117 protein-coding genes and 1 tRNA gene (1 of these 118 running past the window's edge) are annotated in these 115,343 nt (G+C 41.8%); 61 read left to right on the top strand and 57 right to left on the bottom strand.

The features are described from left to right. Positions 1–662, bottom strand: the 5' portion of a protein-coding gene (gene pdhA / locus CDG76_RS05400; protein ID WP_094348061.1) for a pyruvate dehydrogenase (acetyl-transferring) E1 component subunit alpha. It extends 373 nt beyond the left edge of the window; only the first 662 of its 1,035 coding nucleotides appear in the window; it begins with the start codon at positions 660–662; its stop codon lies off the left edge, out of view. Between the two features lie 978 nt (positions 663–1,640). Between pdhA and CDG76_RS05395 the strand changes: the two genes are divergently transcribed. Beyond that, a complete protein-coding gene (locus CDG76_RS05395; protein WP_094348060.1) occupies positions 1,641–3,932 on the top strand; it encodes an IMS domain-containing protein in 2,292 nt (763 codons plus the stop codon). Between the two features lie 10 nt (positions 3,933–3,942). Here CDG76_RS05395 and dhaL read toward each other — a convergent pair whose 3' ends face one another. The 3 genes from dhaL to CDG76_RS05380 form a co-directional block, all read right to left on the bottom strand. Further along, positions 3,943–4,572, bottom strand: a complete 630-nt coding sequence (dhaL, locus tag CDG76_RS05390) for a dihydroxyacetone kinase subunit DhaL (RefSeq protein WP_094348059.1) — start codon at positions 4,570–4,572, stop codon at positions 3,943–3,945. Between the two features lie 45 nt (positions 4,573–4,617). Then, positions 4,618–5,694 (bottom strand): dihydroxyacetone kinase subunit DhaK, encoded by a 1,077-nt coding sequence (dhaK, locus tag CDG76_RS05385; protein ID WP_094348058.1) that lies wholly within the window; start codon positions 5,692–5,694, stop codon positions 4,618–4,620. A gap of 203 nt (positions 5,695–5,897) precedes the next feature. Next, a complete protein-coding gene (locus tag CDG76_RS05380) occupies positions 5,898–6,773 on the bottom strand; it encodes an MBL fold metallo-hydrolase (RefSeq protein WP_094348057.1) in 876 nt (291 codons plus the stop codon). Between the two features lie 184 nt (positions 6,774–6,957). Between CDG76_RS05380 and CDG76_RS05375 the strand changes: the two genes are divergently transcribed. Together CDG76_RS05375 and CDG76_RS05370 are read left to right on the top strand one after the other, a co-directional pair. Beyond that, complete coding sequence (locus tag CDG76_RS05375; RefSeq protein WP_094348056.1) at positions 6,958–8,394, top strand: serine/threonine-protein kinase; 1,437 nt, start codon at positions 6,958–6,960, stop codon at positions 8,392–8,394. Positions 8,395–8,426: 32 nt separating this feature from the next. Continuing rightward, positions 8,427–8,630 (top strand): type II toxin-antitoxin system HicB family antitoxin, encoded by a 204-nt coding sequence (locus CDG76_RS05370; protein ID WP_094348055.1) that lies wholly within the window; start codon positions 8,427–8,429, stop codon positions 8,628–8,630. A 17-nt stretch (positions 8,631–8,647) separates the two neighbouring features. Here CDG76_RS05370 and CDG76_RS05365 read toward each other — a convergent pair whose 3' ends face one another. Further along, a complete protein-coding gene (locus tag CDG76_RS05365) occupies positions 8,648–8,866 on the bottom strand; it encodes a type II toxin-antitoxin system HicA family toxin (protein WP_094348054.1) in 219 nt (72 codons plus the stop codon). After that, a complete protein-coding gene (locus CDG76_RS05360) occupies positions 8,866–9,108 on the bottom strand; it encodes a type II toxin-antitoxin system HicB family antitoxin (RefSeq protein ID WP_094348053.1) in 243 nt (80 codons plus the stop codon). Before CDG76_RS05360 ends, CDG76_RS05365 begins: the two co-directional genes overlap by 1 nt. 23 nt (positions 9,109–9,131) lie before the next feature. On the opposite strand from CDG76_RS05360, the gene CDG76_RS38965 reads away from it, so the two are divergent. After that, positions 9,132–9,263 carry a hypothetical protein gene (locus CDG76_RS38965; protein WP_262984304.1) on the top strand — a complete coding sequence of 44 codons (132 nt, stop codon included), beginning with the start codon at positions 9,132–9,134 and terminating at the stop codon, positions 9,261–9,263. On the opposite strand, the gene CDG76_RS05355 is transcribed toward CDG76_RS38965, so the two are convergent. Both CDG76_RS05355 and CDG76_RS05350 read right to left on the bottom strand, forming a co-directional pair. Further along, positions 9,253–10,206: a heme o synthase gene (locus CDG76_RS05355; RefSeq protein WP_094348052.1), complete on the bottom strand. Its 954-nt coding sequence runs from the start codon at positions 10,204–10,206 to the stop codon at positions 9,253–9,255. The genes CDG76_RS38965 and CDG76_RS05355 overlap by 11 nt on opposite strands. 172 nt (positions 10,207–10,378) lie before the next feature. After that, positions 10,379–11,374, bottom strand: a complete 996-nt coding sequence (locus CDG76_RS05350) for a COX15/CtaA family protein (protein ID WP_094348051.1) — start codon at positions 11,372–11,374, stop codon at positions 10,379–10,381. A gap of 404 nt (positions 11,375–11,778) precedes the next feature. Here CDG76_RS05350 and CDG76_RS05345 point away from each other — a divergent pair, with 404 nt between their 5' ends. From CDG76_RS05345 to CDG76_RS05325, 5 genes are all read left to right on the top strand, one after another. Then, entirely contained in the window at positions 11,779–12,891 is a 1,113-nt protein-coding gene (locus tag CDG76_RS05345; RefSeq protein ID WP_094348050.1) for a cytochrome c oxidase subunit II, read from the top strand. Positions 12,892–12,944: 53 nt separating this feature from the next. Next, a complete protein-coding gene (gene ctaD / locus CDG76_RS05340; RefSeq protein ID WP_094348048.1) occupies positions 12,945–14,681 on the top strand; it encodes a cytochrome c oxidase subunit I in 1,737 nt (578 codons plus the stop codon). Positions 14,682–14,820: 139 nt separating this feature from the next. Next, on the top strand, positions 14,821–15,447 hold the full coding sequence (locus CDG76_RS05335; RefSeq protein ID WP_094348047.1) for a cytochrome c oxidase subunit 3: 627 nt from the start codon (positions 14,821–14,823) through the stop codon (positions 15,445–15,447). Positions 15,448–16,901: 1,454 nt separating this feature from the next. After that, a complete protein-coding gene (locus CDG76_RS05330) occupies positions 16,902–18,155 on the top strand; it encodes a serine/threonine-protein kinase (RefSeq protein ID WP_223265137.1) in 1,254 nt (417 codons plus the stop codon). A 161-nt stretch (positions 18,156–18,316) separates the two neighbouring features. Continuing rightward, on the top strand, positions 18,317–19,390 hold the full coding sequence (locus CDG76_RS05325) for a PstS family phosphate ABC transporter substrate-binding protein (protein ID WP_094348045.1): 1,074 nt from the start codon (positions 18,317–18,319) through the stop codon (positions 19,388–19,390). A gap of 103 nt (positions 19,391–19,493) precedes the next feature. Here CDG76_RS05325 and CDG76_RS05320 read toward each other — a convergent pair whose 3' ends face one another. The 4 genes from CDG76_RS05320 to CDG76_RS05305 all read right to left on the bottom strand — a co-directional run bounded on the left by CDG76_RS05320 (position 19,494) and on the right by CDG76_RS05305 (position 24,105). Continuing rightward, complete coding sequence (locus tag CDG76_RS05320) at positions 19,494–20,156, bottom strand: Uma2 family endonuclease (RefSeq protein WP_094348732.1); 663 nt, start codon at positions 20,154–20,156, stop codon at positions 19,494–19,496. 190 nt (positions 20,157–20,346) lie between these two features. Then, a complete protein-coding gene (locus tag CDG76_RS05315; RefSeq protein ID WP_094348044.1) occupies positions 20,347–22,110 on the bottom strand; it encodes a tetratricopeptide repeat protein in 1,764 nt (587 codons plus the stop codon). After that, positions 22,100–23,392 (bottom strand): ATP-binding protein, encoded by a 1,293-nt coding sequence (locus tag CDG76_RS05310; RefSeq protein WP_094348043.1) that lies wholly within the window; start codon positions 23,390–23,392, stop codon positions 22,100–22,102. Before CDG76_RS05310 ends, CDG76_RS05315 begins: the two co-directional genes overlap by 11 nt. A 500-nt stretch (positions 23,393–23,892) precedes the next feature. Further along, a complete protein-coding gene (locus CDG76_RS05305; protein WP_094348042.1) occupies positions 23,893–24,105 on the bottom strand; it encodes a hypothetical protein in 213 nt (70 codons plus the stop codon). Positions 24,106–24,282: 177 nt separating this feature from the next. On the opposite strand from CDG76_RS05305, the gene CDG76_RS05300 reads away from it, so the two are divergent. The 3 genes from CDG76_RS05300 to CDG76_RS05295 all read left to right on the top strand — a co-directional run bounded on the left by CDG76_RS05300 (position 24,283) and on the right by CDG76_RS05295 (position 25,028). Beyond that, entirely contained in the window at positions 24,283–24,651 is a 369-nt protein-coding gene (locus tag CDG76_RS05300; RefSeq protein ID WP_094348041.1) for a hypothetical protein, read from the top strand. Positions 24,652–24,720: 69 nt separating this feature from the next. Next, positions 24,721–24,825, top strand: a complete 105-nt coding sequence (locus CDG76_RS39560; protein WP_442946368.1) for a DUF6888 family protein — start codon at positions 24,721–24,723, stop codon at positions 24,823–24,825. Further along, positions 24,822–25,028, top strand: a complete 207-nt coding sequence (locus tag CDG76_RS05295; protein ID WP_094348040.1) for a DUF6887 family protein — start codon at positions 24,822–24,824, stop codon at positions 25,026–25,028. Before CDG76_RS39560 ends, CDG76_RS05295 begins: the two co-directional genes overlap by 4 nt. Before the next feature lie 337 nt (positions 25,029–25,365). Here CDG76_RS05295 and CDG76_RS05290 read toward each other — a convergent pair whose 3' ends face one another. Further along, the gene (locus CDG76_RS05290; RefSeq protein ID WP_094348039.1) at positions 25,366–26,694 is read right to left on the bottom strand and encodes a GIY-YIG nuclease family protein; all 1,329 of its coding nucleotides are present in this window, start codon (positions 26,692–26,694) and stop codon (positions 25,366–25,368) included. A gap of 256 nt (positions 26,695–26,950) precedes the next feature. On the opposite strand from CDG76_RS05290, the gene CDG76_RS05285 reads away from it, so the two are divergent. Next, positions 26,951–27,214, top strand: coding sequence for a hypothetical protein (locus CDG76_RS05285; protein ID WP_094348037.1), 264 nt, complete (start codon positions 26,951–26,953; stop codon positions 27,212–27,214). Between the two features lie 104 nt (positions 27,215–27,318). Here the strand turns inward: CDG76_RS05285 and CDG76_RS05280 are convergent, their stop codons facing one another. The 3 genes from CDG76_RS05280 to ndhC are packed head-to-tail and all read right to left on the bottom strand — an operon-like array spanning position 27,319 to position 28,932. Beyond that, a complete protein-coding gene (locus tag CDG76_RS05280; RefSeq protein ID WP_094348036.1) occupies positions 27,319–27,849 on the bottom strand; it encodes an NAD(P)H-quinone oxidoreductase subunit J in 531 nt (176 codons plus the stop codon). Further along, the gene (ndhK, locus tag CDG76_RS05275; RefSeq protein WP_094348034.1) at positions 27,842–28,579 is read right to left on the bottom strand and encodes a photosynthetic/respiratory NAD(P)H-quinone oxidoreductase subunit K; all 738 of its coding nucleotides are present in this window, start codon (positions 28,577–28,579) and stop codon (positions 27,842–27,844) included. Before ndhK ends, CDG76_RS05280 begins: the two co-directional genes overlap by 8 nt. After that, positions 28,570–28,932 carry a photosynthetic/respiratory NAD(P)H-quinone oxidoreductase subunit C gene (ndhC, locus tag CDG76_RS05270; RefSeq protein ID WP_094333328.1) on the bottom strand — a complete coding sequence of 121 codons (363 nt, stop codon included), beginning with the start codon at positions 28,930–28,932 and terminating at the stop codon, positions 28,570–28,572. Before ndhC ends, ndhK begins: the two co-directional genes overlap by 10 nt. Before the next feature lie 405 nt (positions 28,933–29,337). Between ndhC and CDG76_RS05265 the strand changes: the two genes are divergently transcribed. The 6 genes from CDG76_RS05265 to CDG76_RS05240 all read left to right on the top strand — a co-directional run bounded on the left by CDG76_RS05265 (position 29,338) and on the right by CDG76_RS05240 (position 31,736). Further along, positions 29,338–29,673 carry a rubredoxin gene (locus CDG76_RS05265; protein WP_094348032.1) on the top strand — a complete coding sequence of 112 codons (336 nt, stop codon included), beginning with the start codon at positions 29,338–29,340 and terminating at the stop codon, positions 29,671–29,673. A gap of 141 nt (positions 29,674–29,814) precedes the next feature. Further along, positions 29,815–30,834, top strand: coding sequence for a photosynthesis system II assembly factor Ycf48 (locus CDG76_RS05260; RefSeq protein WP_094348031.1), 1,020 nt, complete (start codon positions 29,815–29,817; stop codon positions 30,832–30,834). 186 nt (positions 30,835–31,020) lie between these two features. After that, positions 31,021–31,269: a cytochrome b559 subunit alpha gene (gene psbE, locus CDG76_RS05255; protein WP_094348030.1), complete on the top strand. Its 249-nt coding sequence runs from the start codon at positions 31,021–31,023 to the stop codon at positions 31,267–31,269. A gap of 9 nt (positions 31,270–31,278) precedes the next feature. Further along, positions 31,279–31,416, top strand: coding sequence for a cytochrome b559 subunit beta (gene psbF / locus CDG76_RS05250; protein ID WP_015115279.1), 138 nt, complete (start codon positions 31,279–31,281; stop codon positions 31,414–31,416). Between the two features lie 8 nt (positions 31,417–31,424). Further along, positions 31,425–31,547, top strand: a complete 123-nt coding sequence (locus CDG76_RS05245) for a photosystem II reaction center protein L (RefSeq protein ID WP_094332364.1) — start codon at positions 31,425–31,427, stop codon at positions 31,545–31,547. Positions 31,548–31,616: 69 nt separating this feature from the next. Continuing rightward, entirely contained in the window at positions 31,617–31,736 is a 120-nt protein-coding gene (locus tag CDG76_RS05240) for a photosystem II reaction center protein J (RefSeq protein ID WP_012411803.1), read from the top strand. A gap of 185 nt (positions 31,737–31,921) precedes the next feature. Here the strand turns inward: CDG76_RS05240 and CDG76_RS05235 are convergent, their stop codons facing one another. Then, positions 31,922–32,044, bottom strand: a complete 123-nt coding sequence (locus tag CDG76_RS05235) for a photosystem I reaction center subunit VIII (protein ID WP_442946367.1) — start codon at positions 32,042–32,044, stop codon at positions 31,922–31,924. Between CDG76_RS05235 and CDG76_RS37080 the strand changes: the two genes are divergently transcribed. Further along, a complete protein-coding gene (locus CDG76_RS37080) occupies positions 32,004–32,141 on the top strand; it encodes a hypothetical protein (RefSeq protein ID WP_190240803.1) in 138 nt (45 codons plus the stop codon). The genes CDG76_RS05235 and CDG76_RS37080 overlap by 41 nt on opposite strands. 184 nt (positions 32,142–32,325) lie before the next feature. Here the strand turns inward: CDG76_RS37080 and CDG76_RS38145 are convergent, their stop codons facing one another. Beyond that, on the bottom strand, positions 32,326–35,670 hold the full coding sequence (locus CDG76_RS38145) for a hypothetical protein (protein ID WP_223265136.1): 3,345 nt from the start codon (positions 35,668–35,670) through the stop codon (positions 32,326–32,328). A gap of 589 nt (positions 35,671–36,259) precedes the next feature. Here CDG76_RS38145 and CDG76_RS05220 point away from each other — a divergent pair. Further along, positions 36,260–36,457 (top strand): hypothetical protein, encoded by a 198-nt coding sequence (locus CDG76_RS05220; protein WP_094348028.1) that lies wholly within the window; start codon positions 36,260–36,262, stop codon positions 36,455–36,457. An 81-nt stretch (positions 36,458–36,538) separates the two neighbouring features. After that, a complete protein-coding gene (locus CDG76_RS05215) occupies positions 36,539–37,015 on the top strand; it encodes a Tic20 family protein (protein WP_094348027.1) in 477 nt (158 codons plus the stop codon). Between the two features lie 3 nt (positions 37,016–37,018). On the opposite strand, the gene CDG76_RS05210 is transcribed toward CDG76_RS05215, so the two are convergent. After that, positions 37,019–37,792 carry a fumarylacetoacetate hydrolase family protein gene (locus CDG76_RS05210; RefSeq protein ID WP_094348026.1) on the bottom strand — a complete coding sequence of 258 codons (774 nt, stop codon included), beginning with the start codon at positions 37,790–37,792 and terminating at the stop codon, positions 37,019–37,021. A 382-nt stretch (positions 37,793–38,174) separates the two neighbouring features. Between CDG76_RS05210 and rpsF the strand changes: the two genes are divergently transcribed. Together rpsF and CDG76_RS05200 are read left to right on the top strand one after the other, a co-directional pair. Further along, entirely contained in the window at positions 38,175–38,543 is a 369-nt protein-coding gene (gene rpsF / locus CDG76_RS05205; RefSeq protein ID WP_094348025.1) for a 30S ribosomal protein S6, read from the top strand. 240 nt (positions 38,544–38,783) lie between these two features. Continuing rightward, positions 38,784–39,344 carry an Npun_F5560 family protein gene (locus tag CDG76_RS05200; RefSeq protein ID WP_094348024.1) on the top strand — a complete coding sequence of 187 codons (561 nt, stop codon included), beginning with the start codon at positions 38,784–38,786 and terminating at the stop codon, positions 39,342–39,344. A 483-nt stretch (positions 39,345–39,827) separates the two neighbouring features. On the opposite strand, the gene CDG76_RS05195 is transcribed toward CDG76_RS05200, so the two are convergent. Then, positions 39,828–40,181, bottom strand: coding sequence for an STAS domain-containing protein (locus CDG76_RS05195; RefSeq protein WP_094348023.1), 354 nt, complete (start codon positions 40,179–40,181; stop codon positions 39,828–39,830). 486 nt (positions 40,182–40,667) lie between these two features. Between CDG76_RS05195 and CDG76_RS05190 the strand changes: the two genes are divergently transcribed. Continuing rightward, positions 40,668–41,297, top strand: a complete 630-nt coding sequence (locus CDG76_RS05190) for a DedA family protein (protein ID WP_094348022.1) — start codon at positions 40,668–40,670, stop codon at positions 41,295–41,297. 136 nt (positions 41,298–41,433) lie between these two features. Here CDG76_RS05190 and CDG76_RS05185 read toward each other — a convergent pair whose 3' ends face one another. Both CDG76_RS05185 and CDG76_RS05180 read right to left on the bottom strand, forming a co-directional pair. Further along, positions 41,434–42,636: an argininosuccinate synthase gene (locus CDG76_RS05185; protein WP_094348021.1), complete on the bottom strand. Its 1,203-nt coding sequence runs from the start codon at positions 42,634–42,636 to the stop codon at positions 41,434–41,436. 809 nt (positions 42,637–43,445) lie between these two features. Continuing rightward, positions 43,446–44,207 carry an Npun_F0296 family exosortase-dependent surface protein gene (locus tag CDG76_RS05180; protein WP_094348020.1) on the bottom strand — a complete coding sequence of 254 codons (762 nt, stop codon included), beginning with the start codon at positions 44,205–44,207 and terminating at the stop codon, positions 43,446–43,448. 495 nt (positions 44,208–44,702) lie between these two features. Here CDG76_RS05180 and CDG76_RS05175 point away from each other — a divergent pair, with 495 nt between their 5' ends. The 4 genes from CDG76_RS05175 to CDG76_RS05160 all read left to right on the top strand — a co-directional run bounded on the left by CDG76_RS05175 (position 44,703) and on the right by CDG76_RS05160 (position 49,709). Next, entirely contained in the window at positions 44,703–45,965 is a 1,263-nt protein-coding gene (locus CDG76_RS05175; RefSeq protein WP_094348019.1) for an anhydro-N-acetylmuramic acid kinase, read from the top strand. 127 nt (positions 45,966–46,092) lie between these two features. After that, positions 46,093–46,539, top strand: a complete 447-nt coding sequence (locus CDG76_RS05170) for a hypothetical protein (RefSeq protein ID WP_094348018.1) — start codon at positions 46,093–46,095, stop codon at positions 46,537–46,539. Positions 46,540–46,763: 224 nt separating this feature from the next. Continuing rightward, positions 46,764–47,777 (top strand): glycosyltransferase family 2 protein, encoded by a 1,014-nt coding sequence (locus CDG76_RS05165; RefSeq protein ID WP_094348017.1) that lies wholly within the window; start codon positions 46,764–46,766, stop codon positions 47,775–47,777. Positions 47,778–48,152: 375 nt separating this feature from the next. Beyond that, positions 48,153–49,709: a serine/threonine-protein kinase gene (locus CDG76_RS05160; RefSeq protein WP_094348016.1), complete on the top strand. Its 1,557-nt coding sequence runs from the start codon at positions 48,153–48,155 to the stop codon at positions 49,707–49,709. Between the two features lie 460 nt (positions 49,710–50,169). Here the strand turns inward: CDG76_RS05160 and CDG76_RS05155 are convergent, their stop codons facing one another. The 6 genes from CDG76_RS05155 to CDG76_RS05130 all read right to left on the bottom strand — a co-directional run bounded on the left by CDG76_RS05155 (position 50,170) and on the right by CDG76_RS05130 (position 56,284). Continuing rightward, the gene (locus CDG76_RS05155) at positions 50,170–50,367 is read right to left on the bottom strand and encodes an NblA/ycf18 family protein (RefSeq protein WP_094348015.1); all 198 of its coding nucleotides are present in this window, start codon (positions 50,365–50,367) and stop codon (positions 50,170–50,172) included. A gap of 714 nt (positions 50,368–51,081) precedes the next feature. Next, complete coding sequence (locus tag CDG76_RS05150) at positions 51,082–51,819, bottom strand: Stp1/IreP family PP2C-type Ser/Thr phosphatase (RefSeq protein ID WP_094348014.1); 738 nt, start codon at positions 51,817–51,819, stop codon at positions 51,082–51,084. 16 nt (positions 51,820–51,835) lie between these two features. Further along, complete coding sequence (locus CDG76_RS05145; RefSeq protein WP_094348013.1) at positions 51,836–53,521, bottom strand: ABC1 kinase family protein; 1,686 nt, start codon at positions 53,519–53,521, stop codon at positions 51,836–51,838. A 210-nt stretch (positions 53,522–53,731) separates the two neighbouring features. Continuing rightward, positions 53,732–54,058 (bottom strand): DUF6825 family protein, encoded by a 327-nt coding sequence (locus CDG76_RS05140; RefSeq protein WP_094348012.1) that lies wholly within the window; start codon positions 54,056–54,058, stop codon positions 53,732–53,734. Positions 54,059–54,154: 96 nt separating this feature from the next. Then, positions 54,155–55,768 carry a ribosomal protection-like ABC-F family protein gene (gene abc-f / locus CDG76_RS05135; protein WP_094348011.1) on the bottom strand — a complete coding sequence of 538 codons (1,614 nt, stop codon included), beginning with the start codon at positions 55,766–55,768 and terminating at the stop codon, positions 54,155–54,157. A 174-nt stretch (positions 55,769–55,942) separates the two neighbouring features. Beyond that, positions 55,943–56,284, bottom strand: a complete 342-nt coding sequence (locus CDG76_RS05130) for a hypothetical protein (RefSeq protein WP_094348010.1) — start codon at positions 56,282–56,284, stop codon at positions 55,943–55,945. A gap of 37 nt (positions 56,285–56,321) precedes the next feature. Between CDG76_RS05130 and CDG76_RS37075 the strand changes: the two genes are divergently transcribed. The 4 genes from CDG76_RS37075 to CDG76_RS05115 all read left to right on the top strand — a co-directional run bounded on the left by CDG76_RS37075 (position 56,322) and on the right by CDG76_RS05115 (position 58,256). Continuing rightward, positions 56,322–56,486 carry a hypothetical protein gene (locus CDG76_RS37075; RefSeq protein WP_190240802.1) on the top strand — a complete coding sequence of 55 codons (165 nt, stop codon included), beginning with the start codon at positions 56,322–56,324 and terminating at the stop codon, positions 56,484–56,486. Positions 56,487–56,703: 217 nt separating this feature from the next. Continuing rightward, complete coding sequence (locus CDG76_RS05125) at positions 56,704–57,042, top strand: DUF433 domain-containing protein (RefSeq protein ID WP_190240771.1); 339 nt, start codon at positions 56,704–56,706, stop codon at positions 57,040–57,042. Next, complete coding sequence (locus tag CDG76_RS05120) at positions 57,039–57,401, top strand: DUF5615 family PIN-like protein (protein ID WP_094348007.1); 363 nt, start codon at positions 57,039–57,041, stop codon at positions 57,399–57,401. Before CDG76_RS05125 ends, CDG76_RS05120 begins: the two co-directional genes overlap by 4 nt. 90 nt (positions 57,402–57,491) lie before the next feature. Continuing rightward, a complete protein-coding gene (locus tag CDG76_RS05115; protein ID WP_094348006.1) occupies positions 57,492–58,256 on the top strand; it encodes a Uma2 family endonuclease in 765 nt (254 codons plus the stop codon). Between the two features lie 12 nt (positions 58,257–58,268). Here CDG76_RS05115 and CDG76_RS05110 read toward each other — a convergent pair whose 3' ends face one another. Further along, positions 58,269–60,965 (bottom strand): CBS domain-containing protein, encoded by a 2,697-nt coding sequence (locus CDG76_RS05110; RefSeq protein WP_094348005.1) that lies wholly within the window; start codon positions 60,963–60,965, stop codon positions 58,269–58,271. Positions 60,966–61,115: 150 nt separating this feature from the next. Here CDG76_RS05110 and psbZ point away from each other — a divergent pair, with 150 nt between their 5' ends. The 5 genes from psbZ to CDG76_RS05085 all read left to right on the top strand — a co-directional run bounded on the left by psbZ (position 61,116) and on the right by CDG76_RS05085 (position 64,661). Next, positions 61,116–61,304, top strand: a complete 189-nt coding sequence (gene psbZ / locus CDG76_RS05105; protein WP_094348004.1) for a photosystem II reaction center protein PsbZ — start codon at positions 61,116–61,118, stop codon at positions 61,302–61,304. A 192-nt stretch (positions 61,305–61,496) separates the two neighbouring features. Next, positions 61,497–62,075 (top strand): 6,7-dimethyl-8-ribityllumazine synthase, encoded by a 579-nt coding sequence (ribH, locus tag CDG76_RS05100; RefSeq protein ID WP_094348003.1) that lies wholly within the window; start codon positions 61,497–61,499, stop codon positions 62,073–62,075. Between the two features lie 169 nt (positions 62,076–62,244). Then, positions 62,245–62,316: transfer RNA gene (locus CDG76_RS05095), tRNA-Gly, on the top strand. A gap of 670 nt (positions 62,317–62,986) precedes the next feature. Further along, complete coding sequence (locus tag CDG76_RS05090; protein ID WP_094348002.1) at positions 62,987–63,394, top strand: hypothetical protein; 408 nt, start codon at positions 62,987–62,989, stop codon at positions 63,392–63,394. A gap of 4 nt (positions 63,395–63,398) precedes the next feature. Continuing rightward, positions 63,399–64,661: a glutamate-5-semialdehyde dehydrogenase gene (locus tag CDG76_RS05085; protein ID WP_094348001.1), complete on the top strand. Its 1,263-nt coding sequence runs from the start codon at positions 63,399–63,401 to the stop codon at positions 64,659–64,661. Positions 64,662–64,773: 112 nt separating this feature from the next. On the opposite strand, the gene CDG76_RS05080 is transcribed toward CDG76_RS05085, so the two are convergent. Beyond that, positions 64,774–65,898 (bottom strand): WD40 repeat domain-containing protein, encoded by a 1,125-nt coding sequence (locus CDG76_RS05080; RefSeq protein WP_094347999.1) that lies wholly within the window; start codon positions 65,896–65,898, stop codon positions 64,774–64,776. Between the two features lie 248 nt (positions 65,899–66,146). Between CDG76_RS05080 and CDG76_RS05075 the strand changes: the two genes are divergently transcribed. Next, positions 66,147–67,718, top strand: a complete 1,572-nt coding sequence (locus CDG76_RS05075) for an alkaline phosphatase D family protein (protein WP_094347998.1) — start codon at positions 66,147–66,149, stop codon at positions 67,716–67,718. A gap of 608 nt (positions 67,719–68,326) precedes the next feature. Further along, entirely contained in the window at positions 68,327–69,178 is an 852-nt protein-coding gene (locus CDG76_RS05070; protein ID WP_094347997.1) for a universal stress protein, read from the top strand. 148 nt (positions 69,179–69,326) lie between these two features. Here CDG76_RS05070 and psbM read toward each other — a convergent pair whose 3' ends face one another. The 5 genes from psbM to CDG76_RS05045 all read right to left on the bottom strand — a co-directional run bounded on the left by psbM (position 69,327) and on the right by CDG76_RS05045 (position 72,265). Next, on the bottom strand, positions 69,327–69,443 hold the full coding sequence (gene psbM, locus CDG76_RS05065) for a photosystem II reaction center protein PsbM (protein ID WP_084227279.1): 117 nt from the start codon (positions 69,441–69,443) through the stop codon (positions 69,327–69,329). Positions 69,444–69,643: 200 nt separating this feature from the next. Beyond that, the gene (locus tag CDG76_RS05060; RefSeq protein ID WP_094347996.1) at positions 69,644–69,940 is read right to left on the bottom strand and encodes a 2Fe-2S iron-sulfur cluster-binding protein; all 297 of its coding nucleotides are present in this window, start codon (positions 69,938–69,940) and stop codon (positions 69,644–69,646) included. Between the two features lie 186 nt (positions 69,941–70,126). Beyond that, positions 70,127–70,264: a photosystem II reaction center protein K gene (locus CDG76_RS05055; protein ID WP_006195022.1), complete on the bottom strand. Its 138-nt coding sequence runs from the start codon at positions 70,262–70,264 to the stop codon at positions 70,127–70,129. 78 nt (positions 70,265–70,342) lie between these two features. After that, a complete protein-coding gene (gene tgt, locus CDG76_RS05050; protein ID WP_094347995.1) occupies positions 70,343–71,491 on the bottom strand; it encodes a tRNA guanosine(34) transglycosylase Tgt in 1,149 nt (382 codons plus the stop codon). Positions 71,492–71,812: 321 nt separating this feature from the next. Next, positions 71,813–72,265, bottom strand: coding sequence for a hypothetical protein (locus CDG76_RS05045; protein WP_094347994.1), 453 nt, complete (start codon positions 72,263–72,265; stop codon positions 71,813–71,815). A 376-nt stretch (positions 72,266–72,641) separates the two neighbouring features. Here CDG76_RS05045 and cobS point away from each other — a divergent pair, with 376 nt between their 5' ends. Then, complete coding sequence (gene cobS / locus CDG76_RS05040; protein WP_094348731.1) at positions 72,642–73,415, top strand: adenosylcobinamide-GDP ribazoletransferase; 774 nt, start codon at positions 72,642–72,644, stop codon at positions 73,413–73,415. Positions 73,416–73,509: 94 nt separating this feature from the next. Here the strand turns inward: cobS and CDG76_RS05035 are convergent, their stop codons facing one another. From CDG76_RS05035 to CDG76_RS05025, 3 genes are all read right to left on the bottom strand, one after another. Beyond that, positions 73,510–73,965, bottom strand: coding sequence for a PPC domain-containing protein (locus tag CDG76_RS05035; RefSeq protein ID WP_094347993.1), 456 nt, complete (start codon positions 73,963–73,965; stop codon positions 73,510–73,512). Positions 73,966–74,051: 86 nt separating this feature from the next. Then, entirely contained in the window at positions 74,052–74,729 is a 678-nt protein-coding gene (locus tag CDG76_RS05030; protein WP_094347991.1) for a ComF family protein, read from the bottom strand. Positions 74,730–74,762: 33 nt separating this feature from the next. After that, positions 74,763–75,251, bottom strand: a complete 489-nt coding sequence (locus CDG76_RS05025; protein WP_094348730.1) for a GNAT family N-acetyltransferase — start codon at positions 75,249–75,251, stop codon at positions 74,763–74,765. A gap of 575 nt (positions 75,252–75,826) precedes the next feature. Between CDG76_RS05025 and aroQ the strand changes: the two genes are divergently transcribed. Further along, positions 75,827–76,486 carry a gamma subclass chorismate mutase AroQ gene (aroQ, locus tag CDG76_RS05020; RefSeq protein WP_094347990.1) on the top strand — a complete coding sequence of 220 codons (660 nt, stop codon included), beginning with the start codon at positions 75,827–75,829 and terminating at the stop codon, positions 76,484–76,486. Positions 76,487–76,855: 369 nt separating this feature from the next. Here the strand turns inward: aroQ and CDG76_RS05015 are convergent, their stop codons facing one another. Together CDG76_RS05015 and CDG76_RS05010 are read right to left on the bottom strand one after the other, a co-directional pair. After that, the gene (locus CDG76_RS05015; protein ID WP_094347989.1) at positions 76,856–77,611 is read right to left on the bottom strand and encodes an SDR family NAD(P)-dependent oxidoreductase; all 756 of its coding nucleotides are present in this window, start codon (positions 77,609–77,611) and stop codon (positions 76,856–76,858) included. Positions 77,612–77,960: 349 nt separating this feature from the next. Next, positions 77,961–79,127 carry an AI-2E family transporter gene (locus CDG76_RS05010; RefSeq protein WP_094347988.1) on the bottom strand — a complete coding sequence of 389 codons (1,167 nt, stop codon included), beginning with the start codon at positions 79,125–79,127 and terminating at the stop codon, positions 77,961–77,963. 211 nt (positions 79,128–79,338) lie between these two features. Here CDG76_RS05010 and CDG76_RS05005 point away from each other — a divergent pair, with 211 nt between their 5' ends. Continuing rightward, on the top strand, positions 79,339–79,701 hold the full coding sequence (locus CDG76_RS05005; RefSeq protein ID WP_094348729.1) for a hypothetical protein: 363 nt from the start codon (positions 79,339–79,341) through the stop codon (positions 79,699–79,701). Positions 79,702–79,987: 286 nt separating this feature from the next. After that, complete coding sequence (locus CDG76_RS05000) at positions 79,988–81,412, top strand: LCP family protein (RefSeq protein WP_094347987.1); 1,425 nt, start codon at positions 79,988–79,990, stop codon at positions 81,410–81,412. On the opposite strand, the gene CDG76_RS04995 is transcribed toward CDG76_RS05000, so the two are convergent. Then, positions 81,384–82,478: an anthranilate phosphoribosyltransferase family protein gene (locus tag CDG76_RS04995; protein ID WP_094347986.1), complete on the bottom strand. Its 1,095-nt coding sequence runs from the start codon at positions 82,476–82,478 to the stop codon at positions 81,384–81,386. The two genes, CDG76_RS05000 and CDG76_RS04995, sit on opposite strands and share 29 nt — an antisense overlap. 617 nt (positions 82,479–83,095) lie before the next feature. Here CDG76_RS04995 and CDG76_RS04990 point away from each other — a divergent pair. Both CDG76_RS04990 and CDG76_RS04985 read left to right on the top strand, forming a co-directional pair. Beyond that, complete coding sequence (locus CDG76_RS04990; RefSeq protein ID WP_094347984.1) at positions 83,096–83,323, top strand: hypothetical protein; 228 nt, start codon at positions 83,096–83,098, stop codon at positions 83,321–83,323. A 232-nt stretch (positions 83,324–83,555) separates the two neighbouring features. Then, positions 83,556–85,904, top strand: coding sequence for a GNAT family N-acetyltransferase (locus CDG76_RS04985; RefSeq protein ID WP_094347983.1), 2,349 nt, complete (start codon positions 83,556–83,558; stop codon positions 85,902–85,904). A 180-nt stretch (positions 85,905–86,084) separates the two neighbouring features. Here CDG76_RS04985 and CDG76_RS04980 read toward each other — a convergent pair whose 3' ends face one another. From CDG76_RS04980 to CDG76_RS04965, 4 genes are read right to left on the bottom strand one after another with little or no spacing between them, the layout of a single operon-like run. Continuing rightward, positions 86,085–86,726 (bottom strand): FHA domain-containing protein, encoded by a 642-nt coding sequence (locus CDG76_RS04980; protein WP_094347982.1) that lies wholly within the window; start codon positions 86,724–86,726, stop codon positions 86,085–86,087. After that, complete coding sequence (locus CDG76_RS04975) at positions 86,704–88,842, bottom strand: substrate-binding domain-containing protein (RefSeq protein WP_094347981.1); 2,139 nt, start codon at positions 88,840–88,842, stop codon at positions 86,704–86,706. The genes CDG76_RS04980 and CDG76_RS04975 overlap by 23 nt, the downstream gene beginning before the upstream one ends. A gap of 43 nt (positions 88,843–88,885) precedes the next feature. Then, positions 88,886–89,566 (bottom strand): response regulator transcription factor, encoded by a 681-nt coding sequence (locus CDG76_RS04970; protein ID WP_094347980.1) that lies wholly within the window; start codon positions 89,564–89,566, stop codon positions 88,886–88,888. A gap of 21 nt (positions 89,567–89,587) precedes the next feature. Further along, a complete protein-coding gene (locus tag CDG76_RS04965) occupies positions 89,588–90,709 on the bottom strand; it encodes a sensor histidine kinase (RefSeq protein WP_094347979.1) in 1,122 nt (373 codons plus the stop codon). A 470-nt stretch (positions 90,710–91,179) separates the two neighbouring features. Here CDG76_RS04965 and CDG76_RS04960 point away from each other — a divergent pair, with 470 nt between their 5' ends. The 5 genes from CDG76_RS04960 (at position 91,180) to CDG76_RS04940 (ending at position 95,309) form a co-directional block, all read left to right on the top strand. Beyond that, positions 91,180–92,019, top strand: a complete 840-nt coding sequence (locus CDG76_RS04960) for a Pvc16 family protein (protein ID WP_094347978.1) — start codon at positions 91,180–91,182, stop codon at positions 92,017–92,019. A gap of 30 nt (positions 92,020–92,049) precedes the next feature. Further along, a complete protein-coding gene (locus CDG76_RS04955) occupies positions 92,050–93,711 on the top strand; it encodes a phage tail sheath family protein (RefSeq protein ID WP_094347976.1) in 1,662 nt (553 codons plus the stop codon). Between the two features lie 91 nt (positions 93,712–93,802). Continuing rightward, complete coding sequence (locus CDG76_RS04950; RefSeq protein WP_094347975.1) at positions 93,803–94,258, top strand: phage tail protein; 456 nt, start codon at positions 93,803–93,805, stop codon at positions 94,256–94,258. A gap of 212 nt (positions 94,259–94,470) precedes the next feature. Then, on the top strand, positions 94,471–94,965 hold the full coding sequence (locus tag CDG76_RS04945; protein WP_223265135.1) for a phage tail protein: 495 nt from the start codon (positions 94,471–94,473) through the stop codon (positions 94,963–94,965). Between the two features lie 11 nt (positions 94,966–94,976). Next, complete coding sequence (locus tag CDG76_RS04940; protein ID WP_094347973.1) at positions 94,977–95,309, top strand: hypothetical protein; 333 nt, start codon at positions 94,977–94,979, stop codon at positions 95,307–95,309. On the opposite strand, the gene CDG76_RS04935 is transcribed toward CDG76_RS04940, so the two are convergent. Beyond that, positions 95,240–95,575 (bottom strand): hypothetical protein, encoded by a 336-nt coding sequence (locus tag CDG76_RS04935; protein ID WP_094347972.1) that lies wholly within the window; start codon positions 95,573–95,575, stop codon positions 95,240–95,242. The genes CDG76_RS04940 and CDG76_RS04935 overlap by 70 nt on opposite strands. A gap of 174 nt (positions 95,576–95,749) precedes the next feature. On the opposite strand from CDG76_RS04935, the gene CDG76_RS37070 reads away from it, so the two are divergent. From CDG76_RS37070 to CDG76_RS04910, 5 genes are all read left to right on the top strand, one after another. Next, a complete protein-coding gene (locus tag CDG76_RS37070; RefSeq protein WP_190240770.1) occupies positions 95,750–96,100 on the top strand; it encodes a hypothetical protein in 351 nt (116 codons plus the stop codon). Beyond that, a complete protein-coding gene (locus tag CDG76_RS04925; protein ID WP_094347971.1) occupies positions 96,090–96,473 on the top strand; it encodes a hypothetical protein in 384 nt (127 codons plus the stop codon). Before CDG76_RS37070 ends, CDG76_RS04925 begins: the two co-directional genes overlap by 11 nt. Beyond that, the gene (locus CDG76_RS39340) at positions 96,437–96,619 is read left to right on the top strand and encodes a DUF6760 family protein (protein WP_083782463.1); all 183 of its coding nucleotides are present in this window, start codon (positions 96,437–96,439) and stop codon (positions 96,617–96,619) included. The genes CDG76_RS04925 and CDG76_RS39340 overlap by 37 nt, the downstream gene beginning before the upstream one ends. Further along, positions 96,616–98,616, top strand: a complete 2,001-nt coding sequence (locus CDG76_RS04915) for an FHA domain-containing protein (RefSeq protein ID WP_094347970.1) — start codon at positions 96,616–96,618, stop codon at positions 98,614–98,616. The genes CDG76_RS39340 and CDG76_RS04915 overlap by 4 nt, the downstream gene beginning before the upstream one ends. Before the next feature lie 193 nt (positions 98,617–98,809). Continuing rightward, the gene (locus tag CDG76_RS04910) at positions 98,810–100,990 is read left to right on the top strand and encodes a CHASE2 domain-containing serine/threonine-protein kinase (RefSeq protein WP_094347969.1); all 2,181 of its coding nucleotides are present in this window, start codon (positions 98,810–98,812) and stop codon (positions 100,988–100,990) included. Between the two features lie 136 nt (positions 100,991–101,126). Here CDG76_RS04910 and CDG76_RS04905 read toward each other — a convergent pair whose 3' ends face one another. Next, the gene (locus CDG76_RS04905; RefSeq protein WP_094347968.1) at positions 101,127–101,579 is read right to left on the bottom strand and encodes an Hsp20/alpha crystallin family protein; all 453 of its coding nucleotides are present in this window, start codon (positions 101,577–101,579) and stop codon (positions 101,127–101,129) included. A 459-nt stretch (positions 101,580–102,038) separates the two neighbouring features. Between CDG76_RS04905 and CDG76_RS37065 the strand changes: the two genes are divergently transcribed. The 3 genes from CDG76_RS37065 to CDG76_RS04890 all read left to right on the top strand — a co-directional run bounded on the left by CDG76_RS37065 (position 102,039) and on the right by CDG76_RS04890 (position 103,858). After that, entirely contained in the window at positions 102,039–102,197 is a 159-nt protein-coding gene (locus tag CDG76_RS37065) for a hypothetical protein (RefSeq protein ID WP_190240769.1), read from the top strand. A gap of 152 nt (positions 102,198–102,349) precedes the next feature. After that, complete coding sequence (locus CDG76_RS04895; protein ID WP_094347966.1) at positions 102,350–102,736, top strand: hypothetical protein; 387 nt, start codon at positions 102,350–102,352, stop codon at positions 102,734–102,736. A 393-nt stretch (positions 102,737–103,129) separates the two neighbouring features. Beyond that, a complete protein-coding gene (locus tag CDG76_RS04890; RefSeq protein WP_094348727.1) occupies positions 103,130–103,858 on the top strand; it encodes a hypothetical protein in 729 nt (242 codons plus the stop codon). Between the two features lie 51 nt (positions 103,859–103,909). Here the strand turns inward: CDG76_RS04890 and CDG76_RS04885 are convergent, their stop codons facing one another. The 5 genes from CDG76_RS04885 to surE all read right to left on the bottom strand — a co-directional run bounded on the left by CDG76_RS04885 (position 103,910) and on the right by surE (position 106,933). Then, complete coding sequence (locus tag CDG76_RS04885; RefSeq protein ID WP_094347965.1) at positions 103,910–104,686, bottom strand: MGMT family protein; 777 nt, start codon at positions 104,684–104,686, stop codon at positions 103,910–103,912. A gap of 18 nt (positions 104,687–104,704) precedes the next feature. Next, entirely contained in the window at positions 104,705–105,364 is a 660-nt protein-coding gene (locus tag CDG76_RS04880; RefSeq protein ID WP_190240768.1) for a PAP/fibrillin family protein, read from the bottom strand. 86 nt (positions 105,365–105,450) lie between these two features. Next, positions 105,451–105,678: a hypothetical protein gene (locus tag CDG76_RS39335; protein ID WP_317616116.1), complete on the bottom strand. Its 228-nt coding sequence runs from the start codon at positions 105,676–105,678 to the stop codon at positions 105,451–105,453. Further along, on the bottom strand, positions 105,669–106,073 hold the full coding sequence (locus tag CDG76_RS04875; protein ID WP_317616115.1) for a hypothetical protein: 405 nt from the start codon (positions 106,071–106,073) through the stop codon (positions 105,669–105,671). Before CDG76_RS04875 ends, CDG76_RS39335 begins: the two co-directional genes overlap by 10 nt. A 179-nt stretch (positions 106,074–106,252) precedes the next feature. Beyond that, positions 106,253–106,933 carry a 5'/3'-nucleotidase SurE gene (gene surE, locus CDG76_RS04870; protein WP_094347963.1) on the bottom strand — a complete coding sequence of 227 codons (681 nt, stop codon included), beginning with the start codon at positions 106,931–106,933 and terminating at the stop codon, positions 106,253–106,255. Between the two features lie 496 nt (positions 106,934–107,429). On the opposite strand from surE, the gene psb32 reads away from it, so the two are divergent. Beyond that, entirely contained in the window at positions 107,430–108,167 is a 738-nt protein-coding gene (gene psb32, locus CDG76_RS04865; RefSeq protein WP_094347962.1) for a photosystem II repair protein Psb32, read from the top strand. Between the two features lie 78 nt (positions 108,168–108,245). Here psb32 and CDG76_RS04860 read toward each other — a convergent pair whose 3' ends face one another. From CDG76_RS04860 to CDG76_RS04850, 3 genes are all read right to left on the bottom strand, one after another. Continuing rightward, the gene (locus tag CDG76_RS04860; protein WP_094347961.1) at positions 108,246–108,629 is read right to left on the bottom strand and encodes a DUF4346 domain-containing protein; all 384 of its coding nucleotides are present in this window, start codon (positions 108,627–108,629) and stop codon (positions 108,246–108,248) included. Between the two features lie 89 nt (positions 108,630–108,718). Further along, positions 108,719–109,900: a GNAT family N-acetyltransferase gene (locus CDG76_RS04855; protein WP_094348726.1), complete on the bottom strand. Its 1,182-nt coding sequence runs from the start codon at positions 109,898–109,900 to the stop codon at positions 108,719–108,721. Positions 109,901–110,038: 138 nt separating this feature from the next. Beyond that, positions 110,039–110,779: a RibD family protein gene (locus CDG76_RS04850; protein WP_094347960.1), complete on the bottom strand. Its 741-nt coding sequence runs from the start codon at positions 110,777–110,779 to the stop codon at positions 110,039–110,041. Positions 110,780–111,072: 293 nt separating this feature from the next. Between CDG76_RS04850 and CDG76_RS04845 the strand changes: the two genes are divergently transcribed. Further along, on the top strand, positions 111,073–113,202 hold the full coding sequence (locus CDG76_RS04845) for a sensor histidine kinase (RefSeq protein ID WP_094347959.1): 2,130 nt from the start codon (positions 111,073–111,075) through the stop codon (positions 113,200–113,202). A gap of 22 nt (positions 113,203–113,224) precedes the next feature. Here CDG76_RS04845 and CDG76_RS04840 read toward each other — a convergent pair whose 3' ends face one another. Together CDG76_RS04840 and rnc are read right to left on the bottom strand one after the other, a co-directional pair. Then, positions 113,225–114,376 carry a Gfo/Idh/MocA family protein gene (locus tag CDG76_RS04840; RefSeq protein ID WP_190240767.1) on the bottom strand — a complete coding sequence of 384 codons (1,152 nt, stop codon included), beginning with the start codon at positions 114,374–114,376 and terminating at the stop codon, positions 113,225–113,227. Between the two features lie 221 nt (positions 114,377–114,597). Further along, positions 114,598–115,317 (bottom strand): ribonuclease III, encoded by a 720-nt coding sequence (gene rnc / locus CDG76_RS04835; protein WP_094348724.1) that lies wholly within the window; start codon positions 115,315–115,317, stop codon positions 114,598–114,600. Between the last annotated feature and the right edge of the window lie 26 nt (positions 115,318–115,343).

Genomic DNA, 115,343 nt, shown 5'->3' with positions numbered 1-115,343 from the left:
TTAAATACACTGGCTTTTTTATAAATCTCTGGCTGGGAAGTCGCTCGTTCGTGAGACATCCCAATGGCCCACTTATTATTTTCGACCACAAACAGAATTGGCAGTTTCCATAGGGCTGCCATATTTAGTGTCTCGAAAAACTGACCATTATTAGCTGCACCATCGCCAAAAAAGCAAGCTGTCACTTGGTCAGCGTTTTTATCTCCCAGCACTTCGCGGCGGTATTTGCTTTGAAACGCCGCTCCAGCTGCTACAGGAATTCCCTCAGCCACAAAAGCATAGCCACCCAGCAAGCGATGTTCGGCAGAAAACATATGCATAGAACCACCGCGTCCTTTGCTGCAACCTGTGGCTTTGCCAAATAATTCTGCCATTACCTCTCTTGCTGGTACACCCGCACTCAGAGCATGAACGTGGTCGCGGTAAGTACTACAAACGTAATCTTCACCCGGTCGCATTGACTGGACAACACCACTGCAAACGGCTTCTTGACCGTTGTACAAATGGACAAAACCAAACATTTTGCCCCTGTAGTACATTTCAGCGCACTTGTCTTCAAACAAGCGCCCTAATACCATGTCCTCATACAACCGTAATCCTTCTTCTTTTGTAATATGCGTAGTAGCAGGATTAAATGTGGGTAAAGTACGCTCTTGAACCATTATTTTTGAGTATCCCTGTTGTACAACTTAAAGTTACGGTCTTAAATAAGTTGGTCTGATAACACCTCAGCTTTTAATAGGCTAGCGTTTGTAAGACTCAACAAACTTTATTTATGCACCAAAAAAGGGTCTTAGGGAATAGCTGAATTTTTAATTTTTGATTTTTAACTTTTCAGCTGATGCCCCGTGAGGATTTGACTCTAACGGCAATATTTACCGCTTTGGGTTTTTCTCTCTCACCAAAACAGTGCTGAGTAACGTTAGCGGAAGCGGGGCGTTTAGCCCGTGCTGAGTAAAAAGTAAATATTAGACCGATTAGGCATCAAATCAGTTACGAGTAGTGAGTACTTAGGAAAAGATTCACAAGTACTACGTCTTACTCCTTACTTCTTACTCAGAACTCAGCACGGGCTAAACCTTAGCTATCCGCTAACAAAACTCAGCACTCCTAAATATTCCCCTTCATAGACTAGCAATCAAGATAGACTGCTTTCTGCATATCCATTAACAATTTAAAAAAAAAGGAGGCAAAAATTTATAATACCCAAATAGGTAATTGTAATTAAAGGTAAATTATGATATAGTTTCATTCTCTTGTTATCAGGGTAAATCCCCAATAGTGGTATTTTTGTTACCGATCTAGTGGGAAAGTCCCAAAAAAATCAATCATCAATAGATTCTTCCAGCCACAACAATTATGCCGTGATTAAAAGCGGTAGTTGTGGTTTGTGGTATCGAAGGCTGATAATAGTTGTGTTAAACAAAAATACTAAGAATTAAAACAAACAATTGAGGCTTTCTAGGCGAAAGCAAAAAATTAGTACTAGAATGTGACTCAAAATTTCGGGAAGGTACAAAACAAGTTGTTGCAATATACACTTGTAGAGTAAATTCTATACGGCATTTTTATGGCACGGTTTTACAGGCCTGGAAAGCTCTAGGTGAATTATGTTGATCACGGTGCAGGGGAAGTAGGCTGTGCGAATTCCGCTAGATTACTACCGAATTTTAGGACTACCGTTAGCGGCAAGTGAAGAACAATTGCGACAGGCATACAGCGATCGCATTGTACAATTGCCGCGACGTGAGTATTCTCAGGCAGCAATTTCTTCTCGTAAACAACTCATAGAAGAAGCTTACGTGGTTTTATCAGATCCAAAACAACGCAGTACCTACGATCAGCTTTATCTTGCTCACGCCTATGACCCTGATAATCTTGCTGCTGCGGCAGTAGCACTGGAAAATCGTCCAGAAAGCACCAAAAGGGGTAGTGACACCCAAAGTTTGGGTATCGAAATTACCCAAGACGAGTTGGTTGGCGCTTTATTAATTTTGCAAGAGTTGGGAGAATACGAACTTGTACTAAAACTAGGTCGTCCGTACCTGGTAAATAAAAATGGTGCTACAAGTGCAAGAAAGGGCAATAATTTAGTAGACGAAGAAATACACGAAAGTGCTGAACATCCTGATGTCGTTCTCACTGTCGCCCTTGCTTGTCTAGAATTAGGTCGCGAACAGTGGCAGCAAGGTCACTATGAAAATGCCGCCATATCCCTAGAAACTGGTCAAGAACTGTTGGTACGCGAAGGATTGTTCGCCAGTGTCCAGGCAGAAATTCAGGCGGATCTTTATAAATTGCGACCATATCGAATTTTGGAGTTGTTGGCACTACCTCAAGAAAAGACTGCCGAACGAAGCCAAGGTTTGGAATTATTGCAAAACCTCTTAGAAGATCGTGGCGGAATTGATGGCACGAACAATGATGACTCTGGTTTAAATATAGATGACTTTCTGCGGTTTATTCAGCAGTTACGCAACCACTTAACAGTCGCCGAACAGCACAAGTTATTTGAAGCCCAAAGCAAACGTAATTCTGCTGTTGCCACTTACTTAGCTGTTTATGCTTTGATAGCACGGGGATTTGCTCAACGGCAACCAGCTTTAATTCGTCAAGCAAGGCAAATGCTCATACGTCTGGGTAAGCGTCAAGATGTACATTTAGAACAGTCGCTATGTGCTTTACTCTTAGGACAAACTGAAGAAGCGACTCGGGTTTTAGAACTTAGTCAGGAGTATGAAGCTTTAGCTTTTATTAGAGAAAAATCTCAAGACTCTCCAGATTTATTACCAGGGCTGTGTCTATATGCAGAACAGTGGTTGCAACACGAAGTATTTCCGCATTTTCGAGATTTAGCAAACCAGCAAGCGTTTCTAAAAGATTACTTTGCTAACCCACAGGTACAAGCTTATTTAGAAGCACTGCCAACGGATGCAGAAACAACTAATGAGTGGGCTGTAATTAACCCCCAAAATTTTCCACAGCCACAGACAAATAATTCGCCTTTCCCTAAAAATTTAACTAGGACTCCAAGGCAATTTAATCACAGCAGAACACCTGACCTAGATTTACCAGAAACACCAGAACATTTAAACTTCTCACCTCCTATGTGGAATTCATCTGGAAGTGTAAAATCAGAGGTTCCTGCTGCTGAACGGACGAGCAGAGGCACTAATCAGAATTTGAACGGTTCAGTTAAAAGTGCTACACCTGCTCATAACCAAAAGCGTCGGCGGAGAAAACCTACTCCATCTGCTATCCGGGAGCGTGTACCGGATAATCGTCCCCATTCTCGTCGTCCTCGGCGGCGGCGAACTTTTGCTAACACCATAGAAGGGAAAACACGGCTGGTATGGAGAGTGTTTATTTCTTTAGTGAGTATTTTAGTTTTCTGGGTGTTAGCCACAACAACTTTTGGATGGTTAAAAAATCTGTTTTTTCCTACACGACCTGCACCTGTTTCACAGTTGTTTGTACAAATAAATCAACCACCAATATCTATTCCCCCTCCAAATAGTCCACCACAAGGACTAGATGGCCCTTTAACAGATGCAGCGGCACAGGAAATCATTCGCACTTGGCTATCTACTAAAGCCGAAGCTTTAGGGCCGAATCATGAGATTAATAATTTAGAGCAGATTTTAACTGGTTCAGCTTTGTCTCAATGGCGGGTGATTGCTCAACAGGCTAGGTCTGACAACCGCTACCGCAAGTACGAGCATAGCGTAAAGGTAGAATCTGTAGAAAAAATTGATTTATTCGCAGATCGTGCCGCAGTGGTAGCTACGGTGAAGGAAGCGACGCAGTTATATGAAAATGGTCAGTTTAAAAACTCTTCTAACGATAATTTACGAGTTCGGTACGAATTGATTCGAGAACGAAGTAAATGGCGTATTCAAAGTACATCTGTTGTGAATCAGATAATTAGATAAGTTGTAATGTTTAGGTTTCCAATACCTCTAACAAACTTTTCAACATCAAATAAGTAGAAGTCCCTCCTGGATCTGGATGTCCGATACTCCGTTCCCCCAGGTAGCTAGCCCGTCCCTTTTTCGCTTGCATTGGTATAGTTTCCTGCAACCCTTTTTGAGCTGCTACTACAGCCTGTTGCATAGCTTCCAGCGTTCCCTTACTTTCTTCTACAGCTTGCCCAAAAGCGGCTACAGATGGAGACAGCACATCCACCATCGTTTTATCTCCTAGTTGCGCTTTGCCACGTTGCAGCACCCCGTCTAGGCCTGCTTGGAGTAGTCCTAAAACATCTTGTTCTGTTAATTCTTGCTTACCAACTACTGCTGTACTGGCTCGTAAAAACCAGGTGCCATAAAGAGGGCCACTAGCACCGCCAATAGAAGAAATTAAGGTCATACTTACAGCTTTAAGAATGCTGCTGATGTCCTTGTCTGTAAGAGTTGGTAACTGAGCGCTTACCTTTTTGAAGCCGCGATCCATATTGATCCCGTGGTCAGCATCTCCGATCGCAGCATCTAATTCTGTCAAATATGCTTTATTCTGCTCTATCTCCGTTGCATAAGCCTGCAACCACTGTAATATCTGCGACTGACTCACCATATTAAAATAATTCGTAATTCGTAATTCGTAATTCGTAATTCATGATTATGAAATTCCCCAACGCCAACTCGGCGTTTTTACTGGTGCATCCCATAGGCGGATCATCTCATCATCTAATTTCAGCAGGGTAATGGAACAACCTTGCATTTCTAGAGATGTGATGTAAGGGCCTATCAAGTTTCGCACGATTTGCAATCCTTGCTGTTCGCAGATTTGGGCGAGTTTGCGGTAAACAATATACAGTTCGGAAATCGGGGTTCCACCCATACTATTGACGAAAGCTAATAAGCGATCGCCTTTTGCAAATGGTAGATTTGTTAGTTCTACATCTACCCATTCTTCTTTGATTTCATCCCACTCGCGCAGTGTACGGCTGTATGCTGCATCCTCAAGGAGCGATCGCGTTAAAATTTCGGTAATCTCATCTACTGATTTAATAGCTGTGCGTTCTGTTCCTGGCTCACCGTGGATACCGATACCTAATTCGATTTCGCGATCGCTCAATTCAAATGTCGGTGTTCCATTAGCTGGCACTGTACAAGATGTTAAAGCAATTCCCATGCTCCGCCCATTCAAATTTACCCGGCGACACAAATTTGCTATTTGTGGCAAATCATACCCTGCCTCAGCCGCCGCGCCACAAATTTTTTCCGCCAGTATTGTTGTTCCCACACCTCGCCGTCCTTGGGTATAGAGGCTATCCTTCACTGCTACATCGTCATCAATCAAAATATTTAGTGATCGAATGCCTTCACTACGGGCTAACTCTGTTGCCATCTCAAAGTTCATCACATCGCCACTGTAGTTTTTGACGATATAAAGGATACCAGAGCCTCCATCTACTTGTTTGGCTGCTTCTAGCATTTGGTCTGGAGTTGGTGAAGTGAAAACCTCACCAGGACAAGCTGCGTCAAGCATTCCTTTACCCACAAAACCAGAGTGCATTGGTTCATGTCCACTGCCACCACCTGAAATAATTGCTACTTTACCCGGAATAGGTGCATTGGCTCGATAGACAAAAGTCGGATCGTAGTTCAGTTTAATTAAATCGGAATGAGCCGCCGCCATACCTTCTAGACTTTCGCGCACAAAGTCTTCCGGCTTGTTGATCAGCTTTTTCATAATCCGTGTTTGGTTAAAAAGGTGCTAAAACTCAGGTTATAGCGCTTCTCGTTTCTATGCAATAGAGTCTGACCTCTCTCTAAATCTCTCTCCTTTTAGGAGAGAGACTTTGAATTTACCCCTTTCCCGCGTCGGGAAGGGGATTAGGGGTTTAGATTTTTCCTGGGCTTTTCCATATAACGTGAAAAGTTAGTTATTTAATGTCAATTCAAAGATTCCATCAACTCAATACACTTGTGCATCTGCTGGTGCATGGTTTGCCTATCAGAATGAAACCTTCGTCCATGACCTGGTAGTACCCACTCAAAAGAGTAATTAGCCAAGTTACGCATTGATTTAGTCTGTTCTGACCAAGAATACCAGCAGGCTCCGTGGAATGCAGTCAGTTGGTGCAAGCTTTCTGACCAAGCGAGATGATCGCCAGTGAATAGAAACTTATTTTTGTAGAGTAAAACAGTTTGTCCTTTCGTGTGACCGGGAACTGGGATAATTAATAAATCTGGAGTCAAAGTAAATGGTTCAGAACCAGTTAGCTGTATTTCTACATTGCGAGTATCCGCAGTAATATCATCAGTGTGGAGGATGCGATCGCACTGAAAATGCTCGGCAAACTTTTGATGATCTGCGACATCATCCTTATGAGTTAGGTACATATAACGAATTGGTCCCAGTTCTTCTAAACGCTTGACTAAAGGCGGCGTAAATCGGGGAGAATCCACCAAAATGTTACCTTCTGGAAGTTGAATTAAATAGCTAGCAGCACCGTAAGATTTTTCAGAATGATAGCCGCAGTGGTAAACATTTTCTGCTACTAATATTGGAAACTGTTGTTGAGCAACTTTGATATCTTTTGGTTTTTCAACTGTGCCAATAGAACTAGTAGGACAAGCTAAAAGTGCTTCAAGTGCTGCTAATCTTTCCGCCTCATTCGTTGGTTGATGATAAACAGCCGATTGATCGTCAACATCATAAAATACTTCAGGAGCCATCCAGCGACAGGTATCACAATCAATACAGGTAGTATCTACATAAAAATCGCCGTTGACATTTTGAGAGCGACGCTGATTTAAATGAGCCATATTAATCCTTTTGCTTCCAGCCGCTTACTGGGGAGCGATAAACTCTATATCACTAAGCTAGCAAAAGTAAGTTGAGACTGTAGCCGCCACTAGAAGTAAATTTGCTCAAAAATATTAAGACTCGTGAAACCTAGTAAACAGAAAATGGGAAAACTTAATAGACACCATCTGCTTATTCCCAAATATGCTTTACTGTTCTAATTCCAGTTGTTCAAATCCTTTTAACCCTGATGACAATAAGTTTTGCATTAAGTGTGGACAAACACTAACACCATTACTCAGAAACCGTTTCCAAGTAATACGGCTTTTGGGTGAGGGTGGATTTAGCAGAACTTATGAAGCCAGGGATGCAGATAGGATAGACGAACCTTGCGTAATTAAGCAATTTGTCCCTCAATTTGAAGGAACGGCTGCACTGGAGAAAGCAACAGAGTTATTTAAGCAAGAGGCGAAGCGACTCTATGACTTGGGAGAACATCCACAAATTCCCCGTTTGATTGCTTATTTTGAACAGGATAAGCGGCTTTATTTGGTACAAGAGTTAATTGAGGGGCAGAATTTATTACAAGAATTGCAGCAGCAGGGAGCCTTTAGCGAAGAAAAAATCAAACAGCTTTTAACTGATTTATTACCTATCCTAAAGTTTATCCATGAACGCGGTGTAATTCACCGAGATATTAAGCCAGAAAATATCATGCGTCGTCTGGATGGCAAGCTAATATTAATTGATTTTGGTGTTTCTAAACAAATTACAAAAACTTTTGTAGGTGTTGGCACAACAGTAGGAACGCCTGGATATACACCATTAGAGCAAATGCGTGGTCAAGTTTTCCCTGCAAGTGACCTTTATAGTTTGGGTGTAACTTGTATTCGGCTATTAACTCAATGTTTACCAAAAGCAGATGGTTCTGATGAACTTTATGATGCGCTCAGAGGTTGCTGGTTCTGGAGAAAATTCTTGCCACAAGGTAGAAGTATTACTCCTGATTTTGGGCAAGTTTTAGATAAGTTAATTCAGGATTATGTGAAGGAACGCTATCAATCTGTTGATGAGGTAATAAAAAGTTTTAATCCTATAATTTATCCATCTTCTACATCCAGATATGGAAAATATATAAAAACTAATACATCTACCCAAGCAAATTATCGTATGCTCATGCAGGTAGATTACAACAAACTGGAGAATTTATTAAGACAACAAAGATGGAGAGATGCTGATGAAGAAACTATGGCTATCCTTCTCAAGATATCTGGTCGAGAAATAGAGAAGTGGCTTGACTTAGAATATATTACCAGATTCCACTGTGAGCTAATACGCACTATAAACAACCTCTGGGTCGATAACAGCTATGGAAAATTTGGATTCACTGTGCAGAGGTTAATTTGGGATAGTGTTGGGGGAAAATCTTCTAATAGCTATCAAATCTGGTGTGATTTTGGTAATAGCGTGGGATGGTGTATGAACAGTTCTTGGAAAAACTATAGTGACCTTAACTTTACTTTATCAGCACCTAAAGGACATCTACCAAGTGGAATTTTTATGTTATATCATGGGTTTGGTAATTGGACTTCTAGATTTTCTTGTCTAATTTCGCAACTCGAAAAATGTAATATTAAGTAAAATTTAGTAGTTTACATCCCAGAGGATTAGCTATGAAATGGCGCGTGATTCTTGAATCAGACCTAGAAACAGGCGATTGGGCTGTATGGTGTCCAGAGTTACCTGGCTGTACTTCAGCAGGAGAAACTGAAGAAGAAGCTTTGGAAAATATTAAAGAAGCAATTCAATTGTATTTACAGCCGGAATCAATTGAGTTAACCCCTAGTGCGATCGCACGAGAGATTATTGTCTCATGAGCGATCGCGCATATAATTTATAACGCTTCCCATTCATCTCTGCTTATATTAGCTTGACGTAATATTCTATTTAGTAAGCTTGGGCTGATGTCTCCCTGATGTGGATTGGGAATTGTCAGCTTTAATTCACCTTTCACCATGTATTGATGCTTACCACCTGGGTAAGGGCCATTAAAACCTGCATCTTTCAGATAACGAATCAAATCCCGCCGATTAATCGATCCAAAGGGTGGCATTAGGCGACCTCTTTGGTGAAATTCAGGTCAACACCATCAAGTATAGGTAGAGTATGACCCAAACGCAATCCTAAAATAATCCATCCTTCAAGAGCATCTTGCAAATCTTCCCGACAAGCTTCTAGTGTTGCAGCGTTTGCCCAAACTCCTTGACATTCTGGAATTTCGCTATAAAAAGTTCCATCCTCAAGCAACTCGTAGGTTGCTTTGTGCAATGCTGTACGAATGTAATTTGTCAACATTTAGATTTTTGATCAATTTGCCTATGACTGAAATTTTACTTTTAATCGCAAATCCGCCAAACTCTAATTATTATGTATATTTTTTAATTTCTGAAAATGCGATCGCGCCCCTTTACCAAACGCGATCGCTAAATTTTCCATCCCCTAAGCTATAAAATGCAACTGATTGATCGCTGCATTAATTAGATTATGGGTAATGGGAAGACTATCAACTACCATCCCCAGACACAACAGCATCATGTAGGAGATGGAAAAGAGAAACAACTCTCTAGCGACAGTGCGATCCTCTGGATTTTGCAACAGCCGCCAAGATTTGTGGATAAATAATCCTCCCAGAATTACAGCGATCGCAGCATAAAGAATTCCACTTGCGCCCAAGGGATATACCAATAACACGGTTGTAAATACTGTTACCAGCGTATAGTACCAAATCTGCTTTACAGTTGCCGTAGTACCTTCAATCACAGGTAACATTGGTATCCCAACTTTTGCGTAGTCATCTTTAATCATCAGAGCTAGCGCCCAGAAATGGGGTGGTGTCCACAAAAAGACGATGGCAAAAATCAGCCATGCTGACCAGCTTAATGTGCCTGTGACAGCAGCCCAACCCACTAAAGCCGGAATTGCCCCAGCCGCACCACCAACAACGATATTCTGAGGGGTGTGGCGTTTCAGCCAGTGGGTATAGACCAAAATGTAAAAGACGATGCCAGAGAAAGCTAGCAGCGCAGCTAACAGATTGGCAAATACTGCTAGGAGTGTAAAAGAAATCGTCGCCAGTGCGATCGCAAAAATTAGAGCATCGCGTGGCTGCACCTTACCCGAAGGTATCGGACGATGGCGCGTCCGCTCCATGTCATAATCAATATCCCGGTCATACACACAGTTAATCGTCTGGGCGCTTGCAGCAGCGAAAGTGCCACCAGTGAGAGTTACTAGCAACAGCAATGGGTCTACTTCTCCCTTAGCAGCAATCCACATACTTCCAGCCGTGGTGATCAAAAGCAACGGAATAATCCGAGGCTTGGTTAGCTGGTAATAACTTTGAACTACCTGTAAAAATGTTTCGTGGTGGCGAGAGACATTAGTCTCAATCATTTTGGCTCTGGTTCCTTATTTTTCAAAAACTTATATACAGCCCCCGCTCAGGCTGGCTCTTTCAGGCAAATGAAAACACAGATTTTCTGCACCTGCGTGGGTCGCAATACTCGCCGTTGCGACCATAATTTTGTGCTGAGTTAGGAGAGACGCGATTAATCGCGTACAGGAGTTAGGAGTTAGAAATTCTTCCTTCCGCTACTCCCCCTGTTCCCTCACTCCATACTCCGCAGTCATTGCTCAATACTGTGATGTCGCGGCTAGTAGCCCAGTCACGTAGTGATAAAACTGTGAAAGCCACCAAAGTACCTAGCAAAGTAGCTCCTATAGCTTGGTGAGAGACGGTGAGAGGTTCGACTTGGAGGTGTAATTTGAAGGTGGCAAATCCCAACAAGATTTGTAAGCTCAACAACGCACCAGCCATATTTGCCAGTCGCCGTAAGGCTGGATGTAGTGCTGGTGTCCGCCAACAGATAAATACCATTGCCAAGGTTGCCACTGTTGGTGGCACCAAACCAGCAATATGGCTGTACATCACAGTACAAAGTTGAGAACCGCCGAGGCATTGGTGTAGCGCCCAGCGAGAGCCTACCAAAGCACCTAGCAGACTTTGCAGGTAAACCAGAACAGCGGCAGTTAAACCAACCCAAGGCAACTTACCAACAGTTCCATTTCCCTGATAGGGCATGAGTGCTGTGCCGATAATCAGGAGGGTGGTAAAAAACAACAGCGCCGTTCCCAAATGGGCGGTAACAATATCAAACCGCAATAATTCGGTAACGGTGAGTCCCCCTAAAATACCTTGGAAGACGATTAGAAATAGGGCGAATGTAGATGCCCAAGGCAGCCAAGAGGGTAAGAAGCGACGACGCCACCAGGACAAACCGAAAAGTGCGATCGCGCTTACACCAATTAAAGCCGCATCCAATCTGTGAAACCACTCCAAAAATACTTGGAGATTCATTTGCTTGGCTGGCACGAGTTCGCCATAGCATAAGGGCCAGTCTGGGCAAGCAAGCCCTGCATTCATGACGCGGGTGGCACTGCCTATTGCCATCAAAATTAAGGTGGCTATGCACATTTTCCACACCAAGCGCCGAATCATTTCCTTGGGCTTTTGCTGCTGAAGAGCCGCTTCATTTTGTTGTTGTAGGACAAATTCGCTCATGAACGATACCTTCTGCCCGCTCTTGGTGGCTCTCTTAAAATTTTCAATTTTCTTTTAGTGTCCCATCTCCACCCTAGCGTATAGGCTATGGGTTTATAGATTAGCACTCACTTATACTTTGAATCACTCCAGCAAAGTTTTGTCTGAAGCTTTAGGTATTTTTCAAGATGTCAAAAATTGATTAATCACAATTAATTTAAGCATTCTAAATTTTTTCTTAATTTTTTTCACTAGTTTGCATCTATTTTTGGCGTTGTATGATAGGAAACTCATACTCAAAATTAGTGAAATAGGCAAAAAAATTAATAAAAATTTCAGACCTTTGTCCCCCATGTCTGACAGCCTAGACTACCTTAGTAAGTGAGCAGGTTTAAGATAACGTAGTAAATTCAATTAAGTAAGCCGTGAAGATTCCAAGTTCAATCTGGACATTACTCATTGGCATCGTGCTAACGCTCGCCAGCTTTTGGTACGGTCAAAATCACGGTCTGTTGCCAGCAGCAGCCACGGATGAAGCCGTATTAGTGGATGGTCTGTTCAACGCGATGATGATCGTTTCTACAGGTATATTCCTGCTCGTTGAAGGTATTTTAATTTACTCTGCATTTAAATATCGTCGGCGTGCAGGTGACAATGAAGACGGCCCACCAGTTGAGGGCAATGTACCTTTAGAAATTCTCTGGACGGCGATCCCAGCAATTATCGTTATCGGTATTTCTGTTTACAGCTTTGATGTGTACAACGAAATCGGTGGCTTTGATCCCCATGCTATCCATGAAGCACCGATGAGTCAGGAGTCGATGAAAATGCCAGGGCATGGGAGTGCGTTCGCGCAGCGTGCGGGAACCGCACTCGCTGCAACTTTAAGCGATACACCTCCCAGCACTGAACCCAACCTCAATCAAGAAAAATCTGATGAGGCAATGCAAGACCCCGCTACGGCAGAAGTCCGCAATGCTGACCAAATTCCCCAACTGCGGAATGCCCCAGGTGTAGGTATTGTTGCTCCGACAATTGGGGGCACTCCTGATAAAGCAGGTAAACCAGCAGAATTACAAGTCAACGTCACTGGTCTACAATATGCCTGGATTTTCACCTATCCTGAAACTGGTATAACTACAGGTGAAATGCACGTCCCCATCGGGCGAGAAGTGCAAATCAGTATGACAGCTAACGATGTCATCCACGCTTTCTGGGTTCCAGAATTCCGCCTAAAACAAGATGCGATCCCCGGTAGGCAAAGCGAGATTCGCTTCACCCCCAAAAAAGCAGGAGATTATGTCCTCATCTGTGCCGAACTTTGTGGCCCCTACCACGGTGCAATGAGAGCGCCAGTAGTTGTTGAGCCACAAGAAGCCTTTGACAAATGGATGCAAGAACAGCTAGTTGCCAGCAAAGAAACGCTGAATCAAGCGATCGCTGTTAATCCTACCGATTTATCCCCAAATGAATTTCTTGCTCCTTACACCAAGGACATGGGAATTAAGCCAGAAATCCTTCATCAAGTTCACCATTAGTCAACAATCCACCTAAAAAAGTAATAAATCAGCACTCAGCACTCAGCACTCTTATGACACAAGCTCAGTTGCAAGAAACTGCCAATATCCCTGCCCTTAGTGAGGAACCAGGGGTCAGAAAATGGCAAGACTTCTTTGGCTTTCAAACCGACCATAAGGTGATTGGGATTCAATACCTAGTCACTTCGTTTATTTTCTACTGCATTGGCGGCGTCATGGCTGACTTGGTTCGCACAGAACTGCGAACTCCAGAGATAGATTTTGTTACCCCAGAAGTCTACAACAGTCTGTTTACGCTGCACGCCACGATCATGATTTTCTTGTGGATTGTGCCAACCGGGGCAGGGTTTGCTAACTATCTAATTCCCCTGATGATTGGGGCAAAAGATATGGCATTTCCTCGGCTGAATGCTGTTGCCTTTTGGATGATCCCGCCTGCGGGTATATTGCTGATCGCCAGTTTAGCGGTAGGCGATGCACCGGATGCAGGTTGGACTTCCTACCCTCCCCTGAGTTTGGTAACAGGACAAGTGGGGCAAGGCATTTGGATTATGAGTGTCTTGCTGCTGGGTACATCATCTATTTTGGGGGCGATAAATTTCCTGGTAACATTGATCAAGATGCGTATCCCCAGCATGGACATACACAAAATGCCTTTGTTCTGCTGGGCAATGTTTGCCACTTCGGCGCTAGTTTTGCTATCAACCCCAGTCTTAGCAGCAGGTCTGATTCTGCTTGCCTTTGACTTAATTGCCGGGACAACATTTTTTAACCCAACTGGCGGTGGCGACCCGGTAGTATACCAACACATGTTCTGGTTTTACTCCCACCCAGCGGTTTACATCATGATTTTGCCCTTCTTTGGCGCAATTTCAGAAATTATCCCCATTCATTCTCGCAAGCCGATTTTTGGCTATAAAGCGATCGCTTATTCGTCTCTTGCCATTAGCTTTTTGGGGCTAATTGTTTGGGCGCACCATATGTTTACCAGCGGTATCCCCGGTTGGTTGCGGATGTTTTTTATGATCACCACCATGATCATTGCCGTACCCACAGGAATTAAAATTTTCAGCTGGTTAGCAACCATGTGGGGTGGAAAAATCCGCCTTAACAGCGCCATGCTATTCGCCATCGGCTTTGTTGGCACTTTTGTAATCGGCGGGATTAGTGGCGTGATGTTGGCAGCAGTGCCCTTTGATATTCACGTTCACGATACTTATTTTGTAGTTGCCCACTTACACTACGTCCTATTTGGCGGTAGTGTATTAGGAATTTTTGCTGGTATTTACCACTGGTTCCCGAAAATGACGGGACGAATGATAAACGAATTTTGGGGTAAGGTTCACTTTGCCTTGACTATTGTGGGTCTCAACATGACCTTTTTACCCATGCACAAACTGGGTTTAATGGGCATGAATCGCCGTATCGCCCAATATGACCCCAAATTCACCACACTGAACGAAATCTGCACCTATGGTTCTTACATATTGGCAATTTCGACATTCCCCTTCATCATCAATGCGATTTGGAGTTGGTTATACGGTGAGAAAGCTGGTAATAATCCCTGGAGGGCACTTACCTTAGAGTGGATGACAACCTCACCACCTGCGATCGAAAATTTCGATCAAACTCCAGTACTGGCTACAGGCCCCTACGACTACGGGTTGGAAAATGCTAATGAAGGTGTACCTTTATACGATCCCAATCCCGTCTTATCTGGTGGTCCCAATTCAGTATTAAGAGCAGAACCCGACCCAGCGGTTGCTGCCAATCCCGAAGACCGGAAATAAACAGGGGACTGGTGACTAGGGAATAAATTCAAACAAAATACTATTTTCCAATACCCAGTTCCCAATCGCCAATCGCCAATCCCCAATCCCCAATCCNCAATCCCCAATCCCCAATCCCCAATCCCACTTATCAAAATTCATGCAAAGTCAAACTATTGACCCAGCTAAAACGGAACTGAATCATCACCACGCGGCGGAAGCGTCCGTCGGTCATCATGAAGAACATCCAGACCATCGCCTGTTTGGGCTAATTGTTTTCCTGATTGCTGAAGGGATGATTTTTATGGGACTGTTCGGAGCCTATTTGGCTTTCCGTGCGACCTTACCTGTGTGGCCGCCAGCAGGTACCCCAGAATTAGAACTATTGCTACCTGGAGTTAACACCATCAATCTAATTTCTAGTAGTTTTGTCATGCACAATGCCGACACTGCTATTAAAAAGAACGATACACGGGGTGCGCGAATCTGGTTAGCAATTACCGCTGCAATGGGTGCTATTTTCTTGATAGGTCAAGTATATGAATATACCCATTTAGAATTTGGTTTAACTACCAATTTATTTGCCAGTGCATTCTACGTTTTGACTGGGTTCCACGGATTGCACGTTACTATCGGCGTTTTGGCAATTGTTGCTGTGTTGTGGCGATCGCGCGTTCCGGGTCACTATAGTAACGAAAAGCACTTTGGTATTGAAGCAGCCGAAATCTACTGGCACTTCGTTGACGTGATTTGGATTATTTTGTTCGGATTACTGTATCTACTGTAAGTATTAATTAATTAGTTGTTCAATCCACGCGGACAACTTAATAAGCCCCCACTAGGGGGCTTTTTTAATTAACAGAATAAAAATATCAGTGAAAAAGATTGTAGAGACGTAGGAGTGCTACCCTTATACAATGGTTACAGATAAGGCATATTTATCATTTTGCTAAAAAAGTTAAATGAAAGATATATAAAAACAAGCTAAGACTATTCCCACTATTACTTTTGCTAGATGCAATTGAGTTATTGGAAGTGATAAGGATGCAAGTAAAGTAAAAGGTAGGAAAAGTCGGAAACGTAGGATGTTTTGAAGAAAGTATTGAATAACCAGTTAATATACTGTAAATTGATATTCTAAGGACTGAGTAAACCAATAAATAAAGAAAGTTCGCAAATTTATGCGGATTTAATTTAAGGCAATGCCGTCCTAATATTTCTTCTAGTCATAAAAGTAGAAACTTGAAGTTATTGAAGAGATTGCAAGTATTGTAATTCGCAATTTTGCTTTCTCGTTTAAGTAGTTGATAAGCTAAAACACATTTAATTTGCATATTAAAATTTTCTCAATGTCTTGTGGGGTGGGCATCTTGTCCGCCCTGATTATGCAACTTTAATGCTGATTAGCTTACCAATTAAAAAAATGTTTACGACAGATAACCCAACCAGCGCTGACGCGTACCCTCGCCTTGCTAAGGGTAGGTAGGGATGGATTCTTTTTTAAGAATTGGTATCACACGTGTTAATTGCTGATTAACCAAGGTTTTACCCCACCCTAACCCTCCCCGATATATTGGGGAGGGAACTAAATTTCCTGTTTCCCCCCAAAATATCGGGGGGATTAAGGGGGGTAATTCGACTTGTGTGTACACCGTAGCCTTAATAAGGGGGGAACCGGAAAAACATCTATCAAAATCCCCCTTAAAAAGGGGGATTTAGGGGGATCAAGATATGTGCAACTTCACATTAAATTGGTATTACCTCAAAAAGCCTTACTCGATATTTAACTCAAAAACTTACCCGATATTTTTTAGTTTTTTCGTCAAACTCACAGTGATCTGACAATGCGATCGCAGTTGGTGATGACTAAAATCTGGTAACAAAACTGTGGCGAACACTGTAAGGGTATTTGTGCCTTTAAATTTCACTCTTCAAGGTTTTGTCAGTAATCAGACTTAACAGTTAAAATAAATAACCATCCTGACTCATAAATATTAATTATTCTCTGCCCACAATTTAAATCCTGTGGAATAGTGTTAAATTTACTTAAGTGATAATATTACAAAAGTATTTCATAAATTAATTTTGTATTAAGATACTTATAAGGGTATTAAACAAAGCAATCAAGCAACTAAGCGATGGCTAACTGCCGCAAATACCAGTAAATCTAGCAGCAAGCAGTTATCCATAACCTCACTCAAGCTCTGAATGGTCAGTAAATTAAGAAGTAGTATACGCCACATGAGCCAGAACCCTCTAGTCAGAAAAACACTCCGAAGTCGCTTTGAAACTGTCAAAGTGATGGGAAGCGGAGAATCTGGTAATACTTACTTAGTAGGGGGTGCTACACGTAACAGGCATAGATACTCTCTCAACAGAAAAACACTTCGGAATCGCTTTGAGATTGTCAAACACTTAGGAAGCGGAGGATCTGGTGATACTTACTTGGCTATTGACTTGGATTTACCAGGACAACCTCATTGTGTCGTTAAACATTTCCACCCGAAAGATTCCAACCCTGCTGTTCTACCCATCGCTAAAAAGCTATTCGATCGAGAAGCGGAAGTTTTATACCAGCTAGGCAACGACCACGATCAAATTCCGAGACTGTTTGCCCATTTTAATGAAGATGGAGATTTCTATTTAGTCCAGGAATTTATTGACGGTCATGCGTTGACTCAAGAAATTGTCCCAGGTCAGCGTCTTAACGAGAATACAGTCGTAAATTTATTAAAAGATATCCTAGAAGTACTGGCTTTCGTCCACCAACACGATATTATTCACCGAGATATTAAGCCTCAAAACTTAATGCGGCGGTACTCCGATCAAAAGATTGTGCTAATTGATTTTGGGAGTATTAAGAAAATTGGTGCTTTGGGAGCAGGCTTAACAATTGCTGTTGGCACTCCTGGCTATATGCCAAGCGAACAAGCTAAAGGAAAGCCAAAACTTTGCAGCGATATCTATGCAGTCGGGATGATTGGCATTCAAGCTTTAACAGGTCTAATACCTGAGCAATTACCAGAAGATCCCAGTACTGGAGAAGTTATCTGGCGCGACAAGGCAGAGGTCAGTGATACTCTGGCAAATATTTTAGATACAATGGTTCGCGATCGCTACAACCAGCGTTATCAGTCTGCCACAGAAGCTTTACAAGCACTTAATTCTGATGTAGCGCTGTCACAGTCTTCACAATCTGCTGACATCAACCACAAGGCTGATGATACCTATTTGCTAACTTATAGAAACTTTATTTTACTCCTGGGCATCGGTCTTGGTGCAACCACTAGTTTGATAGTAATAGTTTTAATCTACACATTTATTAATACGGGGACATCGCTTCCAAATCAACCTACTCCACTCAAGAGTTTTCTAGAAAGATTTGTTGAGTTCCCGTTAACTAATACAAGTAGTCTACTAGCTAAATCAGCATCTAACAGAAGAATCTGTCAAAGCAATTGCACCATTGCAAAAACTACCAAAGAGCAAATTTAATCTCACTAAATTAGAAAGATTAATCATCTAGCAGCAATCATCAGACTGGCTATTAACTAGCTATTACAAATTTACTGTAAATTTAAATATTTCAAGATTACTGTAGGATAAATACTTAGATATTCCTGTAAGATAAATACAACTAAAGAAAATTTAAAAATATGGACAATACAAATCAAAGAAAAGCTTTAATTAACAGCGAAATCTCCCTCTTTCTTAGAGGTTTGATTATTGGTAAAGTTCTCACACTTATGGTTATTGGCGGATTACTTTGGTGGTTATTGAAGCCAAATTTATTGTCCCGCAACAGCGTTAATTCCTCTAATCAAAATTTCAATCGCGTCTCTAATAATGAATCAACTTTTCAGACAGTTGCTGATGTTCCCCCTGCCTCATTCAACTACGGAGGTAGTACCGCTTGGGCATCCATTCGGCAATTGGTAGATTCTCAGATCCAGAGCGATCGCCCGGAACTACAATTACGCTATGTAAACCCTGTTAATGGTAGTCCTGGTTCTAGCTCCGGCATTCGGATGTTGCTCGATGGGAAACTAGACTTTGCTCAGTCCTCTCGTCCCCTCACAGATGAAGAACAAGCTACAGCAAAAGAGCGAGGCTTCACCCTTGAGCAACGTCAGGTGGGTATGGATGGGATAGCAGTGGTAGTCAATCCATCACTCAATGTGCCTGGTCTAAGTGTTGAACAATTGCAGCAAATTTATTTAGGGAAAATTACTAACTGGAATCAAGTCGGTGGGCCAAATCTACCCATCACCGCTTTTTCTCAACGACCAGAGGACGCAGATACAGTAATATTCCCTAGCAATAGCGACTTAAAAGGGCAAGCATTTGGCTCTAATGTGCAATATGTTTACTCTGCTACAGAAGCAGTGCGCCAACTCAGTAAAACCCCTGGTGGTGTGTATTACGCTTCTGCCCGTTCAGTAGTCTTTCAATGTAGCGTGAAGGCTTTGCCATTGGGTAGCACTTCTGGTCAGCTTATTACCCCGTATCGGGAGCCGATGGTTTCGCCTGAGCAATGTCCACGTCAGCGCAACCAGCTAAATACTCAAGCGATCAAAAATGGCAGCTATCCAATGATTGCTAATTTGTTTGTGATTATTAAGCAGAATAAAGGTTCAGAACAGCAGATTGGAAATGCTTATGCCAATCTTTTATTAACTGACCAGGGACAAAGAGCAATCGAGCAAGCTGGTTTCGTTGGCATTCGCTAGTAGATTTATTTGAAGGACAATTGAGCAAGCTTTCCAGAGATACCCGACTTGTTTAAGAGGTCGGGTATCTTATCTAGAAGTATAGACTTGTGCGCGATCGCGGCTACGACTGGGAACTACCAGCTTGCAGAATCTGTTGAGCAATCAGGTTTAGTTCGGGAAAAATAGGTGATACGATGCGGTCATCGCCTCTAAATTGAGTAACTCGGTATTCACCGTCAACTAATTGGTAGATAGAGATAGTAGGTTGTTTAGGATTACCGATAAACTTTTTACCACCAATAGCTAAATAATCAACAATCCAATATTCTTTTATCCCTATTTGTTCATATTCACCTAGCTTTTTATAATAATCATCCCGCCAGTTAGTACTAATAACTTCAATCACTAAAGGAATAGAATCGGCAAACTCAACTGTAGAATATTTCTGCCAAAGTGGCTCTAACTTTAAAGCAGGACGGTTGAGTAATAGCAAGTCTGGAGAATAGCAGGACTGACTAATAGCAGATTTAACTAATGCTGTTTTTGGGATGAAATAAGGTAGACCATTGCGAACGTACTCAACGGCAATTTTTTCAACCAAAAACCCGACAATATCTTCATGGTCTCCTACTGGTTGTGCCATTTCAACAATCACGCCATCATGTAATTCATACCTTCCACCTTCAGGACGCCAAGCTGCAAAATCTTCAAAAGTTACTAATTTGGGTATAGCTTGAGTATTTAGCTGGTTGCGCTGACGTGGACATTGCTCAGGCGAAACCATCGGCTCCCGATACGGGGCAATAAGCTGNACCTTATAGCGTTTACTAATCATAAAAGGTACATCATAGTCCCCTCTCGAAGAGCGGGGAGGGGGTTGGGGGTGGGGTTCTTGTACCTCACTCAACCGAGAACCGCTATAAGTCATTGTTATTAGGTTTTTCATCACAGATCATTCAAATCGCTACTTCCTTTTAATTATTCTGCATTGCTGTGGCAAGCTTCTCTAAATTTTGACGAACAGTAACACTACGGTGATGATTTACACCCCAGACTCGTTCACAAATATTTAAAGCTTGTAAATAAAGCAATTCTGCTTCACCGTAACGTCCAGTTGCACGATAAATTTCTGCCAGATTATTGAGACTTTCGGCAACATTAGGATGATTTTCTCCCAATAGGTGCTTATCAAGTTCTAAGGCTTTTATACATAAGGGTTCCGCTTCATTGTAACGTCCCTGTTCCCTGTACATATAACCAAGAGCATAGATAGTATCTGCTAAAAGTGGATGCGCTTTTTGTAATACATGCTGCTTGAGTTCCAATGATTCTAAAAACAAAGATTCCGCTTCCTCATAGCGTCCTTGAGCGCGGTATATTAAACCTAAATTGTGCAAATCTGTGGCAACATCAGGATTTTCTTCTCCCAAAAATCGCTTATCTAATTCTATTGCTTGTTGCGATAATGGTTCAGCTTCACTGTAGCGTCCTTGATGATAATAAAGTAGCGCTAAATTATTTAGTATGAGAGCGAAAGAAAGATGATTTTCACCAACCAGACGTTTTTCAAGTTCTAATGATTGCAAATACAGGGGTTCTGCTTCGTCATAACGTCCTTGTTCATCATATAGTAATGCCAAATTGTTGAGACTGACGGCAACATCGGCATGGTTTTCTCCCCAGAGTCCTTTCCTCAGTTCTAAAGCTTGTTGATATAGAAGTTCTGCTTTATTATATTGCCCAGTTGATTTATAAAGTCCTGCCAAATTATTCAGGCTAGTAGCAAAAGCCGGATGATTTTCTCCTAACAGGCGTTTCCTCAATTCTAAAGCTTGTTTATATAAGGGTTCGGCTTCAGTGTAGTTTCCGATTGCACGATATATTCCTGCTAAATTGTTGAGGCTATTAGCTAAGTCTATCTGCAAACCTAATTCATTTTGTAGCTCACTCGCCTGACGCCAATATTTAATTGCTAATTCCTGTTCTTCTTGATAATTTTGAGATTCACCCCGATCTAATCTGCTGTGGTAAATATCGCCCAATCTTGAGTATAACGTAGCCAAGGTAGGATCTTTCGTTCCCTGTTCTTGTTCTACTTTCTCGATTAACCTTTGTAAATCTTGAATGGGTAAGAAAAAGCGATTAGTTTCATTAGTATCTGTGCTGGCTAATTCTGTGTCTCGAAAAACAAAGCGGATATTTTCTAGTTCTTTACCAGGAATAGCATTTGTCTTTTTAGATTCAAACCGAAATACACCATTGCGCCAACTCCAAAAATCAGGGGCTTTTTTAATCAGGCTGACTAAAATTTGGTTAGTTACCCAAAGCACAATCGCAAAGGGAAATTCGCGCAATCCTTCCCTTGTCCACTGTAAGTAACCAAAAAATTTCTCCTGTTCTGATTGCTCATTTCCCAATCTGAGAAAATAAAGTTGTTCAGCACCCGTCACAGTAATCACCGCCGGCTTCTGCTGACGGAGATATTCTTCTTGTTGTACCAGTTGGTTAAGAGCAGCTTTCAGGCTTGGTTCTTGACGTGGTAAAGTTACTCGATATGCACCGAAGGCGGGTTGTAGTTCAGCTTCATACTGAGTAATAATCTGCTCGCGAAAGCTAGCATCATCGCAAACCGCAATCAGTAAATTTAAGCCCCGCTTTTGAGCTTCAATAGAAACAATTAAATCATCATACGCATCCTGATTTTCTCCTTCATCATCTAATAAATCTTCATTTAACATTAATGGCTCCCTGTCTTCTCAAGCTTTCGATAATAATTGGATGAACATCATACCAAGTTTCATCGGTGCGATATTCTAGAACATACAGCCCATGTAACAAATCTAAAAACTCTGCTTGTTTGGGATCGTTGGGCATAAATTGTTCATAAACGCTCTGCAAAATATCGATATCAGTTTTTCCTAAGCGTATGGAAAAATCATTGCGAATTTTATTGATTGCTTGCAGAAGAATTTTATCATCAATGATAACTTTGGCTGAAGGATTACGCCGGATAGTCCGCAAACATATACGGCAACATTCCTTAGAAATGCGAATTAACTCTCGTAATACACCACCACTGTAAATTACGATTTTTTCAGCAGTTTCAGGCGCAATTAATTCACTAGGAATCCGCTTTTGTAAAACTTCACCAAGAATCTTTGTCGCTTCCCGGCGAGGTTGGGCATTTGGGAAGCGGTTTTTACCTTTATCAAATATTTTTAAGACAGGCATTGCCACAACTTGATCGTTGGTTTCAGTGGCAATAATTGTGCTAATAAATGTTTCTCGAAGGACTGCGATTGGGATGGTGTAGATAATTTGAAAGTTAGGTTGACAGAGAGCTTTAATGTTATCTCGATAAATTTCGTTAACTCTACCTAAGTCAAGTTTATCTAAATCATCAATAATTACTAAAACGTTTTGTTTAGTTGCAGCTTGAATTAGAGCAGCGATTTCGTTAATTCTGGCAACTAAATCTGATAACTTGCGTTCAAATTCTTGCTTAATTTCATCCCGAACGCTTGCATCAGCTTTTAATTTAGAACTAATCAATTTTAAGAGGTCAAAACCTATACTAGCTTCTGCTTGCAAATTTAATTCTTCAGTGCGAGTGCGGGTAGCAAACCACTTATAAAGAGCTTCTTTAGTAGATTGTGGAATATCAACTTTGCGGGCTTCGGCCTCTGTCATTAAATTAACTGCGATCGCAAACAGTATATTAATATGATTAACAGCCGACATTTCAATTTTGTCAGCAATAGAAAAGAGAACTACAAAATATTTATCTTGAATTTGTCGGCTAAACTCAGCTAACAAAGTAGACTTACCACATCCCCGATGTCCTGTAAAGACAATTTTGCCATCTCTATTAGGACTATCTTCGACTAATTGGTTCAGGTCTGCAATTAAATCATCACCATATTCGACTCTAAATCTTTCCATTTCGTTCCGTTCCATCAACGGAAACAGTTCGAGATTGCTGTATGCTTCTTGAAAGGAGTTTAATAAGTCTTCAGACATTGGATAGTGCCGTAAACGTGCTAACTATTCATATAATGGCTCATGATTTTTGAAGCACAAGTTTAGGTCATGTCTAGGATAGAGTATGCCTACATAACTTCTCAAATTCCGTTAATAAATAACTACTAGGTGAGTGGTATGTTATGTCTTAAAAAGAGATACCCTAATTCCCAAATTTCAACCTATCAATAAGTAACAGAGGTCAATAATCAATAAGATTGAATGATAGATTATACATTCGATAATTTAAACTGAATGATAGATTATACAGACAACATCCTGAAAGCTACTTAACACATAAATAAAATAAAATTTTCAGTTATAAAAATAAATTTCTAGTGTGCTTCGTCTCATCCCCCTCTAGCCGATGCGATGGTAGCTGTTGTTACTATTAGTTAGTAGTCTGTCAAGGAATAATTAACGAATACATTCTTTGTAGAGACGGCGATTTATCGCGTCTCTCTAACGTGTCAGTCTTTTAGACGCGATAAATCGCGTCTCTACATGAGATAAAGCTCCGCGACATCAAAACTAGCTTTTGTGACTTTAAAACCAGCTTTTGCGACATCAAAACTAGCTTTTGTGACTTTAAAACCAGCTTTTGCGACATCAAAACTAGCTTTTGTGACATCAAAACCAGCTTTTGTGACATCAAAACCAGCTTTTGTGACATCAAAACCAGCTTTTGCGACATCAAAACCAGCTTTTCTCAACGAATTTCAGCAAATATACCCGCATCTATCTAGTTGGCTAATGCCATCCAATGCTTTTATAATTCTGTAACTTCACTGTGGCTGGTGCATCTGCTTATTGCGTATTGTGATGATATATAAATAACTCAGTGTATAAAATTAGGGTTATTTATAAATAAATCCAAACAGGAAAACTATATGACGCAACGGAAACGAAACTCCATGTCACTAACCAAAGCTGAACGACGGATTGAAGGAATGCAGACAATTAACCCTGAGTTAGACTTTAGTAATGGGTTTTCAATTGCTACTTACAACACTAAAGTAATTGAGTTACGAGAGAAGCTAGCTGCTTATAATCAAGCACAAACAATAGTAGATAAGACACAAAATGCATTAGTAGAAGCAGAACGTGAGTTGAATACTTATTCTGAGCAAATGTTGCTGAATGTTGCATCTTGCTATGGCAAAAATAGTGATGAGTATGAAATGGCTGGTGGAACGCGCAGGTCAGACCGCAAGAAACCACGCTCAGTAGTAAAACAAACAGTGACATCTGTGAAGTAATTGTTTGGACTCGCCGCTTCTTTAGATAAGGGTGCGTTGACCTTTGTGACAACGCACCATTAAAATCCTATTTACATTGTCCGCCTCGATGAACAAACAGGTAATGTGTTTATTTTGGCAGGAGATAACATAGAGATAGAAATCTATCGCAATGGTCTTTGGAGGTTCTTGTGATTGAGCCAGAATTTAGCAGCATGAGCAAAACCGAGTTAAGAGCCTTTGTCATTGCTCATCCCGACAACAAAGCAGCGTTTCGTGCTTTTGTTGACCGCTTTACATCTGAAGCGTCTCCAGAGACTTTTGACATCCCAAAATCGAATGCTGAGATTGAAGAAGTTGAAATTTTGATTAAACAAAAATTAGAACAATTAAGATGAGCTAGATTTTAGGATTTTAATTAGTCCAACGATGTCTACGACGGGCTACGCCTACGCACCAATGACGATAGAGATGCTGAGTGCGATCGCACTTTGCGTATGAATCCGTATAACTCTATTCTGGTAAACATTTATAATTTGCATATCGGTCTATTAGCCCAGAAGTTGACTTCTGGGCGGAATGTGGGGATTATCTAGATTTTAGGGTTTTAATTAGTGCAGCGATCGCACCAATTACGATAGAGATGCTGAGTGCGATCGCAAATGGGCTAGAAGGTTGTTGCAGCAACACAGATGCGCCCTCTGCTGCTTGCTATTTTGTACTAGCTACATTTCTTTAGCTCTTATCGAGTTTAAGCAGCGAAGATACTGAATTACGTTGCAGCCATGCATACAGTTTTATCTTTGCCTGGTCATCTGGCTTTGATTTATATTCACCACTTTGAATTTTTTCTATAAGCTCAACATTAAACCCTGATTTGTCTCTCATCAGGTCTTCAAACATAGCTAGTGGTAGCAGCATACTCTCAACTTCTAAATCATCTTCGCTGAATAGAATAGTCTCTAATCTAAACCTATAACCAAACCATCTGATGCTGGGTAGTCTATCTACTGTCTGTTTTAAAGCACGTATTATGCCATCATGCTCTAGATCAGGATTTTTCCGTCCGTATATTATCCACCAGTAAACATTGTACCTAACAAAATGCTTCCCATTTTCGCTAGTACACACCTCTATTTCCACATCATCCACATACAAAAATTGACGAGTCATTACTCTAACATCACCTTCAGGCATTGGTTCTAATTCCTCCCAAGGTTCAACTTCAGCGACACCTTTATACTTCCCTTCACCAAGATAATTTTTATCAACAAGTTTTAGTGGAATAGGATCATCCTCTAAAACATCTAGACCGGAAATATTCTCCTTACTCTCTGGTGTATTTTCTAGGACTGTTTCTAGCTGTTCCCGACTAAAGGCCATAAACTCCACTCCAGCTAGAGTCCGACGAGTGGAATCAGGCATAAAGTGAACTAAGCCTTGAACAGGAGCTAAATCTATTCTGATACCGTTATATTGAGTCTCCCAATAACCGAATTTACCTAAAAATTTAGGGTCTGTGTGGTACTCCTTCCATTTCAGTCCACTAGCCTTTTTATTAATATTTTTTAATGCAATCCGTATGCTACCTGATAGACCACGCTGACCATAGACGGGATAGACCAAGTATATTGTTGGTGGTTCTTCATCTGAAATTGGATCAAATCCAAATATCATAGTGTTCAATTTAGCAAGTTGCTGAAGGCTTTGCTGTAGTGCTGTCTCAACTGGAGTTATTTTTCTAATTAGTGTTACTACTTTCGTCCAGTTCAGCGGCGGCTTATGTAACTCGATCAACTCATTTTCCAGCTTTGAGAGAGTATTTAGATCATTGCTGCAAGTCATCCAGCTAATACTGACACGGTTTCTCCGATTAAATCTTTTTAGCTGTTGAAATCTATGATGTTCTCTCCATCGCTGAAATAAGTTGACTGTTCTACCGATATAAAGAATCTGTCCTTTACTGTCAGATACAAAGTAGATAGCTGGACAAGTAGGCAGTTTTTCTTTCTCTAATAAATAAATTGATGGTAGTTCAGATAGCTTGATGTTTTCTAATAACATCGGACGACCCTAACATGAAGATGTATAATTTAAAGGTGCGACAGTTTAGCCCTATAAAAGAGATGCAATTTAATCATCTTCTTGTATAAAAGCTACATTTATATATTTCCCTGAAATTCCCCGAAGTTAACAAGGCTCAAATTAGTTCAGAAATTGCGTAGGCGTTCGCGTAGCGTCTCATAAAGAAGCCCGTCGTAGACATCGCACTGTCTCAAATTATCTCAAAGCAATAGTTCAGCAAATTTTGAGGTGGGATATGGCACTTTTAGAGCAGTCGCCTTGGTATCAAGAAATTTTTAGCAAAGGGGAAGCACGCGGAGAACTGCGAGGAAGAAAAGAGGAGTTGTATTCAGGGATTGAATTAGCATTAGAAATTAAGTTTGGCAATCAAGGTTTAGAATTGATGCCGATAATCTCTCAAATTACGGATTTGCAGAAATTAAAAACAATTCAACAGGCAATTAAAACAGTAAATACAGTCAATGAATTACAGCAAATTTTGTCAACCGACTTGACATGAAACACCAAAAACATAACCCCTCTCCGCCACCGGAAAGGGGTTAATCACTGCCGAAACCACTATCTTGTACAGACGCGATTCATCGCGTCTCGATTCAGCAATCTCTAATAAGCGTCTTGCAACTCGTAGAAATCAGGCGAGATGTAATCCTTCCGCAAAGGCCAACCTACCCAATCTTCTGGCATCAAAATCCGCTTGAGATTTGGGTGTCCTTCGTAGATAATGCCGTACATATCGTAAGATTCGCGCTCTTGCCAATCTGCGGTCTTCCAAATCCAGTACACAGAAGGCACTACAGGATTTTCCCGTGGTAAGAACACTTTAACTCGAACTTCTTCAGGGCGATCGCTATTATCACCGACTTTAATCAAGTGATACATACTCACCAATTCTTGTCCTGGGCCCAGGTCAATACCACCTTGACACTGGAGATAATTAAACCCATAAGCATAAAGGGCTGTAGCGGTGGGAAGCAAAAAATCTGCCGCCACCTTAATTATCTCTACACCATTCTTGTCTGGTGCTAAAAACTCATGGTCAAAGCCATTTTCCGTCAACCACTGGGAAACTTTACCCGCTTGTACCAATGATTCTTCTTTCGCTGCTGGTACTGGTTTAGATTCTTCTTCAGCCACGGGTTTGTTCCTCCTTTTGCGCCTTTTCTGTCAGCAGTGCAGGTGGTATTGGCATACCAATCGCTTCCGCCAATTCCTTCGGTGGTGCATAGCGAGTTTCTGACTGCAAATACTTACCAGTTAATATTTCTTCTACTGGCTTCAAGTTATGAGTCGTGCTGTAGTAGCGGTGGGTTTGCTTAATTTTATCCCGCTCTTGCATCGATTCATTGGAGATTTTCTTTCGCAGCTTAATGATTGCGTCGATAATTGCTTCTGGACGGGGAGGACAACCAGGCAAATACACATCTACAGGAATCAGTTTATCGACTCCGCGCACTGCTGTGGGGGAATCAACGCTGAACATCCCGCCAGTAATTGTACAAGCTCCCATTGCAATTACATACTTTGGCTCTGGCATTTGTTCGTAAAGACGCACCAATTGCGGAGCCATCTTCATCGTAATAGTCCCTGCCGTAATAATTAAATCGGCTTGGCGGGGGCTAGAACGTGGAATTAGCCCAAAACGGTCAAAGTCAAATCGGGAACCAATTAAAGCTGCAAACTCAATAAAGCAGCAAGCAGTACCAAACAGCAACGGCCACAAACTAGAAAGCCGCGCCCAGTCGTAGAGGTCATCAACCGTCGTCAAAATGACGTTTTCTGAAAGGTCTTGAGTGACATTGGTACGCTCAATGGGGTTGATGATTCGTTCTTTACCCTGGGTTGTTAAGTTAGAATTCAAGACCATTCCAAAGCTCCTTTACGCCATGCGTAAACTAAAGCGACTACAAGAATTGCAATAAAGACTAGCGCTTCAATAAAAGCTAATAGCCCCAAACGGTGGAAAGCTACCGCCCAAGGATACAAGAATACAGTCTCCACATCAAAGACGACGAAGACTAGAGCAAACATGTAGTAGCGGATGTTGAACTGAATCCAGGCTCCCCCGATGGGTTCCATACCAGATTCATAAGTGGTGCGACGTTCTGGGCTGTAACCACTGGGTCGTAGGAGCTTGGAAGCTGAGAGCGCTAAGGCAGGTACTAGGCTACAGATGATGAAGAAGCCTAGAAGGTACTCGTAACCGCTGAGGACAAACACAATGAGTATCTACCGCTTATGGAGTATTTTAAGTAGTGAGTGGAGATTGGGTACTGACGACTAGAGATTAGGGATTTTAGGAGTGGGGGAGTGGGGGAGCAGGGGAGCAAGGGAGCAGGGGAGCAGAGGAGAGTTCTTGTATAAGTTCTTTCCCCTCTGCCCCTCTGCCCCTTTGCACCTCTGCCTCTTATGCCCCATGTCCAATGCCCCAATGCCCAATGCCCCATGCCCAATCCCTTAACTGCGTAACTTTCTTTTACATTATATCTGTTTGGTTTTTCTGAAATCTGGGAAACAGACGGACTTCAGGTATTTGATTCGCTTTTGCTAGTGATAGAAAAGCCTAACAATTATGTCATAATTTTTAACGTATATTTAAGATTTCTCCTTTGCGAGGCCTTAGCCATGAGCGAACCAGCTGTTGAGACTACGGTGTTAGACCGCTACGAGTGTCGCGCCTGCGGTTATGTTTACGAACCCGAAAAGGGAGACGACAAAGATGATATTGCTTCAGGGACAAGCTTTGCAGAACTGCCCATAAATTGGCGCTGTCCAGTTTGTTCTGCTAAAAAGACCGCTTTTGCCAACATCGGCCCTGCCGGTACTGCATCCGGCTTTAAAGAAAATCTCGGTTATGGTTTGGGTGTTAACAACCTAACGCCAACCCAAAAGAATATCCTAATTTTTGGTGCTTTGGCTCTTGGCTTCTTGTTTTTTATCAGTCTTTACGGCTTACAATGACAGCCTTTAAGCAATTCCAAATAACGCTCTCTACCAGAGGCTTTACACTGCGCTAACAAAATTCAAAATGAAAAAGCCAGGATTTTACAGCATCCTGGCTGCCAACTCCTACAAAAATTTAGAAATAACTAAGAAATACTGATGCATTCAATTGTGAAAGGTTGGCAACGAATATTTGCCTTGTTAATAGTAGTCTTGATGTGCATAGGTTGTAGCCAAGTTCCCTCTGTTAGCTACAACCCTTGGAAAGTAATTTCTGTGCCAACAGACTCGAATTTATTGGATATTGCTTTTACTAATAACCCTGAACATGGCTACTTAGTCGGTAGCAATGCCACCCTATTGGAAACGAATGACGGTGGTAATACCTGGAAACCAATAACACTGCAACTGGATGAGCAAAAGTATCGCTTTGACTCAGTAAGTTTTGCAGGTAAAGAAGGCTGGATTGGCGGAGAGCCTGGACTTTTACTACACACTACCGATGAAGGTGCTTCTTGGTCGCGTATCCCCCTGAGCGAAAAGTTACCAGGTAGCCCGATCGCAGTTAAGGCGCTAGCAGACAATACAGCGGAAATGGCTACTAATGTTGGAGCCATATATAAGACCACAGACGGCGGCAAAAACTGGAAAGCCCAGGTGGAATCAGCAGTGGGTGTGGTGCGTAACTTGGAACGTTCTGCTGATGGTAAATATATTGCTGTTTCCGCTAAGGGTAGCTTCTACTCGACTTGGGAACCAGGCCAAGATGCTTGGGTACCCCATAACCGCAATAGTTCTCGGCGAGTAGAAAACATGGGCTTTGGTGACAATGGGAAATTGTGGTTGCTAGCTAGAGGAGGTCAAGTTCAGTTTAGTGACCCAACTAAACCTGAAGAATGGCAAGAGTCAAAATATCCAGAGTTATCTACCAGTTGGGGTTTGCTGGATTTGGCATATCGTACACCCGATGAAATTTGGGTAGGTGGCGGTAGCGGTAATTTGCTACGCAGTGGCGACGGTGGCAAAACCTGGGAAAAAGACCGTGACATAGAAGAAGTTGCGGCTAATTTGTACAAGATTGTGTTCTTAGAGCCAGAGCGGGGATTTATAATTGGCGATCGCGGCGTTTTGCTCAAATATCTACCAAACCCTGAAACAACTTCCCCAGAGGCGGCTTAATGAGCAGGGAGCAGGGGAGCAAGGGAGAAGTTGCAGTAAGTCTTTCCACTCTGCCTCTTGTGTCCAATACCCCATGCTCCATTCCCAACGTACAATTTCTGAGAAGAACGTTGCAACTTGTAACTCTTTCTTATCTTTGTAGGATAATAAACTCAATAACACTCTATGTATAAGGTAGGGATCTAAATGTCAGGTACCACTGGAGAACGTCCGTTTTCGGACATCATTACTAGCGTTCGTTACTGGGTAATCCACAGCATCACCATCCCGGCATTATTTATTGCTGGTTGGCTATTTGTCAGCACCGGACTGGCTTATGATGCTTTTGGTACACCCCGTCCCAACGAGTATTTCACACCAGCACGCCAAGAAGTGCCCATTGTGAAGAACCGTTTTGAAGCTAAAAAACAAGTTGAAGAATTTATTGGAAAGTAGTTTGAGATCATGACTAGCGGAAACAACATCAATCAACCAGTTACCTATCCAATTTTTACCGTTAGATGGCTGGCAGTACACACCTTAGGTGTACCAACTGTATTCTTTTTAGGCGCGATCGCCGCAATGCAATTTATTCAACGTTAGGAGCAATTATGGCAGAAAGATCGCCCAATCCCAATAATCAGCCGGTTGAACTAAACCGGACTTCGCTATACCTGGGACTACTACTAGTTTTCGTTCTGGGGATTCTGTTTTCCAGTTACTTCTTTAACTAACTGGAAGTACTGTTGTTAATCTTGGTTTATGAACGTGTGTTGATTTGTTTTTAAGGGAGGAGAGAAGCTGTGTCTGGAAGTGGGAGAATTCCCCTGTGGGTCGTCGCTACGATCGCAGGTTTAGGTATAATTACAGTCTTGGGCATTTTCTTTTATGGTGCCTACGCCGGACTCGGTTCTTCGATTTAACATTAGTTAGTTTGAACCGAATACTATAAGTTAGAACTTTCTAGCATTTGTTGAGAAATCAACGTAAAAAAAAACCGCCTGTCTCTATGAGATGGGCGGTATTAATTTTGGTCATTTGTCCTTTGTCTTTTGTCTTTTGTCATTTGTTTTTTGCAAATGACTAATGACTAATGACTACATCAGTATCAGTTGATATCGCTGATATCGTCGCTTTCAATGTATAAAAACAGAAACGCGAAGACCGCACCTGGCAAAACCCAACCAATTATGGGCACCAAGATAGCAGACAAGTACGAAGTACTAGCCAAGACAGTAGGTAAAAAAGAAGTTGCCATAGTTAAAGGTTCCTATGAAATCACACTACAATTCAAAATGAGCTTACTGCAAATTCTGCCAAATTTTTGAAATTCTTTCATATTTTTAACACAGGGGAGATGGGGAGCAGGGGAGCAGAGGAGAGTTCTTGTACAAGTTCTTTCCCCTCTGCCCCTCGGTCACTGAGCGTAGCCGTTGGCGCAGCCTCTCGTAGAGAAAGAAGTGCTGCCCCTCCGCCTCTTGTGCCCAATGCTCAATGCCCCTCATACCTGAGTTACATACCCAGGAGTTCATCTAGCTGCAAGCTTGGCAAGTCTGGAGGAATCACGGTTCGCACTATTGTGACTTTGTGACTCTCCTGTTGAGTTGTTAGATCGAGTGCGATCGCTCCTAAGCGAATTTCCAAACAGCCAAAGGGAATGTTTAATTGCGTCATCACTTCCAAATCTCCCGATACATTAGGTAGTAAATTTGTCAATAAATGGGGGCCATCTAGTAAGTAGCGAGTTTGATAATCTTCAAGCCATAACTTGACAACAACTTGCAGAGGTACTTCCGGCAGTACTACGCGCACCATGACAGACTTGCCAGCAATTAATTCACCTTCTGGCACATACAAATGTGGAGTTGGCAAAGGCTCAGTGGCTGCTGCAATTAGAGGTAAGGAAGAAGATGAATATAACAGTGGTTGCTCCTTTTCTTCAAAGGTGTCACTTATAGCGGTATCGCCTTCCAGTCCTGTATCTGTATCATCTACAACGATTTCTTGCGCCAACCAAGCTGACGCTATATTCATTTTTATCGGAGGAGGAGGGGGCGGTACTTGTGTTAACAGAGCTGATAAGATTGTTGGTTCTTCTATTACTTTTTCTATTTCCGTATTTTCTCCAATTCCTAGTTCCACTTTCTGCGCTGTGTCTATATTTTCCCCAAAGTTCTCCTGTTCAGGAGCCAACCCTTCAACTTCTTCCCATGTCTCATGTTCCTGGCGCGTTTCAGTCAGGAGAAGTTGTGAACTGCTCCAACCTTCGCTCAGATTATTCTCCGTGTTGGCATCTAGGTTTAACGGCAAGTTAACATCAACATTCGCATTTTGTGCACTAGGAGGAAGGGGTATCTGCTGTAGTGAAACATAGTTATTGTAATCTTGAGGTTGAAGATCGTTGATAGATTCAGGCAAAGAGTATCCTTGGCTCTGCATCCACTTCCTGAGCAGGGGAGATGAATAAAGGTTTCCTGTTGTAATTAATTGTGCCTTTTCCGGGGCTACTACTTCAGCAACAGATTCTTCTTGAAATTGTTCATTTTGCGGGGCTTCGCCTTCAGAAACAGATTCTTCCTGAAATTGTGTATTTTGCGGGGCTTCGCCTTCAGAAACAGATTCTTCCTGAAATTGTGTATTTTGCGGGGCTTCGACTTCAGAAACAGATTCTTCCTGAAATTGTGCATCACCTACTACTAATTCAGGTGTATTTTCATCTTCAGCCATAGTTGCGTCCAACTTTGAAAAGTCTTCAGCCGCTTTAACTTCTAATGCATCTGGAAGAACATTGTTTTTTACTTTTTCTTCGGCATCATTTGGTGAAGCTTGTAGCCGTTTCAAGTATGGCAAAGTAGTGTCCATTATTGGCATTCGACGTTGCTTGATGACCAACTGCTCCAAGTTGATGGTGGCTATAGTGGCATCCTTTTCTACAAGCTCCTCCGGTGTCTGTGGTTCTGCAACAACATCTGTGGGAATGTTGGCATCACTTTGAATAGGGGGCAGTTTCGGTAATTGAGGCAACGAAATACTTGAATTCTTGAGCTTAGATGTCCGCAGGTTAGCTTCTCGCAGAACTTGCAGGTTAATTTGCGCTGGTAAAGGTGTGTTTGGAGATGGATGAACTATCTGAGACTGGTCTGTTTTTGGAGTCTTGACCAGATTTAATAGTTTCAAATCGAGCCTAACTGGTGTCTCTGTTTCTGTGAAAGCAGCAGATGAGTCCGATGTTGCTACGAGGTTATTTAAAGATGTACTGGATTTTGCTGCGGCTGTGATTGCCAGTAATTCTGTTACATCTGCTGTAATGGTAAAAGACTGGCTAGCTAACGGCATGACTTCACCAGCATCGGCGAATTTACCATACAAACTGATGTCTGCCAAAATTAGCTTGGATTCACAATCAGCAGGAATATCAATTGAGGTATTGATCGTAAAGGGCAACTCCTTATCTGATAAGGGTTGCCGTACTTTGGTCAAGATTTTCGAGTTCTTGGGCGATCGCAGATCAATTTCTACTTCAAGCGCCCGCAAGCTTTTTAAAGATGATGTTTCATCCCAATCTAGATTTGTCTTTTCTTGGAATTCTATGTACCCGTTGATTATAAGAGCTTGTCCCCAACGAGCAATATAATTATCCTCACTTAAAGTTAGCAGTAATGGTGGCGGTAGTTGTGTTGCCGAAGAATCTGTAACCTTTTCATCTTTGGGCAGCAGTTCAGAGGTGGGTAAAGCTAAATCTATTAAATTTTGTAAAATCTGCTCTGCCGTCTCTCCTTTGAGCCACACAGGACTCACAGGTTGATTGATAACTATATCTTCATCTTCTTCCGTTTCATCTGGCACAACAGTGATAGCAAGGTTGCTATCTGTAGTAATTGCCAGTCCTTCGGAAACTGCGATCGCTCGATCTAGCCCAATTGCAGTTTCTGCTGGGGCATTAGATTCCAAGTTCTCTTCATCTGGCGCAACAGTGAGGTTGCCATCTGTAGTAATTGCCAGTCCTTCAGAAACTGCGATCGCTCGATCTAGCTCAATTGCAGTTTCTGCTGGAGCATTAGATTCCAAGTTCTCTTCATCTGGCGCAACAGTGAGGTTGCTATCTGTAGTAATTGCCAGTCCTTCAGAAACTGCGATCGCGTGATCTAGCTCAATTACATTTTCTGGTGGGGCATTAGATTCCAAGTTCCCTTCATTTGGCGCAACAGCAAGGTTGCCATCTGTAGTAATTGCCAGTCCTTCAGAAACTGCGATCGCTCGATCTAGCTCAATTGCAGTTTCTGCTGGAGCATTAGGTTCCAAGTTCTCTTCATCAGGTGCAACAGTGGTAGCAAGGTTGCCATTTGTAGTAATTGCTAGTTCTTCAGAAACTGCGATCGCTTTCTCAAACGTAAATAACGTAATTGCAGTTTCTGCTGGGGCATTAGATTCCAAGTTTTCAGAAACAGTATCTAGGCGATCGTCGAGTGAACTCGATCCTAAATTTTTCCTCGGTTCTCTCTCTGCTAACGGCGAGAAGACTTGTACTTGCACGCTGTATTGCCAAGATTTACCGAGCAGATCCGACATCAAATCGCCGGAACACCGCAACTCCCAAACTCCCGGTTGGAAGTAGGTAAAAGGAATTACCGCCATTATGCCTTCTGAATTAGTGCGACGCGATCGCTTGAAAATTCGCCGCGTTGGTTGAACTTCCTCGGTTGAAGAGTGAGTTACCCGCACTTCCACGTCTGTATTAAGAAGGTTAGAACGAGCCAAAACTCTATACTGTCCTTCCAAGATTTCCAAATTTGGCGATTCTAGGATATGCCACGAGCGAGCGCCTTGTTTCTGTATCAGAAATTGCCAGTGTTCCATTGTAAGTGATGCCCAGACCGACGAGCCGCTGAGTAATATTGTGTATTAACTTGCTTGCAAGTTTACCTCAGTATTTTAGAAATGCCTCACTTAAATGGCTATCAAGTTAACTCAGTTTTACTGACTTGACTTCCCACACTTTAACTACTCACCTCAAGGGAATTTCAATAAGTCGCCGTCTTGCTTATGTGTAAAGCTTTTGTTGTTTTCTGAATATTAAGTTTGACACATCCTAGTGCTAAATTAACAGGGATGCAATGGATACCGTTAGTTGTCTTTGCGCAACTTATTGCAAAAAACTTTGTATTATTTTTTACTAAGATTTCCACTTTGCAATAAACACAACGTACAATAAATTTAAATTCACTTGAGAATTGTTATTGAATTGTAATTGCCCACATTTTTGCTACAAAGAGGTAGGATGTGGCTCTTAAGTGTCCTCTGCGATCGCCCAAGTTAGGCGCAAATCACAACACTTAACCACGCAAAACGCATCCAACCTACCTGAAACTGCTCTTTAAAGGGCGACAAAGCGTGTTTACCCTGAGTGCAATGTGGGTTGACAATGAAGATTTACAGGAGGGATTCGATGCTAGTCATTTTAATGGACGAGCAAATCCTTGCCCCTGAGCAAGTTTGCCAGTCTTGTTTACTCGCTGATGGGAGCGGTCAACCCCGTTGGCGTGGGGGTCAACTGCGCTGTGGTCAAGCGATTCGCAAACTTACTCAACAGCAGCCAGACCAGTATGAGTGCATGATGGGCTTTCGCATCGCCCATATAGAATAGTTGAATTTCTCAGCAAGACCTAGCAACTGCGTTATCCTAAGCTCAAGTAACTATTAAAATTTAACCACAGGAGAACGCATAATGTCTTGGCGCGGGTCTACAACAGTTTCAGATCGGATTTTTGCTTCCTTGCCTTATTTGCTTCCTCTAATTGAGGTTTTTGTATTTGGTAGATATTTGCTCTCAGAGTTTCCACCATTACAACTGCTGTTTCTGCCGCTTCTGCCATTGTTGAGAATTTACTACGGCGTGCGTTATGCAGGAATGATTATTTTCTTTGCTTTATTTTTACTGGTAGTAAGAAACGAAAAAATTAGTCACTTTATTCGTTTCAACACCATGCAAGCAATCCTTTTGGACATCATTATCTTTTTGTTTAGCATTCTAACTGATGTTGTGGGACTAGTTCCCTCCGGTGGTTTTGCCATCCAAACCCTATCCACAACCATTTTTATCGGCATAGTGGGAGCAGTCGCATATTCAGTCATCCAGTCTGTGAGCGGACGTTATGCAGAAATTCCAGCGATTTCCGATGCAGTGTATATGCAAGTGCGTTAGAAATTAACGGGTTGCTACGGTGTTTTCCAGGCGACCGATACCTTCAATTTCTACGCGGACGCGATCGCCTGGATGCAAAGCGCTTACACCCTCCGGCGTACCTGTAAGCACCAAATCACCAGGGAGTAGCGTCATCACCTGACTGATATAGGAAACTAAAACATCGGGGGAAAATACCATCCGATCGATACAGGTAGATTGGACTGGATTAGCATCGTCATTTACAAAAGTCTGCAATCTCGCTCCTGGATTTAATTCCCGAACAATCCAAGGACCCAAGGGACAGAAAGTATCAAAACCTTTGGCTCGCGTCCATTGACCATCCTGTTTTTGTAAATCCCGCGCGGTTACATCATTGGCGATGGTGTAGCCCCAAATTTTGGTTTGGGCTACCTCTGGCGTACATTCAAAGGCATAATCGCCAATCACTAAAGCTAACTCTCCTTCATAGTCAACTCTATGTGACTGTGGAGGATACTTAATTTCCCTCTCAGATGGAATAATCGACGTAGGTGGCTTAAGAAAGATTAGTGGCTCAGAAGGTACTGGAGTTCCCATTTCGGCTGCATGATCTGCATAATTCTTACCCACCGCCACAATTTTTGAGGGAGCGCAGGGAGCCAGAATTTGGTAATTTTCTGGTGTCAAAGTTAAATCAGTGGGTTGTCCATGTAACCAGGGTGGAGCATCTAGCACCTGCACATTCAGGGATAGCTGTAGTAACCCATAGTAAATCTGTCCTTCTGGATTTTGAATTCGCACGTAGCGCTGCGCCATAACCTTGATGAATATCCTTTTTTCTGCGATTAGAAGCTGTGAGCAGGTAGCGATCGTCAGTTAGCTGTTTAGCCAACCGATTGAGTCTTGAGCAAAAAAGCGATCGCTACTAAGATGCCCTTAAAGAAAGATACCCCTTAGCGAAGCTGATAGCTCAATCGATCTTGTGAAAGAAATATCGGGGTTGCCTCCCAACCTAGTTTTCATTAGGGACATCCAAAAAATCCAAACTTCGGCGATTTGGCTAATGAAACAAAATTGAAAACTGGTAAGATTATAGTTCCTTGTTGCTTCAGATGTTGATTAATACTGGCATTTTAAATAAAAGTCAGGTATAAATTAATATCAGCAGCCACTTTTGTCCATGAGGAAACTGAAAAATATGACTACAAATTACGAAACAATGTACATCCTCCGTCCTGATTTGGGAGAGGAACAGGTAGAGCAAGCGGTTACAAAATATCAGAATTTGCTTCGCGATCAAGGCGCCCAGGAGATGCAAATTCAAAATCGTGGTAAGCGCCGTCTGGCTTACGAAATCAAAAAACACCGGGATGGCATCTACATCCAATTAAACTACAGTGCGCCTGCAACTGCGATCGCCCCCTTTGAACGTGCCATGCGTTTGAGTGAAGAAGTGATTCGCTATTTGACAGTTAAGCAGGACATTGAAGAAGAAAAACCCCCTAAAGAGGAAAAAGAAAAGCCCACTAAAGTAGCTGCACCTGCACCTGCAACTGCAACAGTTTAGGAAATGGGGAGATGAGGGAGATGAGGGAGATGAGGGAGAAATAATTAATCCCCATTACCCCTTATCCCCAGAGGGGGCCCCACCATCCCCAATTCCCAATCCCCATTCAATAAAATTTTGTCTTTTTCTTTTTTCGTGACTTGTTTGGGAATGCTAAATTAACAAATACTTGCCAAAGGTAGTACTCCCGCAGTTATACCTAAGAGTGGACAAGATTCTGAATGGGAGCTTTAAGCTACTGTGAGCCAATCTGATACACCTAATATTCAAGTTCTCTCGACAGAAGTATCGCAGCTACGCCAGGAGTTGCAACTTCGCGATCAATTAGTGCAACAACTATCTCAAGAACTCTTCCGGCTGGTAAAGGGTAACACTAGTTTTATGCCCCAGCAGCCGGAATTTGAGCGCGATCTGACCCAGTTACACGCTTTACAAGAACAACTCCAAGCTGTGGAACAGCAGGTGGCGTTCTACCAAGAGCAAATTACAACTCGTGACTCCGAAATTTATCAATTGCGACAGTCAGTTCAAGAACTTACCGATCGCACTCGGATGTTGGAGCAAGTAGTACAAGAGTTGCCTCAAATTTACCGTCGGAAGTTTGAGGAGCGGATGACGCCAGTGAGAGAAAAGGTAGCAACGCTACAACGGGAAAATCGCCAACTGCAAGCAGAACTGCAAAGTGTGAGTTACCGTTTAGCACTCAAAACTCGCAATGCTAGTCACAGCGGTATTGATTTACCAAATTTTCCCCGCCCAGCATCCGAACAAACTAATATTTCGACTCCCCAGAATGCCTAAAATTACCATTATGGTGGAATCTAAGAGGTAAGAAATTGGTGCATCGAAGCATCTTGGAGGCATCCAAGTAGTAGATCGAGGCAAAAATAAGTATAGAGTTAGAAATAACGTCAAAGCTCATATTCTAACCTTTCTTACCTCCTGCTTCCTTTCACTAGTTACGCAGTATATAAAACAATTAGCTTAGAGTAATTTCAAAAATCCTGTCTTAAAAGGCTGGGGAGTATCACAAACAGTTGCATTTGCTTTGACCAATTTTAGTCATTTCTGAACTTTACTGCTTTAGGTAGATGATTATCCAATAAGCAGATTCATTCATCTGTAATTTATCCTGCCTAGCTCAAAGGCATGAGTTTCCCTTAACACTCTTCTCTAGACAAGAAATAATCTCAGCCTGCTAGCACCAGACTGTTATCTTAAGAGAATGTGAAAAAATGCAAATATTGCTTGACTCCGCCATCCTTCTATAGGTAGATTTATTAGTTAGTCTGCTAGCACCAGACTGTTATCTTTGACGGTGGTAAAAATATCTTGGTAAGTGTGAAAAATTTCAAACACTGTATCGAGTTGGGTAAGTTCCAAAATCAACCGTACAGGAGCTTGTACGTTGCATAGAACCAAGCGGCAACCACTCTGACGTGCAGCTTTTAAGCCTTTTACTAAAGGAACTAACCCAGAACTGTCCATGAAGTTAACTTCTGCTAGGTCGATAACCCAGAGTTGATAAGCTTGAGGGACTACTCCAGCCATCTGTTCGCTCAAAGCCTTACCGCCTTCCAAATCTATGCTTCCTTGGGGTTTAAACAAAATCACTTGAAGTTCTTGTGTGAAAGCCATGAATTTAACAGGGTAATTGGAACACTTGACAAAAAATTGAAAAAGACATCAATACCTCTTCTCTTTCAACGGTGAAATGACTCTTTTACCCAAATATTTGGGCAATTGCAGTCCTACCGCTGAGAGAGATTATTTCAGTATTCATGTCGTATAATTTGTGATAACTTTCATCAATATAGGCATAAGCGCCTAACAATTTCGGTATCAACCGTATCTTTTACAAGATTTTCACAATTTAAACGGATATTTATAAATTTTCTATAAAATTTTTAATCTTTTTTTAATAAATTATGAACCTGTGGTAATAATCCCAAAAATTGTATAGTTAATAGTAAAAGTTTAACAGTTACCATAGACTAAAATCTATGGATTATTCAGTATTAAACTAATGACTTAATGACTCTATGTATTAGTTTGATTGACACCCCACCCAAAAACAAGCAAAGATATAGTAAAAGTAAAAATTTGTAAAGACGGCGGTGTGGAATGTCTTTAGAGCTGATTTCACTAGAAAATATCCAGGAAGTTGCTCATAATTACGGGTATTGGGCGATTTTTTTCGGAATTTTGCTAGAAAATTTAGGCATTCCCCTTCCTGGTGAAACCGTGACCTTAGTAGGCGGGTTTTTAGCTGGTAGCGATGAACTAAATTACTGGCTGGTTCTCGGTGACGCAATCATGGGTGCTGTCATTGGTGGCACTTGTGGCTATTGGATTGGTAGAGTTAGCGGTTGGGCTTTTCTGGTAAAAGTTGGCAGCATATTTCGGATTTCTGAAGTGCGGCTGCTGAGTATTAAAGATCAATTTAGTCAAAATGCTGCTAAAGGAGTGTTTTTTGGACGTTTTTTGGCATTGTTACGAGTTTTTGCTGCACCACTAGCTGGTATAGCTGAAATGCCCTTTGGAAAATTCTTTTTATACAACTTGTTAGGAGCAGTTGCTTGGGCTAGTTTGATGGTGACATTAGCTTTTTTTGCAGGCAAAGTAGTCTCTTTAGAACAATTGGTTGCTTGGGTGGGTCAATTTGCGATCGCAGCGTTACTAATCCTCGCTGCCTTAATTATTGTGCCCCTGTGGCTGGAATCTCGCCAGGTTAAAGGTGCAGCAGAAGAGTAAGTCAAGCATAAACTAAGTGAGGAGTGAGGAGTGAGGAGTGAGGAGTAAAGTAAAAAGTGAATTTTTTTAACTTTTACTTTTGTATTTTGCTTTTTTAACTCCTAACTCCTAACTCTTAACTTTTAACTTCTAACTCTTAACCCCTAACCTGCTGTGACCAAATGCGAGTCGGTAGTCCCCAAACGTATATAAAGCCTTCAGCGGCTTTGTGGTCAAATTTGTCTTCGGCTCCGTAGGTTGCCAAATCGGGAGTGTAGAGGGAATTATCACTCGAACGCCCAACTATCGTAGAGTTGCCCTTGAACAACTTCACTCGTACAGTTCCAGAAACTCGCTCTTGTGTCTTTTGAATAAAGGCATCAAGTGCAACTTTGAGCGGACTGTACCACAAACCGTTATAAACAATTTGGCTGTAAGTTTCTTCAATCCCACGCTTGTAATGGGTGACATCTGCCGTTAAAGTCAAGCTTTCTAAATCCCTATGTGCCTGAATTAGCACCAACATCGCGGGTGATTCGTAGATTTCCCGCGACTTGATCCCCACCAGACGGTTTTCAATCATATCGATCCGTCCGATGCCATGATTTCCTACCGCCTGATTGAGTTCTTCAATTAGCTCAACTGGCTTTTTGGCTATACCGTTGAGGGTTGTGGGAATACCACCGTGGAAACCAATTTCGATGTACTCTGGCTCGTTGGGAGTGTTAGCGATCGCTTTGGTCATCTCATAAATTTCTTCTGGTGGCTCAAATGAGGGATCTTCGAGTAAACCAGCTTCAATGCTACGACCGAGCAAATTCTTATCAATACTATAGGGAGAGGATTTTTTGACTGGTGAGGGGATACCAAACTTTTCACCATAGGCGATCGTTTCTTCACGGCTCATCCCCCATTCTCTGGCTGGTGCGAGGATCTTCAGGTTGGGGTTTAAGGCGGTGACAGAGACATCAAAGCGAACCTGATCGTTGCCTTTGCCTGTACAACCGTGAGCGATCGCATCAGCACCATATTTTTCGGCTGTTTCTACTAATACCTTGGCAATCAGTGGACGAGCAAGAGCGGTTCCTAGAGGATAACGATTTTCATAAAGGGCATTGGCTTGAATCGCTCCAAAGGCGTAATCTTTAACGAAGCTGTCTTTGACATCCGCCACTAGGGATTCACTTGCACCCGATTTCAGAGCTTTTTCTCTGATTGGCTCTAATTCATCTCCCTGACCTAAATCTGCTGCTAGGGTAATCACCTCTTCCACACCCCACTCCTGTTTGAGGTAGGGGATGCAAACTGAGGTATCCACTCCGCCAGAATATGCCAGGACAACCTTTTTGGCGCGACCCATTAATTTCTCCAGTTAGGACAACAAAGAATGAGTCATTATTATATCTAAACTAATGCATGTATATTTTATTCATGCAACAACCTGTAGGAAGATTTAGGAGTTAAGAGTCAGAATTACAGTTTACTCTTAATCCAGTTCGGTTAAGCTCTAAGCAGTATTGAGTATATAGCCATTTTCAATCCGGTGAGGTACAGGTATACAAATAGACCTAACCCCCTAACCCCCTTCCCGAAGCGGGAAGGGGGAACAATTCAAAGCCTCTCTCCTTTTAGGAGAGAGGTTTGGAGAGAGGTCAAAATTGTACTTCACGCTTGTCGAGAACCGCTATACCTTTTGCAAAAATGTAAAACTTGCCCACCCTGTGGGATCTTGCTACATCCCCCAACCGCTTTTCCCAAAATTGAGATCGGGGGAGCTAATTTCAAAGTCCCTCTCCCAAGCTTGGGAGAGGAATTTAGGGTGAGAGCTTTTGATTCATACAAAAAGTCTAGTTAAAGAAAATTTTTCTACAGCTTGCTACGCGTAGCATTGACTGTAGAAGAAGGCACGATTATAAATTAATACAGTTCAGATGAGACCAAAACCCTCATGTAGAGACGCGATTTATCGCGTCTTGAAAGACCAATTATTTACATACACCAATAGCCCTTAGCTAAACCGTATTAGATTATTAATGGCAAAAGGATTAGGGCGAGTTTACCTAAGTAAGCTCACCCTGATTTGTATTTAATATTAACTAAGTTTTGAAATGCTTGTACAGACTAAGGGTAGAGTGTAGAGAAAATCTTACTGAGCAAAGATTGATATATTTAATGAGATTGCCTTACACTTTGCAACTTCTCGTTCTTCCGCTTGCGTAGAAACATACCACCTACAGCCAGCATACCTAATGTAATACTAGGCTCAGGAACAGATTTAGGATCAAAACCTGTAAATTTGTCAGTTCCTAGATGGAAAGAATGGTTGTCGCTTTCAAATCCACCACCACCGGCTTGGGTAATGACAATCTTGTTGAAAATATCGTTGCTACTATCTGAGTAGAAGTGAAGGTAACCATTTCCTTCACCGCCATGCTGTGATGCACGAATTGGAGCAACTGGGTTCACATCCTCAGTTGTAAATGATTTGATTAGATTATCGCCATTGTAGAAGGAAAAAACGTTACCAGAACTAATAGCTCCCCAGTCAATACCGAAATAATTGAGGGAACTTGCAAGGTTAATTGTGACATTATCGCCGTTGAAAACTGCCAAATACTTCCCATTATTGACCTCACCATTTGCCCCAGCAGGTGCCCATACATCTGACCTCACACTGCTGCTTCCACTGTTATTCTCAAATGAATATTTAGCAAAACCAGTGGTTGGTGCTTGACCATTATTGAAGTTAACAGTTGTCGTACCTGGAAGTTGAGTAAACTCAGAAAAAGCACCTTGGTCAGTTTCTCCATTAGGACCTGCAATGCCAGTGGTTATTTGGAAGGATATAGCCTGGGCAGAACCTGCATAGATAAATGAGGAGATTGCAGATAGAGATAGAGCAGCGATACAAGCAATTTTTGTAAGAGACATAATTTTGAAATTCTGTATTTTTAATTGTTGAAAAGTTAATTGTGCGACTTGGATTCATTATGTAGTGTCTTCTAGAAGAAACAATAGGATGAAACTACTGGGTTTGTATTTATTGAAAAACTCCTAAATTTAGCCAATAATTTGCCCTGTTTTTGAACATAAATGAGTAGTTTCACTTGCCGGGAAAGTGGATAGGATATCTGTTCTTTATCTGAAGATAAAAAAGTTGTGAAGTTAGCTAGTATATATCAAGAATTTGTATCTTCGGATGTTGTCCTGATTAAGGATCAATCAAGATAATAAACAAAACTATTTGAAATTCTTTGTTTGCTGATAAATAGAAATAGATTCGTGGTCATTGCTATTGGTTTTGAGATTCTTCCCTCGCTCTATTTACTTTTTCTTTTGTAGCCAACTATGCAACTTGAGTGTTTTGACATAGTTAGTAACATGAATTAAACTAAACTCTTGCAACCAACAAAAGAATCTCGATCGATGCATCCACCTGAAAAAGCTGTTGTCCCTACTCGCGTTATTGGTTTAATTAGTGGCACATCCGTAGATGGCATAGACGCTGCGTTGGTAGAGATTTCCGGCACAGAATTGGATCTCAAAGTTGAGTTGCTAGCCGGGGCAACATATCCTTATCCAGCCCAACTTAGAGAAAGAATATTAGCAGTTGGTGCAGGCGTTGCCATCTCAATGGCAGAATTAGCGGAAATAGATGATGCGATCGCTCAAGTCTTTGCCCAAGCCGCCCAAAATATTCAAATTGGTCATCAGCCAGCCACTCTCATTGGTTCCCACGGTCAAACGGTTTATCATCGACCACCCAAAGGGGGAGCAGGGGGAGCAGGGGAGCAGGGGAGCAGGGGGAGAGAAATGCTCGCTACCCACGGGCTAAACCCTAGCTATCCGTTAACAGCACTGGGCAGTCCCTTGGGTTACAGTCTTCAACTAGGGCGAGGTGCATTAATTGCCCATCTTACGAACATTGCGACTGTGAGCAACTTCCGCGTTGCTGATATTGCTATTGGTGGTCATGGTGCGCCTCTTGTGCCCAGAGTAGATGCTTATTTACTCAGTCATCCCCAGGAGGGGCGTTGTATTCAAAATATTGGTGGTATTGGCAATGTTGCCTATATTCCGCCTCGGCATGGAGACTGGCTCTCAAAAATTCTTGCTTGGGATACTGGCCCAGGAAATAGTCTGTTGGATCTAGCGGTGGAGCATTTAAGCGGTGGTGCTAAAACTTATGATGAAGATGGCAACTGGGCAGCGAGTGGTACTCCTTGTCATCCATTAGTAGAACAATGGCTCAACCAAGACTACTTTCATTTACCGCCACCCAAATCCACTGGACGCGAATTATTTGGTGTGACTTACTTGCATGAGTGTTTAAAAGATGCTCAAGCATACCAACTCAATCCTGCTGACGTACTGGCAACTCTCACAGAACTTACAACTGCTTCAATTTTTCATAGTTACCGCACTTTTTTGCCAGAAATGCCACAACGAGTACTATTATGTGGTGGTGGTAGTCGCAATCTCTATTTGAAACAAAGGTTACAGTTGTTGTTGGAATCAATACCAGTCTCGACAACAGATGAAGTCGGCTTGAGTGCAGATTTTAAAGAAGCGATCGCCTTCGCGGTTTTAGCCTATTGGCGACATTTGGGTATTCCTGGCAACCTACCTACTGCCACAGGTGCACCTCAAGAAGTACTTTTGGGAGAAATTCACCAAGTTCAATCCTGAATTCTGAGTCAGGAACAATAAACAAGATAAAAAATTTCTTCATTCTTCACTCGCAACTCAGCACTCGTAACTTAGCACTGCTATAACTATAGTCTTGGCAGCACTCGAGCAAGACAGGGAATAAAAGGTGGCTCATACTTTTTTATTGGAACCAGGACGCTGGGCAATGGAAGGAAATTGGCTAGAACGTAATGGTATGCCAATCAGCGTCAAGGGTATGACCTTGGTCGCTTGGAATCGAGATAACTGGTTTACTATGGCCACAAAACTGATTTTCCCAGGTAGCGATCGCTCTGAAATCTCTCTGCAATATAAAGGGCGGTTGCATGATGGAGAGCGTCAGTATACTTTTTTACTACAACATAATATTTTGGGGCAGGTTGAAGGCGAAGGCTGGATTGGTCTGGATACTATTGTACAGCGTTACTGGGTACTAGGCGATCGTCAGCGTCGTAGTGGCTTTGAAACCCTACACCGGATTTCGCAAGATACATATTACCTCAGTAGTGGTATCTTAGCTGGTCATTTTTTGACTAACACAATGGAAGCTAGCCTAGAGCGTCAGTCAGCTTAAAAGCAGTGCTGCCTCAGCGCTTTGCTGTTCTTCTAAGCTAAAAACCGCCGTTCAAAAACTCTGGCAACGCATTGGTTTGCCAACGCCTAATATGTCCTGCCCAACTTTAACCACTCATCGTTTATTCTCACTGACCGACTGAGTTGTATAGTAAAAAAGAAATGATCAAATTATGGTCAGGATTTTAGTATTTTACCTAACCATGTAGTCAGGAGTTCAGTTTCGTGAATCCTAAAGTCTCCGTTATTATCCCTGCTTACAATACTGAAAGTTATATTGGGAAGGCAATAGAGTCAGCCTTAGAGCAAACACTCACTGACATTGAAGTTATCATAGTCGATGATGGCTCAAGTGATAAAACTGTAGAAGTCGCTAAAAGTTTCACCGATCAACGTCTCAAAGTGATAGTTAATCAGCAAAATCTTGGAGCGGCGGCGGCACGTAATCGCGCCTTCAGAGCAGCCCAAGGAGAATGGATTGCTGTACTTGATTCAGATGATTGGTATGCTCCCGAAAGATTGGAAAAGCTTGTATCTCTGGCAAATAAAACAAATGCAGACATGATTGCTGATGATGTTTATTTTATCAAAGACGGTACAACATCTCCTTGGAGTACATTGATTCAAGAAAGTGGAGAACGTATAGATAAAATCTTCCAAATTGATATCGTTTATTTTGTAGAAACTGATGTCTTCGGTGAACCAGGATTGCATCTTGGTCTAAGCAAGCCTCTATTCAAACGAGAATTCCTGCTTAAACACGGCATTGAGTACGATGATGAAATCAGGATGGGTCAAGATTTTTGGCTTGATATGAAATGCTTAATTAAAGGAGCTAGGTTTTTTATTGAACCAAAACCCTATTATTTCTACCGTTCACGCCCTGGTTCTCTTGTATATCAAAGCCAATTACCACGTCTCAATCAATCTTGCAAAGCTGCTATCTATTTCATGCAACAAGACATTGTGAAAAAAAATCCTGCTCTAATGCGTGCTCTATCTTATAATCTCTCAGTCTATAAGAAAAATCTAGCTTATCTTCAAGTTGTAGAACCCATAAAACAAGGAAAATGGTTAACAGCATTCACAGAAATTAGGAAAAATCCCGGTTTCTTTTATGATTTTATGTCCCGACTCAATAGTATTATCGAACGTCGAATTCAATACTATGTGATGAATAATAAATCAAGTTTTGATATATATCCTAACCAACAGAAAAAACGAAAAACTACCACTTAGGATATTACAGTTTTATCAATAAATAATGCATCCTTACATAGTAAGAATTAGCTGGAAGGTTAAAAAGATTGTTAGGTAATCAGAAAATGTTTTAAAACTATTGGGCGAATATAATTCGCTATTACACAAACAAAGCCTACCTCCTTGGACTAATGCGAATTTAAAGGTTTGTTAACCGTACAAAGGTAGGTAAGGTTTCGTGTAGCCAAACTAGCGCCGTCTTCTCCCAATACAAAGCAACGTCTCGTAGAGAAGAGGAGATGCTAAGAGTGATAGCGCATTAGTCAAAATTGGGCAAACTAAAACTACACCACAATTTTTGAATGCACTTGTCCTCCCAAACATTTACAACCTGCTTTTGGAGTCGAATTTTCTATGTCAGACCCCAACATTGGTCGCTTACTCAGCAAACGCTACCAACTCCAAGAGTTAATCGGTACTGGAGCAATGGGTCGGGTTTATCGTGCTAAAGATACATTGTTGGGAGGTGTACCTGTTGCGGTTAAGTTTCTGGCTCTATCAATCCAAAATGAAAAGATGCGATTGCAAGACCGCTTTGAGCGAGAAGCAAAAACCTGTGCTTTATTAGGGCAAAAAAGTATCCATATTGTCCGAGTTATGGACTATGGCGTAGATGACAATAATACCCCGTTCTACGTCATGGAATACTTACAAGGACAAAGCCTGAACAATATTATTCGCAAGCAACGATTACCTTTAGCAAGATTCCTCAGTATGGCGCGTCAACTCAGCCTGGGGTTACAGTGCGCCCATGATGGCATCCCGGTTGATGGCATTATTTGCCCAATTATCCATCGTGATGTCAAGCCAAGCAATATGCTGGTGATTCAAGATCCCAGTTTTGGAGAATTGGTCAAAGTTCTAGATTTTGGTATTGCTAAGTTATTACAGTCAGATGGCGACCATACAAAATTTTATTTGGGGACATTGGCTTACTCTTCTCCCGAACAGATGGAGGGTAAGGAATTAGACAACCGTGCTGATATTTATAGTTTGGGCGTCATGATGTTTGAGATGCTCACAGGCAAAATGCCACTGGTGGCACCAACTCACTCTTTTGGTGCGTGGTATAAAACACATCACTATCAAAAACCACGTTCTTTTGCTGAGGCTGCGCCTGGATTAGAACTACCAAAAGAAATTGAAAATTTGGTGATGAGTTGTCTAGCTAAAAAAGCAGGCGATCGCCCCCAAAGTATTACTGAAATCCTCAGAGTTTTAGCATCTTTAGAAAAGCCTGAGCATACACGCAAAATTCAGCAAGCCAGCCATCATGCCCTAGTTCCTACTACTACAGCTAGCACCGAGCTTGAACAAAAGACCAAAGCCGATTTGCGGGTATCCTGGTCAAACGATGAAATCGCTCGTGCCATTTCCTGGCCCAAAAATAAACCAATTGCCGATATTGTGTTTCCCCAGCCCATTCAGACCAATGGGGAGGTTTTACCAGCTTTGTGGGTGATGCTACCGCAAGAGGAAATTCAAAAACGCTTACTCTGTACGCGCTATAACCAATTTCTGTTCATCTCTATCCCCCATCCCATGCTGCTATGGATTACTGTCATCTACAATCGCAAGCATGGCGCTAAATGGTTGCCTTATTACCTCGATCTCAAAACCAGCCTTGGTCAAGAAATTGCTCGGTTACTACAGCACACAGGTTACTACCGCCTCTTATTCTTTGCCCGAGAAGCACCAAATAGCTGTACCCACATCTTACTTTCCAGCGTCGCTTCTGCCCAGCGGCAACGACTGCAAGAGTGGGTCGCAATGAGCAATTCGTTGATGTCCTCTGCCGACCCGCAAATTAGTAAAAGTTTACTCAAAAACGAGTACGAAAAGATTAAGCCTCAGATTATAACAAAACTGGAAAGTATTGATACAGATTCTCCATACGATCTTTCCAGCTAGGCATAATTTCTTTATGTTACGTGTTTTATAGGTGGTCGCTCCCAGAATGTAACGTTTTATAAACAAAAGATATATAAAGATGTAACTTCTAGTTATATGTATAAAGAGTGAAATCACTAAGCTGCTAAAGCAGTGGTATCCGAATTATCTCTAAATCTTCCTGTGCAAAGATTCCAGTAAATTGTCAATTTATGCAGGTGTGATTCCCCCGCTAGACGAAACAACAAGAAGTTTGGCTAAAGCAAACAACGGATTTAGCTTGCAATGCTAAAGTTAGTCTAGACTTCAGCAGATATGCCGTAGACAATGTTTACTCATTCTTGGTTAATTTCGTGAATTGAACTTTTGCATCATCTTGTGGAATTACTTATCGAAGTTGACGCCCCGACATCCCCAGCTCTTTTCCTCCTTGGAACCAAAGCAAGAGAAGGAGGTCGCCCACTGCGACATTAGAACGACTCTATGCCATAGTGGAACCTGAATCTAAGCCCCACTGATGCTTCAGAAGTTCTTGATAAGTTGCCTCGCGCACGACCATTTGCTCATAGAGCTTTACTAAAAAGTCTTTAGCTTGCTCGTGGCTCATATTCTGCACCTGAGTGGAAAATGAGCAGATGCTGAATTGCTGTTCCAAGGATAGTTTCATTGGTTGATTCATAAATTTACTCCGAAAAAACAACGCGTAAAGGTGATATCGCTCACAGAAGTCCAAATGGGATAATATTTGGACTTATATCTGTCCAACATTTGTTCCTCCGTATTACGAAAGATAACAATTGTTTGACAGATTGCCCACATCCAAAGTGTGGACTTTTTCTGCTCTGATATCTTGCACCTAATCCTACTGATATACCACCCAAGTCAGCTGAACCATATTCCGGAAAATAAGGTCTATTTGGTCTTAGATAGGTATAACTACTTCCCTAATTCCTTTCTGCTTTGCACAAATCTCCTTTAAAGAAAATATTTAGTGCTATGCAAAACCCGTCTTAGTCTTGTGTTTAAAAAGCCTAAGATGTTGTCTCCCCAAGCGTGGAAGAAGCTTCGGAGGACAGAAATTTTAAGGAGGTTGGGGAATTAATGGTAATAAGCGTGAATTATAGTCGCTTTACCTTATTACGTGCAAGATGTCAATTTACCAATTTATACAAATTTAGCCTCTTTAGGTCATTTTAGAGGCTAAAAATATTTGTATCAAATTGTAAAAAGGAAAAATGCTCACGCTGAACAAATTACTGAGTATATTTACCAGATTTTTCCTTTGTCCTACCCTGCGGGTACTCCTTCGGAGAACTCGTAGAGTAGCCGCTGGCGCGTCTATGTCCTTAGTCATATTGTTTAAAGTTACTAAGCATCGACTAATGACTAATAATTAATGACTATTTTCTTCAAGCGAGACGATGACAACTGTGATGTTATCGTGCCCTCCATGCTCTTTGGCAGCCTCAACAAGAGAGATGGCGGCTTTATCAAGCCAAGGACTATTTTGGAGGCAGTTAGCAATCTTCTGCTCGACAAGTTCTTCTGTAAGACCATCACTACATAACAGCAAGCGATCGCCAACTTTTACATCTAGTGGTTGCACATCAATTTGATGCAAGTCTTCGCGCCCCAAACAGCGCGATAATACATGACGAAAAGGATGTAATCGTGCTTCATCTAAGGTGATGTCACCAATTTTGATTGCTCGTGCTACCCAAGTGTGGTCTTCCGTTACCTGTTCTAAGTGCGACTCTCGGAAGCGATACAGCCGGGAATCGCCAACATGAGCGCACCAAGGCGACTCTGGAGAGCGAAAAATCACTGCTACAACTGTTGTCCCCATGTCGGCGCGTTCGGGATGATTTTGCTGATCCTGCAAAATTGCTTCATTGGCACCCCACAAAGCTTGCTCTAGCAACTCTTGAGATGACTTAGAAGTTTCCCAATTTGCTACCAAATACGCCTGAATTTCTCCAGTAGCAATCCGACTTGCCTCCTCACCTCCGGCATGACCACCCATGCCATCGGCGACAACAAAAAACCGCCCTTCTGGGTCTATATAGTAGGCATCCTGATTATTAGAACGAATAAGTCCCGGATCGCTAAAACCCGTGAAATTAAGTTTCATAATTTTTTTGCAACAATTAATACATACGATCGTAACGGTCGAGGCGTAAAAGTAATCGGATCATGATCGCTGAAAGCGCCGCTGCAATTAAACCAGGCAGCAGTGCCAACCATACATAATCCTTAACCACTAAAATAGTAGCTGAAAGCGTGAAACCGCTGATTAACAGAGCATAGCTTATTGAGAGCTGAATACTACTCTGTCGCCGCAGCAGGCGTTCGGTTTCTATAGACCGAACGCGCAAGCGCATGTCTCCCTGCTCTAGCTTCTCCAGTGTATCCTCTAATCTACGTGGTAGACCAAAGGCAGTACTACTTACCTGAGCTGCTTGGCGACTTAATTCGTTAAGAAAGCTATTCCCCTCAGAACCATTCATATCAGTCATAAGTTGCATTGCATACGGTTTGGCAACTTCCATAAAGTTAAACTCTGGATCTAAGCCTTTGCCTACCCCTTCTAAGGTAGAAAAGGCTCGCATCACAAAAGTGAAAGTTGCTGGAAATCTAAATGGCTGATTATAAGCTATTTCGTAAAGGTCGTCACTGATTGCCGCGACTGATTGGTTTTCAAAGGGCTTATCCATGAAATGATCGAGCATGTACTGCACGGAACGCCGTACTGGTCCTATATCATCCGTTGGGGCGATCGCGCCTAAATCGATCAGAGACTGGACAACGCGATCGCCGTCTTTTTGGGCAATACCAAACAGGGTTTGCATCAATCCTTCGCGGACATTGGCTTTAATCCGCCCCATCATGCCAAAATCGTAGAATATTAAAGCCCCACTTCCACTAACGGCAATATTGCCTGGGTGGGGATCAGCGTGAAAAAAGCCACTATTGAGCAACTGAATTAAATAGGCTTGAGCGCCTTGACGAGCGATCGCTTTTCGATCTAAACCCGCTGCTTCTAAAGCTTCATATTGGCTAATTTTAATTCCAGGGAGATATTCTAAAGTCAGCACTCTGGAAGTAGCGTAACGCCAGTATATTCTGGGGACGTTCACCCAATCGTAGCCCCGAAAGTTACGGCGAAAAGTATCAGCGTTACGACCTTCGTTAAGATAATCAATTTCTTCCCAAAGAATGCGACAACATTCTTCATAAATACCCAACCAATCGCGTCCCCGTCCCCATTTGGGATGGTTTTGAAAGTAGCGGGTAATTCCTTTGAGAATCTGTAAATCTATTTCAAATAACTTCTTTAGTCCAGGACGTTGCACCTTGACAACAACTGATTCTCCACTATGTAGTACAGCTTTGTGTACTTGCCCCAAGCTAGCAGCAGCTAAGGGAATAGGTTCAAAATTATGGAAAAGTTCAGGAATTTTCTTGCCTAGTTCTTTCTCAACGATCGCTTCTACTTGCTCATAGCTAAATGCCGGTACTTTGTCTTGTAACTTGGCTAGTTCTTCTACATATTCACCAGGGAATATATCTGCACGGGTAGAAAACAGTTGCCCAACTTTGATAAAGGTTGGCCCTAAATCTAGTAGAGTACTGCGAATCCAGACCGCTTGGGTTTTGCGTCTTGCGGCTTGCTTTACATCAGTCACACCACCTGGATAACTCCAAGATTTGTTGTATAGCCAAAGTTTGAACAATAAGGTCAAGACAAAAGACCAAATGTCCACAAAACGCCGTTTGCTAGAGTATTTTTCCCGATTCCAACGGTATGCCTTCTCTGAATAACCTTGTTCCATATACTTTGTTTACCGTTGGTTTGCGACCGAATCACTTGGAAGAAAAGACACTCTGATTCCTAAACTGTTTTTTTCTTAAGTGTCCTTTGTCATTTGTCCTACCCTGCGGGTACTCCTTCGGAGAACTCGTAGAGTAGCCGCTGGCGCGTCTATGTCATTTGTACATAATTTTTTACCAATGACTAATGACTAATGACTAATGACTAAAATTTATGCAGAAGCTCGGCGATAATGTTGCAATTCTGTTCGTAACAGGGCAATTTCTGCTCTTAATTCGTCAATATCTGCTTGCAAGTCACCGGAATCAGAACTGGCTTGCCCACTACTTGCAGTAGCTTCACCAGCATTAGCTGATTCTGCTGCCCGATTTGCCCGCTCTAGGACTTCTTCTGTAAACTGGCGCAGCTGCTCTCTAGCTTCTGCATCAAATTTGCCCAGATCGCTCAAAGCATCGGTCAAGGCGACCTCTAAACGCTCATTAACTACTTCTGCTACCGCTCTGCCTACGAAAAAGGCTTGCACAAGGGGATTACTCATAAATTTTTGTTACGTTGCACCGCAAGAGAATTATAACTTGCCTGTATGCTTTGCGGCTTCTATTGTTGAGCTAGAAATTTACATGAGGCGATCGCTTTATTGATCGCATTCCAGCAACTCTCGATAATATTGCTCTGGTGTACTCGGTAAATAAGTTGTCATTTGCAAAGTTTGTTCCCTCAATTTGAAACCTTGGGTAATGTTAATCCGGCTGAGGAAATCGATATCGTGTGAAATTACCCAAAGCGTTCCTTGGTAATCATTGATACCTACTACCATTTGTTCAACAGTTTCAATATCCAGGTTATTAGTTGGCTCATCGAGAATCAACAGATCGATTTCTGAGATACTAATCATAGCGATCGCTAATCTTGCTAATTCACCTCCACTCAATACAGAAGCGCTTTTGTGAACGCGATCATATTTAAAGAGAAAGTGTCCTAGTTGTTGACGCAAAAGCTGATAACTGAGATTAGGATTGGCAGCTTGCATATTTTCCAGAATTGTGTATCGGCGATTTATCAATTCATAGGTTTGATCGAGATATACAGCTTTCATCGCTGGTGTGAGCAAAACTTCACCTGATTCTAAAACCGCCGTTTGGTTTTCCATCCCCAAAATTGCTTTGACCAAACTCGATTTACCAGAACCGTTTGCGCCGATCATGGCTATGCGATCGCCAGATGATATATGCAGTTGAATATTTTGAATCAATAGACGCTCTGATATCCTAAGATTTGTACCCTGGATATTAATTAGATTTCGGCGCTTTTGATTTTTTTCTTCTAGCTGAATACTTGTTACTTTCGTAGTTTTGATCTTCGTCTCTGCAACCTTTTGATTAGCCTTTGCTACTGCTGCTTCATGTTTCTTCTTCGCAGTTCCGGTAGACACTTCAGCTTTGGTTTTAATCAGTCCTGCGGCCATTCTATCAATACTACCATTTAGAAACTTGGCGCGACCGTTGCGATTAGATTGGGCTGCGCGTTGCTGTTCTTGCATCGCTGTGGCTTGGGTACGTTTGAGTTCCTTTCTGGCGGCTTCGTGCGATCGCAATGCTACCTCTAACTCTATTTCTTTCTGTTCTCGATAGTGTGAGAAATTACCGCCATATACTTTCACGCCAGCAGGTGTAAGTTCCCAGGTGAAATCTGTCACTTGATCTAAGAAAAAAGGCTTATGCGAGACAATTACAAAAGCACCCGTAAAATCTTGAAGAAACTGCTTTAAGCTTTCTAACGCTTGCAAATCCATGTGATTTGTTGGCTCATCAAGTAATAGCAAGTTTGGTTCTTGAGCTAAACCGATTGCCAGAAATAGTTTAGTAAGTTCTCCACCACTCAAGTTAGTAATTGGTAGTGAAAGGTCAAGGTTGGTGTGAAATTGTGTTTGTAAAATCTCCTCAATATTCCACCATTCATCAGAGATAGAAATCAAAAAATTAAGCACTGTCTCTGCTGTAATTTCTTGTCTGATAGTGCTGATCTGTGGCAAATAATAGACCATACCATGACGCAAAACTGAGCCTGTATTGGGGCTGAGTTGACTTGCAAGTATCTTGAGTAGGGTTGATTTTCCTATTCCGTTGCGACCAACTAAAGCAATGCGATCGCCCGCCTCAATACTCACATGAATTCCTTGAAATAAAGTTCTATCTATGCTGAGATTATAGGCTAAATTCTCAGCTAATAATATTGATTTTTTCGGCATTTTTTTCAAACCTCAATTCGCAAAATCCACCCGCGTATTTACAAAAGCTGTGGGTAGATTAGACTTAAAAAAACTCAGCCGCAGACACTCGTCAAGCGGTTCTATGTAGATAGGAGTGATGACAATATTTTTAGTGCATGACTATGTGAAGTAACCCTGTCAAACTAGTTGCATTTATTCTTCGTTGACATTTGTTGCTTTGGCGCAACAGGTGTTTGGTACTACTTCATTTGAGCTATCTCGCTGGAGTTGTAATGAGGTTTGATATTGACTACAGTGTAACACTAAGGAATTTTGGAAAGCGAGGATGCGATCGCTTTTTCTATTTCCACACTCCCCAGCCCTACTAGAAAGACTTACAGCAGTTTTATTCTGTCTTAAATACTCTTGTGCGGTGGGCATCTTGCCCGCCCCAGGACGGGCGAGACGCCCATCCCACAAGAAGAAATAACTATTGTTAAAAAGGTTGATTAATTGAATCACCCCTGCTAATTTAAGTGTATTTGCGTAATACACAGCAAAATTGGCATATTTTACTTGTTGCCCTTGAACTATGAGCTATCCAGATTTCATAGCAGGCTTTCTAAATCCATTTATTTTGTTAGCACTAACAGGAACCAGTTTACCCACACTTTCCATGCTGCTTTATTCACCCCTAAAAACACGTAAGTTAATTACTAAATATCGCCAGTCTGAAGAATCTTTAATCAAACCCTAATGAAACAGATATCTAACTTCTTTGAGTCGGATATCTTGTCTTGTTTGTAAGGAAGACAAGATTACATTATCTTTTTTTCTGCCTAACTTAAGAATGTGATCGCTTTTTTTTGCAAAGCGTTAATGTAGTGTGGTAAGCGATCGCTATGCCGTCAAGCTTATCGCTTGAATAAAAAGATTACTATATATAATAACTAACTATGAATATAGGTCAATCTATGTCTACCAAACATATCGCAGACTATTTCAACTTTCTCTCTTCTGAAGACATTAGACTGAAAGACTCAAGAATTGGTATTGAAACAATTCTTTATGAATACATTGATTGTGGACGTTCTCCAGAAGAAATTGCCCAAATTTATCAAACAATATCTTTAGAACAAGTATATGCAACAATTCTTTATTATCTGCAAAACAAAGAAACTGTCAGTGCTTACATCAAAAACTGGATAGAACACGGTCATAGAATGCGAGAACAACAGAGGCTTAATCCCCCGCCAGTGTCAGAAAAACTGCGCCAACTCCGAATTGAAAGACAAGCTAAACAGCAAGCATGACACTGCAATATCTGATTGATGAAAATGTCAATCCTATCTATCCAAATCAAATTAGGCTAAGAGAACCTGATATTGCGATTAAAGTGGTAGGAAAATCAGGAACTCCACCAAAAAGTACACTCGATCCAGAAATTCTGTGTTGGTGTGAGGATAATAATTTTATCTTAGTGACAAATAACCGAACTTCTATGCCAGTACATTTAGCTGACCATATTGCTATTAATCGCCACGTACCAGGAATTTTTATCCTCAATCAAAATTTAAGTATTGGTGAAAATATAGAAGAACTCATAATAGTTGCTTTGGCATCAGAAGACGATGAATATCAAGACAGAATAGTTTATTTACCCTTACCCTAAAAATAGGCGATTACCCACGGTACGCTACGCGATCGCTAACTACAAAACTGCTAAAGTAAATTTATAACTACTTGATGCCATATCCATTCTATGACCATTGCTCAAGAATTAGATTCTCAAGAAGGCATCTGCCAAGATGTTATATTTCCCCCTGGTGATTTATATAGTGACGAACCTCCCTTGGAAAGCGAACTGCATTTACGGCAAATAATCCTACTATTAACATGTCTGGAATGGTTGTGGCGAGATAGAAATGATTTCTATGCGGCGGGAAATCTAACTATTTACTACAGTCCGCGCCAACGCAAATCAGAATACTTCCGAGGGCCAGACTTTTTTGTTGTACTGGGAACTGAACGTAAAACTCGTAAAAGCTGGGTAGTCTGGGAAGAAGATGGCAAATATCCGAATGTAATTTTAGAAATTTTGTCTAACTCAACAGCTAATACTGATAAAGGTTTAAAGAAAACAATTTATCAAGACACCTTCCGCACGCCCGATTATTTTTGGTTTGACCCTTACACACAAGAATTTGCGGGATTTCATTTAGTAGATGGAGAATATCAAGCTCTACAAGCAAGTGAACAAGGATATTTGTGGAGTCATCAGCTAGGGTTATATTTGGGAGTTTATGAAGGTTTATTGCGGTTTTTTACACGAGATGGGCAACTAGTACCAACACCGGAAGAAACGGCAGAACAAGCCGAACAAAAGGCAGAACAAGCCGAACAAAAGGCAGAACAAGCCGAACAAAAGGCAGAACAAGCCGAACAAAAGGCAGAACAAGCCGAACAAAAGGCGGAACGTTTAGCAGCAAAACTGCGGGAGTTAAATATCGATCTAGATACAATTTAGACCAGAGCTATTTCATTTAGGATAGTGTTGCGCTAAAAATTCCTCAGCTTCAGTCTTATCTTTAATTATTTCATCCAAGGTAGCAGCAAGCATATCATCTAATATCTGCCGATATTGAGGCCCTGGTTTGTAACCAAGTTTCTTTAAATCATTACCATTCAATAGTGGCTGCACATTAGTCCAAACAGTTAAATATTCCCAAATCTGATGTCTAAGCGATCGCGGACTTTGCACAGCGATTAAAATCAGCATTGGTAAATCATACTGTCGCAACAATTGTACTACTTGACTAGGACTTTGACACTTAGGCAAAGATTCCATTACCTCAGGTTGGGCAGAAGCCAAGTTTTGCAAGCGTTGAATGCCATCTTCTTGCAGTTGCAGATTCTTTGCAACTTTCGCCCGATATTGTGGTGTTAGATGGGCGATTAACGTTTCTAAGCGCATTTCCCAATGGATGAGTGTCGGTTGCAAGTCAAATCGCCGCAAACAACTTTCTAGCAAACGTAATTGTCGTAGGACTTCCACATTTAGCTTCAGGCTAGGATGGATGCATTGCAATGCCCCTAAGTTATCTAGCAATTGCAAAGCCGATTTCCAGTAGTGGGCTTCTAAGATGTGTTTTAATTCTGTTTTCAGTCGCGTTTGCAGGGCTGGAGTTCTGCTATTCTCTTGAGCGGTGCGATCGTAAACACCACTGTTGATGGCATAGCGAATAAACTCTTCAGTTTGCGGTTCTATTTGAAATCCGAAGCGCACAGCAAAGCGCACGCCACGATAAATGCGGGTGGGGTCTTCGATAAAGCTATTGGCGTGCAAAACCCGAATTTGTTTAGCTTGTAAATCTAGTAAACCACCAAAAAAATCGAGTAACTCACCAGCACGAGGTGAAGTCAGGCGCAAGGCAAGGGCGTTGATGGTAAAATCTCGACGATACAAGTCTTGACGAATGGAACTCGCCTCAACTTCTGGATTTGCCGCTGGATAGGGATAAAACTCTGTTCTAGCCGTGGCAATATCTACCCAAAGAGAATCTAATTCTGGGTCTTTATGCCACAACAAAGCAGCAGTTTGAAAAGCCCCGTGGATTTCTAAACGAGCCGCAGGGTAAAGTTGTTGGAGTGCTTTTCCTAGTTCCACACCAGCGCCAACATCTGCTGATTTGTGAAAGCCATCAACTACTAAGTCAATATCTTTAATCATCAAGCTACCTGCTGTCTCAGCTAATAGCACATCCCGCACCGCGCCCCCGACTAGATAAAGATGCCAACCCCGTTTTTCTGCTTCTTGCGATGCGATGGTGAGTAATTGCCATAACTGAGGAGCAAGTTTATTTTGCAATTGCGGGAGATTAATATTACTTTTTTGTCTCTCCTCCTCTCCCCCTTCTGCGTTTTCATCCCTTTCTTGATGTAATTCCCGCAAGACATCAGTACGAGTGACAATACCCATTAACTGCTCATTTTCCAATACTGGTAAGCGTCCGATATCATAAGTCACCATTAGCGACTCAATTTGTGGCAGTGTTGTATCTGGTGTAATTGTTTTAAGATTTCTTGTCATGTAGCCCTTGACTGGCGCATGACTAAAGCCGTGGTGTAAGGCGATATCAATATCTCGCCGCGAAATAATGCCTATTAGTTGCCCTTGAGTATCGACTACAGATAAACCAGAGTGTCCATAGCGTAATAAAATGCGCTGGGCTTCGGCAATTGTGGTTTCAGGCAGAATTGTGCGGACAGGAGAAGACATCAAATCCCTAGCAGTAAGGGGATGGGGAATTTGTACTTTTACCCCGTCAAGGAGTTGTTTTAATATTGCCTGCGAATCTACTTTGCGTAGGTTTAGCGATGCGGCTTGCGAATGACCCCCGCCCCCCAATGGTTGGAATAATAGATTAAGATTTGTTTTGGGAATTTGCGATCGCCCAATTACAGTTAAGCGTGAATCCTCTTCACCTAAAGGATACTCATTAGCCAACAGTAGGGCATCAATTTCAGTTAATTCTACAAGTTCCGAAGCTAGACTCGACAGCCCCGGCACAAACCCATCTGTTTTCAGAGTTACCCAAGCGACCGTATATCCATGTAGACAGAGATATTCTAAACTTTCCAATGCCTCAGTTAATAGCTGTTGCAATTGCGGAGATAATCCGGGGTCACGGTAAGTAGAAATTACTGATAAACTTGCCCCTTGTTGCATCAACCAAGCCAAAGCTAAGGCATCCCGTGGTGTGGACTGGTCATATGTCAAAGAGCCAGTGTCAACGTGGATACCTAAAGCCATCACAGTTGCTTCGGCAGAAGTCAAGGAAATTTCCTGTTGTTGCAATTTCTCAACGATTAAAGTTGTGGTGGCTCCTACTGAGTCAATATGCGATCGCGTGGCGGGAATATCTGATTCTTGTCCTAAGTGATGGTCATAAACTATAATTTCTCTCAGATTGGGTAAATCTAACCACTCAGCAGCTTTACCCAAGCGATCGCGCTGTTGTGTATCCACCACATTCAGAGAGCGAATTTTTTCTGGATTCACCGAACGGCGTTCAATCAGTGGATATTCATCCCGATGCAATGCTAAAAAATCCCGTACAGGAGGATGAGAGCCGCCAGTTAGCACAATATTGCTTCCCGGTAGTAGGCGCGTTAACCCTACTGCTGCTCCTAATGCGTCAAAATCAGCTGTTGTGTGGCAAAGTATTAAATCCATAGTTAAGAGTCATTAGTCACTTGTACTTAGACAAAGGACAAATGACAAAAATGTTGCAATTTCTGCTAGCTTAAAAATAATAAGAAAGTGTCAGTGTCGCCCTTTAGGATATTCTATCCTTAGTATTTCGCTGTATTGGGAGAAGCAAAAATGACCATAATATTCCAATTTGCCTTGATAGGTTTAGTCTTGTTGTCTTTTGTCCTAGTTGTGGGCGTTCCGGTTGCTTATGCCACTCCCCAAAACTGGAATGAATCTAAAAAACTGCTCTGGCTTGGTTCTGGGGTCTGGATTGGTTTGGTGTTTTTAGTTGGTTTGTTAAACTTTTTTGTCGTTTAGGCGACGGCTTCGCTCTGGCGCAGGCACATAATATAAGAACTAGAGGGGCAGAAAAGCCAAGGTCAAAGGTTAAGGGAAACAAGGGATTTTTTCTTTTTCCTACTAACTTTATTTTGATCGCGCTTTCCTGCTCCTCTACATTTAAATAAGAAATGTATATTGGCCAGAAGTATAGTTGATAAAGAGGCAATCATGGCAGTTTTCGAGGGAACTTTTACCCAAACGGAGCCTTTGCGGTTTGCAGTGGTGATTGGTCGATTCAATGACCTCGTTACCGGAAAGCTGCTAGAGGGATGTCAAGATTGTTTAAAGCGCCACGGTGTAGACCCTAATCCCCAAGGTAATCAGGTGGACTATGTTTGGGTTCCGGGAAGTTTTGAAGTACCTTTAGTAGCTCGCCAATTAGCACTTTCCCATCGTTATGATGCTGTAATTTGTCTTGGCGCAGTCATTCGAGGACAAACACCCCATTTTGATTACGTATCCTCAGAGGTTTCTAAAGGCATTGCCGCCGCTAGCTTTCAAACTGGGGTGCCAGTAATTTTTGGCATTTTGACAGTAGATACTATGCAGCAAGCTCTAGAACGGGCAGGCATAAAAGGTAATCATGGCTGGGATTACGCCATGAATGCCTTAGAAATGGCTAGCCTGATGCGGCAACTGCGTTCTAACCTGGCAGAGCCATATTCTCGTAATAGCCAGTCTTTGCCAGCCGCTTTTCCAAGTGCCAGCGTTGGCAATTTAACTTTGGAGTCAGAAGAACTCGGCTAGTTAGTCATTAGTCATTTGTCCTTTGTTATTCACTAATGACCAATGACGAATGACTAATGACTAATGACTAATGACCAATGACCAATGACCAATGACGAATGACTAATGACCATATTAAGGGGTTGACAATTACAGATAAATCTGAGATATTGATATATGGCAATTGATTGCGGGTGTAGCTCAGTGGTAGAGCGTCACCTTGCCAAGGTGAATGTCGCGCGTTCGAATCGCGTCACCCGCTTCCAACTAAAACCTCTTGAATTTAACAATTCCAAGAGGTTTAGTGTTTTTAGGGTGCGTTGAAGTGTTCGTATATTAGCTCTGCACTCTTGTAAACTGCGCAGAATGTGGACAGGTGAGTAAAAACTAGCCACAATCTATATGTTTGGACAAAGAGTTACACACTACAATAGATATTTTAGTAATTCCTGCTCTATAAACACTTGTAAACTCCAAGGAATAGATATTGGACATAATGCCGATCTAACCTTGAGAACTGATAGTAATATATAGTGACAGTGACCCAAAGAGAAATTAGCGGGTTTGTTGATGTGTGTTGTTTACGAGCGTAGCCTTCCCAAAGGATTTGCTTTAGGAGCGAATCGCCACCTATGCTTAAAATTGTACCAGGTGTGTCAGCATAATAAATCCCCAAAAACGCAACCACATTACCTTAAAAGCGACAGATGAAGAGAAGGAAATTTTTAAATAAGATCGCCAGCTATGGGGAAAGATTACAAATAGATAACTCTGTACTAATTTGGCAACTAGTATACTTAAAGTTAGCGGCATCTACTATTTTTAATCAGGGCAATGTTTGTATCGCCTTTCTATGTATATAAAGACAGAAGCCTCTAAGGCATTATATTCTCGCAGTTCGTGTAAAACACGCTCAAGTTATTAGAACGCTTGTGCAATCTCAAAAACCCGAAAAAATCGATTTCAATACCGAATACCCCTGTCCCTGTCGTCGCCGGGGTCAGTTAATTCCGATTACACTGACAGAAGCATTTGGTTGCGATCGCTGTCAGCAAATCTTTGTTGTAGAAGATAATGGTCATGTCCTAGAACAGCTTTCCACCACCTATCCCTACAAACGGGCTTGGCGTTGGATGGGAAATAGTTGGCATGTTGTCCATCCCCGCTTGGGAGAAAGCTATCTGCCTATAGCGCTGGGCATTATTTTCGTGCTAGTGATTATATGGCTGCCATTAGCACTGCGATTGGCAAATGGTTCCAGCATTATTGCTTGGGCAATGGTGGCGGTGCTATTGGCTATTTTACCAGCACTAATGGTCTGGCTTACCTACAGACGTTAACTCAATGACTGTTGAATTGGATGACCACCCCGAACCGATTACTAGTGCCCAACGAGCCTATCAAGCTTCCCTAAAGTTGGCGCTCACAAAGGGAGTAGACCGAAGTCGTGCAGTATTGGCAATGGCAAAGGCGATTGAGCGCTCATTTGACGACATTCTAGAAGCCAATACCTTGGATTTAGAAGCCAGTCGGGAAATGGCAGTGCCTGAGTTGATATTGGACTGGCTGAAGCTGACTCCCACAAGGCTAGAGATGACAGTGGACATTTTAAAACGGTTGGGGGAATTATCAGATCCGCTGCGACGCGTTAGAACCGCTGATTATCAACTGGAAGATTCCCAAAGTTACACCCAGTTAATGCCCTTGGGAGTGATTGGATTTATTTATGAGGCATTTCCCGATTTAGGGGCGATCGCAGCGGGTTTTTGTATCAAAACTGGCAATTGTATAATTCTCAAAGGCAGTACCGAAGCTAGCCATTCCAACGCCGCCATCGCTGAAGCACTGCAAAATGCGATCGCAGAAGTTGGTTTAGCTCCGGGCTGTCTAGAACTGATTACAGCAGAACATGGGGCTTCAGTTCGGGATCTAGTTACTCAAGACCAGTACGTGAATTTAGTGATTCCCTACGGACGTTCTAGCTTAGTGCAGCAGGTAGTCCGACAGTCAACTTGCCCAGTTTTAAAGTCGGCGATGGGTAACTGTTACCTCTACTGGTCGCTGAATAGTAGCTTAGAAATGGTGCGCTTGATGATTCTTAATAGTCATCAAAGTGAACCCGATCAAGTCAACGCTATTGAAAAGGTACTAATTCATCGTCAAGCCTTGCCATCATCTTTAGCAGTTTTATGGAACAGCTTGATGGAAAAAGGCTTTGAAATTAAAGGGGATGCAGAACTAGTCCAAGCCTTTCCCCAGTTGCAGCTGGTAAAAGAAGGTGAATGGGGAAACCCTTATTTAACCAGGACAGTGGCTTTTAAACTAGTGGATAGCTTAGAAGCTGCGATCGCTTGGATTAATGAATACAGCAGTGGTCATGCTGACTCTATCGTGACTGAATCTTACCAGGAAAGTCGGCAGTTTGCTTTAGGAGTTAACAGTGCTTCTACCTACATCAACACTTCCCCGCGTTTTTCCCGCAACCCTTCGCGGGGAGATTCAGTATTTCTCGGTATGTCTAATCAAAAAGGTCATCGCCGAGGATTTATCAGCCTGGAAACCTTGACCACCGTTAAGCACATTGTTCAGGGAAATGGTAGGTTTTAAATAATTCGTAATTTGTACAGTATCATTCTGAATTTTGAAGTAAAACTATCTTAAATCACCGTGGATTCCGAGAGTAGTGACGCGGATACTTGCTTGTAGAAGATTATAAAACCTAAATTATTGCAAGCATTTTAACAAAGTTTTGCGCTTTGTCCCATTTTTCACGTAGCTCGTCCGTGTCCGCCCTACCAGAACTGCTGGGGTATCCCCATACCTGAGCTGTAAATGTACTGCCTCCAATCCAAACAAATAGTCTCTGTCCGTCCGAGCTAATTGTATGACAATCAATGAATGATAAATTAGTTATGAGGCGACAAAGTTCATGTCCTGTCTGAATGTTCCACACTTTAATAGTTCCATTTTCTCGGCTACTACTAATTAATAAACGTCTATCTGGGCTGATATCAACATCAGGAATAAACCTTGATTGGGTATTAATTGTGCAAAATACCTGTTCTGTCTGCCAATCCCACAATTCCAGAGTAGTATTATAGTTTTTGTCACTGGTATAAGTGACCAAGGTTTGTGAGTTTGAGTATATGGAAAAACGGCGAGGAAGATATTCAGGTATCTCAATAGAGGAATTTTCCTCTATTTGATGAATATTCCATAATACAAAAATATTAGCATCACCAGTACTTACAAGTTTTTGACCATCTGGACTAAAAGAAACAGCCCAAAAGTTTTCCGCATGATGACCGGTGGTAAAGATTTTCTCCCCTATTTTGAGATCCCATACCTCAGCACAATCATTAGAATGCGAAAGTCCTAATATTTGGTCATCTGGAGCGAAGATAACTTGAGTAAATTTCGTTGGGTTTTCCTGCTTCCATGTGTTAGTTACTTGTTGTGTCTGAATATTCCATATTTTCACTATTCCATCATTATCATCAAGAGTTACTGAGACTTCTTTATCTACATTAATAAAAATATGACCAATCCCAGGAACTTGATCTGTATACCTCTCAATAGTAAAAAGATACTCAAAAAATAAATAGGGGTTGTATGCCTGTAATGCCAGTTTAGCTCTTGGCTCTGTACTTTCCTGGAGTAGCCAATAAGCTGCTTCTTGAACATCAACCTCTGAGTTCTGTAAAGCTTGAATAATCAAGTCTAAGCCAGCTTCCCCATACTCAAAAACATCTAGAAGGGCATCAATTTTTTGTTCAACCTTTCCATGCGCCAGCAATTGCCTAACTCTTTCAATCCCTCCCAAAACTGCATCGTTAATTGTCATAAATTCTTTACTATTTTGGTGGTGGGTCTAAATTACCCACAAAGTTTTTTTAGCCCCAATACCCAATTCCCTAATTCAATTTTAAACTTAACAAAATCTTAATTTCTACTTGATCCTGGGTTGGTAGGTTCCTTGTGTTTGGTTGAGCAGCAATTAGGAAACAAGTCAAATCAAGCCATTATTTGTGCTTTTCACAACTGACACTCCTAAAATTTGCCAACTGTATTTACATCTGGGAAGGGGTGAATATGGAACTTATGGATGGTACACGCCTGCTAGCAAATCGGTGCAAACGGCGGAATTTTTTGTTGGGTGCAGGATTCTTAACGGGGTTAACAATCGCTAGTCAATGGCATCCGGTATTGGCTAGCTCAAGGTTTTCTGGGTATCCGTTCAGTCTTGGTGTTGCCTCTGGCGATCCTTTGCCGGATGGTGTTGTTATCTGGACACGACTGGCTCCCAATCCACTCTCTGGAGGTGGGATGCCATTGGTAAATGTTCCAGTGCGGTGGCAAGTTGCCCTTGATGAAAACATGAAACGGGTGGTGCGGCGAGGAACAGTACTAGCGACACCAGAGTTAGCACACTCAGTCCACGTTGATGTCCGTGGGCTAAACCCTGACCGTTGGTACTGGTATCAATTTCAAGTAGGTAAGGAAGTTAGCCCCATTGGACGGACTCGCACAGCACCAGCATCTTATAGTTATACCCAACAACTGAACTTTGCTTTTGTCTCCTGTCAAGACTGGCAAAATGGCTACTATACCGCTTATCGGCATTTAGCTGAGGAAAATCTCGACCTTGTGGTTCATCTGGGTGATTACATCTACGAATACGGGCCACAGTCTGGTGGGCCGCGCCAGCATAATAGTCCAGAAATTATCACTCTTAAAGACTATCGCGATCGCCACGCCTTGTACAAAACTGACCCGAATCTGCAAGCTGCTCATGCGGCTTTTCCCTGGATTGTCACTTGGGACGATCATGAAGTTGACAACAACTACGCCAACTTAATTCCCGAAGACAACCAAACCCAAGAGGCTTTTAGAAAACGGCGAGCTAATGCTTACCAAGCTTACTACGAACACATGCCTCTACGTCAGTCTTCATTGCCCAAGGGACCAGACACGCTGCTTTATCGGCGGTTGACTTTCGGTAATTTAGCTGAGTTCAATGTGCTAGACACGAGGCAGTATCGCACTAATCAACCTTGTGATGATGGACTTAAGCCTCGCTGTCCCCAAGCTTTTGATACAAATGCTACGATGACAGGCTCAGAGCAAGAACAGTGGCTACGAAAAGGGTTAGATCAATCGCGATCGCGCTGGAATGTGATTGCTCAACAGACCATGCTAGCCGAGTACAATTTCAATAGTAGTCCAGGTGTCGGTGTCTTCAATGTGGATCAGTGGGACGGTTACGTGGCTGCACGTAATCGGCTTTTGAGTTTTCTCAACCAGCGCCAACCCTCTAATCCAGTGGTAATTACTGGAGACATACATTCTAGTTGGGTACACAACCTCAAGCTTGACTTTAATAACCCAAACTCGCCGACTGTAGGAACTGAGTTCGTAGGAACTTCAATCACCTCTGACTTTCCCACCTCATTCATTGCTCCATCTCAAGCAGCCCTAATTAATAATCCCCATACTAAGTTTTTTGACGGTGCTTACCGAGGATACGTCCGCTGCAACCTGACTCCAAAACGCTGGCAAAGTGACTATCGCGTTGTATCAAGCATCGTTGATATGAATGCCTCAGTCAAAACCCTAGCTTCCTTTGTAGTCCAAAACGGACAACCAGGGGCACATCTAAATTAAGCAAATCTCACAAGTCATCAAACAAACCCTCCAAATAGAATCTGGGGGGTTTTAATATAGTCATTAAATATGATTTCGACTATTAGAATATCCGAATTTGGATGTTGTTATCCCGCATTTTGCAGGTGTTCGGATATAGCAATCCTATCTGATTTACCAAAACTGCAAAACACTTAAAAAAGCAGAGAATATGGGAAAATCAGGAAGAATGTAGACTATTCAAGTGGGAAGCGAGGTTATACTGAATTAATTTTCCTTTAGAGTTATTTTGGCATTTATTTGCAATACTTAACTAACTTCTAATTAACAAAAGTAAACATAGATTAAAAATAATAACTAACATCATAATTTATTAAGTTCATCAGACTAAATTGAGAGTAAGCTGAATAGTTGAAGTCTAGTTGAAAGTTTAAGTGACTAAGTGCAAACAAACTTAAACATTTGTTTAGTTTTTTATCCTTTGCCATTTGTTTGAGTGTTAAATACTAAAAAATAAAGTTTATTTGTGCCAAATTACTAACTAGGTTATCAAACAAGTTGGTGAAAATCCGACCAGAGCCAAGTACCAACAGCGAAAACAAAAGTAAACTTCACAAAAATTACGTAAAATGATCAGAAGAATTTTGCTGGCTGTATCGGGATTGGGACACGCAGAAGAAATGCTCAAAACCCTAAAAGAAATCCCTTCAATTCAATCTGCAAAAGTTACGATTTTGCATGTTGTTCAAGCACAAAATGCTGCTGCTACCATGACAACTAAATGGGAAAATGGGGGTAAAATTCTGGCTAATGCTATTCAAACTTTGAACTTAGATCCTAGCCAAGTTTCTTCAATTTTGCGTGAAGGCGATCCCAAAGATGTGGTTTGCCAAGTAGCTGATGAAATCGACGCTGACTTGATTATTATGGGTTCACGCGGACTGAAGCGACTGCAATCGATTTTATCGAACTCAGTCAGTCAGTATGTTTTTCAGCTATCTTCTCGCCCCATGCTGCTGGTAAAAGATGACATTTATGTTAAAAGAATTAAGCGAGTTATGGTGGCAATAGATAACTCTGACTCAGCAAAAAATTGCTTGAAATTGGCACTGTTTTTACTTCGGGATATTCCGGGTGGCGAGTTAATTTTGGCAAATATTAGTACAGATTTAGGTGGTAAAAAATCGGAAATAACCAAGGTTAACTCAGACAAAAATCCAGTTTTAGCAGCTGCTGTTGCAGAAGCTGAAAAACAAGGCATCCAATCTCGTTCTTATATCAGCAGTGGCAAGCCTGGTGAAGAAATTTGTCGATTGGCAGAAGAGTTAAATATAGACTTATTATTGCTCGGTTCTCCAGATCGTCGTCCATCGATCGCTAAGAGTTTTGTTGATATAGATCGGCTCATCGGATCTTCCTTGTCTGACTATGTTCGAGTCAATGCCACTTGTCCGGTATTGTTGGCGCGGACAATCGCTTAAAGGAAACAGTGCTGAGTATAATAATTGTTGTCATCGAATAGTAAAGTAAGACTTGTGTTGTCTTTACTATTCAGCGCTAAGTTGCTGGTTGATAAATAAAAACCCCTACACTATTGGTGCAGGGGTTATTTATTTTATACACAAACTCTTAACTATCTTTTCCACCTTCGCGGCTAGCAGTTTGGATGTAAAGAATTAGTAAAAACACGGCAGGGACTAGTACGAACAAAATGCTCGCTATGAACCCCAGGTCATTAACTTGCATGGCAAGAAAACCTCTCTTTAATTTCCAGTCAACAACATTAGGATAGCATTATCGATGACAGAGTTATACCAATTCAAAATTCAAAACTTGTACTGAGCTTGTCGAAGTATTCAAAATGTCCGCGTAGCGTCTCGTAGAAAGGACACTCAATTTTGGTAAGTATTTTGACTACTGACTGGATACATGACAGATTTGAGAACTTAAGGCTTCGTGACTACGCTGACTGAGCCATTCACTAAAGTTTGACAGGCAAGGCGGTAATTTTCTGGCTTTTTCTTGAATTTCCGGTTTTCTACTTCTGTGCGAGGGGAAAGATTTTCTAGTCCTTCGACTATCTCGACAATACAAGTACCACACTGACCATTACCACCGCAATTGGTCATTTTACCAATAAATGTATATATATCAATGCCATTTTGTATCGCCTTGAGCCGGAGATTAGCACCATCTGCTGCCACTACTTCTTTATTTTCTTTAACGAATTTGATATTGCCCATAACTGATTGCTCCTTGACTGTAAGCTTGGCTTTCAAGGCTTCATATTGACATAGCTTGTATTAACATCTTATTTATTATAAGAATTCATTGCAAAATATTAATAAATATTAACTTTATCAAATACGATGCTACAAAAAAATAGGACAGGTAGTCTACCTGTCCTATAAATTGAAAAATAGATTAACTTATCTAAATCCCACAGCTGCTTGCCAAACAAAAGCAAGCAACAAGAAGAATACAGGGATGACTGGGAGAACGTCTACCAAAGGATCGAAGATTTGGTAAGCTTCTGGCAGTTTTGCTAATAAAAGTGCTGCTTCCATGTTTGTTTAAATCCACCTATCCAACACAGCTTTCATAATTGAGAAGTATCTTAACATGGTTTGAGTCTCGATCATTGGTCAATAGTCATTTGTAATTTCACCCTCATCTGATGCCGATTCAGATGAGTTGAGCCAGTGACCAAATTCTGCAACAAAGCGATCGCTCAATATTGCTTCTCTAATTTTTTGCGTAAAGCGAATTAGTTCGGTAATGTTGTGAATGCTCAACAAGGTATAAGCCAAAATTTCTTGCGATCGCACCAAATGAGATATGTAAGCACGGCTAAAATTTTGACAAGTGTAGCACGGACAAGTTTCATCTAATGGCGTAAAATCTTCACGAAACTTAGCATTTTTTAAATTCCAGCGTCCGCCTTGGACTATCGCTGTACCATGTCTTGCCCAACGGGTGGGAATGACGCAATCAAATAAATCTATACCAGATGCGATCGCGAGCGCCATTTCCCGGTAAGTACCCACACCCATTAAGTAACGCGGCTTTTCGGGGGGTAAAAGCGGTGCTGTCACTTTGACAATCTCAGCCATTAATTCTGGCGGTTCTCCCACACTCACGCCACCAATGGCATATCCCGGCAAATCCAACTTAGCCAAAGCTTCCGCCGCACGGCAACGCAAATCCAAATACACCCCCCCTTGCACAATTCCAAACAACGCCTGATCGCTGCGTTGATGAGCTGTTATACAGCGTTCTAACCAGCGGTAAGTGCGCTCAGTTGCAGTTTCTACCTCTTGGCGAGTCGCTGGGTAAGGCGGACACTCATCAAAGGCCATAATCACATCAGCCCCCAAAGTATTTTGAATCTCAATGGAGCGCTCTGGTGTTAAGTTAATAATTCGTCCATCATGGGGCGAGCGAAAAGTTACGCCTTCTTCAGTAATTTTTCGCATCTCGCTTAAGCTGAAGACCTGAAATCCACCCGAATCTGTGAGCATTGGGCCGTTCCAACCCATAAATTTATGCAACCCACCACCCCCAGCCACGATCGCTTCCCCTGGTTGTAGGTGAAGGTGATAAGTATTGGATAAGATCATTTGTGCCCCAGTATCTCGTAGCTGAGATGGAGTAATAGTTTTGACATTTGCCAGCGTTCCTACTGGCATAAATCTGGGGGTTTCTACAAGACCGTGAGGCGTGAAAAACACTCCTGCTCTAGCTTTGGTTTGGCTACAGCAAGCAAGACATTGAAAAGAAAAATTCGCACTCATGCCATTTGGAATTTTAGATTTTAGATTTTGGATTGTGAAACACTAATCGGTAAAGAGTTTCAAAAATCCATAACTAGTACAATGCAGCAGAAATAAACCTATCATTTCATTACAGCCAGAAAGCCCAAAATCAAAGCTTTTTGACTTTTGCCTTGCGGTACTAGCAGCCATAAAACCAAATGGTATTAGGGCAAAAATAATATTATTTGGCTAAATTATGACCAAACATCAAAATTGGTAATTGAGTTTTAGCGAACACTTAAGCATTCATTACTAACCTAGTTACCAACTTTACGAGTATATACTCTAAATAATTGTTATTTAGAAAGAATCAGAACAGTCATCGTCAATTTCTGCATCCCACCTAGCTGAGAGTACTTGTTCCATCATCGCTTCTATAGCGCTGACATTGAAGCTTCGCTCTCGTCGCTCTTGTAAAGGTGTCGATCGGGGAATTAACCGCAGACACACTCCTTCTTGCATCAAATCGAAGTAGGTTTCTTGTTGCGACGACTGTTTTAGTTCCAAATAATCAAAACTACAAACATTCAGATATAGCGCGCGGTTAGCCACTAAGGTAGACCTTTGCGGATTGGCAAAAACTTCCATCACATCCCCTTCACCCTCGCTCAGTACCTTATCTTCTTGGGTGTAGATGTAGTGGACTCGACCTAAATCTGCCAGCAATCGCCGGATGTCGAGCTTATTCACAATGATGCCCGTGTTAATAATGCACGGAGCTGGTATCCTGGTGTCGGGTAGATGGTGACTCATAGGAAAATTGCGATTGAGCTAAGGAGAGCAACAACATAGCTAAACTGTCATAATTGAATAGCTTGTTTACTCCCTACATTTAAAAAAATATCAATTTTGTGGGGCAATCGTCTAATAATTTGGAGTAAGTTTTTAGTTAACGAATACAAAACACAAATTTTGCTCCCTGATGGAATTTTAACTTCCTAAGTTGCTCGTTTTTGTATAAAAAATTACCCAAAGTTATTTGTTTACCACTTAGACCAGCATAACAAAATTTTCAACGACAATGTTTAATGGAAGTAAATCTTATTTAAAGTTTTAAAGTCTACTGATGTCGGTTGTTCCGAAATTACTACTATTATCCAGCAATTTACCAAAAATTAATGTAATTCAGATGACGAAACAGCAACAGTGGTGGAAAAAGCTGCTGTTAAAGCTGGCAGCTAGTATCATATTTTACACAACTATTCCACTGCCGTATTTAAGCGAATTGGACTTTCGGGGAGTAGCACATCTTGCTTCGCTTGTAGGATTGATAATCGGGGGAATTTTAGGGTTTCTGGATACGGGGATGGATTATCTGGGGATGCCCGTGTTAACTCGTAGTGCTTTGGTAGTAAGTGTTTGGATTGCCATAACTGGAGGATTACACTTAGATGGGGCAATGGATACTGCCGATGGTTTAGCAGTGGGCGACCCAGATCGGCGATTGGAGGTGATGGCAGATAGTGCTACAGGAGCCTTTGGAGCAATGGCTGCGATCGCCTTGGTGATACTGAAAATAACAGCTTTGAGGGATATGCCAGAAAACCGTTGCTTGTTGCTGATGGCTGCTTGTGGCTGGGGACGTTGGGGACAGCAACTAGCGATCGCCCGATATCCTTATCTGAAAGCAACTGGTAAAGGCGCATTTCACAAACAAGCCATTCGTTCTTACAAAGATTTGTTACCGGGATTGTTGTTGTTGTTTAGTTTGAGTGGTTTACTTTGGCTGATAGATAAACAGCAGCTATTTCTCGCACTGACAATCATAGTTGTTGGAAGTGCGATCGCCACTTTAACTGGTGCATGGTTCAACCACAAACTAGGTGGACACACTGGAGATACCTACGGCGCAGTCGTTGAGTGGACTGAAGCCTTATTTCTCTGCGTATTGACCATTTTTTAAGAAATGGGGAGTGGGGGAGCAGGGGAGCAGTAAGTCTTTCCCGTCTGCATCTTTGCCTCTTCCTATCCCCAATGACAAATGACAAATGACTACTTCATTTAATCGGTTGCAACTTTGTCACTTTGAGTTTAAAAGCCCCAACCCCAGTTTCCCCAAAAGACCGGACACGAATAACATAACTCCCTGTCTCAACGATGCGAGTAAAGAGTAAGGAATTGCTACTACCATCAGGACCATCATCATTTTCTGCCAGAGTTGAACCATCAGGTGCCAGCAGTGTGATGATACTGTCAAAGTTTTCTGATGACAGGTCAACTGCTAAATTATCGCCTTTTTGCAACTTCACAGTGTAATCACGCGCAAACCCACCTTGACCGGTGGGAATATCTTTGTCGGACAGGCTATCGGAAAGTTCAGTACTGTTAGATAAAGGAATTGGACTATACAATTTATTTTGAGCAAAAGCTGCACTGGTACTAATGCCTATTGCCAGCAATGTGGCAGGAATGATGATGAGTTGTTTTAAACCTGCCGCCAAAACTTTATTCATACATTTCAAGCAATTTTTCTACAAAAATAGGGTAATTCGGTCAATTTATGTACTTATCTGTCAAAGCTTGCCTATTGCTTCTTAATTTATCCGTCTTTGACGGCAGTGGCTACAGCTACTAATCCTAAGACCACAATTCCATACTGACGAAGTGTTTGCACAGCAGACCTGGCAGTAGCACCAGTAGTATAAATGTCGTCCACTAACAGCACTGGGACATTTGGAGGACGATGGCGAAATTCTTGCCCAATAGCAAAAGCTTGGTTCAAGTTTTTTTCTCGTTTAGATACCGACAAACCAAACTGCGCTTCAGTTTCTCGCACTCTTGCTAAACCGTTTAGTTTCAATTTTAATCCGGTTATTTCGCAGAAACTTTGTGCTATCAGTGCGGCTTGATTGTATTTACGTTGCTTTTGTTTGCTAGCGTGGAGTGGGATAGGAACTACTACAGGGTGGCTATCTCGCCTTGGTGAATTTAACAACCATGCTTCCCCTAACCATTGACCCAAAGGACGAGCTATTTGGGGTTGATTTTCGTATTTCATCGCTGCGATCGCTCGTTTCACTGGGCCACCATATTCCCCCCAGCCAAATACAGGTATAGGCTCTTGCCATAGAGAAATCGGGTCTTTACGTTGACATTTTTGCAGTTGTCTGGTGCAGTTCTGACAGAATTCTTGAGAAGTTGCGCGTTGACATAGAGGGCAATGGGATTGGAGAAAAAGATTGAGTAAGCCTGTGAGATTTTTAATCCAAATGTGCATTTAGAGTTGTCCTTTGTCATTGGTCAATGGTCATTAGTCTTTGACCAATGACTTAACATACACGCGATCGCATCTTGTTGTTTCTACTCCCGTTGCTGGAGTGTAGCCATTGCTTTCATACAGCTTGACTGCTTCCACCAAAACACTGGCGGTTTCAATCCAAATTTGCCCAAATCCACGCTTTGCGATCGCTGCTTCTAGCTGTTGTAACAAATATTTCCCTAATCCTAAACCCCTGATGCTGGGCAAAAGATACATTTTGCGGATTTCTACAGCTTTTTTGCCTCGGTGTATAGGGTAGTATGCTCCAGTACCTACTAACTGACTTTGGTGTTCAATTACCCAAAACTCTCCCCCAGTAGCTAAATAACATTCCTCTACTCGCAGCACATCTTGGTCAGCACCCTTGGGTTCCCAAGCCAGACCGTATTCTGATAATACATAACTGATGACTTCAGCGGCTCTTGTGCGATCGCTCTTCACCCAATCACGAATTAAAAAATCTTGATAATAGTTTTTCATTACCATTTGCTGGTCAAGTTTACCCAGAAAAATTTTCCGCATCTATATCCCAATTTACTCAGCAAATAGCAATTCTTGCAGAGTTCATTTCCGGCTGTACTCTCAAGGTGTGAATTATGTCAGTGCTGAGAAAAGTCATCTTTAACAAAGAAATCGGCTCTACATCTACCTATCTCATCAATGCACAACCAGGTGTATTCTTGCCAACTATTACTGATTGACAAATTGTTTATGACCTTAACCCGTCAAGAATTGTACATAGCAGCAACTCTATTGTGCGATTTATTACATTCCGTTTTCCGAACATGCGAGGTCACGTCGCTTCTCTACGAGACGCCAAGGGCGATCGCTCCGAATTCAAAATTCTTGCATTATTGATCCCCATAAAGAAATTTAGGGGCTTGTATCCTTTTTGTTTTCGGTAACTTGATGATGTATTTCCTCAATACCCATATAAGCCGGAATTTGCTTTTTGTCAGTAACTATGAGATATTTTGTTTGAGATTAAAAATACTGTATTCCTATGTATTTACTGATAATTCCTACTAAGTAGCCGGGTGTATAAACTTTTTGAGATGAATTTAAGTTTTTTTAGAAAGCATCCACTGTTGTTTGTCATCATCATTTTCTTTGGGCTTTTTTTCAGTAGTACAGTAGTTGCTGCCCAGAACTCTGGGTCAGTAAAATTAGTAAATCCCCAATCTATTACGGGGGAAGAACAACAACGACCTGTAGATAAATTACTAAAATTGATCCAGCAGCGATTGTTAATTGCACATGATGTAGCCCGTTGGAAATGGAATCAAAAACGTCCGATTGAGGATCTAAAGCGCGAACAAGAGTTACTATTAAAGGTTAGGCAACAAGCTACAACCCATAGTCTAGAACCTGATAGAGTCGCAGCATTTTTTCAAGCACAAATAGAAGCAGGAAAACTCATCCAAACCGCTGATTTTCAAAACTGGCAAAAGCAAGGCATTAAATCTTTTGCTAACGTGCCAGACTTAAACCAGACATTGCGACCATCGTTAGATAAATTAAACACAGAATTTCTCTTTGCTTTAACAGAACTGACTTCTGTTGTAGGTTGCCCACAGATACAGGAATTAATTCAGTCACGTTCCCAAGTGATTATTCAGGGAGATGGTATCGATAGGCAAGTGCAGAACCTAGCAATTTCACCGCTGCTACAATTTAAAAGCGCTTCTTGCAAAGTGGTTTCCTTCCCTAAATAAGAAATTCGATAATTATTCTGAAAATTAGATTTTAGAACTTACGCACTGTACAAATGTATCGTGATGTGCGTTAACTAAAATAGGTTATTTCAGGCTTTTTTTAATTATCCTGCGATGCCTACGGCGGTAAACTACGGAAATAGACGATGCTGTGCTTTTACAAAAGATGTGGTTTTTAACTTAATTATAGTTAGTATTTCTTGTCAATGCGTAAGTCCTAGATTTATGTAAAAAATAGTTCAAAATGATTTAAGACATCTCCGACAATGAATGTAGAGGCGTTATATTTAACGTATCTACAAGGGTTTCAGGTAACGCATCATTAATTTCACCAGATGTCTATTGAGCTAAAGTAACCGCGCCGAACACCTAGCGAAGTCCACCCGATATGTACAGCGTTTCGCCGGTGATCCATGCTGAATCAGAGGATGCGAGGAAGACAACGGCAGGTGCGATATCCTGTGGCTGTCCGATGCGGCCAAGGGGGGTTTGCGCTTCAGTCTGTTGGCGGCCTTCGCTCTTGGCTACGGTTATTCCTGCTGTGTGCGTGCCCTCCGTTTCCACCATACCAGGATTGATGGAATTGACACGGATGTTGCGTGAACCCAGTTCTTTGGCTAGCGACTTCGTGACGGCATCGACAGCCGCTTTAGTGGCGCTATAGACCGAGCTGTTAGCGGGCGCAAGGGTGCTAACGATTGAACTGATATTGATGATGCTGCCGCCCGCCGATCCGAAGTGCTTTACTCCTTGTTGTGAGGTGAGGATTAATCCCAGCACATTCAGATCGAACTGCTTGTGGAAATGCTCTTCAGTGATGTCTTCGATTGGGGAAAATTCATAAATTCCGGCATTGTTGACCAAGATATCCAGCTTGCCAAATACCTGCTGCGTCTCTGCAAAAAGATGTTCTATCTCTGCCTTTTTTGCAACATTTGCCTGTACAGTGATCGCCTTACCGCCCTCGCTGAGAATCTCGGCGACAACGCGATCGGCTCCTTCTTTGCTAGATGAATAGTTGACGACAACTGCTGCACCTTCGGCTGCCAGATGTTTGGCAATAGAGGCACCAATTCCTTTGGATGCACCCGTAACGACTGCAATTTTTCCTTCTAGTTTTTTCATGATTATGAGTGCCGTAGTTGTTGAGTTTGAAAAAGTTGTCAGAAACGGGTTGCGAAAAAACGAGAACGTACCCGTTCGGATCTTGGCTATCTAAAACATCGAAGCAAAACACCAATTGGCATCTAGGTCTTGTGGCAAGGATTGACTTTTCACAGTATTTGGAAAATCTTTTATATTAAACAATCGATCGCAACAGAATTTAATAAATAAATAAATAAATAAATAAGAGGGGTAAAGGGTTGATAAGAGTCGCCCACCATACGAGCAATAGCTTTTTACCCTTTCCCTTGCCCCTTATCGTTCCTGATAAATAACTGATGATACACTTCCTGCTCCTGCCTTCTTGTAATTAAGGCAATGTTGCTTCAGAAATGCTCAAAGTTTTGTTGGCGTCAGCTTTCGAGGACTCATTTGCTGGAACGGATGCAGTTATCTCCCCAATGGCGCTGTCGTTTGTCCCGCTACCAGGACGCAAGGCACTTAAAGCAGTCTTAATCACAACAGCTGTAGGTACTGCCACAATTACACCCAATAATCCGCCAATTCTTGCCCCTGTTAAGACCGAAATTAAAATCCAAACTGGATTTAAACCGGTAAAACTGCCTAAAATTCGGGGGGCAATTAAGTTTTCGAGAATTTGCTGTACAATTACCGCTGCGATCAAGACTCTCACACCCATTGAAAAATCTTGCAACGCTACCAACAGTGTAGTCATTGCAATGCCTACAGAACCGCCAAAGGGGACGAGAGCCATTAGGCCAATAGTTAGTCCGAATAGCAGTCCAAATGGCACTTTCAGCCACAAAAAGGTAGGAATAAGGGCTGAAGCCATACAGGTAGATAAAATCAACTGGGTGATGAAGAAATTTTGGAAGCTTAAGCGGACTGTTTTAGAGAAAGGCTCGCGAAATTTGTTAGGTAGCCATTCGACTAAACTTTCCCAGAGTTCACCTCCATGCTGTAAAAGATAAAAAGTCAAAACCATCGTCAAGAGAATATCTAGCAGACTAGTAACTGTGAGTACAGCTAGATTTAAAACTTGTCCGGCGATCGCTTGTAATTGTCCTTTGACGCGATCGTTGATTTGCACCACCAGAGCATCGAGGTTAATCGGTAAGCCAAAAGTCTCAGCTTTTCCGTTTAAGATCATTAACTGAGAGCGTCCAGAGTCGATTAAATCTGGCAAACGCGCCACCAGTTGTTGAGCTTGGGTAAGAGCCAGGGGAAAAAGTGTCACACCCAACGCCAATAAAATCGATAAAGCCAAGAGAAATACTAAAATAGCAACTTGCTCTCGCTTCGCACCATGATGCTCCATCCAGCTCACGGGGTAGTTGAGCAGAAATGCTAGCACTGAGGCTCCGACTAAAATGACTATGAGAGAATGGAAATAATTAAAGAATACCGAAAGTGCCCAACCATTGAGAACTAGCAGCGGCAGGAATAACGCGATCGCCCCGATTCGCGCTATTGGAGTAAATGTTTGCCACCAGTCGAGTAGCTTACGTGTCTGCATTTTGAGCTGATTGCGGAATAGAACTAAATGAAATTTTTCTTTACAGCTTATTATCTCTAACTATATGAGTCTTATTCATCCTTCTAGTTTAGGAGTTAGACTAACCCCAATGAAGAATTTTGAACCAAAAGAGAATGGGGAGCGGGGAGCAGGGGAGCAAGGGAGCAGGGAAGCAGGGGAGCAGGGGGAGAATAATAATGTCCCATCCCCAATGCCCAATGCTCCATCCCCAATGCCCAAAACACAGTTGCTTTTACATTTAGTTCCGATCGTCGGCTTTTTTCCATCCTTGTGGACTCTCTATCGGGGCCAGGGTAATCGGGAACAACTTGCTATTAGTCGTCTGTCTATTACTTTGGCAATTACTTGGTTGTTGAGTTATCTATTATTAGCTACCGGAGCAGCAACTTCAGATTTTTTTCCGCTACGTCTATTTATCCTCAATAGCTTTCTCACGTCAGGTTACTTTTTAGTAAGTATTTGGTTGATTTTGCGCCTAATGCAGGGCAAATCTAGTCGTTTACCAGGGTTTAGTAATTTAGCTGAACGAGTGCTTGGCAAGTATTTATCTTAATTTTTTATGGTGATAATTTGTCGGTGTTTTTACTGATTTTTGAAAAATTTCTGGCTGATTTCTCTATATATCTAGTCAAATCCAGTTTATTATTGCCATACTTCAGTAAAACATCTCCAGGTTGTCCCAAAAAAAGAATAAATGCTGCTATAAGTGTTGTGGTTGACACTACATTAAAAAAGTTAGCACCGATAATTAAGAGTTAGCTATTATGGGTTGATTTGTTTAGGTGTTTTTAGTCTGCAAAATTACTGAATTTGATTAGTGAGTAAGTGTGAGGAAGTCTGTGACCATTCAAAGAAGTTCGGCGGAAGAAAACCAGTCGGGAAAAGCCTCAAAATCCAATAAAAAAATTCCCCAAAACTCGACATCAGGACGTTGGCTATGGTTTTGGGTAGGTATGAGTGGTATTGCGATGGTATCAGCAACTGCGGGGGCACTTTTGGCGGTGTCTTTGACCAGTACGCCTTTGCAACAAGCGCAGCTAACTCCAAAGGATGAGGCGGCCTTTGATAGCGATCGCATTTCTGGAGGTGTGCTGCGATTTTCAGAATTAACTCGTCCAGTAAATCTTTTGGTGATGGGAATGAGCGTACTTCCCCCAGATGTCCAAAACCCTCCTGAAGATACCAAAAATCTCAAATACCTGCCCCAAGTCAACTCCTTTGATGGTCTTTCCGATGTGATGCTCTTGGTCAAATTCGATCCAGAGACAAAAAAAATAAATATGCTCTCCATTCCTAGAGATACCCGCACGGAAATAGAGGGTTATGGAGTGAAAAAAATTAACTCCGCCAACGTTGAAGGTGGGCCAGCTTTGACTGCCAGAACTGTCAGCAATCTCTTAGGAGGAGCGGGAATCGATCGCTATGTGCGAATTAACGTTTTGGGAGTTGCCAAGCTGATTGATGCTTTGGGTGGCGTAACTGTCTACGTTCCTAAAGATATGAAATATCAAGATGATTCTCAGCATTTGTACATCAATTTGAAGGCTGGTAAGCAGCATCTAAATGGTGAGCAGACATTGCAATTGCTGCGTTTTCGCCATGACGAACTCGGTGATATTGGTCGGATTCAGCGCCAGCAAATGGTCATGCGTGCTTTGATGGAGCAAACACTCAACCCAGCTACTGTTGCTCAATTACCTAAAGTTCTTGATGTCGTGAAAGACCACATTGATACTAACTTGACGGTTGAAGAGTTAGTGGCGCTAATGGGTTTTGGAGTGCGGACAAATCGCTCTAATATGCAAATGTTAATGCTGCCAGGTCGCTTTAGCGAGAAGAATGAATATGATGCTAGCTATTGGTTGCCCAACAAAGATGGGATTGCCAAACTGATGGCTCAACACTTTGGTTTGGAGTCAGAAGAGGAACAGCTGGCAACTACAACTAACCCCCGCTCTTTACGTGTCGCAATTCAAGATAGTACAGGTGGCGATCGCTCTAACCTCCAACCGTTAATTAGAGCCTTGGAAAAATCTGGATATCGCAACATCTATGTGGCCAAGGCATGGGGTGAACCCCTAGATGTAACTCATATTGTCGCCCAACAGGGAGATGGTGACAGTGCCGAATCAATTCGCAGCACTTTGGGATTTGGAGAAGTGCGCGTGGAAAGCACTGGCAACCTTGGCTCAGATATCAGTATCCAAGTAGGTAAAGATTGGTTGGAACAAAAATCTATTTTGGAGAAGTCGTTGACACCCTAAAGGGTATATCTGCTGACACTGAATTTACTACTTGGCTCAGTTCTTGGAGTTTAGCTGCTACTACACCATTGGTTAATAATTCTTCTGCTTTAGCTAAACCCTCTGCCATATTTGAACAAATACCACTCCGCCATAGATAAAATCCGCCATTCCACAAGGCTGTTTGCATCAATTCACCTGGTTTACCTGCCAAAACCTCTTGAATATCCGCCACCAGTTCTTCAGTAGTTCCAAGGGGTACGTTCTTGGTAGTAAAGCCGTAATCGCGCGGTACGAGGTGCAATCGTTCTACCTCTTGGGGTGCTACGGATGAAGATAAGCTGATGATTGCAGTGCGATCGCGCGGTAAGTCGCAACTACCTTCCAATCCTTTGACTAATGTAAATTTTGTCACTCCTCGCAGTCCGAGAGCGATCTGAAACATCCCTTCTGTCGGTGGATGGACAAACCCAGCAATTACGTGAGCATCCCCAGCATAAGGACACCAAATTAGCTCCATTGTCGCCAACGGCGGACGTTTGCCAAGTTGGTCGCGGTACTCCCAAATACTTGTAGTTAAGGGAAAATGCTGAGGTAGATAAATAAAGCCGATTCCTGTTTGCTCAAACACTTGTTGAGTTTGTGCTAGGGGTAAGGTAGTCCAATCGACTCCTAAACCCTGCCAAACATCTATCAGCGGTAAGCCGTACTTCGTGGGTAGGCGATCGCCACCATGCATTACCACTGGTTGTCCAACTGCGGCGAGCAATAAAGCTGTGACGGGACTAATTGGGGCTGTGCGTGTCCTACCATCATAAGGGATGCCAAGAGCGATCGCTGGTCGCCCAGAGGCTATGGGTTGCAGTTTTGGTCCCAGTTCTTCATAAGCATCCAACATTCCAGCTAACTCTTCCCCCGTAGGACGCTTGATTCGGTGAGCAATCAAAAAGGCTCCAATTTGGGCTGGTGTCGCTTCACCTAGCAGCATCATTTTAGTAGCGGTGGCTGCTTGGGCGCGAGTTAAATTCTCGGCTGTATGGTTTCCGCTGCCTACTTTTTGCAGAAATTCCCGAAATACATTGCTCATTTTTCCTTTGTCCTCTGTCCACCGTCATGTGTCCATTGTCCTTTGTCTTTCGTGATAACCGAAAATGACTCATGACCAAATATTGGATTTTGGATTTAATAAATAAATGTAAGTTCGACTAACTAAAAATAGCAGGATGTTGAGCAGGTAAGTCTTGGGGATAAATATCAAGAAATGGTTGTTAAGGCAAATAAGTATAAGCAGTCAAACCCGCAATTAACTTGACAATTAAATTGAAAACATTACGATGTCTAAAGTCCGTAAAATACATTGATAATCAGGACTTACAGGCAGTTTTAGCATCAATTTCATTATCAAGCAAAGGTTTCAGGCTATTTGCAGACCTTTTGGCATACTATCTACTGAAGAACCAAAATTTTTATACTTCTTTAGATAGATTGTATTACATGTTTCATTACTGGTAGTTGTTAAAGAACAGGCGCCTGAGGGCAAGAAATTTTAGCACATCATTTGTGCAAGCGCGGTCGCCGCCGCAACAATCCAGGTTTTTCTACACTTTAAGAAAAGAAATTTTTTGTCCTAAGTCCAAGTAAAGTTGACGCGTCAAGACTAAAACAGTTAACAAAAATCACTTTTGATTCGGGAGAGAAATCTAAATGATTATTAACGACTTGACCTACTTAGAGCAAGCTGAATCCGCAAACACTTTAGTAGGCGGAGGCAACTATGGCAAGGGCTATGGCAAAGACTGGGGCAAGGGCTATGGCAAAGACTGGGGCAAGGGCTATGGCAAAGACTGGGGCAAGGGCTATGGCAAAGACTGGGGCAAGGGCTATGGCAAAGACTGGGGCAAGGGCTATGGCAAAGACTGGGGCAAAGACTAGAAATTGAGTGAGTGTTGTGGAACCCAAATGGTTGTATAACCTTCCCAGCGTGCCGGAGCTTACGTTTTCTACCATTTCGGAATCGCCACAACCTCATACTTGCAAACCTGGGTTCTTCCACTTTAGCTTTTGATAGTTCACAAATCTCCTGGCTCTTGAAAGCGATACTTGGCCGCTTTCAGCCAGGAGATTTTTTGCAACCGCCTCACCTTCTATCTGGCAGAGAGTCAGTATGAAAGACATCGAAATTGAGATCGTTGATAATTTTGAAACGTTTCAAACGATCAGAAACCATTGGGACTCCGTATACAAAACCGATCCTGAAGCTCAATTCTTCTTATCTTGGACTTGGCTATCTGGTGTTCTGGAAAAATTGTGCAATCATTCCTGTGTTGCGTGGTTTATATTAGCGGCAAAATCAACTGCCCCGACTTCAGAGTATGTGGCATTTTTTCCGCTAGAAATTGCGATCGCAGAACATCCCGAAGGCTGGCTCCAGAGTCGTCTCTCGATGATGGGAGTTGCAGATTCAGAGCATATTGGGTTTATTTGCTTACCAGAATACGAAGCAGCAGTCACTTCTGCCTTTGCCCAATTCTTTCAGCAACAGCAGGAAACTTGGTCTATTTTTGAAGTCGAAAATATTCAAACGAGCCAAGGTCGAATGAGCCGTTTTCTGGATCAGTTCTCCACAGAAGCCTTTGAATTGGCACAACAGGAATGGTTGAGCGATTTCGTAGATCAAATCGACAATAGCATTGTTCCGTACATCGCTTTGCCAGATGACTGGGAAGAGTACCTGCAAACCGTCGTCAGCTCCAACACTCGGCAGAAAATCAGACGCCTCTTGAGAAAAGTTGAAAGCTCCAACGAATTTCACCTGACTCAGGTCAACGCAGAGAATTTAGATATTCATCTAGAGATCCTCTTAGGATTTTGGCAAACCAATTGGGAAGGCAGAAAAGGCGCAGACTACTGCAAAAAAGCCGCAGAGAATACCGGGTTGGTTTTGCGTCATAGCTTTGAACACCAAAGCTTATACTTACCAGTGCTTTGGCAAGGGAAACAACCGCTGGGCGCGATCGCAAACCTAATGGATTTCGATCGTAAAACGGCTCTCTTCTTCATGGCAGGTCGTGACGACACCGTAAAAGAGTTTTCTTCTGGTCTGGTTCTTCATGCCTATGCGATTAAATATGCGATTAACAATAAATTTAAAGTCTATGATTTTCTGATGGGGAACGAGGCATACAAGTTTTCGTTTGGCGCTAAAGCCCGTCAGATCAAAACTATGGCGATCCAGCCCAAGCGATCGCACCAAAATCAAGCGCTAAATTTAAGAACAATTCCTCAAGCGCTCCACCGTTTTACCCATTACCAACAAACCAACCGACTCGATCTAGCAGAACAAGGCTATCGTCAAATTCTCAACGTGCAACCTCAACACCCAGACGCACTCTATCGGTTAGGAGTCTTGATGCACCAGAAAGGAAATTACTCAATCGCTGAAGAGTTGTTCAGAAATGTCCTTCAGGTGCAACCTCAATATGTCAAAGCCTGGTTTAGTTTAGGCAACTTGCATCAAGCTCAAAATCAATTACCAGAAGCACAAGCAGCATATCAACAAGCTTTAGCACTACCCTCCGAATCCTCAATGCTTTCATCAGCAATCCATCATAATCTTGGCTATACGTTACAACAACAGAATCAATGGGAAGCTGCGATCGCACATTACCAAAAATCCCAAGAACTCCAGCCCAATTCCATCGAAGCAGAAGTAATTTTGGCAAATGCCCACTACGCTCAGGGAACATTACCCCCAGAAAAGCAGCTGCATTACGCCACCCTCAACTATGAATTGGGTAGCAAACGAAAACAGGTAGGTGATTTCAAGGTTGCGATCGAATACTATCGCCAATCGATCGCAATGCAGCCCACTTTAGCAGAAGCTCACTATCACCTCGGCATCGCATTCCAAAAACTAGGAAACTTGGACGAAGCGATCGCACATTACCAAAACGCCCAAGCCCGGAAACCCGACTACCTTCAAGCCGAAGTAAGTTTAGCGAATGCTCTTTATGCTCAGGGAAAGCTGCCCTTAGAAAAACAAGCGCATTATGCTGCCCTCAATTATAAATTAGGCAACAACTGCAAACAGGCAGATGATTTAGAAACTGCAACGGAATATTATCGGCAATCTCTCGCCCTAAATCCAAACCAACCAGAAGTTCACTATCATCTAGGATTTGTTTTAGAAGAACAAGGAGACTTGGATAACGCGATCGCACATTACCAAAGCGCCCAAGCCCTGCGATCCAACTACCTTGAAGCCGAGGTAGGAATCGCAACCGTCTTCTATGCACAAGACAAACTATCCGCAGCGGATCGAGATCGCTATGCTGCACTCAATTACGATTTGGGCAAGGTTCACCATCAATCAGGAGATATCAAGGCTGCAATCAAATACTATCAGCGAGCGATCGGACTAAAGCCAGATTTGGCAGAGGTTCGCGATCGTCTACGCCAAGCAATGCAAGAAGAGGACGGTATTAAAATTAAGGTTAGTCTTGCGAAACAATAGAAGGCAAGTGCGCGATTGAAAATCGCTGTAAGATGTATGGCGTTTGATTGACTTAATTCTCAATAATCACAAAGACGCGATAAATCGCCGTCTCTACAAAATGACTGATTATTGTAGAGACGGCGATTCATCGCGTCTCTTTCCAAAACAGAGAATGCTGAGGACTCAATTAGCTTTTTACTACACTACATATATAGTGAAATTCACTAGGTTATCTTGACCAAATCGCAGTGAATCACCGTTGAGTAGGCGATACTGCATACCGGGAGTCAAAGGATTGTTGTTTAAATAAATGCCATTTGTACTCATATCAACAATCATGTAAGAATTTTGCGACCAGTCCCAATCGACTCGTGCATGACGACGAGAGACTATTCCCTCACTGGGAATGCCGGTCAAGTCAATTTCTGGCGGCGCTATTCCTGGACTCTGACTGCGGCGACCAATATAACCTCCTTCCCCAACGAGGTGAAATTCTCTGCCAGTGGTATGAATCAGCTTTAAGGCTGGCGCTCTTTGAGGCGGAGGGGTATAAACAGGTGGTGTTGGTTGATAGGAAACTCGTGGCTGATAGACCGTTGAATAATCAATGGGAGCTTGTTGGGGAGCTTGGTAGTTAGGTTGCTCTGTAGGCGGCCGCTGATACTGAACAGGTGGTTGACTAGGTTGTTGTTGAATAGGCGGAGGTTGACTAGGTGTTTGTGGTGTAGGGGAAACTACATTACCCAGAGGAGTGGAACACCAGGGACAAACCTTAGCATTGTTAGGCAGGGCGCGGTTAAAATATTCGCAACTAGGATTAGGGCACCGATTTGCAGGCATAAGAATTTATATCATCAGGCATAGGTTGTAAAGCTACGAGACCTACTTTACCAAGTAAACACTGACCCTGACGAGTAGTTAGCATCTGGGCAAATGTAGAACCACCAGGCAGGCGGCTGCTGTCTTTAGGGTACACTACAAAAATAGGGTATCCCAAGGCGTAGCTTTGGAAAGTTGTGACATCAACATAATAATCATCATGTTGACACAAATCATCTGAGGGATTAATTGAGCGGCGATCGCGCTTTTGAAACAGAGGTTGAATAGCGGACTTTTTACCATCTGCGATCGCTAGAGGATAGCCAGTACACTGACTCGAAGTTTTACTGATAATCCCAAAACTGATAATACCAGTAGTTCGCCCATCTAAAGTTTCACTGCGTATCAGGTTTTGGGTTTTTGTTGTATCAAGTTTAGTAACTTTCGCTGCAAATAAAGCTTCGTCTTGAGGGGCATTTTGCAGAACTATTTGTTGAAATTTACTGATTGCTTCCGGTTCAGTTGGGGCAAAAGGTTTCACCGGCAGATTTGGAAGTTTGGGATCAATCTGTTGCCAATTAGTAATTTTACCTGTGTAAATTTGACGCAATTGCTCAAGATTGATTTGCCCCCCAAGAGCATTGGCAAGATTTGAGTCTCTTTTATTAAATGCTACAAAAACAAGTAAACCATCATAGGCTACTGCTTTTTTTGCAAGTTTATCTGTAATGTTGTCTACCAAACTAGTAATTGCAAAATCTTTTTTGTTTGTTTGGACTTCTTCGAGACTTTTAATCGGATTATTTATATTTGATGACAAAACAGATTTATAGTCAAATGTTGCTGTTGCATCTGGCTTTGGTCTCGTCAATAAATCTCCTAAACGACTGTTGTCCACTAATTGCGTTAAAACAAAACTCCATGTACTATCTTTTTCTCCTGTATAAGTAAATTGTCCAGAAGGAACGTTAGGGACTTCGGAAAAACTCCGCACAAGTCTAGACCATTGGATATATTGATTAGGATTATCTGTTTTCCTGCCCCAAAGCCAATACCAAATTCCCCCACCAAATAGTAATAAAAATAGGATTAATAGCAAAAGTAAGGGCATTGGCAAAGGCTTTTTTATTTCTTGGGAACCTGGCGAACGCGCTGAACTTGAACTTTTAGCACGATCTTCTTGAGGAAGTTCTAGCAGTGCTTGGCGAGCTGCTTCTGCACTCTCGAAAGGAGTTTCCAGCCCAATTAAACGATAAATAAATTGCTTTAAATGACTATCAGTATCCGGCCATTGTTGATTATCTCTAGGATCGAGAGGCTGGTTAGATGAAAAATTAGTTGTCCGCCCTACCCATAAATAAAAGGCTAATAATCCTAATGATTCTAAATCTTGCTCAGGTCTAGCGGGAGCAGGTTGAGGAATAATTGGTGGAATAAATAAGTTTTCCCAGATAGCTAAATCACAAAAGTATATAGAAAACTTTTGATTATTTTCTACTTTAATTAAAGTACTATCTAAATTGATATTGCCGTGAGTGATACCCAGTTGTGTTTGATTGGAGGGAAAACGCAGCTTTTGGGTGTGGAGAAACTGGAGAGTTTGTAAACCTTGATTCAGTACCTCACGCACCTCAAGAGATGTCATTGCTCCCTTTTCTATGAGATACTTACCTAAAGTTTGGGATGAGTCTATTCCTTGAGTAATTAAATAACAGCGTTCTCCTTTTTCATCTGCGATCGCTTCTTTAGTTTCCACCAGACGGAAATTTTGAATTCGACTATCGGCTAAACTTACCCCACCTACCCGTTTGAAAGTTTCTTTCCGCTTTTGAGTCTCACTTTCATTAAAAGAACGATTGGGGAGCAGGTATTCTTTGATGATTACAGGTTGTTTGTCTTTAAGTTGAACACCTGAATATAAGCGGCCTAAACCCCGCACACCGACAAAACTAGCTATTTGATAAGTTCCCTGACTTCCTTTAATCTCAGCCTCCTGTGGTAAAGTTGCTGGAAAACCACATTCCAAGCAAAACTTAGCACCCTTGATTTGCTGCGCCGTTTGGAAGGGGCGATCGCAACTTAAGGGAGAATTGTATGAGCAGGGGTATTCTTGATAAAAAGATTCAAATGAAGCCATATACAAAAAGTTTCGTGAATTGCGCCGACTACTTCTGTCGCGCTCAAGCGTGAACTAATCCTAACTTGAGGGCAGTCACAATCGCTTGAGTCCGGCTAGTAACCTTTAATTTTTCAAAAATACTGGTGAGATGCGCCTTAACAGTTGCTACTGTTACATATAAATGTTTAGCGATTTCTTCATTAGAAGCACCTTGAGTTAACCAGTATAAAACCTCTTGCTCTCTTTCGGTTAAATGCACCTCATGACATGCTTTTACACAAGAGTCTGAATAAGCCTGAAAAAACCGGAAAAATCGACTAGCAACTTCTGAAGGTAGATAAATTTCTGACTTAGTTACAGTGTCAATAGCTTCACACAATTGGGTTGCCACACGATTTTTAAATACATAACCTGCGGCTCCCCCCTGCATCGCTCTAAAAATCCAGTCGTCTTCTTGATGAGCCGACAATACTAAAACCTTGCCAGTGTAAGCAGCTTCTTTAAGACGTGCCAGAACTGTAATTCCATCACATCCTTTCAATTGCATATCCAGCAAAATTAAATCTGGACACTTCTGGGTTGTAAACTTTAAAACCTGCTCAACAGAATCTGCATCACCAATAACTTCTACAGGTAACGCAGAATTAATACTATAAAAATTTAGGAGAGTACGTAACCCTTGACGAAAGCGTTCTTCGTCATCTACGAGTAAAACTGAAAGTTTTTTACTATCATTAATCATATTTTTATGATGAATTATGAATTAATTCATACTCCTTGAACGAGGCAAAATCATCGAAAATTGTGCCCCGCTTTCTGATAAAACTTGTGCCCAGATACTTCCTTGATGATCTAGAATAATTTTTTTAGCAATAGTTAAGCCCAGTCCTGTACCTCCTTTCCTTCGGGAATAAAATGGGGTAAATATTTTTTGTAAGTCCTCTTGAGACAATCCTGGCCCTTGATCGGAGATTTTAATTAAAACTTCATCTTGGAAAATTTGCCAGCTACAGGTAATAGTTCCTGAATTAGGACTGAAATGAGCGGCATTACTGAGGATATTATCAAAAACTTGTTTCATTTGTAATCTATCTATCTTCAGTATTGTCGATGTATCGGGAATTAATATTTTAAGGTCTTTCTGATTAATTAGAGGTTGTAAATTTGTGATACTTTCAACCACTAAACTTCTTAAATCTTGAAGTGTTACCCTTAATTTGGCACTTTGACCGCAATCAATCAGTTGGTTTAAATTAGTATCTAAATCTTGTATACTTTCGCCGATGATTGTTGCTTGCTCTTGCCAAGGGCTATCCTCTAAACCTAAGCAGAGATTATGTGCATACAATCCTATAAGTCCTAGAGAGTTACGCAATTGATGACCGACTCGGTGCAAGATATCTTCTAGGAGTTTAATTTCAGTTTTTTGTCTGCCATAGTCCAAGGAAATATCTACATACTTACTTAGCAGCATAGCAGAGCGTTTTACATATAGTTGTAAACTCGACGATAGAGGTTTATGAGTAATGATTTGAATATATTCAGGTTTTTGATTTCTATAGGATATGGGGCAGATGTAAGAAATAGATGAAAAGTCCTTAAGCTTAAATTCCTGTAAATTCAAAACAGGCGGAAAATCTGTCAGCCATGCTTCTGAACGCAAATAAGCTAAAGTTTTTGGCGAAAAAGGAACTTGGTCTTGACCATAATTTATCACCTCTTGATTAGCTCTCAATAATGAATCATGATAGACAATTCGAGCGAAAAAAATTGGATACTGACTAGTTAACTGCTCAGACTCAAGCTGACAAAAGCTTTGGATGTCTGAGGAACTCAAATAATTCAAGCCATTGTCTAGTTTTTGTACAGAAAAGCCTAGTGTCATAGCTTCACTCGCTTTTTGCAACCAAATGTTTTTACTCTTCTGCTGACCAGTATAAAATTATGCAGTCTCACGAATGTTTATTTTTTTGTTAAGTTATCTTTTGAGATAATTCATACAAATAATTATTAAGGTTTGTATTCACACGTGTATCAAGCTAACTTTGCTGTGTAAATAAGTTTGTAGTAAGGACTTTAGTCCTGATGTTAAGCACTGAAATGCTTACTACGTACCCAAGCTTTCATTAGCTTAATAGACTACTTGGGTCGGCTTTTCAACCCACCCCACAAGAAAAAAATGTAGTGCGTCTAATTAAAAACTGCTCCAGATTAATCTACAAACTGAAGTTGCTGCTTTACGGATTCTTGACCCAATACCCCATTTAAAAAATATCGACAAAAGTCTAATTAACTTTAGAAGCCCGATACATATACTGTAAAGGCATCTGGATTAGCTACCAGCAGAACACCTTCATGCTTATCTTCGTTCTTCAAACTTTAGCCGAAATTCTAGCTGGAGGAACCTCACTTACCAGTACAGAGCAAATTGACTTTAGCCATCCTGGTAATCGTAGGGAAGAGGGAGCAGGCCCGACTCTCAATTTATATATTTTTGATATACGTGAGAGTAAGCAGGTACAACATTCTGGCAGGCAAGTAGAACGCAAGCTAACACGCGCTCTACAACCTGCCACTGTAAATTGGGCACCCGCTTGGTTTGATGTTTCGCTGCTATTAACAGCCTGGGATAGAACAGCTTTAGGTGAGCATCACTTTATTAGTGAGGCGTTGACTGTGCTGTTGCGCCATCGCACCTTGGAAGAGGAGTTTTTGGTTCCTGAATTACGGGGCTATGGTAATTTGAACATGACAGTTGCCCTAGAGCCGCCAATTGAGATTGGCTCTTTATGGAGCGCCCTGAGTGTGCCGTTGCGTTCAGCCTTATATTTGACAGTCACAATACCCTTCGAGCCACAACCGACTCCAGTGCCTTTGGTTTGGGAGCGAATTTTCAATTTGCGAAATCAATTGTCTCGCGATAGTGACAGTTTAGTATTAACCAGGCGAGTTGCGATCGCGGGTATTGTCAAAAGTGCGGTGACAAATCTGCCCTTGGTAGCGACAGAAGTGGCTGTGAGGGGAACTGACAAGTCCATATTAACCACTAAAGAAGGGCTGTTCTTCTTTGAAGACCTTCATTTAGGTAATTATGTTTTGACTCTGAATCATCCTGGCTATTTACCCCAAAACGTCAATGCATTGGTAGATAACCAAAGTCATACTTTCAAAGAAATATTTCTAACTCTTGAATAATTAGATTTTTACTGACTTGGAGAAACTTTCATGGCTAGACTTGATTACTTTGCTCCTGGTGTCTACATCGAAGAAATTGACCGGGGTAGCCGACCAATTGAAGGTGTTAGCACAGCAGTTGCCGGATTTGTAGGTTTTACAGAAGATGTTCGCGGTGGGGCTGAACTATATAAGCCCGTGCTAGTAACCAATTGGACGCAATATCTCAATTACTTTGCCCGTCTCAATTCTGATGGGTTCACCGACTTCAACGCCTATTTACCCTTTTCAGTCTACGGCTACTTTATGAATGGTGGCGGTCGCTGCTGGGTGACAAGCATCGGTACTCAATTACCAGGCGCACCCAGACCGGCAACTCCAGAACCGGCTACTTTAAGAATTAACTCTAGAGGTAATCGTCCAGCCCTGCGCTTTACTTTGCGCCCTGAGCAAGCATCAGGTGGATTAGTAAATATTGTCATTATTGATGGTTCGCCCCGCGCCTTACCTGAAGGTACTGAAGGAGAAGCGCCTCCAAATACGGGCGAATATTTTACCATCGAAATTCGTCGCGGAGATGAACTTCTAGAGGAATATCAGAACTTGACGATGAACCGCGAACCTGCTGGTCAAGCAGCAGTTTATGCACTAACGGCATTGAGAAATTCAATGTATCTCACTGTAGAAGACATAACTCAAAGCGGACAGCCTTTAGCTCGTCGTCCCGTGAATGGTCAATATGAACTAGCGCCACCCATTGTTGCTGCCACACCCGATAGATTTTCACAAAATTTAGAAGGGGTTCGAGACGATCGCACCGGGGTACGCGGTATCTTTGAAGTTGATGAAATCACGATGCTAGCCTGTCCTGATGTGATGCGGGCTTATCAAGAGCAGGTGCTTAATTTAGATCAAGTTCATGGCATCATCGAACTGATGATTAGTATGTGTGAGGGTTCTGCCAGTGGCGATATTCCCAACCCGCCCAACCGGATGGTTGTACTTGATTCGCCACCGGAAGCCGTCAAACCGCAACAAGTAGTGGAGTGGTTGAATAGATTTAACCGTCGTTCGATGTTTGCGGCCCTTTATTATCCTTGGATTAAAGTACCTAATCCACGCGATCGCGGTAATCCAATTTTAGTACCTCCTTGCGGTCATGTGATGGGTGTTTGGGCCCGCACCGACGAAACCAGAGGAGTTTACAAAGCCCCGGCAAATGAAGTTCCCAGAGGCGTAATTGGTTTGGGCTATGACACCAATTTCCGCGAACAAGAACTATTAAATCCCTTGGGGATAAATTGTATTCGCAGCTTCCCCAACCGAGGTATCCGCATTTGGGGCGCACGCACTCTAGTTGAGCCAGATAAAACAGAGTGGCGTTACATCAGCGTGCGTAGATTAATTAGCTATATCGAAAAATCCCTAGAACTGGGGACTCAGTGGGTAGTTTTTGAACCGAACGACCAAGATTTATGGGCGCGTGTAACCCGTACTGTGAGCAACTTCTTAGAGCGCATCTGGCGTGAAGGTGCTTTATTTGGTGCATCTCCAGCCCAAGCATTTTATGTGAAGTGTGACGAAGAATTGAACCCACCAGAAACCAGGATTTTAGGACGTTTATATATTGAAGTCGGAGTTTGTCCCGTCAGACCGGCTGAATTTGTTGTTTTCCGTATCAGCCAATGGAATGGCATTGAAGATAGCGAATAGACCAAGAATTCTCCTCTTGTAGAGACGCGATTTATCGCGTCTCTACCCATTCCCATTTCAAAATTAATCACACACAAAGGAGTCTAAAAGTATGGCAGGCGAATTTTTAACCTCTTGTAAGTTTTACTTTGAAGCTGACGGAATTACTGATAAATTTATCAAAGAAATTAGCGGACTAGGCGTTGAAAATACACCAGCGCAAGAAGTCCACGGTTCATCTAAGGGCGCTAAACTAATGCGTCAAGCCACACCAACTGTTGTTAAATTTACCAACATTACAGTAAAAGTCATCGCCACTGATGATATAGACCTTTATAAATGGTATCAAGACTGTAACGAAGACATGGGAGACCCTCGAAAGTGGTCACAGAATCGTAAAACTGGTTCAGTGGTTGCTTATGACCAACAAGGCTCTGAAAAGGCACGCTGGAACATTGTTAATTGTTATCCCTGTAAATACACCGGGCCTACCTTAACTGCCTCTGGTGGTGATATGGCAAATGAGACTGTTGAATTGGTTCACGAAGGAATTAAACGAATCAAATAATTAGCATTTGCAGTAATCAAAGTTTGGGAGTTTAAGTTGCATAGCCTCTACAGGCAGAACGCTTTGTGTCGGGGTCTGTCTTGCAAAGTTGCTCCTCTTGGGGAGACCCCAAGACCACACTTTGCGCTAAATCTCCGTCACAAAACGTAATTACGAATTACGAACTTGTACTGAGCGTAGCCGAAGTATTACGAATTACGAATTATTTAACAGTGGTACAATCCGCAAGCCGAATTCCAGAAGTTCTGACAGCCCATCGGTTCTATTTAGAACTGACACTAGAAGGTCAAAACGATGCCAATTGTTTCTTTTTGGAGTGTCAAGGCTTCAAAAGAACACAAGAGGTAATTGAAATTACTGAAGTCACTTCTCAAACCTGGGGTACAAAAGGGCAATCAAAAGGTCAGGTGGTGAGAACTAAGCTTCCCAGCAATCCTAAGAGTGGTAATCTCATTCTGCGTAGAGGTACCACCAACTCTATGGATTTTTGGAAGTGGTTTGAAAAAGTCCAGCAGGGTAATTGGTCACAGCAACGTAGACTTGTTGCTTTATCTATTTATAATCAGGCAAATCAAGAAATCGCTAGATTTGAATTAGCTGGTGCTTGGCCCGCAAGTTACAAAATTGCCGATGTCAGCGCCCGCAGCCATGACATCGAAATTGAGGAAGTGGAGGTTGCTTTTGAGGAATTTAAACGCGTGAAGTAATTAGGAGTACTATGTTTCCCACAGAGTTTGAATTTACACTGCCAAAAGGGTATCTAGACTCTGAAGGCGACCTCCACCGCAAAGGTGTAATGCGGTTATCAACAGCGATAGACGAGATTGCACCCTTGCGTGACCCCCGCGTTAAAGCTAATCCCGTTTATGCCACAATTATTATCCTGTCGCGAGTGATTACCCACTTGGGTGCTTTATCAGAAGTTACTCCTGCAATCGTGGAAAACTTTTTTTCCCAAGATTTAAATTATCTCCAAGATTTTTACCGTCGAATCAATGGCTTGGAAGGCGAAACTTCTACACCGGAAGATACAGTAAATTCTCGGAGATAGGCAATGTCATGTAGGAGAAGTCCTTCAAGTAAATCAGGACTAACAGAATTGAAGCTGCCCAAGCGAGTGATAACCCTTGCAAGCATTACCAAGACACCGTAAGCCGGATTTTCTTGAACTTTGCGCTCTTGTTGCACCAAAATTTCATCTTTGGCGGTGGCTAAACGCATCACCCCATGACGATGTACTCGTTGTTCGCCATCACTCAATCCTCTAGGAAGAGTGAAGGCAAATTCTGTGCAGAGAGTATCCTTTTTACGGCGCATAGGTTATTGAATTTGGGCATTGGGTATGAGTCTCTGACTGGTTCCCAGCTTTCAGGCTGGGAACCCATTCTGGGAGGCTCCGCCTCCTCTTTGTTGACAAGAGGTAGAACCTCTGAGAATACATTCCCAGCCTGCAGGCTGGGAACGAGGCTAATGAGTCTTTGAACTCCTTTAATGAGTATCAAAGCCTCATTAAAGGAGTTCAAAGGCTCATTAATGAGTATCAAAGACTCATTAAAGGAGTTCAAAGGCTTATTAAAGGACTTCAAAGACTCATTAATGGAGTTCAAAGCCTCATTAAAGGAGTTCAAAGACTCATTAATGGAGTTCAAAGACTCATTAAAGGAGTTCAAAGACTCATTAGCCTCGTTCCCAGCCTGCAGGCTGGGAATGTATTCTCAGAGGTTCTACCTCTTGTCAACAAAGAGGAGGCGGAGCCTCCCAGAATGGGTTCCCAGCCTGAAAGCTGGGAACCAGTCAGAGACTCATACCCAATGCCCAAATTCAATAACCTATGCGCCGTAAAAAGGATACTCTCTGCACAGAATTTGCCTTCACTCTTCCTAGAGGATTGAGTGATGGCGAACAACGAGTACATCGTCATGGGGTGATGCGTTTAGCCACCGCCAAAGATGAAATTTTGGTGCAACAAGAGCGCAAAGTTCAAGAAAATCCGGCTTACGGTGTCTTGGTAATGCTTGCAAGGGTTATCACTCGCTTGGGCAGCTTCAATTCTGTTAGTCCTGATTTACTTGAAGGACTTCTCCTACATGACATTGCCTATCTCCGAGAATTTTACAATCGAATCAATCAACAAGGCAATGTACACATTCCGACACAATGTCCCCACTGTAATACTCAATTTTCAGTGGAGCTAGAACTAGCGGGGGAGTCGTAAGCTACCCCTCTGATACTTTATATGAGGAGGTAGCTTTTATTGCTTATCATTTCCACTGGTCACAAGATGATATTTTAAATTTAGAACATACTACCCGTCAGCGCTGGGTGGCAGAAATCAATAAAATTAACCAAAAATTAATATGAAAGTAAAAGTTAGCTACTCACCAAATTTAAGTGAAGTCAATGAAGTTGACCTTACCACAGAAACTCCAACGAGAGGAGAATGGGTAATAGGTCGTTCTCCTGATTCTGATTTACTCCTAGACAGCCCTGATATCAGTCGGGTACATGCTAAATTTTTTGTTAAAAATGGAAATTACTACTTTTCTGACCTTGGCAGTAGAAATGGCTCAATAGTTAATGGGAAACAAGCCGAAAAAGATCGACCATATTCTTTGAGTGATGGAGATATTATTCGGATTGCAGATTATGTTTTGATTTTGGAAGCAGTTGCTCCCGTTTATGAGCAACCAGAGACAGTCTTTAGAATTATAGATCCTTCACTGTTTTCTCGGCCGCGATCGCCTGAAAATGTCAGCACTTCCAATGTTGTTAATCTAGTCCCAGAGGTAGTTAGCGAAGTTCCACCGCCAATTAGTCAAGAAGTAGAAACACCTGAAATTAATGCTCCTTCCCCAGAAATTAGCGAAATTGAGGAAGTTGTTGCTACTCAATCTGATGATGTCATCCCAGTTGCTGAGATAATCACCCCTGAAAACATCATTCAGCCACCAGAAGCAGTTAGCGAAGTTCCACACGATGTTCGTAATGAAATTGTGGATTTGCGGACATTAGTTACACCAGAAGTCAGCGCCGATAGTGAGGAAGTAGAGGTTCCAGAAGTCAGCGAAGCCTCAGAAGTTTCTTTGCCTGAACCTGATAACGCCATAGCTGCACCTGAAAACATCATTGAAACTCCTGAAGAGGAAAGTGTTCTTCCAGAAGCTAACCACGATGAGGCTGTAGATTTTGAAGCAGCATTGGCAACAGAATCTACTTTCGTACAACAGCGTAATATAAGTGCTATTCCAGAAACTACCTACAACGAAAATGCAGAGTTAGAGGCAGCACTAGAAGCAGAAGTCACCTTTGTACAGCCACGTGATATTTTCAACGAAGTTCCTGCACAAAGTGCTATTCCAGAAACTACCTACGATGAAAATGCAGAGTTGGAGGCAGCACTAGCAGCAGAAGTTACCTCCGTACAGCCACGCGATATTTTCCACCCTGTATCTGAGGAGGAGAATAACATTCCCGAAGCTACTCACGATGAAGTCGTAGATTTGGATACGCCAGTCGCAGAACAAGTCAGTGAAGTTGTTGAAAACGCAGAAATTCAGCCGCCAGAAGCATTAAGCCAAGTTACACAGGATATAGATGAAGCGATAGATTGGGATGCGTCAGTTACAGCAGCAGATAGTGTAGATGTTGACGAAGTAGAACCTACTTCTGCTGTTGATGAAACAGTCAATGAAGTTTCTGAAACATTGACTGCGCCTGATGAGAACATTGCAGAAATTTTCAGCAGTCAAGACATTGATTTGAGTAATACAAGTCCTGAAGAAGTTAGTGTAGATGTTGATGATGTTTCTGCACAAGTAAGTGAAATTTCTGACTCAGCTAATATTCAATCTTTGGAAACAACAGAAAATGGAGCTACTGAGAACGTCAGTCAAACTATTCAACAAGTTTCTGAAGCAGAAGTAACTCAACCTGATGAAACTCCAGAAGAAACAAATGTCAGTGAGTCTCCTCAAGCAATCATTGAAAGAAATATAGTACTGATTGCTCATGAAAGCAAAAAATCAGAACTTGCTGAATTGGTTTCTGAACATCAGGAATTTTTCTCGCAGAGCTTTACAATTACTTGGCCATCTGTTAGTGAAGTCTTACATCAACAGGCAGGGATAACGATTAGTCAACAAACTCCTGCACCAACTTCTGGAGGATATCAAACAATTGCTTCATTGGTTGGAGCCGGAGAAATTGTAGCAGTTATTTTCCTGCGAGATTTGCTGCAACCTCAGCCAGGTCAAGCAAATGAAGAAGCACTGTTAAGATTATGCACTATTAATCAAGTTTTATTGGCTACTAACTTCTCAACAGCAGAGGCGATTGTGCATTATCTGAAACACATCTAACAATTCTAAATGAGTTATGAGCAAAAATATCCCCGACTTCTTAAAGAAGTTGGGGATTTGAGCATTTTGGTGTTTGTAAGTAAAATATGATTACTATATTTTTTGAAAAGTTGCAAATTGCGTAGAATAATTTCAATATTAAAAATTAATCTCAAAATACACGTATATTTTAAAGTAAAACCTATTTAAAAAAATGGTTGTAACTTTTAAAAGTTTATTTAGACAGCCAGTTATTCTTTCAAGTGCGATCGCAACACTTCTATTAGTAGGAATTCAAAAACTGGGGGTTTTCGAGCCTCTAGAAATGAAAGTCTACGACCAAATGATGCAATTACGTGCCGACTCAGGCCCAGACACTCGTTTATTGATTGTTGCTTTAAGTGAAAAAGATATCCAAAAATGGAATTGGCCCCTGTCTAGCGAACTTCTAGACCGGCTATTAGGCAAACTTGAAGAATATCAACCGCGAGTCATTGGTCTAGATATTTTTCGTGACTTACCAGTACCGCCTGGTCATGACAAGCTACTGCAACACCTCCAACAGAGCGATATCATCATTCCTATCTGCAAACATTCTGGTTCTAACAATCCAGGAATAGCACCCCCAAAAGGCGTTGAAGCAGAGCGAGTAGGATTTAATGATGTTGTAGAAGATACTGATGCTACAATTCGCCGCAACCTATTATTGGTAAGTGCAGAGGAATCCGATTCTTGTCAAAGTACTTATTCTTTTAGCTTACAACTAGCACTCAAATATTTAGAAGTTGGAGGCATCCAACTAGAATTTACCCCCAAAAAGGAACTACAACTACGTAATACTGTATTTAAACCTCTACAAAGTAACGCTGGCGGCTATGAAAAAGCAGATACCAATGGCTACCAAATCCTGCTTAATTACCGTTCTGGTCATCAGGTTGCCCAGCAGGTAACTATTACAGAAGTACTTGCAAATCAAGTTAAACCAGATTTAGTTAAAGACCGCATCGTTTTGATTGGTTCAACAGCTAATAGTTTAAATGATATTTTTAATACGCCCTTTGCTAGCGGTAAATCAGATAATTCTGGCAAAATGGCCGGAATTGAAATTCATGCCCACAGCGTTAGTCAAATTCTCAGTGCTGTTCTGAACAAACAGCCTCTATTTTGGTTTTTGCCTGAGTGGGGTGAAGTCCTTTGGATATGGGGATGGACTGTAGTTGGTGGGTTGCTGGTATGGCGGATTCAACATCCGCTAGGCTTAGGATTGGCAGCAGCAACAGCCCTGGCAGTATTATTTGGAGCCAATTTTGTCATTTTTACCCAAGCTGGATGGTTCCCAGTCATACCTCCGGCGTTGGGGTTAGTATTTACCGCCGGCAGTGTCCTTGCCTATAGTTCTTATCAAACCAAGCAAGAGCAAAAAGAAATTACCCAACGGGTTCAAGAACACCAACAATTAATTCTAGAATTACAAAATCTTTTACGGCAGCGTGGCAACGCCTCAAATGAAGCGCCAACCGTAATTGTTGATTCCATCGGGCAAGAAATTGCAGTAGGCACGTTACTAAATAACCGCTACAAAATTACTCAACCCTTGGGTTCTGGAGGATTTAGCAATACTTATTTAGCTGACGATATCCAGCGTCCTGGTAATCCGCAGTGTGTGGTTAAACAGTTGCGACCTCCCCGCCAAGATGCAGAGTATTTAAATGTTGTCAGACGCCTATTCGACGCGGAAGCAGAAATTTTAGAAACTTTGGGTAAGCACCCACAAATTCCCCAACTGCTAGCTTTTTTTGAAGAAAATCGCCAATTCTCTTTAGTGCAAGAATTTGTTCGAGGGCACGCTATGGATAAAGAGCTAACCGCTGGGAAGCGACTCAAACAAGCTGAAGTTGTGGAGATACTCAAAGAAGTTTTAAACGTGCTGGTTTTTGTTCACAGCTATGGCGTAATCCATCGAGATATCAAACCTAGTAACTTAATTAGACGAGAATCCGATGGGCACATTGTTTTAATTGACTTTGGCGCTGTTAAGCAGATTCAACCCCAGCAGCAAGAAGCTCAGACAATTTCAATTGGCACTCCTAATTATGCACCTTCGGAACAAATGAGTGGGTTGCCAAAACTCAACAGCGATATTTATGCGTTGGGAATTATGGGAATACAAGGCTTAACTGGGGTAGAACCTAGAGAGTTTCGTAGAGATACAAATACTGGTGAAATAATTATCCAAAGCCAAGCTGATGCTAATCAACAGATTTGGCAACATTGGCGTGAATTCACTGACGCTACAGACGAGTTGGTTATTATTTTAAATAAAATGGTACATTTTAATTTCACTCAGCGATATCAGTCAGCCACAGAAGTGCTTAAAAATCTCGAAGGTCTTTAGTACTTTTTTATCAACGCTAAATTGCTTAGAAAAAAGCTCGGTCACTCGCATGACCAAGCTCTTAACTATTTCAATCAATTATTGCAGGTAAAGTAGTGCGTAGGCGTAGCCCGTCGTAGACATCGCAAGCAAATCATTAGTTAGCAGATTGTTCCAAATTCACCTTGACAACTTTATTCTTTTCTTGGTCAGTTTTAGGCAGTGTTAGATTCAAGATGCCATCTTTATAATCTGCCGTAACGTTAGTGTTTTGAATCCGAGCCGATAAAGGAATTACGCGTTGAAATTTACCGTAATGAAACTCACTTCTGGTAACACCTTTTTCCTCTGTTTTCGTTTCGGACTTCCGCTCACCGCTAACGTAAATAGCATTTTCTGTGACTTGTACATCCAGGTCTTTAGCTTCTATTCCTGGCAGTTCTATCTTCAGATGAATCGCATCTTCACTTTCTTGAATTTCAGCAGCCGGAACTTTACTTAAGCCTTTGTCAAACAATGCAGATGGTAGTCTGGTATCTTCAAATAAACTATTGATTTGGTCTTGTAGAGTGTCAATTTCTCTCCAACAATTCCAACGAACTAGTGTCATAACTCTTCCTCGCATTAGTTAGTATTGTTTAATAAGTTTTGCACTTAACCTTGTGCTTACATATTCATATTAGGTAGAGTTCAAGCTGCTGTAAATTCGATTTTTGACACCAACTAATTGATGATTACCGCACCAAATTAGATAGAAAAACTTTTACGGTTTACTCTAATTTGTCTGTTCGGTAAACCCGAATAGACAAATTAGATTCAATTATACTAAATCAATAAATCTGCTGTTGAAGCGATAGCGCAGAAATACGATGCCTCAGTTGGGCTATGTCTACAACTGAGTAACAGCGTTGCATAAATTTTTAGATAACCTCAGTTAAATATATATCTGTTCAAGTTTCTCCTGAACTTTACTCCCGATTTATTAACCAGGACAGCATCAATAATGAAACTCTTTCCCCCACTTAATTTTGCACACATTCTTGATTCTAGTGTCCTATCTAGAATCGCTATGAATCAAATAGCTACTCATAGCAAAAGTGGCACATCAATCAACACAGCTATCGAATCTAATACTTTACGCAACGATTCTACAGATATCAATTGCCTCAAAACCTTTGATACTGCTGTTCTTGCTTATCAGATGATGGGTCTTAGCAACTTTGAATGAATCGTAGGATGCGCTCAATTAAATCACCCGAATGGGTGAGGAGCAAATCAACCGTTCAGGTGAACTAGGTGCAGGAAGTTAAGACAGATAAAAAATAAGACTCTATTACTCAAGAACACTAATTGCACTTTACTATAACTAAGGATAATCCTATGAAACTCTCTATCTTAATCGATTCTGTACTCATTGTTACTTCTATTGCTTTATTGCCTAGAATCGGTGGCACTCAAATAGCTACTAACAATAATGGCGAACCTATAGCTATCAATTCTAACAATTCATCTAACCTCAGCTACCTCAAACCCTTTGATGATGCATTTCTAGCTTATCAAAGTAATCTGAAAGCACAGGGTAGTCCTAGCGGTAGCGCTTTGGTATCTCAATACCAAACAGGAAACCTGACTGCATTAAATGTGGTTAAGACTGCTGTTAAAGCTAAAAAGTTACCAGCACAAGAAGCTTTGAATCATAAAGGTTATCTCAACGCTGTCGAGTCGCAGCTGACATCAGACGATAGCACTAATGATTTATCTTACTAAGTACAGACTTGCAGAGATTCGTAATGGATTTATAAAATGCTGTACTATCATCTGGTTGCTTTGACAAGAAAATGCCTAACCAACAGGAAAAGCTGCTGTCTCCCCCTAATCACCGTCTCATTTGCAAAAATTACTTTCACCCCTCCAACACCTTGGAGGGGTTTTTAGTTGGTGCTACGGTTGCTACTTGCTCTAGCGTCGTCCCATGCACAGTAGCACTAGAATGTTTTCTACTCCCACAACGGCGTGACTCATCACACTTTTAGAAAAAAGGGATAGGTCATAAATTATTTACTGTTCTATCAAATTAACGTTGTTAAGTTACTCAGCAGGTGTAGTTTTCACCTCCAGGCTGTGTTAGATATTGTGACGCGAAACAGGAGTATAGATACGTTGCTAAAGCTTTCTCCAGAATCTCCTCTATTTATTGGATTAATTATTATTAGTTTTCTAGTAGTAACTTTATCAACTTGGTTATCATCTAAACCATTTATTTTAAAACCATTTGGAGTTAATGATATTGTCCAACTACTCACATTACAATTATTTATTTCTTTATTGCTAGAGCGTTCTTTAGAAGTTTTTATAACTACTTGGCGTGGCCCATTCGTCGAACAATTAGATATTAATATTGAGCAAAAGAAGGCTCTACTGTCTGAAAAGATAAGACTTATGGAAGCACAACAGAACCAATTTTCTTCTTTAGAATCTAATCAAACCAGTGGACTTCCACCTGAAGGAATGAGTTTAGAACAGCAAATCATCCAAAACTTTACACAAAACCAACAAGAACCATTAAAAATATTCAAGCCACAAATGGATGATATAAATGAAAAAGAGCGCCAAAGAACAGCCTATAAATCTGATACACGAACAATTGCTCTATGGACATCTCTTTTATTCGGTCTTTTAATGAGCGCAATAGGTATTCGCTCAATTGAGCCGCTTGTAGTTATTGATTTAGAGAATCCCATACAAGTAGTTATTTTCCGTTGTTTAGATGCATTGCTGACAGGAGGTTTAATTGCAGGAGGTAGCGAGGGAATTCATAAGCTCATAAAAGTTTTTATCGACTTTATGGAAGCTACATCTAAACAAATCAAAAATCAGTCATCATCTTGATGAAACTCTGAATGCAGGATTGTATTACAAATATGATAATTACAGTAATATCTATTTTAGATATAGAGTACTATCTTCCCATAGATAATCTTTAATCTCTACAAAATTTTTGTTTAAGTTGCTTAATAAATCTGCTTCAGATAAAATCTGAACTCCTTCCATTTCTAACTTAATTTTTTGTTGGCTAACATAAGTTATCAAATAACCTTTAGAGTCTAATATTCTATGTAACGGATAATCCGCAGCCGAAGTTTTTTTTAGGTATATAGGAATAGCTCTTAGATAACTATTATCTACTCCTATGCCTTTGATTATCTGTTTATATGTAACTACTTTTCCACTTGGGATTTTGATAATAAAATTTAGGAATCGTTTATATGGAATTTCAGATAATGCTGGAAATCGATTAGCTTCAACTTGAAAATTAGTACCAACCTTGATTTTACCTGATTTAATAACTACACCTAAAATTCCTCTTTTACCTTGGATGCTTTTTAATGACTCTACCAAGTGAGCTATTCGCTTACATGGTTCGCAGTAAAAAGTTAATCTAATTGCCGCGCCACTTTCAAAGTGTAGCAGAGAGCCAGGGATAAATTTATCAATTTCTATACCTTGAATCACGATATTTTCTCGCAATTCTCCTGGTTTAATTGATAAGTTGGCAATATCTTCGTACCTAACAATTAAAACTTGCCTGGGACTTATCGGCTCGGCATTAATATCTCCTTCTATACCATGATTTACCTTTAAATTTAATGTATTAAGCTCTACCATTGCAGAGCCTACTTTTACTTTGCTGAAAAGATGTATGATTGAGAGAGCCATATTCATTCAGCGGCGCAATCAATTTTCATTTAAGGATGTGAATTCAGGTAAATTCTCGGATTTACTAAGAATAAATAAACTTCCATCTCCTCCACGTCCAATTCTTAAAGTTTCATCTAAGAAAGTAATATCTAATGTGGCAGTTCTGCTAGTAGGATTATTAGCTGAAACAACCTTAAATGGGTTAAGTTGGGGAGTATTAATGCCAAGAATCTTCTGAATTGATAGATAGCGTTTGTCAAAATAGACGTTGATACGTTTGTTCTGTAGAGGCTCTAAATCTTCTTTGGCTGGCTCAAAGCTAGCTGTAACTTTGACATATCCCGATACTAAGCCCAGAGGATGTTTAACTTTAGCTAGATTGAAAAATAATTGATTTGCAACATCAATCACTTGATAAACTTTACCTAGCTTTAATCCCAATGGAAGAGAAGCTAAAGAACGTATTTCTCTAGCTGTGGAGTATTGCAGTTGCCAAGCTCCCTCTAGCAAAGAAGTAGCATAGAGAAGAGGATTGAGATTGGGATTGACGCTCTCTAGTTCCGTTGTCAATTGTTCAATTTCTGCGACTAAGGTTTTGTCTAGCTGCAAATCGGTAATGGGAGAGCCATCGCTCTTACTTTGAATATTCTCAAGCTTTGCTTGTAATTTTTCCTTAATTAAAAGTTGATTATTCAATGGTAAGAATTTTCCTTGATATATCCTGTTTCTTTAGTTAAACTTTTATGCGGGAAGTACATAAAAGTTGAATTATTTAGATGAAATTAGTCAATTAGTTGTGGGGTGGGAATTTGCGTATCTATATCCGCTTGGGAATAAGTGGGGAGCAACCAAGTACTTTCACCCGCCTTGAATACTTTGGCAGGTTCAACATTCAATTCAATTGCACCAGTGGCTGGATTGGTTCTAGCAAGAGACTGTGTACCATCGACAAACTTAACGGCGATGGGTTCAGTCAGTTGTTGTGGTTGAGCGTTCGAGCCTAAAACCACTTGAGAACCTGCGGGTAAGTAAATGCCATCGCAATCCCAATCATCATCGGTGATTGTTCCTGCGCCCAGAAAGTAGAGTTGGGTTGGAATTTTTTTGGTTTATTGGCATAGACAGCCAATGTCTTTCCAGTTTCATTGCGGCACTGCGCCCGCTTTCTAGCTGTTTCTATGACATTTTTCTGAGACTGCAATTGTGCCAGTCGTTGCTGGAACTGTTCAGGTGTATAGCCAGCTTGCTCAGGTGTATTCTTTACAGTTAGAAGTTGATTGAGCGCCTGAGTTACCTCAGCATAGTCAGCCCCCTTAGTGAAATCCTTACCTGCCCAAGAGGGTTGAGCAATTAGTAGATTCACCATCAATACGAGAGCGACAAGAACAATTTTGAGAAACTGCATATATTTCTCCTTTTTTGAAATTAGTGTTCAGTACCACTGAAACTTTACCAGATTTCAAATCCTTGAAAATTGCGATCAAGATCGCACCACATACCCATAAGATTAATTAATAGCCCTAGAAGCTCTCCTCAATATCCACTAAACGGTGGTAGCAGTTAACTAGTAACTGATAGCCAATGTCAAACTCTTAACTGGGTAACGGCGATATTGCCAGAAAAACATACATCTACATCGCTGCCAGGAGTGCGATCGCGTTTGCCATATTCCCCTACATAATAAAAATTATCGCCTTCAATTCGATAGTTCACGGGCAAAGGTTTGGTACAGGCTTGGCAAAACACCACTTCAGGATGTGGTTCTCCTGGTTGCAGATGCGGCAGATTCACATTCCAGAAGCTTCCTGGTTCTAAGGGACGCTTGAGTAAATCCGCTAAAACTTCAGCAGTGAATTTAGCAGCCAGATCCCAATCAAAATTCTGCTTGGCTTTGCGATACTGGGAAATGGCAATTCCGGGAATACCGTGCATCGCGGCTTCCCGCACAGCAGCCACTGTGCCAGAAATATAGGCATCTACTCCCAAGTTTCCCCCAGCGTTGATACCTGAAAGTACAAATTTGACATCTGCGGTAATTTGTGTTATTGCAATTCTCACACAATCAGCGGGAGTACCTGCGATCGCATACTCAGTCTCAGAACGTCGCTGGAGGTTGATAGCACGAGTAGTAGTAACTTGATGTCCACAGCCAGACTGATGATCAGCAGGAGCAGCGATAATAGAATTTTTGCCGTTTACAGCTTTGAGCAGCGCTTGGATACCAGGGGCATCAATGCCATCGTCGTTAGTTAAAAGTATAGTCATGTATATATGATATTGATTTAGCTAAAATATCAGAAAAATGCAGATATAAACCATCACATAGACATCTCTATAAACTAAATATGCATTGTCTAGAACCCTTGTAGAGAGCTAGCAGGATAACGTCTTGACATTCTTTTTCACTCAGATATCTAATGAGTACGTCAGAAAAAGCTACTCGCAGATATGAAAAAATATGGCGTTGCTGAACCAAAATATGAATCATGCGATATGATTTCTAGATGGTTTGCAAATTCCGCCCTAAGCATTTGGGTTAATTCCCAAAATGGGCGGTATTTCTTGTGACTAGTAAGGGGTTTAGCGTCAGGTTAATGCTTGCAACCACCTTCAGAACAAGTTTGTGTAATCAAAAATCCCGTACAATATACATATTTGCTGGGAATATCAGAAATTTTACACTGAAGAAAATCGGGAAAGAGGTGATTTTTGCAGTGGTTCTGTAGTATTTTTGGTGCAAGTCTGTCTTAGGGATCACACGATGAAACAGCTCCTCAAACAAGTTTTTAGCAGTCAAAAACACCTCATCTGGCTAATTCTACCTTTGGTGACGGTTATTTTCGCAGCCTCGCTGTTTGCCACACCTGCTTCAGCCACAGGTGTGTATCAAATACCTAGCCTGACAGCAGGGAATGACACCTGGGTTTTGGATCAAGGTGAAGTCATCAGTCGTCTGAATGAAGGCAAGATTAGCAGCGCTTTTAAGGATTTGGCAAAGCAAACAGATAAGGAAGTCAGAATTGTTACTGTTCGCCGCCTCGACTACGGTGAAACACCAGAAAGTTTTACTAAAGAACTGTTTGAAAAATGGTTTCCGACAAAAGCAGCCCAAGCTAATCAAACTTTATTGGTTCTTGATACAGTTACCAATGGTACTGCCATTATTACTGGGGATCAAGTCAAGCCAATTCTTACTGACTCTATTGCCGAGAGTGTAGCGACTGAAACAGTAAGTGTGCCGTTACGCAATGGTGACAAATACAATCAGGCATTTCTCGATGCCAGCGATCGCCTTGTCGCCGTTCTTTCTGGCAAAGCCGATCCAGGGCCACCCCAAATAACTAACAATGTACAGGTTGGAGGCACTTTCAAGAAAGCAGAAGAAACCAACCAAGGTAACGCTACTGCTTGGGTAGTAGGGTTGTTAATTGCTGCCACCGTTATCCCAATGGCAACTTACTATATCTATCAGATAAATCAGCCCTCATCTAATGGGTAATGGGAGATTTAGGAGTGGAGTTAGGAGTTAGGAGTTAGGAGTTATGAATTTCTAACTTTTAACTCCTCACTCCTAACTTTAATCTTGAACATACTCTTGCCCTGTAACTAAAGCTACCTCAGCCCGGACAAATTCTCGACCCAAATAAGCTGCATGATCTAATTTAGTTACCAAAGTGGGCTGAGTTTGTTCAAAAACTTTCACGCAAAGTTCTTTCGCCGTTCTGGCGCTAAAAACTGTTGTATGAGTTCGTTCTACCTTTGCTCGCGCCGGAATTACCTTTCCCGTTTCGGGATCGACAGCTAAACCGCGATCGTCAATCACATTTGTAAAATGCTTGGCATAAATTAACCCTGCCTCTCGATCCAAGTAAATAATGAAATATCCACCTGGATCTAGGTCAATATGACGCTGGGAAAGTTTATCATCAATTGCGGCTAAATCTTCAACTATTAAATCCATAAGCATTATAAAAAGAAATTTTCTTTTTTCAGGGTTTTTACACTCTATATCAAGTGTAATTCGTCGTTCACCCTCTGCCTTGGCATTCTTTAAGAATCTCGGTTATTAAATGGCAACTCTGCATTAATTGCCTCAATTTGCTGCTGTTCGAGTTGATTCACTTCTTTAATATAGGGAAGTAAAATTTGTCCTAAACGATTATTGTAAAAGCGGTGCAGACTGTGATTGGGCATAGCGGGGAAACCACGGCGTTTTTTGTGTCGCCCACCCGCGCCAGGGTCAAAAATTTGGATACCGTTAGCGATCGCCCACTCAATAGGTGCATAATAGCAAGCATCAAAATGTAAGCAATCTATTTCTTGAAAACTTCCCCAATAGCGTCCATAGAGTTTGTCATCTTTAAATAAACAAAAAGACATTCCTAAAGGATGAGAATTATCTTCCTCGCTATATGCAGCAACAAACAAGACTCGATGGCGATAATCGGTGTGTAGTTGCTCAAAAAATCTCCGTGTGAGATACTTGCTACCCCACCAGCCAAACTTATCACAGGTGTCAGCATAGAATTGGTGCATCAAGGGAAACAAAGACTGAGGAATTTGATCGCCACTCAGCGGTTGCAATCGTAAACCTGCTTTCTCCACAGCTTTGCGTTCCCGCTTGATATTGCGGCGCTGATTAGCGTTAAACACCTTCAAGTAATCATCAAAAGTTTTAAAACCAGCATTTTCCCAGATATAGCTGTGGTGCAGCCAAGTTGTAAAACCATGCCGTTCCAGCATCGGACGCCATTGGGGATCGACGTAGAGAAAATGACACCCAGAAATCCGATTTTTGGAGCAAAAAGTGTCAATTTCATGCACCATCAGCGCTGTGATTTCATCCTCATCTTCTCCTGGAGCAATTAAGAACCGATAACCTTCCGCTGGGGTGAATGGTGTCATTCCCAGCAATTTTGGGTAATATTGGACTCCGATGCGATCGGCTAACTCTGCCCATTGGTGATCGAAAACAAATTCACCAGAACTATGTCCTTTAAGATAAAGTGGCGCAGCAGCAATCAGCGTTTTATCTCGCCACAATGTCAAGTGATTTGGCAACCAACCAGTTTTAGCCGTAACACTCTGGGAAGTTTCGAGATTATTCAGCCACTCCCATTCTAAAAATGGCGTTTTGAGTGGCATTGCCAAAGCATTCCAGGCATTTTGGGGTACTTCAGCGATTTTGTTTGTCCAAACGACAGAATAGCGAGGCTTAAGTTGTTCCACCATCTTAGGGGAGTAGGGAGTAGGGAGTAGGGAGCGGGGGAGCGGGGGAGCAGGGGGGCAGAGGAGCAGAGGAAAATAATCAATGCCTAATGCCCAATGCCCAATGCCCAATACCCAATAAATAACTTAACTTAGCGTAATCTAATCTGCTGGTCGTTGCAGGCGATAGTGTAAAAACACTTCTTGCTCAACTGTATGAACTTCTATGAGTTGTAACTTGGGAGCAAAATCGGGTAAAAATCCTTTCCCTTCGACGGGTGTGGGTGCAGTATTACCACCTAAAATGAGCGGACAGACAGTTAGCCATAATTCATCAATTAAATCCAGTTCCAGCAAGGAAGCTACTAATTCACCTCCACCCAAGACCGCCAAGCGTGTTATATGTAGAGTGGCTAGTTGCTTCAAGGCTGCGAGAATGTCAATTTCTCGTGTTGGTGTTTCAAAAACCAGAATCTTCTCAAATTCTGGAGGGTACTCTTGTACTCCGATTCCCAGAGTTGAGTGAAGCGTCTGTAAGCGTTCTTTCCACGAAAATTCCCCTGCTGTTGTGGTGAGTAGCCAGCGTCTAACTGGTTGCTTAAAAAAGTGAATTTCCGGATTAAGGTTTGCAGACTTTGTAATCACTATATGAACTGGTTGCCGAGGCTTCCCTCCTTGTGCCCGGAGTTGCACTAGAGTTGGATCGGTTACAGTAAGTGTTGTTCCATAAGCTTCCAAAGTCCCAGCACCGAACAAAACGGCATCAGAGGCAGCAATTTGTTTTTCTAAGTGCGCTTTATCAACCCTTGAGCCAAACCGAGCAGGCGATCGCTTAAAATCTGCTATCTTGCCATCTGCACTCATTGCTAAAACAACTGTAGTATGAGGACGATGTTGCAACATTGAATTGATTTGATAGTTTTAATATTTACTTTAGTCGTGTGTAGATTCTCAAAAAAACCATACCGACAAGCTACTGTTTTATCATTTCACCACTGTATTGATATGCAACACAAATCGCTTCTACATCTAGCATATACGAGTTTTGGTATACCACGTTTCTTTTTGAATTATAGCAATTTGTTATTTTTAAACATTGAAAATAAAATTCTGATAATTTAATAAGATGTCTCATTTAGCTGATTTAATTGCATATCTTTGGTGTTGTAGATTGCAGGTGCAAAGTGAGACACTTGATGACTAATTCCCGCCAATCTTCCTTTCGTCGAATTTTAGTAACGAGAATATTGCTGCTGTTTGTTCCAGTTTTACTAGTAGGGGAACTTGTTGCCTTGAATAAGGCACGTACTAGTATATTGAGAACTGCACGGCAAAACTTAACAGAAAGCGCCATCAGTAAAGGGGAGAGAATTGGTGATGCGATCGCAATCTTAAAAGCTAATTTGCAGAGTGTAAGCAAAACAACGGTTATTCCGTCGGATTCGCCTATACAAGAGCAAGAAATTCTTACGCAGTTAAGGCAACAACTTCCAGCCAGTATTGAGTGCATCCAATTAACGAATCTCCTCAACCAGAAGATAATTGCCAGTAGCTGCGGGGATCGACAAATTGGAGAATTAAGATTACCTTTGCCTAGTGATGGAATTGATGTCAAAGCAATCTTCCCACCAAAGGCAGGAACAACTGGAAAAAGAAATGCACAAAATCAACTGCAAATAGTTTTATCTGCACCAGTTTCCGATAGCCGAAAAAATTCAATTTACAGCTTAAGTATTCAGTCTGCATTGTACCAACAAACCAGAAATCCGCCGGGATCGCTCACGGGCGCTATGGTAGTGATTGCTGAAGATGGCACAATTTTGGCACACCCATTCACAGACTGGGTGGGAACTAATATCACTCAGCACCCTCATGCTTCCCAAATCAAGAGCATAATTAAAAATGCCATTACGGGAAAAAACGATTCGATAAGTTTGTCTTTTAGACAGGGAGAAGAATTAGTCGCTGGCTATACAGTTATTGCAAATCCACTTACTCAACAGCAACAGCAAAAATGGATAGTTTTAGCTGTTAGTAGTGTCGATAATGCGCTGTTTGGTTTAGAGGAAATCAAATTAATTCTGATCGTTCTGACAGTTGGTTTGATTGGCGCAAGTTTGTTAGCATCCCTATATTTAGCTCCTTACTTGGCCCGTCCTGTAGAAGAATTGCGAGACTATGCTCTCAATATTCACTCTCACCATGCTGCACAACCAGTTCCACACAATTTTCAAATTCGGGAATTCAATCAACTGGCCCAAGCATTAGACCAAATGGTAGAACGTCTAAAAGCTGGATCGGAAGAATTAGAAATAGCTTGGAAAGAAGCAAAAAGCGCTAACCAAATTAAAAGCCAGTTTTTGGCTACGACTTCTCATGAATTGAGAAACCCATTAAATATTATTATTAACTGTATTCGCCTGGTTGAAGAAGGCTTATGTGATGACCGGGAAGAAGAAATGGAGTTTCTTAAACGTGCCGATGAAACAACGATTCACTTGTTAGGTATTATTAATGATTTACTCGACATTTCTAAAATCGAAGCAGGTAAGCTTTCAGTTGTTTCCACGCCTCTTGACCTCCGACAACTATTGTTAGAAGTGATTAATTTACAATCAGTTAATGTCCAACAAAAGGGCTTGCAACTGAAATGTGAGTTAGCCTCCAAAGCGATCCCAATTAAGGCAGACGCGGGAAAACTGAAGCAAGTGCTGATTAATGTTATCGGCAACGCCACCAAGTTCACCGACACCGGAAGCATCACCATTGCTACAGAAATTCAATCTAGTAGTGGTCAATCTCAGGTGGTAGTTGCTGTCAAAGATACAGGTATAGGTATCGATCCGACTCAACAGCACAAACTATTTCGCCCCTTTGTAATGGTGAATGGCACTACGACACGTCAGTTTGAAGGTACTGGACTGGGACTAGCGATTTCACGAAACTTAATCGAACTCATGGGAGGTAGCATTACTCTTGAGAGTGCGGGACTTCATCAAGGTACGACACTGAAAATTACCTTACCTTTGATTGATATCTCGCTGTTAGCTGTTCCAAATAAAGAAGCAAATGTCGGGGATTTGGGATTCTCCTCTGGGAATGAGCCAGTAAAGGCAAGCCGCTACCCCAACCTACAGGAATCTGGGGGAAGTTCTTCTTTGGGGATCAACAAGTCTGTGAAAATAGAGGTAGACAAAGAAAAGTTCCCGAAGTCCCAGTTGCTATTTGGAAATGAGACTTGCGAGATTCGTCTTTCGCCCCTGCAAACTATTTTGGTAAGTCTTCCAAAAGGAGGAGTTTGTGCAAATGGGACTTTCAATAAGTAATTTAGTCAAAAGTCCATATTCATCAGTACTCCTGAAACTTTTGATCCTTGACGATGCGATCGCTCAAAAAAACAGGTTTACCGCCTTGGCTAAGAGATAATGTTAGAGCAGCAAGAATTTCTACTAACTCAGTGCCTACCCAGCCAGACGAAATCTCTGAGGGAGTATTGTTGAGAATTGAGACAACAAAGGAGGAGCAAACTCGCCCCAATGGTTCTCCTGGCTCCAATTCCAGCACTATCTGTCTTTGATTCACAGGAATAAATTGATTCCCTTGCTGTTCAAACTCACCATGTAGCAGGGTTAGGGGTGATGATATTGACATTTCATCAAAAATCAAACTACCAAGGCTACCTACAATCCCCAGCCGTCGCTGTTTATCAGGATTCAGCCAGCACAAATGAATATAAGCTTGAAAGCCATCTGGGTATGTGAGTGTCAGCCATACTAGATCGGCCAAACCTTGAGGCACAGAATCTGTATATGGACTCACCTCTGCTCCCCTGCTCCCTCGGTTACTGAGCGCAGTCGTTGGCGCAGCCTCTCGTAGAGAAGTATGCTCCCCTGCTCCCTGTAGCCACACAGTACCCGTTGCTTGTACTTGCACAGGAATTTGACCTAGCCAAGCGTTAAATATAGCAATATCGTGAATGGCTAAGTCCCAAAGCGCATCAACATCTTGCCGAACAGGCCCCAAATGGGTGCGGGTGGCGTAGCCATAGCGTAAATCACCTAATTTCCCCGCTTGTACTACAGTTTTTCCTCGCTCAACCGCTGGATGAAATAAATAAGTGTGGTCAACTGTTAGTATTAAATGATGCTGTTCTGCTAAGTGGCAAAGTTCCCGACATTCTGCTGGATTGAGAGTTAGGGGTTTTTCTGCCAAAACATGATATCCCTGTTGGAGAGCGTCTTTAATTAAAGCATAGTGGGTGGTAGCTGGAGTAGCGATCGCCACTCCTGTCAACCCTGGCACTATCTTTAAATCCTCCCACTGGGTTGTTAATACTACATTCTCTTCTAAGTTAAACTGCTGCTTTACCGCCGCTAATCTTTCTGGATGGGGATCTACTACAGCAACTACATTTACTTGGGGATGTGCTAAAAAATTCCGCAGCAGATGCACTCCCCAACGCCCAACTCCGATGACAGCAATATTAATTTTATTAGTCATTAGTTATTAGTCATTTGTCACTTGTACTGAGTTTCGACTGCGCTCAACTACCGCGTTCGCGTAGCGTCTCGTAGAGAAGCCGTTGGCGTGGTCACTGAGCGTAGTCGAAGTGCAGCCTCTCGTAGAGAAGTATTTGCCATTAGTTATTTGTATACAAAGGACGAGGGACAAATGACCACTGACAATCAACTGATTATCGACTAATTGCCCTTCTTTTAAGCTCAGGGTATTTGCGGATTAGGAATTGCTAAAAAAGCTACTTTAGCTGCGGCTTGTTCAGCAGTTTTGATCGATCGCCCCTTACCAACTCCTAGTTTGTTTCCGTGCAGCCACACTTCAGCCATGAAACGTTCTTGATTGCGATGTGGTTGAGTGACTTCCACAACCCGATATTCTGGTAAAACTTTAAATTGCGCCTGAGTCCATTCTTGGAGAGCAGCTTTGTAATTAAGTCTGGCAGGATCGAGGCGAATTTCTGTTGCTAGTTCGTGGAAGTGGGGATCTAGCCAAGAGCGAATCAATTCCAGATTTTGAGTACTTAAGTAAAGCGCACCCAGAACGGCTTCAAAAGCATCTGCCAGCCGTGACTCTAGACCAACTTTATCAGCGGTAGCACTGCCAGCGACTAGTAAGTATAACTCCAAACCATAAACTCTGGCCAATTGGGCGAGAATGCGATCGCTCACCAACACCGAACGAATTGCCGCAAAATCCCCTACTGGACAATCGGGATAATTTTCCCATAACACAACAGCCGACACCAGCCGCACCACTGCATCACCAACAAATTCCAACTGTTCATAATTTGCCGAATCAGAGACAGTGGGATGAGTGAGCGCTAAATCCAGCAGTTCCCACTTTATAGGTGCTTCTAGCGACAAACCAAATTTTTGGACTAAACTTTCGAGTTGCCGTTGACGGCGTGGATAGGCAAGGGGCATTGCATGATAAGGGGAAGGGGGCAGAG

Source organism: Nostoc sp. 'Peltigera membranacea cyanobiont' 210A (assembly GCF_002246015.1).
GTDB lineage: Bacteria > Cyanobacteriota > Cyanobacteriia > Cyanobacteriales > Nostocaceae > Nostoc.
Note: the sequence above shows the minus strand (reverse complement) of the source record. Positions and strands in the feature narration are given on the sequence as shown.

Excerpts from the sequence above, each read along its gene's own strand:
- dhaL (WP_094348059.1), bottom strand. The coding sequence starts at position 4,572 with ATGGTGAGTCAGTCGCAGATATTACAGTGGTTGCAGGCTTATGCAACG.
- dhaK (WP_094348058.1), bottom strand. The coding sequence starts at position 5,694 with ATGAAAAAGCTGATCAACAAGCCGGAAGACTTTGTGCGCGAAAGTCTA.
- CDG76_RS05380 (WP_094348057.1), bottom strand. The coding sequence starts at position 6,773 with ATGGCTCATTTAAATCAGCGTCGCTCTCAAAATGTCAACGGCGATTTT.
- CDG76_RS05375 (WP_094348056.1), top strand. The coding sequence starts at position 6,958 with ATGCTTTACTGTTCTAATTCCAGTTGTTCAAATCCTTTTAACCCTGAT.
- CDG76_RS05370 (WP_094348055.1), top strand. The coding sequence starts at position 8,427 with ATGAAATGGCGCGTGATTCTTGAATCAGACCTAGAAACAGGCGATTGG.
- CDG76_RS05365 (WP_094348054.1), bottom strand. The coding sequence starts at position 8,866 with ATGCCACCCTTTGGATCGATTAATCGGCGGGATTTGATTCGTTATCTG.
- CDG76_RS05360 (WP_094348053.1), bottom strand. The coding sequence starts at position 9,108 with ATGTTGACAAATTACATTCGTACAGCATTGCACAAAGCAACCTACGAG.
- CDG76_RS38965 (WP_262984304.1), top strand. The coding sequence starts at position 9,132 with ATGACTGAAATTTTACTTTTAATCGCAAATCCGCCAAACTCTAATTAT.
- CDG76_RS05355 (WP_094348052.1), bottom strand. The coding sequence starts at position 10,206 with ATGATTGAGACTAATGTCTCTCGCCACCACGAAACATTTTTACAGGTA.
- CDG76_RS05350 (WP_094348051.1), bottom strand. The coding sequence starts at position 11,374 with ATGAGCGAATTTGTCCTACAACAACAAAATGAAGCGGCTCTTCAGCAG.
- ctaD (WP_094348048.1), top strand. The coding sequence starts at position 12,945 with ATGACACAAGCTCAGTTGCAAGAAACTGCCAATATCCCTGCCCTTAGT.
- CDG76_RS05335 (WP_094348047.1), top strand. The coding sequence starts at position 14,821 with ATGCAAAGTCAAACTATTGACCCAGCTAAAACGGAACTGAATCATCAC.
- CDG76_RS05330 (WP_223265137.1), top strand. The coding sequence starts at position 16,902 with ATGAGCCAGAACCCTCTAGTCAGAAAAACACTCCGAAGTCGCTTTGAA.
- CDG76_RS05325 (WP_094348045.1), top strand. The coding sequence starts at position 18,317 with ATGGACAATACAAATCAAAGAAAAGCTTTAATTAACAGCGAAATCTCC.
- CDG76_RS05320 (WP_094348732.1), bottom strand. The coding sequence starts at position 20,156 with ATGGTTTCGCCTGAGCAATGTCCACGTCAGCGCAACCAGCTAAATACT.
- CDG76_RS05315 (WP_094348044.1), bottom strand. The coding sequence starts at position 22,110 with ATGTTAAATGAAGATTTATTAGATGATGAAGGAGAAAATCAGGATGCG.
- CDG76_RS05310 (WP_094348043.1), bottom strand. The coding sequence starts at position 23,392 with ATGTCTGAAGACTTATTAAACTCCTTTCAAGAAGCATACAGCAATCTC.
- CDG76_RS05300 (WP_094348041.1), top strand. The coding sequence starts at position 24,283 with ATGACGCAACGGAAACGAAACTCCATGTCACTAACCAAAGCTGAACGA.
- CDG76_RS05290 (WP_094348039.1), bottom strand. The coding sequence starts at position 26,694 with ATGTTATTAGAAAACATCAAGCTATCTGAACTACCATCAATTTATTTA.
- CDG76_RS05285 (WP_094348037.1), top strand. The coding sequence starts at position 26,951 with ATGGCACTTTTAGAGCAGTCGCCTTGGTATCAAGAAATTTTTAGCAAA.
- ndhK (WP_094348034.1), bottom strand. The coding sequence starts at position 28,579 with ATGGTCTTGAATTCTAACTTAACAACCCAGGGTAAAGAACGAATCATC.
- CDG76_RS05265 (WP_094348032.1), top strand. The coding sequence starts at position 29,338 with ATGAGCGAACCAGCTGTTGAGACTACGGTGTTAGACCGCTACGAGTGT.
- CDG76_RS05260 (WP_094348031.1), top strand. The coding sequence starts at position 29,815 with ATGCATTCAATTGTGAAAGGTTGGCAACGAATATTTGCCTTGTTAATA.
- psbE (WP_094348030.1), top strand. The coding sequence starts at position 31,021 with ATGTCAGGTACCACTGGAGAACGTCCGTTTTCGGACATCATTACTAGC.
- psbF (WP_015115279.1), top strand. The coding sequence starts at position 31,279 with ATGACTAGCGGAAACAACATCAATCAACCAGTTACCTATCCAATTTTT.
- CDG76_RS05245 (WP_094332364.1), top strand. The coding sequence starts at position 31,425 with ATGGCAGAAAGATCGCCCAATCCCAATAATCAGCCGGTTGAACTAAAC.
- CDG76_RS37080 (WP_190240803.1), top strand. The coding sequence starts at position 32,004 with ATGGGCACCAAGATAGCAGACAAGTACGAAGTACTAGCCAAGACAGTA.
- CDG76_RS38145 (WP_223265136.1), bottom strand. The coding sequence starts at position 35,670 with ATGGAACACTGGCAATTTCTGATACAGAAACAAGGCGCTCGCTCGTGG.
- CDG76_RS05220 (WP_094348028.1), top strand. The coding sequence starts at position 36,260 with ATGCTAGTCATTTTAATGGACGAGCAAATCCTTGCCCCTGAGCAAGTT.
- CDG76_RS05215 (WP_094348027.1), top strand. The coding sequence starts at position 36,539 with ATGTCTTGGCGCGGGTCTACAACAGTTTCAGATCGGATTTTTGCTTCC.
- CDG76_RS05210 (WP_094348026.1), bottom strand. The coding sequence starts at position 37,792 with ATGGCGCAGCGCTACGTGCGAATTCAAAATCCAGAAGGACAGATTTAC.
- rpsF (WP_094348025.1), top strand. The coding sequence starts at position 38,175 with ATGACTACAAATTACGAAACAATGTACATCCTCCGTCCTGATTTGGGA.
- CDG76_RS05195 (WP_094348023.1), bottom strand. The coding sequence starts at position 40,181 with ATGGCTTTCACACAAGAACTTCAAGTGATTTTGTTTAAACCCCAAGGA.
- CDG76_RS05190 (WP_094348022.1), top strand. The coding sequence starts at position 40,668 with ATGTCTTTAGAGCTGATTTCACTAGAAAATATCCAGGAAGTTGCTCAT.
- CDG76_RS05185 (WP_094348021.1), bottom strand. The coding sequence starts at position 42,636 with ATGGGTCGCGCCAAAAAGGTTGTCCTGGCATATTCTGGCGGAGTGGAT.
- CDG76_RS05180 (WP_094348020.1), bottom strand. The coding sequence starts at position 44,207 with ATGTCTCTTACAAAAATTGCTTGTATCGCTGCTCTATCTCTATCTGCA.
- CDG76_RS05175 (WP_094348019.1), top strand. The coding sequence starts at position 44,703 with ATGCATCCACCTGAAAAAGCTGTTGTCCCTACTCGCGTTATTGGTTTA.
- CDG76_RS05160 (WP_094348016.1), top strand. The coding sequence starts at position 48,153 with ATGTCAGACCCCAACATTGGTCGCTTACTCAGCAAACGCTACCAACTC.
- CDG76_RS05155 (WP_094348015.1), bottom strand. The coding sequence starts at position 50,367 with ATGAATCAACCAATGAAACTATCCTTGGAACAGCAATTCAGCATCTGC.
- CDG76_RS05150 (WP_094348014.1), bottom strand. The coding sequence starts at position 51,819 with ATGAAACTTAATTTCACGGGTTTTAGCGATCCGGGACTTATTCGTTCT.
- CDG76_RS05145 (WP_094348013.1), bottom strand. The coding sequence starts at position 53,521 with ATGGAACAAGGTTATTCAGAGAAGGCATACCGTTGGAATCGGGAAAAA.
- CDG76_RS05140 (WP_094348012.1), bottom strand. The coding sequence starts at position 54,058 with ATGAGTAATCCCCTTGTGCAAGCCTTTTTCGTAGGCAGAGCGGTAGCA.
- abc-f (WP_094348011.1), bottom strand. The coding sequence starts at position 55,768 with ATGCCGAAAAAATCAATATTATTAGCTGAGAATTTAGCCTATAATCTC.
- CDG76_RS37075 (WP_190240802.1), top strand. The coding sequence starts at position 56,322 with ATGAGCTATCCAGATTTCATAGCAGGCTTTCTAAATCCATTTATTTTG.
- CDG76_RS05125 (WP_190240771.1), top strand. The coding sequence starts at position 56,704 with ATGTCTACCAAACATATCGCAGACTATTTCAACTTTCTCTCTTCTGAA.
- CDG76_RS05120 (WP_094348007.1), top strand. The coding sequence starts at position 57,039 with ATGACACTGCAATATCTGATTGATGAAAATGTCAATCCTATCTATCCA.
- CDG76_RS05115 (WP_094348006.1), top strand. The coding sequence starts at position 57,492 with ATGACCATTGCTCAAGAATTAGATTCTCAAGAAGGCATCTGCCAAGAT.
- CDG76_RS05110 (WP_094348005.1), bottom strand. The coding sequence starts at position 60,965 with ATGGATTTAATACTTTGCCACACAACAGCTGATTTTGACGCATTAGGA.
- psbZ (WP_094348004.1), top strand. The coding sequence starts at position 61,116 with ATGACCATAATATTCCAATTTGCCTTGATAGGTTTAGTCTTGTTGTCT.
- ribH (WP_094348003.1), top strand. The coding sequence starts at position 61,497 with ATGGCAGTTTTCGAGGGAACTTTTACCCAAACGGAGCCTTTGCGGTTT.
- CDG76_RS05085 (WP_094348001.1), top strand. The coding sequence starts at position 63,399 with ATGACTGTTGAATTGGATGACCACCCCGAACCGATTACTAGTGCCCAA.
- CDG76_RS05080 (WP_094347999.1), bottom strand. The coding sequence starts at position 65,898 with ATGACAATTAACGATGCAGTTTTGGGAGGGATTGAAAGAGTTAGGCAA.
- CDG76_RS05075 (WP_094347998.1), top strand. The coding sequence starts at position 66,147 with ATGGAACTTATGGATGGTACACGCCTGCTAGCAAATCGGTGCAAACGG.
- CDG76_RS05070 (WP_094347997.1), top strand. The coding sequence starts at position 68,327 with ATGATCAGAAGAATTTTGCTGGCTGTATCGGGATTGGGACACGCAGAA.
- psbM (WP_084227279.1), bottom strand. The coding sequence starts at position 69,443 with ATGCAAGTTAATGACCTGGGGTTCATAGCGAGCATTTTGTTCGTACTA.
- CDG76_RS05060 (WP_094347996.1), bottom strand. The coding sequence starts at position 69,940 with ATGGGCAATATCAAATTCGTTAAAGAAAATAAAGAAGTAGTGGCAGCA.
- CDG76_RS05055 (WP_006195022.1), bottom strand. The coding sequence starts at position 70,264 with ATGGAAGCAGCACTTTTATTAGCAAAACTGCCAGAAGCTTACCAAATC.
- tgt (WP_094347995.1), bottom strand. The coding sequence starts at position 71,491 with ATGAGTGCGAATTTTTCTTTTCAATGTCTTGCTTGCTGTAGCCAAACC.
- CDG76_RS05045 (WP_094347994.1), bottom strand. The coding sequence starts at position 72,265 with ATGAGTCACCATCTACCCGACACCAGGATACCAGCTCCGTGCATTATT.
- cobS (WP_094348731.1), top strand. The coding sequence starts at position 72,642 with ATGACGAAACAGCAACAGTGGTGGAAAAAGCTGCTGTTAAAGCTGGCA.
- CDG76_RS05035 (WP_094347993.1), bottom strand. The coding sequence starts at position 73,965 with ATGAATAAAGTTTTGGCGGCAGGTTTAAAACAACTCATCATCATTCCT.
- CDG76_RS05030 (WP_094347991.1), bottom strand. The coding sequence starts at position 74,729 with ATGCACATTTGGATTAAAAATCTCACAGGCTTACTCAATCTTTTTCTC.
- CDG76_RS05025 (WP_094348730.1), bottom strand. The coding sequence starts at position 75,251 with ATGAAAAACTATTATCAAGATTTTTTAATTCGTGATTGGGTGAAGAGC.
- aroQ (WP_094347990.1), top strand. The coding sequence starts at position 75,827 with ATGAATTTAAGTTTTTTTAGAAAGCATCCACTGTTGTTTGTCATCATC.
- CDG76_RS05015 (WP_094347989.1), bottom strand. The coding sequence starts at position 77,611 with ATGAAAAAACTAGAAGGAAAAATTGCAGTCGTTACGGGTGCATCCAAA.
- CDG76_RS05010 (WP_094347988.1), bottom strand. The coding sequence starts at position 79,127 with ATGCAGACACGTAAGCTACTCGACTGGTGGCAAACATTTACTCCAATA.
- CDG76_RS05005 (WP_094348729.1), top strand. The coding sequence starts at position 79,339 with ATGCCCAATGCTCCATCCCCAATGCCCAAAACACAGTTGCTTTTACAT.
- CDG76_RS04995 (WP_094347986.1), bottom strand. The coding sequence starts at position 82,478 with ATGAGCAATGTATTTCGGGAATTTCTGCAAAAAGTAGGCAGCGGAAAC.
- CDG76_RS04990 (WP_094347984.1), top strand. The coding sequence starts at position 83,096 with ATGATTATTAACGACTTGACCTACTTAGAGCAAGCTGAATCCGCAAAC.
- CDG76_RS04985 (WP_094347983.1), top strand. The coding sequence starts at position 83,556 with ATGAAAGACATCGAAATTGAGATCGTTGATAATTTTGAAACGTTTCAA.
- CDG76_RS04980 (WP_094347982.1), bottom strand. The coding sequence starts at position 86,726 with ATGCCTGCAAATCGGTGCCCTAATCCTAGTTGCGAATATTTTAACCGC.
- CDG76_RS04975 (WP_094347981.1), bottom strand. The coding sequence starts at position 88,842 with ATGGCTTCATTTGAATCTTTTTATCAAGAATACCCCTGCTCATACAAT.
- CDG76_RS04970 (WP_094347980.1), bottom strand. The coding sequence starts at position 89,566 with ATGATTAATGATAGTAAAAAACTTTCAGTTTTACTCGTAGATGACGAA.
- CDG76_RS04965 (WP_094347979.1), bottom strand. The coding sequence starts at position 90,709 with ATGACACTAGGCTTTTCTGTACAAAAACTAGACAATGGCTTGAATTAT.
- CDG76_RS04960 (WP_094347978.1), top strand. The coding sequence starts at position 91,180 with ATGCTTATCTTCGTTCTTCAAACTTTAGCCGAAATTCTAGCTGGAGGA.
- CDG76_RS04955 (WP_094347976.1), top strand. The coding sequence starts at position 92,050 with ATGGCTAGACTTGATTACTTTGCTCCTGGTGTCTACATCGAAGAAATT.
- CDG76_RS04950 (WP_094347975.1), top strand. The coding sequence starts at position 93,803 with ATGGCAGGCGAATTTTTAACCTCTTGTAAGTTTTACTTTGAAGCTGAC.
- CDG76_RS04940 (WP_094347973.1), top strand. The coding sequence starts at position 94,977 with ATGTTTCCCACAGAGTTTGAATTTACACTGCCAAAAGGGTATCTAGAC.
- CDG76_RS04935 (WP_094347972.1), bottom strand. The coding sequence starts at position 95,575 with ATGCGCCGTAAAAAGGATACTCTCTGCACAGAATTTGCCTTCACTCTT.
- CDG76_RS37070 (WP_190240770.1), top strand. The coding sequence starts at position 95,750 with ATGAGTATCAAAGCCTCATTAAAGGAGTTCAAAGGCTCATTAATGAGT.
- CDG76_RS04925 (WP_094347971.1), top strand. The coding sequence starts at position 96,090 with ATGCGCCGTAAAAAGGATACTCTCTGCACAGAATTTGCCTTCACTCTT.
- CDG76_RS04915 (WP_094347970.1), top strand. The coding sequence starts at position 96,616 with ATGAAAGTAAAAGTTAGCTACTCACCAAATTTAAGTGAAGTCAATGAA.
- CDG76_RS04910 (WP_094347969.1), top strand. The coding sequence starts at position 98,810 with ATGGTTGTAACTTTTAAAAGTTTATTTAGACAGCCAGTTATTCTTTCA.
- CDG76_RS04905 (WP_094347968.1), bottom strand. The coding sequence starts at position 101,579 with ATGACACTAGTTCGTTGGAATTGTTGGAGAGAAATTGACACTCTACAA.
- CDG76_RS37065 (WP_190240769.1), top strand. The coding sequence starts at position 102,039 with ATGAATCAAATAGCTACTCATAGCAAAAGTGGCACATCAATCAACACA.
- CDG76_RS04895 (WP_094347966.1), top strand. The coding sequence starts at position 102,350 with ATGAAACTCTCTATCTTAATCGATTCTGTACTCATTGTTACTTCTATT.
- CDG76_RS04885 (WP_094347965.1), bottom strand. The coding sequence starts at position 104,686 with ATGGCTCTCTCAATCATACATCTTTTCAGCAAAGTAAAAGTAGGCTCT.
- CDG76_RS04875 (WP_317616115.1), bottom strand. The coding sequence starts at position 106,073 with ATGCAGTTTCTCAAAATTGTTCTTGTCGCTCTCGTATTGATGGTGAAT.
- surE (WP_094347963.1), bottom strand. The coding sequence starts at position 106,933 with ATGACTATACTTTTAACTAACGACGATGGCATTGATGCCCCTGGTATC.
- psb32 (WP_094347962.1), top strand. The coding sequence starts at position 107,430 with ATGAAACAGCTCCTCAAACAAGTTTTTAGCAGTCAAAAACACCTCATC.
- CDG76_RS04860 (WP_094347961.1), bottom strand. The coding sequence starts at position 108,629 with ATGGATTTAATAGTTGAAGATTTAGCCGCAATTGATGATAAACTTTCC.
- CDG76_RS04855 (WP_094348726.1), bottom strand. The coding sequence starts at position 109,900 with ATGGTGGAACAACTTAAGCCTCGCTATTCTGTCGTTTGGACAAACAAA.
- CDG76_RS04850 (WP_094347960.1), bottom strand. The coding sequence starts at position 110,779 with ATGTTGCAACATCGTCCTCATACTACAGTTGTTTTAGCAATGAGTGCA.
- CDG76_RS04845 (WP_094347959.1), top strand. The coding sequence starts at position 111,073 with ATGACTAATTCCCGCCAATCTTCCTTTCGTCGAATTTTAGTAACGAGA.
- CDG76_RS04840 (WP_190240767.1), bottom strand. The coding sequence starts at position 114,376 with ATGACTAATAAAATTAATATTGCTGTCATCGGAGTTGGGCGTTGGGGA.
- rnc (WP_094348724.1), bottom strand. The coding sequence starts at position 115,317 with ATGCCCCTTGCCTATCCACGCCGTCAACGGCAACTCGAAAGTTTAGTC.